The organism is Allohoeflea poritis (assembly GCF_027889715.1).
GTDB classification, from domain to species: Bacteria; Pseudomonadota; Alphaproteobacteria; order Rhizobiales; family Rhizobiaceae; genus Hoeflea_A; species Hoeflea_A poritis.
The window spans coordinates 1-115,343 of the sequence record NZ_JAPJZH010000001.1; the positions used below are offsets into that span (position 1 = coordinate 1).

Annotated in this window: 102 protein-coding genes and 2 tRNA genes (1 of these 104 running past the window's edge); 59 read left to right on the forward strand and 45 right to left on the reverse strand. The window is 58.8% G+C overall.

What is annotated here, in order from left to right:
• Positions 1-544: 544 nt before the first annotated feature.
• Together OOZ53_RS00005 and OOZ53_RS00010 are read right to left on the reverse strand one after the other, a co-directional pair.
• Positions 545-1,597 (reverse strand): SO2930 family diheme c-type cytochrome, encoded by a 1,053-nt coding sequence (locus OOZ53_RS00005; RefSeq protein ID WP_271087221.1) that lies wholly within the window; start codon positions 1,595-1,597, stop codon positions 545-547.
• A gap of 30 nt (positions 1,598-1,627) precedes the next feature.
• Positions 1,628-2,866 (reverse strand): parallel beta-helix domain-containing protein, encoded by a 1,239-nt coding sequence (locus OOZ53_RS00010; protein ID WP_271087222.1) that lies wholly within the window; start codon positions 2,864-2,866, stop codon positions 1,628-1,630.
• A 135-nt stretch (positions 2,867-3,001) separates the two neighbouring features.
• Between OOZ53_RS00010 and OOZ53_RS00015 the strand changes: the two genes are divergently transcribed.
• Positions 3,002-3,685, forward strand: coding sequence for a TetR/AcrR family transcriptional regulator (locus OOZ53_RS00015; protein WP_271087223.1), 684 nt, complete (start codon positions 3,002-3,004; stop codon positions 3,683-3,685).
• Positions 3,686-3,693: 8 nt separating this feature from the next.
• Here the strand turns inward: OOZ53_RS00015 and OOZ53_RS00020 are convergent, their stop codons facing one another.
• Positions 3,694-4,713 carry a 2-oxoacid:ferredoxin oxidoreductase subunit beta gene (locus tag OOZ53_RS00020; protein ID WP_271087224.1) on the reverse strand — a complete coding sequence of 340 codons (1,020 nt, stop codon included), beginning with the start codon at positions 4,711-4,713 and terminating at the stop codon, positions 3,694-3,696.
• A complete protein-coding gene (locus tag OOZ53_RS00025) occupies positions 4,706-6,565 on the reverse strand; it encodes a 2-oxoacid:acceptor oxidoreductase subunit alpha (protein WP_271087225.1) in 1,860 nt (619 codons plus the stop codon). The genes OOZ53_RS00020 and OOZ53_RS00025 overlap by 8 nt, the downstream gene beginning before the upstream one ends.
• A gap of 210 nt (positions 6,566-6,775) precedes the next feature.
• Between OOZ53_RS00025 and OOZ53_RS00030 the strand changes: the two genes are divergently transcribed.
• The 17 genes from OOZ53_RS00030 (at position 6,776) to OOZ53_RS00110 (ending at position 24,371) form a co-directional block, all read left to right on the forward strand.
• On the forward strand, positions 6,776-7,660 hold the full coding sequence (locus OOZ53_RS00030) for a VOC family protein (protein ID WP_271087226.1): 885 nt from the start codon (positions 6,776-6,778) through the stop codon (positions 7,658-7,660).
• Between the two features lie 104 nt (positions 7,661-7,764).
• On the forward strand, positions 7,765-9,039 hold the full coding sequence (eno, locus tag OOZ53_RS00035; RefSeq protein WP_271087227.1) for a phosphopyruvate hydratase: 1,275 nt from the start codon (positions 7,765-7,767) through the stop codon (positions 9,037-9,039).
• 213 nt (positions 9,040-9,252) lie between these two features.
• A complete protein-coding gene (locus OOZ53_RS00040) occupies positions 9,253-10,485 on the forward strand; it encodes a TsoY family (seleno)protein (RefSeq protein WP_271087228.1) in 1,233 nt (410 codons plus the stop codon).
• Between the two features lie 192 nt (positions 10,486-10,677).
• Entirely contained in the window at positions 10,678-10,995 is a 318-nt protein-coding gene (locus tag OOZ53_RS00045; RefSeq protein ID WP_271087229.1) for an FtsB family cell division protein, read from the forward strand.
• Between the two features lie 139 nt (positions 10,996-11,134).
• On the forward strand, positions 11,135-12,205 hold the full coding sequence (gene pdhA / locus OOZ53_RS00050) for a pyruvate dehydrogenase (acetyl-transferring) E1 component subunit alpha (RefSeq protein WP_271087230.1): 1,071 nt from the start codon (positions 11,135-11,137) through the stop codon (positions 12,203-12,205).
• A gap of 15 nt (positions 12,206-12,220) precedes the next feature.
• Positions 12,221-13,600, forward strand: coding sequence for a pyruvate dehydrogenase complex E1 component subunit beta (locus OOZ53_RS00055; RefSeq protein ID WP_271087231.1), 1,380 nt, complete (start codon positions 12,221-12,223; stop codon positions 13,598-13,600).
• A 14-nt stretch (positions 13,601-13,614) separates the two neighbouring features.
• A complete protein-coding gene (locus OOZ53_RS00060; RefSeq protein ID WP_271087232.1) occupies positions 13,615-14,955 on the forward strand; it encodes a pyruvate dehydrogenase complex dihydrolipoamide acetyltransferase in 1,341 nt (446 codons plus the stop codon).
• A gap of 37 nt (positions 14,956-14,992) precedes the next feature.
• Positions 14,993-15,556, forward strand: coding sequence for an HdeD family acid-resistance protein (locus OOZ53_RS00065; protein WP_271087233.1), 564 nt, complete (start codon positions 14,993-14,995; stop codon positions 15,554-15,556).
• 139 nt (positions 15,557-15,695) lie between these two features.
• Positions 15,696-17,159 carry a dihydrolipoyl dehydrogenase gene (lpdA, locus tag OOZ53_RS00070; RefSeq protein ID WP_271087234.1) on the forward strand — a complete coding sequence of 488 codons (1,464 nt, stop codon included), beginning with the start codon at positions 15,696-15,698 and terminating at the stop codon, positions 17,157-17,159.
• Positions 17,160-17,186: 27 nt separating this feature from the next.
• A complete protein-coding gene (locus OOZ53_RS00075) occupies positions 17,187-17,426 on the forward strand; it encodes a GlsB/YeaQ/YmgE family stress response membrane protein (protein ID WP_271087235.1) in 240 nt (79 codons plus the stop codon).
• 22 nt (positions 17,427-17,448) lie between these two features.
• Positions 17,449-18,414: a lipoyl synthase gene (gene lipA / locus OOZ53_RS00080; RefSeq protein ID WP_271087236.1), complete on the forward strand. Its 966-nt coding sequence runs from the start codon at positions 17,449-17,451 to the stop codon at positions 18,412-18,414.
• 17 nt (positions 18,415-18,431) lie between these two features.
• Positions 18,432-18,878 carry a type II toxin-antitoxin system RatA family toxin gene (locus OOZ53_RS00085; RefSeq protein ID WP_271087237.1) on the forward strand — a complete coding sequence of 149 codons (447 nt, stop codon included), beginning with the start codon at positions 18,432-18,434 and terminating at the stop codon, positions 18,876-18,878.
• A 228-nt stretch (positions 18,879-19,106) separates the two neighbouring features.
• Positions 19,107-20,333 carry a 3-methyl-2-oxobutanoate dehydrogenase (2-methylpropanoyl-transferring) subunit alpha gene (locus OOZ53_RS00090; protein WP_271087238.1) on the forward strand — a complete coding sequence of 409 codons (1,227 nt, stop codon included), beginning with the start codon at positions 19,107-19,109 and terminating at the stop codon, positions 20,331-20,333.
• Between the two features lie 2 nt (positions 20,334-20,335).
• Complete coding sequence (locus OOZ53_RS00095) at positions 20,336-21,352, forward strand: alpha-ketoacid dehydrogenase subunit beta (RefSeq protein WP_271087239.1); 1,017 nt, start codon at positions 20,336-20,338, stop codon at positions 21,350-21,352.
• Positions 21,352-22,665 carry a dihydrolipoamide acetyltransferase family protein gene (locus tag OOZ53_RS00100; RefSeq protein ID WP_271087240.1) on the forward strand — a complete coding sequence of 438 codons (1,314 nt, stop codon included), beginning with the start codon at positions 21,352-21,354 and terminating at the stop codon, positions 22,663-22,665. Before OOZ53_RS00095 ends, OOZ53_RS00100 begins: the two co-directional genes overlap by 1 nt.
• Positions 22,666-24,060, forward strand: a complete 1,395-nt coding sequence (gene lpdA, locus OOZ53_RS00105; protein ID WP_271087241.1) for a dihydrolipoyl dehydrogenase — start codon at positions 22,666-22,668, stop codon at positions 24,058-24,060.
• 32 nt (positions 24,061-24,092) lie between these two features.
• Positions 24,093-24,371, forward strand: coding sequence for a hypothetical protein (locus OOZ53_RS00110; protein WP_271087242.1), 279 nt, complete (start codon positions 24,093-24,095; stop codon positions 24,369-24,371).
• A gap of 3 nt (positions 24,372-24,374) precedes the next feature.
• Here the strand turns inward: OOZ53_RS00110 and OOZ53_RS00115 are convergent, their stop codons facing one another.
• Positions 24,375-24,857, reverse strand: a complete 483-nt coding sequence (locus OOZ53_RS00115; protein ID WP_271087243.1) for a CinA family protein — start codon at positions 24,855-24,857, stop codon at positions 24,375-24,377.
• Complete coding sequence (locus OOZ53_RS00120; RefSeq protein WP_271087244.1) at positions 24,850-26,070, reverse strand: bifunctional 2-C-methyl-D-erythritol 4-phosphate cytidylyltransferase/2-C-methyl-D-erythritol 2,4-cyclodiphosphate synthase; 1,221 nt, start codon at positions 26,068-26,070, stop codon at positions 24,850-24,852. The genes OOZ53_RS00115 and OOZ53_RS00120 overlap by 8 nt, the downstream gene beginning before the upstream one ends.
• 152 nt (positions 26,071-26,222) lie before the next feature.
• Here OOZ53_RS00120 and dusB point away from each other — a divergent pair, with 152 nt between their 5' ends.
• The 9 genes from dusB (at position 26,223) to hflX (ending at position 38,263) form a co-directional block, all read left to right on the forward strand.
• Positions 26,223-27,221, forward strand: coding sequence for a tRNA dihydrouridine synthase DusB (dusB, locus tag OOZ53_RS00125; protein WP_271087245.1), 999 nt, complete (start codon positions 26,223-26,225; stop codon positions 27,219-27,221).
• Positions 27,222-27,226: 5 nt separating this feature from the next.
• The gene (locus OOZ53_RS00130; protein WP_271087825.1) at positions 27,227-28,351 is read left to right on the forward strand and encodes a two-component system sensor histidine kinase NtrB; all 1,125 of its coding nucleotides are present in this window, start codon (positions 27,227-27,229) and stop codon (positions 28,349-28,351) included.
• Positions 28,348-29,802 carry a nitrogen regulation protein NR(I) gene (gene ntrC / locus OOZ53_RS00135; protein ID WP_271087246.1) on the forward strand — a complete coding sequence of 485 codons (1,455 nt, stop codon included), beginning with the start codon at positions 28,348-28,350 and terminating at the stop codon, positions 29,800-29,802. Before OOZ53_RS00130 ends, ntrC begins: the two co-directional genes overlap by 4 nt.
• Before the next feature lie 117 nt (positions 29,803-29,919).
• Positions 29,920-32,196 (forward strand): sensor histidine kinase NtrY-like, encoded by a 2,277-nt coding sequence (locus tag OOZ53_RS00140; RefSeq protein WP_271087247.1) that lies wholly within the window; start codon positions 29,920-29,922, stop codon positions 32,194-32,196.
• Complete coding sequence (gene ntrX, locus OOZ53_RS00145) at positions 32,186-33,550, forward strand: nitrogen assimilation response regulator NtrX (RefSeq protein WP_271087248.1); 1,365 nt, start codon at positions 32,186-32,188, stop codon at positions 33,548-33,550. The genes OOZ53_RS00140 and ntrX overlap by 11 nt, the downstream gene beginning before the upstream one ends.
• Before the next feature lie 39 nt (positions 33,551-33,589).
• The gene (trkA, locus tag OOZ53_RS00150) at positions 33,590-34,966 is read left to right on the forward strand and encodes a Trk system potassium transporter TrkA (protein WP_271087249.1); all 1,377 of its coding nucleotides are present in this window, start codon (positions 33,590-33,592) and stop codon (positions 34,964-34,966) included.
• A gap of 5 nt (positions 34,967-34,971) precedes the next feature.
• A complete protein-coding gene (locus OOZ53_RS00155) occupies positions 34,972-36,447 on the forward strand; it encodes a hypothetical protein (RefSeq protein ID WP_271087250.1) in 1,476 nt (491 codons plus the stop codon).
• A 198-nt stretch (positions 36,448-36,645) separates the two neighbouring features.
• Positions 36,646-36,894 (forward strand): RNA chaperone Hfq, encoded by a 249-nt coding sequence (gene hfq, locus OOZ53_RS00160; protein WP_136657327.1) that lies wholly within the window; start codon positions 36,646-36,648, stop codon positions 36,892-36,894.
• Between the two features lie 22 nt (positions 36,895-36,916).
• A complete protein-coding gene (hflX, locus tag OOZ53_RS00165; RefSeq protein WP_271087826.1) occupies positions 36,917-38,263 on the forward strand; it encodes a GTPase HflX in 1,347 nt (448 codons plus the stop codon).
• 10 nt (positions 38,264-38,273) lie between these two features.
• On the opposite strand, the gene mazG is transcribed toward hflX, so the two are convergent.
• The 11 genes from mazG to OOZ53_RS00220 all read right to left on the reverse strand — a co-directional run bounded on the left by mazG (position 38,274) and on the right by OOZ53_RS00220 (position 48,707).
• Positions 38,274-39,095, reverse strand: coding sequence for a nucleoside triphosphate pyrophosphohydrolase (gene mazG, locus OOZ53_RS00170; protein ID WP_271087251.1), 822 nt, complete (start codon positions 39,093-39,095; stop codon positions 38,274-38,276).
• Between the two features lie 173 nt (positions 39,096-39,268).
• Complete coding sequence (locus tag OOZ53_RS00175) at positions 39,269-40,237, reverse strand: alpha/beta hydrolase (RefSeq protein ID WP_271087252.1); 969 nt, start codon at positions 40,235-40,237, stop codon at positions 39,269-39,271.
• Between the two features lie 20 nt (positions 40,238-40,257).
• Positions 40,258-40,746, reverse strand: coding sequence for a YbaK/EbsC family protein (locus OOZ53_RS00180; RefSeq protein WP_271087827.1), 489 nt, complete (start codon positions 40,744-40,746; stop codon positions 40,258-40,260).
• Between the two features lies 1 nt (position 40,747).
• On the reverse strand, positions 40,748-41,575 hold the full coding sequence (locus OOZ53_RS00185; protein ID WP_271087253.1) for an MBL fold metallo-hydrolase: 828 nt from the start codon (positions 41,573-41,575) through the stop codon (positions 40,748-40,750).
• Entirely contained in the window at positions 41,572-42,363 is a 792-nt protein-coding gene (locus OOZ53_RS00190) for a TatD family hydrolase (RefSeq protein WP_271087254.1), read from the reverse strand. The genes OOZ53_RS00185 and OOZ53_RS00190 overlap by 4 nt, the downstream gene beginning before the upstream one ends.
• 7 nt (positions 42,364-42,370) lie before the next feature.
• Positions 42,371-43,921, reverse strand: coding sequence for a methionine--tRNA ligase (gene metG, locus OOZ53_RS00195; RefSeq protein WP_271087255.1), 1,551 nt, complete (start codon positions 43,919-43,921; stop codon positions 42,371-42,373).
• A gap of 84 nt (positions 43,922-44,005) precedes the next feature.
• On the reverse strand, positions 44,006-45,046 hold the full coding sequence (locus OOZ53_RS00200; protein WP_271087256.1) for a DNA polymerase III subunit delta': 1,041 nt from the start codon (positions 45,044-45,046) through the stop codon (positions 44,006-44,008).
• Entirely contained in the window at positions 45,043-45,723 is a 681-nt protein-coding gene (gene tmk, locus OOZ53_RS00205; RefSeq protein WP_271087257.1) for a dTMP kinase, read from the reverse strand. The genes OOZ53_RS00200 and tmk overlap by 4 nt, the downstream gene beginning before the upstream one ends.
• A gap of 371 nt (positions 45,724-46,094) precedes the next feature.
• Complete coding sequence (locus OOZ53_RS00210) at positions 46,095-47,255, reverse strand: D-alanyl-D-alanine carboxypeptidase family protein (protein WP_271087258.1); 1,161 nt, start codon at positions 47,253-47,255, stop codon at positions 46,095-46,097.
• Positions 47,256-47,350: 95 nt separating this feature from the next.
• Positions 47,351-48,445 carry a septal ring lytic transglycosylase RlpA family protein gene (locus tag OOZ53_RS00215; RefSeq protein WP_271087259.1) on the reverse strand — a complete coding sequence of 365 codons (1,095 nt, stop codon included), beginning with the start codon at positions 48,443-48,445 and terminating at the stop codon, positions 47,351-47,353.
• Positions 48,446-48,536: 91 nt separating this feature from the next.
• Positions 48,537-48,707 carry a hypothetical protein gene (locus OOZ53_RS00220; RefSeq protein WP_271087260.1) on the reverse strand — a complete coding sequence of 57 codons (171 nt, stop codon included), beginning with the start codon at positions 48,705-48,707 and terminating at the stop codon, positions 48,537-48,539.
• Between the two features lie 12 nt (positions 48,708-48,719).
• Here OOZ53_RS00220 and OOZ53_RS00225 point away from each other — a divergent pair.
• From OOZ53_RS00225 to OOZ53_RS00240, 4 genes are all read left to right on the forward strand, one after another.
• Positions 48,720-48,809 (forward strand) — tRNA-Ser (locus OOZ53_RS00225).
• Between the two features lie 173 nt (positions 48,810-48,982).
• Positions 48,983-49,846 carry a nitroreductase family protein gene (locus tag OOZ53_RS00230; protein ID WP_271087261.1) on the forward strand — a complete coding sequence of 288 codons (864 nt, stop codon included), beginning with the start codon at positions 48,983-48,985 and terminating at the stop codon, positions 49,844-49,846.
• A gap of 13 nt (positions 49,847-49,859) precedes the next feature.
• Positions 49,860-50,552 (forward strand): nitroreductase family protein, encoded by a 693-nt coding sequence (locus OOZ53_RS00235; protein WP_271087262.1) that lies wholly within the window; start codon positions 49,860-49,862, stop codon positions 50,550-50,552.
• 110 nt (positions 50,553-50,662) lie between these two features.
• Positions 50,663-51,823 (forward strand): alkane 1-monooxygenase, encoded by a 1,161-nt coding sequence (locus OOZ53_RS00240; protein WP_271087263.1) that lies wholly within the window; start codon positions 50,663-50,665, stop codon positions 51,821-51,823.
• Positions 51,824-51,846: 23 nt separating this feature from the next.
• Here OOZ53_RS00240 and OOZ53_RS00245 read toward each other — a convergent pair whose 3' ends face one another.
• The 3 genes from OOZ53_RS00245 to OOZ53_RS00255 form a co-directional block, all read right to left on the reverse strand.
• A complete protein-coding gene (locus OOZ53_RS00245; protein WP_271087264.1) occupies positions 51,847-52,749 on the reverse strand; it encodes a hypothetical protein in 903 nt (300 codons plus the stop codon).
• Positions 52,750-52,880: 131 nt separating this feature from the next.
• The gene (locus tag OOZ53_RS00250) at positions 52,881-53,888 is read right to left on the reverse strand and encodes a 4Fe-4S dicluster domain-containing protein (protein WP_271087265.1); all 1,008 of its coding nucleotides are present in this window, start codon (positions 53,886-53,888) and stop codon (positions 52,881-52,883) included.
• 68 nt (positions 53,889-53,956) lie between these two features.
• The gene (locus OOZ53_RS00255) at positions 53,957-55,507 is read right to left on the reverse strand and encodes a S41 family peptidase (RefSeq protein WP_271087267.1); all 1,551 of its coding nucleotides are present in this window, start codon (positions 55,505-55,507) and stop codon (positions 53,957-53,959) included.
• Positions 55,508-55,740: 233 nt separating this feature from the next.
• On the opposite strand from OOZ53_RS00255, the gene OOZ53_RS00260 reads away from it, so the two are divergent.
• Positions 55,741-56,142, forward strand: a complete 402-nt coding sequence (locus OOZ53_RS00260) for an acyl-CoA thioesterase (RefSeq protein WP_271087268.1) — start codon at positions 55,741-55,743, stop codon at positions 56,140-56,142.
• Positions 56,143-56,191: 49 nt separating this feature from the next.
• On the opposite strand, the gene OOZ53_RS00265 is transcribed toward OOZ53_RS00260, so the two are convergent.
• Genes OOZ53_RS00265 through OOZ53_RS00280 form a run of 4 tightly spaced genes read right to left on the reverse strand, consistent with a single transcriptional unit; the run spans position 56,192 to position 60,878 of the window.
• Positions 56,192-57,256, reverse strand: coding sequence for a BMP family ABC transporter substrate-binding protein (locus OOZ53_RS00265; RefSeq protein ID WP_271087269.1), 1,065 nt, complete (start codon positions 57,254-57,256; stop codon positions 56,192-56,194).
• Positions 57,257-57,283: 27 nt separating this feature from the next.
• Entirely contained in the window at positions 57,284-58,204 is a 921-nt protein-coding gene (locus OOZ53_RS00270; protein WP_271087270.1) for an ABC transporter permease, read from the reverse strand.
• On the reverse strand, positions 58,205-59,299 hold the full coding sequence (locus OOZ53_RS00275) for an ABC transporter permease (RefSeq protein ID WP_271087271.1): 1,095 nt from the start codon (positions 59,297-59,299) through the stop codon (positions 58,205-58,207).
• Complete coding sequence (locus OOZ53_RS00280) at positions 59,289-60,878, reverse strand: ABC transporter ATP-binding protein (protein WP_271087272.1); 1,590 nt, start codon at positions 60,876-60,878, stop codon at positions 59,289-59,291. The genes OOZ53_RS00275 and OOZ53_RS00280 overlap by 11 nt, the downstream gene beginning before the upstream one ends.
• A gap of 279 nt (positions 60,879-61,157) precedes the next feature.
• Between OOZ53_RS00280 and OOZ53_RS00285 the strand changes: the two genes are divergently transcribed.
• Positions 61,158-62,381, forward strand: a complete 1,224-nt coding sequence (locus OOZ53_RS00285) for a UbiH/UbiF family hydroxylase (RefSeq protein WP_271087273.1) — start codon at positions 61,158-61,160, stop codon at positions 62,379-62,381.
• Here the strand turns inward: OOZ53_RS00285 and OOZ53_RS00290 are convergent.
• Entirely contained in the window at positions 62,320-63,306 is a 987-nt protein-coding gene (locus OOZ53_RS00290; RefSeq protein WP_271087274.1) for an AEC family transporter, read from the reverse strand. The two genes, OOZ53_RS00285 and OOZ53_RS00290, sit on opposite strands and share 62 nt — an antisense overlap.
• A gap of 191 nt (positions 63,307-63,497) precedes the next feature.
• On the opposite strand from OOZ53_RS00290, the gene hspQ reads away from it, so the two are divergent.
• Complete coding sequence (gene hspQ, locus OOZ53_RS00295; RefSeq protein ID WP_271087275.1) at positions 63,498-63,830, forward strand: heat shock protein HspQ; 333 nt, start codon at positions 63,498-63,500, stop codon at positions 63,828-63,830.
• Positions 63,831-63,891: 61 nt separating this feature from the next.
• Here hspQ and OOZ53_RS00300 read toward each other — a convergent pair whose 3' ends face one another.
• Complete coding sequence (locus OOZ53_RS00300; protein ID WP_271087277.1) at positions 63,892-64,512, reverse strand: invasion associated locus B family protein; 621 nt, start codon at positions 64,510-64,512, stop codon at positions 63,892-63,894.
• Between the two features lie 389 nt (positions 64,513-64,901).
• A complete protein-coding gene (locus OOZ53_RS00305) occupies positions 64,902-65,525 on the reverse strand; it encodes an invasion associated locus B family protein (protein WP_271087278.1) in 624 nt (207 codons plus the stop codon).
• A gap of 274 nt (positions 65,526-65,799) precedes the next feature.
• Here OOZ53_RS00305 and OOZ53_RS00310 point away from each other — a divergent pair, with 274 nt between their 5' ends.
• Both OOZ53_RS00310 and OOZ53_RS00315 read left to right on the forward strand, forming a co-directional pair.
• Positions 65,800-67,617 carry an extracellular solute-binding protein gene (locus OOZ53_RS00310; protein ID WP_271087279.1) on the forward strand — a complete coding sequence of 606 codons (1,818 nt, stop codon included), beginning with the start codon at positions 65,800-65,802 and terminating at the stop codon, positions 67,615-67,617.
• Positions 67,618-67,639: 22 nt separating this feature from the next.
• The gene (locus tag OOZ53_RS00315) at positions 67,640-68,314 is read left to right on the forward strand and encodes a DsbA family oxidoreductase (protein WP_271087280.1); all 675 of its coding nucleotides are present in this window, start codon (positions 67,640-67,642) and stop codon (positions 68,312-68,314) included.
• Here the strand turns inward: OOZ53_RS00315 and mfd are convergent.
• Complete coding sequence (gene mfd / locus OOZ53_RS00320; RefSeq protein ID WP_271087281.1) at positions 68,311-71,814, reverse strand: transcription-repair coupling factor; 3,504 nt, start codon at positions 71,812-71,814, stop codon at positions 68,311-68,313. The genes OOZ53_RS00315 and mfd overlap by 4 nt on opposite strands.
• Entirely contained in the window at positions 71,808-72,098 is a 291-nt protein-coding gene (locus tag OOZ53_RS00325) for an FAD assembly factor SdhE (RefSeq protein WP_271087282.1), read from the reverse strand. The genes mfd and OOZ53_RS00325 overlap by 7 nt, the downstream gene beginning before the upstream one ends.
• Positions 72,099-72,299: 201 nt before the next feature.
• On the opposite strand from OOZ53_RS00325, the gene recG reads away from it, so the two are divergent.
• The 3 genes from recG to OOZ53_RS00340 all read left to right on the forward strand — a co-directional run bounded on the left by recG (position 72,300) and on the right by OOZ53_RS00340 (position 75,791).
• Positions 72,300-74,405 carry an ATP-dependent DNA helicase RecG gene (recG, locus tag OOZ53_RS00330; protein WP_271087283.1) on the forward strand — a complete coding sequence of 702 codons (2,106 nt, stop codon included), beginning with the start codon at positions 72,300-72,302 and terminating at the stop codon, positions 74,403-74,405.
• 9 nt (positions 74,406-74,414) lie between these two features.
• Entirely contained in the window at positions 74,415-74,843 is a 429-nt protein-coding gene (locus tag OOZ53_RS00335; protein WP_271087284.1) for a DUF1801 domain-containing protein, read from the forward strand.
• 96 nt (positions 74,844-74,939) lie between these two features.
• Complete coding sequence (locus OOZ53_RS00340; protein ID WP_271087285.1) at positions 74,940-75,791, forward strand: hypothetical protein; 852 nt, start codon at positions 74,940-74,942, stop codon at positions 75,789-75,791.
• 1 nt (position 75,792) lies between these two features.
• Here OOZ53_RS00340 and OOZ53_RS00345 read toward each other — a convergent pair whose 3' ends face one another.
• From OOZ53_RS00345 to glmU, 3 genes are all read right to left on the reverse strand, one after another.
• Positions 75,793-76,515, reverse strand: coding sequence for a DUF502 domain-containing protein (locus OOZ53_RS00345; RefSeq protein WP_271087286.1), 723 nt, complete (start codon positions 76,513-76,515; stop codon positions 75,793-75,795).
• A 136-nt stretch (positions 76,516-76,651) separates the two neighbouring features.
• Entirely contained in the window at positions 76,652-78,478 is a 1,827-nt protein-coding gene (gene glmS, locus OOZ53_RS00350; RefSeq protein ID WP_271087287.1) for a glutamine--fructose-6-phosphate transaminase (isomerizing), read from the reverse strand.
• Between the two features lie 120 nt (positions 78,479-78,598).
• The gene (glmU, locus tag OOZ53_RS00355) at positions 78,599-79,960 is read right to left on the reverse strand and encodes a bifunctional UDP-N-acetylglucosamine diphosphorylase/glucosamine-1-phosphate N-acetyltransferase GlmU (protein ID WP_271087288.1); all 1,362 of its coding nucleotides are present in this window, start codon (positions 79,958-79,960) and stop codon (positions 78,599-78,601) included.
• Between the two features lie 95 nt (positions 79,961-80,055).
• Here glmU and OOZ53_RS00360 point away from each other — a divergent pair, with 95 nt between their 5' ends.
• Positions 80,056-80,985, forward strand: a complete 930-nt coding sequence (locus OOZ53_RS00360) for a DMT family transporter (protein ID WP_271087289.1) — start codon at positions 80,056-80,058, stop codon at positions 80,983-80,985.
• A gap of 6 nt (positions 80,986-80,991) precedes the next feature.
• Here the strand turns inward: OOZ53_RS00360 and OOZ53_RS00365 are convergent, their stop codons facing one another.
• On the reverse strand, positions 80,992-81,735 hold the full coding sequence (locus OOZ53_RS00365) for a cytochrome c biogenesis CcdA family protein (RefSeq protein WP_271087290.1): 744 nt from the start codon (positions 81,733-81,735) through the stop codon (positions 80,992-80,994).
• Between the two features lie 184 nt (positions 81,736-81,919).
• On the opposite strand from OOZ53_RS00365, the gene OOZ53_RS00370 reads away from it, so the two are divergent.
• Positions 81,920-81,995: transfer RNA gene (locus OOZ53_RS00370), tRNA-Lys, on the forward strand.
• Between the two features lie 45 nt (positions 81,996-82,040).
• On the opposite strand, the gene OOZ53_RS00375 is transcribed toward OOZ53_RS00370, so the two are convergent.
• The gene (locus OOZ53_RS00375; RefSeq protein WP_271087291.1) at positions 82,041-82,433 is read right to left on the reverse strand and encodes a DUF2147 domain-containing protein; all 393 of its coding nucleotides are present in this window, start codon (positions 82,431-82,433) and stop codon (positions 82,041-82,043) included.
• Between the two features lie 196 nt (positions 82,434-82,629).
• Here OOZ53_RS00375 and OOZ53_RS00380 point away from each other — a divergent pair, with 196 nt between their 5' ends.
• Positions 82,630-83,349 (forward strand): GntR family transcriptional regulator, encoded by a 720-nt coding sequence (locus OOZ53_RS00380; RefSeq protein WP_271087292.1) that lies wholly within the window; start codon positions 82,630-82,632, stop codon positions 83,347-83,349.
• On the opposite strand, the gene OOZ53_RS00385 is transcribed toward OOZ53_RS00380, so the two are convergent.
• A complete protein-coding gene (locus OOZ53_RS00385) occupies positions 83,350-84,246 on the reverse strand; it encodes a helix-turn-helix domain-containing protein (RefSeq protein WP_271087293.1) in 897 nt (298 codons plus the stop codon).
• Between the two features lie 117 nt (positions 84,247-84,363).
• Here OOZ53_RS00385 and OOZ53_RS00390 point away from each other — a divergent pair, with 117 nt between their 5' ends.
• From OOZ53_RS00390 to OOZ53_RS00400, 3 genes are read left to right on the forward strand one after another with little or no spacing between them, the layout of a single operon-like run.
• Positions 84,364-85,266 carry a fatty acid desaturase gene (locus OOZ53_RS00390; RefSeq protein WP_271087294.1) on the forward strand — a complete coding sequence of 301 codons (903 nt, stop codon included), beginning with the start codon at positions 84,364-84,366 and terminating at the stop codon, positions 85,264-85,266.
• The gene (locus OOZ53_RS00395; RefSeq protein ID WP_271087295.1) at positions 85,266-86,057 is read left to right on the forward strand and encodes a phosphate/phosphite/phosphonate ABC transporter substrate-binding protein; all 792 of its coding nucleotides are present in this window, start codon (positions 85,266-85,268) and stop codon (positions 86,055-86,057) included. The genes OOZ53_RS00390 and OOZ53_RS00395 overlap by 1 nt, the downstream gene beginning before the upstream one ends.
• A 29-nt stretch (positions 86,058-86,086) precedes the next feature.
• Positions 86,087-87,400: an NAD(P)/FAD-dependent oxidoreductase gene (locus OOZ53_RS00400; RefSeq protein WP_271087296.1), complete on the forward strand. Its 1,314-nt coding sequence runs from the start codon at positions 86,087-86,089 to the stop codon at positions 87,398-87,400.
• Here OOZ53_RS00400 and OOZ53_RS00405 read toward each other — a convergent pair.
• Entirely contained in the window at positions 87,370-88,227 is an 858-nt protein-coding gene (locus OOZ53_RS00405; RefSeq protein ID WP_271087297.1) for an FkbM family methyltransferase, read from the reverse strand. The genes OOZ53_RS00400 and OOZ53_RS00405 overlap by 31 nt on opposite strands.
• Before the next feature lie 114 nt (positions 88,228-88,341).
• Positions 88,342-90,792 (reverse strand): mechanosensitive ion channel family protein, encoded by a 2,451-nt coding sequence (locus OOZ53_RS00410; protein ID WP_271087298.1) that lies wholly within the window; start codon positions 90,790-90,792, stop codon positions 88,342-88,344.
• A gap of 311 nt (positions 90,793-91,103) precedes the next feature.
• On the opposite strand from OOZ53_RS00410, the gene OOZ53_RS00415 reads away from it, so the two are divergent.
• The 4 genes from OOZ53_RS00415 to OOZ53_RS00430 are packed head-to-tail and all read left to right on the forward strand — an operon-like array spanning position 91,104 to position 95,842.
• Complete coding sequence (locus OOZ53_RS00415; RefSeq protein ID WP_271087299.1) at positions 91,104-92,309, forward strand: glycosyltransferase family protein; 1,206 nt, start codon at positions 91,104-91,106, stop codon at positions 92,307-92,309.
• Position 92,310: 1 nt separating this feature from the next.
• Entirely contained in the window at positions 92,311-93,570 is a 1,260-nt protein-coding gene (locus tag OOZ53_RS00420) for a glycosyltransferase family 4 protein (protein ID WP_271087300.1), read from the forward strand.
• A complete protein-coding gene (locus OOZ53_RS00425; protein ID WP_271087301.1) occupies positions 93,567-94,727 on the forward strand; it encodes a glycosyltransferase family protein in 1,161 nt (386 codons plus the stop codon). The genes OOZ53_RS00420 and OOZ53_RS00425 overlap by 4 nt, the downstream gene beginning before the upstream one ends.
• A complete protein-coding gene (locus OOZ53_RS00430) occupies positions 94,724-95,842 on the forward strand; it encodes a glycosyltransferase family 4 protein (RefSeq protein ID WP_271087302.1) in 1,119 nt (372 codons plus the stop codon). Before OOZ53_RS00425 ends, OOZ53_RS00430 begins: the two co-directional genes overlap by 4 nt.
• Here OOZ53_RS00430 and OOZ53_RS00435 read toward each other — a convergent pair.
• The 6 genes from OOZ53_RS00435 to OOZ53_RS00460 form a co-directional block, all read right to left on the reverse strand.
• Complete coding sequence (locus OOZ53_RS00435; RefSeq protein ID WP_271087303.1) at positions 95,836-97,014, reverse strand: ABC transporter permease; 1,179 nt, start codon at positions 97,012-97,014, stop codon at positions 95,836-95,838. The genes OOZ53_RS00430 and OOZ53_RS00435 overlap by 7 nt on opposite strands.
• Positions 97,011-98,009: an ABC transporter permease gene (locus tag OOZ53_RS00440; protein WP_271087304.1), complete on the reverse strand. Its 999-nt coding sequence runs from the start codon at positions 98,007-98,009 to the stop codon at positions 97,011-97,013. The genes OOZ53_RS00435 and OOZ53_RS00440 overlap by 4 nt, the downstream gene beginning before the upstream one ends.
• A gap of 18 nt (positions 98,010-98,027) precedes the next feature.
• Positions 98,028-99,920 carry an ABC transporter substrate-binding protein gene (locus tag OOZ53_RS00445; protein WP_271087305.1) on the reverse strand — a complete coding sequence of 631 codons (1,893 nt, stop codon included), beginning with the start codon at positions 99,918-99,920 and terminating at the stop codon, positions 98,028-98,030.
• A gap of 17 nt (positions 99,921-99,937) precedes the next feature.
• Positions 99,938-101,839, reverse strand: a complete 1,902-nt coding sequence (locus OOZ53_RS00450) for an ABC transporter ATP-binding protein (RefSeq protein WP_271087306.1) — start codon at positions 101,837-101,839, stop codon at positions 99,938-99,940.
• Positions 101,840-101,924: 85 nt separating this feature from the next.
• Positions 101,925-102,560, reverse strand: coding sequence for a histidine phosphatase family protein (locus OOZ53_RS00455; RefSeq protein WP_271087307.1), 636 nt, complete (start codon positions 102,558-102,560; stop codon positions 101,925-101,927).
• Complete coding sequence (locus OOZ53_RS00460) at positions 102,532-103,557, reverse strand: NAD-dependent epimerase (protein ID WP_271087308.1); 1,026 nt, start codon at positions 103,555-103,557, stop codon at positions 102,532-102,534. Before OOZ53_RS00460 ends, OOZ53_RS00455 begins: the two co-directional genes overlap by 29 nt.
• A 161-nt stretch (positions 103,558-103,718) precedes the next feature.
• Between OOZ53_RS00460 and OOZ53_RS00465 the strand changes: the two genes are divergently transcribed.
• Complete coding sequence (locus OOZ53_RS00465; protein ID WP_271087309.1) at positions 103,719-105,062, forward strand: UDP-glucose dehydrogenase family protein; 1,344 nt, start codon at positions 103,719-103,721, stop codon at positions 105,060-105,062.
• Here the strand turns inward: OOZ53_RS00465 and OOZ53_RS00470 are convergent.
• Together OOZ53_RS00470 and OOZ53_RS00475 are read right to left on the reverse strand one after the other, a co-directional pair.
• Positions 105,059-105,739, reverse strand: a complete 681-nt coding sequence (locus OOZ53_RS00470) for an SDR family NAD(P)-dependent oxidoreductase (RefSeq protein ID WP_271087310.1) — start codon at positions 105,737-105,739, stop codon at positions 105,059-105,061. The two genes, OOZ53_RS00465 and OOZ53_RS00470, sit on opposite strands and share 4 nt — an antisense overlap.
• Before the next feature lie 18 nt (positions 105,740-105,757).
• Positions 105,758-106,822, reverse strand: a complete 1,065-nt coding sequence (locus OOZ53_RS00475) for a hypothetical protein (protein ID WP_271087311.1) — start codon at positions 106,820-106,822, stop codon at positions 105,758-105,760.
• 198 nt (positions 106,823-107,020) lie between these two features.
• On the opposite strand from OOZ53_RS00475, the gene OOZ53_RS00480 reads away from it, so the two are divergent.
• The 9 genes from OOZ53_RS00480 to OOZ53_RS00520 all read left to right on the forward strand — a co-directional run.
• Positions 107,021-107,959, forward strand: a complete 939-nt coding sequence (locus OOZ53_RS00480; RefSeq protein WP_271087312.1) for a UDP-glucuronic acid decarboxylase family protein — start codon at positions 107,021-107,023, stop codon at positions 107,957-107,959.
• 151 nt (positions 107,960-108,110) lie between these two features.
• Positions 108,111-108,761, forward strand: a complete 651-nt coding sequence (locus OOZ53_RS00485; RefSeq protein WP_271087314.1) for a TetR/AcrR family transcriptional regulator — start codon at positions 108,111-108,113, stop codon at positions 108,759-108,761.
• Positions 108,754-109,992, forward strand: coding sequence for an acyl-CoA dehydrogenase family protein (locus tag OOZ53_RS00490; RefSeq protein ID WP_271087315.1), 1,239 nt, complete (start codon positions 108,754-108,756; stop codon positions 109,990-109,992). The genes OOZ53_RS00485 and OOZ53_RS00490 overlap by 8 nt, the downstream gene beginning before the upstream one ends.
• A gap of 2 nt (positions 109,993-109,994) precedes the next feature.
• A complete protein-coding gene (locus OOZ53_RS00495) occupies positions 109,995-110,972 on the forward strand; it encodes an NADPH:quinone oxidoreductase family protein (RefSeq protein WP_271087316.1) in 978 nt (325 codons plus the stop codon).
• Between the two features lie 2 nt (positions 110,973-110,974).
• Positions 110,975-112,012, forward strand: coding sequence for an alcohol dehydrogenase catalytic domain-containing protein (locus OOZ53_RS00500; protein WP_271087317.1), 1,038 nt, complete (start codon positions 110,975-110,977; stop codon positions 112,010-112,012).
• A gap of 76 nt (positions 112,013-112,088) precedes the next feature.
• Positions 112,089-112,964 carry a branched-chain amino acid ABC transporter permease gene (locus OOZ53_RS00505; RefSeq protein WP_271087318.1) on the forward strand — a complete coding sequence of 292 codons (876 nt, stop codon included), beginning with the start codon at positions 112,089-112,091 and terminating at the stop codon, positions 112,962-112,964.
• Between the two features lie 9 nt (positions 112,965-112,973).
• On the forward strand, positions 112,974-114,074 hold the full coding sequence (locus OOZ53_RS00510) for a branched-chain amino acid ABC transporter permease (protein ID WP_271087319.1): 1,101 nt from the start codon (positions 112,974-112,976) through the stop codon (positions 114,072-114,074).
• Positions 114,071-114,859 carry an ABC transporter ATP-binding protein gene (locus OOZ53_RS00515; protein WP_271087320.1) on the forward strand — a complete coding sequence of 263 codons (789 nt, stop codon included), beginning with the start codon at positions 114,071-114,073 and terminating at the stop codon, positions 114,857-114,859. Before OOZ53_RS00510 ends, OOZ53_RS00515 begins: the two co-directional genes overlap by 4 nt.
• Positions 114,856-115,343, forward strand: the 5' portion of a protein-coding gene (locus tag OOZ53_RS00520) for an ABC transporter ATP-binding protein (RefSeq protein ID WP_271087321.1). The gene runs 298 nt beyond the window's last position; the window shows 488 of its 786 coding nt (coding positions 1-488); the start codon lies at positions 114,856-114,858; the stop codon falls past the right edge of the window. The genes OOZ53_RS00515 and OOZ53_RS00520 overlap by 4 nt, the downstream gene beginning before the upstream one ends.

Sequence of the window (115,343 nt, forward strand, 5' to 3'; positions counted from 1 at the left end):
CTGTGACTGGCCTTCGGAATTGTTGGAATCGACAATGATATCGGCTCTGGCACCACTACCGGGAGAACGTATGAGCGCGATGCTCAGAACCAGTGCAAAGATGAGATTGCCAAAATTCGTTGTCGCGCGATTCGAATTCATCGGACGCACCTTTGTGTGAAATATTCGGGTCAAAAACAATTTTTCTGGGTTGTATTTTTAATTTTATGCAATCAAATATTGTGCAATTATTGGTTAATCAAACCTTACGAGCCATACCCTATAGTTGCGCATGGGCTGCGTAAGCCAAATAGAAGTACGTGCGAACAATGCGGAATCGGTTCTATTGCCTGCGGAGCGTTTCGGCGTTTGTTTGGTTGGACAAGCTGGCGTTGTGTCGGAGCTTGCCAAAGACCTCAAGTCGGCCTCGCGGTGCGGGGGCCTCAAGTCTTCCGAAAGTCGTTTCGTTGCGATTGAGGCCGGGCTGAAAGGATCTGCAAAAGAAGGAATCGGTGCCGTATCGCAAGGCGGATATCCCGGCCCGAATGACGACGGGCCAATATCTCTAATTCAGGCCGTTGATCCATTCTGCCAGCATTTCAACCGCTTCTTCGTGAACCAGCGAACGGCCGAGTTCCGGCATCATGATGGCCGGGTCGCTGCTGCGCATGCGGTATAGCAGGATCGAGCGTTCCGCATTGCCGGGCTCGATATCGAAGTCAAGGCCGCCCGATCCGCGTCCGGCGGCAACCGGGCGCTTGCGGTAGCCCCAGGCGGTCCTGTCTTCCTCCCAGGCCGTGAGAAACAGCCCGGAATTGCTTGCGGGCCCTTCCTTGCGGTGGCAGTGGGCGCAATTCACGTCCAGATAGCTGCGTGCGCGCTCATCGATCGGTTCGTTGCGGTCACTCCAATCCGTGGCGCGCTGCAGTTCGCTCGCGTCCGGCGCGTTCTTCAGCAGTTCGAGGTCGGACCACATCTTGATCTGGTTCTTGACCGCGCCGCCATAATCATAGTCACGATTGAGGTTACGCGCGTTGGGGCCGACCGGCGTGATTTCGCCGTTCAGCGCATGGCAGCCCTTGCACTGATTCGCGTTGGGCACCGCGTAGTCGATATCCAGCTGTGATCCGTCCGCGCGCGCGAATGAAATGGACATGCGTTTACCGGCGATTTTCAGCCGTGCATCCGTCATCTCCTCGTTCCAGACATAGGGCCAAGCCTTCCAGCCATTTTCCTGCCGGATCAGAAGCCGCGTCTCGATCAATCGGATTTGTTCATCCGGCCGGTCAAGATGGGAAGGATAGGCAAAGGTTTTGATGAGTACGGTTCCGACCGGAAATTCAAAGACCTCGCGTTGGCTGTATCGAGCGCTCTTTCCGCCGGGTACGTAAACGAAACGGAGTTTGGACGCGTAGTCGGTGAAAAGCGGCGTTACCAGGTCGTAGGGCAGAACGCCGACATTCGGGACCTGGTTTCGGAGGTCGATAAACAATCCGTATTCGGAAAGCATGCGGGCCGGCTTTGAGGCCATCAATGCGGCGTCGTCGACCGTGTCGGCCCAGGCATGGGACAAGGCTGTCAGCCAAAGCGCAGTTGCCAGCAAGGCGCGGACGATCATGTCAAGTTCCGGGCGGTCACTTGTTGCGGGCTATTGTCCCTGCAATTGAGGCAGAGCCACTTCCTTCGGTTCGGGCAGTGCCCCGGCATAATCGGCAATGTCACGATCCGGGGATGTTGACCATGGATAGAGCGTGTTCTGGATCATCAGGAGATTGGCGAATGTGGTGCCGTCCGTCTCGTTGATATAGATACGGTCTTCCGCGGCGGTCCAGCTCAGCCACTCAGTGAGCGGCACAACACCGTCCCAGACGATGTCTGGCACCGGTTTTCCGGTAACGTCGGATATGATCTTTCCGACTTCACCGTCCGGTTCGGCTCCGCCCTCTCCATAGGTATTGTCACGTACCAGGACGCCCCTTGGATGCGGGACATAGTTGTCGTCGTCAAACTCGTTAGGATAAGTTGCGATGAGGACATGCACCGTGCCGTTGTTCTTCAGAACATTGTCGAAGACGTGCACATTCCTGTTGGCCATCACCATGATGCCGGTTCCCTTGGCGACCATGCCGACAATATTGCCCTCCGGTGCGAAGTTCGGCGTGTCGTTGTCGATCACACGGTTCTTGAACACCCTGACGGAATGACCACCCATGACGGGCAGGTTGGGAAGGTCGAAAACCAGGATGCCGCCGGTGTTGCGGGTTACGGTGTTGCCGTAGACATCGGCAAATTTGCTGTTCTCGATCTCGATACCGGCAACATTGTACTCGGCGGTCGAATTGCGCACGACAATGTTCTCCGACTGGCCGACATAGATGCCCGCATCCGAGGCACCTCGCACGACAGAATCTTCGACAAGAACGTTTTTCGATTCAACGGGATAAATGCCGTAGGCACCGTTTTTCTCGTTCGGGCCGCCGGTCCACTCAACGCGGATCCGGCGGTAGCTTATCTGATCGGCACCTTTCGACTTTATGCCGTCACCCCTGGCATTCAAAACGGCAAAGTCTTCAAGCGTTATGTTGTCAGATGTGATCAGAAAGCCTTCGCCCCCGGCCTTTTGATCCCCGAACGAGAGGACGGTCCTGCCCATTCCGGCACCCCGGACGGTAACATCCGGGACGTCGAGTGAGAGGCCGTCCGAAAGGTTGAACGTGCCCTCGGCCAAGCTGATCGTGCTGCCGGGTTCGGCAGTGATCAGCGCTTCCTGGAGCTCCTCCGCCGCATTCGGTCCAGGGACGACGTGAATGTCGTCTGTTGCGATTGCGGCGGTGGTGAGGACAAATAGGAGCGGCAAAGTGCTGAAAACGCAAAATTTGCAGCTCACTATCTGCTCCTCCCCAGGAAACTATGGTGTAAGGTCGTACCATGAGATTCAGCGATTGGCAATAAACATGAGAATTGTTCACATTTTGAGAATATCGTTTTTCAGGCCCGCCGGAGAGGCGGGGATCGTTTGGCGATGATGACGGAAACACGGCGCAAGCCGCGCCAGAAACGCGCCAAGGAAAAGGTCGACAGGATCCTCGATACGGTCGAGGAGCTCGTGACCGAATTGCGCATCGAGGATCTCACTACGACACAGATTGCCGAGCGTACGGGCCTGGCTGTCGGCACGATCTACCAGTATTTCGGAAACCGCACGGAATTGCTTATCGCCGCCGAGGTCAGAATGTTCGAGCGCCTGGCGGCCAAACTGGCCGGTGAATTCTTCAAGGTTATGTCGGAACCCGCGGACGACCCCATCGCGGAGATCATCGGAATATACATCGAAAGCGCCAAAGCCCAGCCGGGCTATATCCAGCTGCTGCGATTCTCCGTCGTGAACAAGCCGCCGGGTGTAAACGAGGCAACCGTCGACGAGTTCACCGGGGACATGGTCAGTGCATTCATCCGGCAGCAGATTCCCGATATCAGCGATTCGCAGATCGAGGTCACGCGCAAGACCGTGATCAACATTCTCAGCGTTCTTTGCGATCTGGTTCTGTTGACCAAGGACCCTGATATTCAGGCGCGAATTCAGGCCGAACTGGTCGCCCACTGCAAATTTGCGCTCTACCGCGCTGCTAATCCGGATATGGAATGTCCGTTTGCGGAAAGCCTCAGGCTCGCTCAGCTCTCAGACGGAGAAGCGGCAGGCTCCTGAGCTTCGGCTTATTGTTCTTTGCCGGCCACTTTCCAACTGAACCCGGCGCGCATGGCGTCCATCAATGACCGCGCATTGCCATCGCTGCCGGACTGATCAGCGGCGGCCGCATAGACCGGGCCCGGATTGTCGTAAAGCACGCCGGTTGCCATGGGGAATTCCGGATTGTTCATGCGGGCGAGGGCCGTTGCCAGATTGTAGTTGGCGGGATCGTGCACAAGGACATCCGCTTCCGAATCGCTGCCCAGCTCCGCCGTGCGCAGACCAAGCGCGGCGGCATCGAAAACCAGACCACGGCTGTCGTCGGCTCCGTAGACAAGCGGCTTGCCGGGTTCGACCTGCAACTGATGTTCGGCGACATTGGACTTGGCGGTGAAGCCGTCGAAAACGTCCTCGTTGAAAACGATGCAATTCTGGAAGATCTCGACGAATGCCGCACCTTCGTGATGGTAGGCGGCCTTGAGCACTTCGGTGAGTTGCCCGATTTGGGTGTCCACGCCACGGGCCACGAAACGTGCGCCGCAGCCCAGCGCGAAACTCGCCGGATCGACGGGATTGTCGATGCTGCCGCCGGGTGAGGAGGGGGAGCGTGTCGCCAGGTGCGATGTCGGCGAATACTGGCCTTTCGTCAGGCCATAGGTCTCGTTGTTGAAGAGCAGGATCTGGCAATTGAGATTGCGTCGCAGGATATGCAGGAGATGATTGCCGCCGATGGAAAGGCCGTCTCCGTCGCCGGTGATGATCCAGACATCGAGATCGGGATTTGCCAGCAGCATGCCGGTCGCAACCGCCGGCGCGCGCCCATGGATGGTGTGAAAACCGTAGGTGTCGATATAGTAGGGAAACCGCGAGGAGCAGCCGATCCCGGACACGAAGACGGTGTTTTCGCGGCGGGCGCCGACCTCGGCAAGCACGGTACGCACCGCTTTCAGGATCGCGTAGTCACCGCAGCCCGGACACCAGCGCACCTCCTGGTCGGTGGCGAAATCGGCGGCGGTCAGTTTCGCTTGTGTCACCTGTTCATTCATCGCTCGACTCCAAACGGGACAGCACGGCTTCCTCTATCTCCGATACCTGGAATGGCCTGCCCGTCATCTTGCTCAGTGATTCGACATTGCCGAACCCCTCCGAGCGAAGTAGCCCGGCGAGTTGGCCCGTGTTCATTTCAGGAACCAGGACGTAGCTGAAGGCGGCCAGCAATTCGTCCTGATTCGGCGCAAAAGGTCTCAGATGCCGCAAGTGGATATGGGACACGCGGTAGTTCCGGGCGCGCAGATTGTTCACGGCTCTGGAGATCGGGCCGTAGGTGGACCCCCAGCCGACGATTGCGAGATCGCCCTCTGGCGGTCCTTGATCCGGCTCCAGCGGCGGGATCGTTTTGGCGATCCCGGCGATCTTGCCGGACCGGACATCCGTCATCTTCTGGTGGTTCTCCGGCTCGTAGGAAATGTGCCCTGTCGCATAATCCTTTTCGATGCCGCCGATACGGTGTTCGCAGCCCGGCGTTCCCGGTATCGCCCAGCTTCGCGCCAGTGTTTCCGGATCGCGTTCGAAGGGATTGAAACTTTCCGCATCCGTGTGGTTGGCGACGTTTATCCGGGGCAACGCGTCAATATCCGGCAATATCCAGGGGCTCGACGAATTGGCGACAAAGCCGTCGGACAACAGGATGACCGGTGTCATGTAGGTCAGGGCGATGCGGGCTGCCTCGATCGCCATTTCGAAGCACTCGGCGGGCGAGCCGGCGGCAAGGACGGCAAGCGGACTTTCTCCATGACGGCCGTAAAGCGCCTGGTTGAGATCGGACTGTTCGGTCTTTGTCGGCATGCCGGTCGACGGGCCGGCACGCTGGGTGTTGACGATGATCAGCGGCAACTCCGCCGATACGGCAAGACTCATGGCCTCCTGCTTCAGGGCAATGCCGGGTCCGGAACTCGAAGTCACGCCCAGGCCGCCCGTGAAGGATGCGCCTATCGCCGCGCAGGTGGCCGCGATCTCGTCCTCTGCCTGAAAGGTGGTGACACCGGTGTCGGAAAGCCTGGCCAGCGTGTGCAGAAGGGGCGAGGCCGGCGTGATCGGATAGGAAGAGAAGACGAGCTTGCGGTTCGCCAGTTCGGCGGCTGTGGCAAGCCCCCAGGCGAGCGCCTCATAGCCGGTGACGAAACTGTATATGCCGGGCGCCGGCTCGATGCGGGCGACTTCCTGCGCCGTCGCCTCGACCGTTTCGCCATAGGCGTGGCCGGCGTTGAGCGCCGCGATGTTGGCCTTGGCGACATCCGGATTGCCGGCGAATTTGCGGTTCAGCCACGCGATGGTGGGCTGGCGGTCACGCCCGTACATCCAGTAGACGAGGCCAAGAGCCCAGAAATTCTTGCAGCGTAGCGACGCCTTCCTGTTGAGGCTGAGATCGGCGACACTTTCAAGTGTCAGTTTCGATATGTCCGGGGCCATGACCCGGTAGCCATCCAGCGTGCCGTCTTCGAGCGGGGAGGCCTTGTAGCCTGCTTTTTCCAGATTGCGCTCGGAGAACGTGCCGGCGTCGACAAGGACGGTTCCGCCCTTTTTCAGGATATCGAGATTGGTGGTGAGTGCGGCGGGGTTGAGGGCGACGAGCATGTCGGCCTCGTCGCCGATCGTCTTGATGGGCCGGCCGCCGAAATGCACCTGGTAGGCGGAAACCCCATAGGTCGTTCCGACCGGCGCCCGCACTTCCGACGGATATTCAGGGAATGTGCCGAGATCGTTCTCGGACATGGCGCTGGCAAGGCCGAGCTGTGAGCCGATCACCTGAATGCCGTCGCCGGAATCGCCGGCAAAGCGAACCACGACAGTCTCGACGGTATTCCCTTCGGGGGATGCGGAGCCTTCAGCAATGTTCATGCGTGGATCGATGTCCTGCGTTCTTCCGGAGCATTATTGCGGCCCCATGGCTGTTTATAGCGCAGTGACTTGCCAATGAGTATTGCCTTTTGGACGCATCCGGCTACAGCGCATCTTTTGCGGTTTCCGGACTTCCGGTCGAATAGCGATTTCACTCCGCACCGCAATTGGATAAGTTGCGCCGGCAATCATTGCATATGGGAGACCCAGGTGGACAAACCGCGTTCCGTCGATCACCTCGTATTGCCGACCGCCGATCTTGAAGCGGCCAGAACCCGTCTCGCACTGCTGGGCTTCACTGTCGCGCCGGAGGCGCGGCACCCGTTCGGCACGGCCAATGCCTGTGTGTTTTTCGCCGACGGTACCTATCTGGAGCCGCTCAGCGTCGCTCAGCGGGAACTTTGCGAGCATGCGGCGATCGACGGCAATGTGTTTGTCATGCGCGATCAGGCTTACCGGTTCCGCCGGGGAGAGGAGGGCTTCTCGGCGCTTGTGATGGGCACGGACAAGGCCGAGGAGGACAGGCGGCAATTTCTCAAGGCGGGCATCAGCGCCGGTCTGAACCTGGAATTTTCACGCCCCTTCGAGACGCCGGACGGCGCACGTTCCATGGCAGGTTTCGAACTGGCCTTCGCCGCCGACCTGCGGGCGCCGGACGTCTTCTTCTTCACCTGTGAGCGGAAAAATGCGCCTGATGTGGATCGCAGCGTATTGGAGACACATGAAAACGGCGTCACGGGTATCCGCCAGGTGGTGCTTTCGGAACAGAATCCGAGTGATTTTCAGTACCTGCTCCAACAGGTGGTCGGCCAGCGGGAAGTCAACGCGCACTCTTTCGGGGTCGATCTGGCCGCCGCCAACGCCGATGTCGTGGCGCTGAATTCGGCAGGTCTCAAGGGCTTTTTCGGTGTTGCGGGTGGCACCCATGCGCGCGGATTGCGGCTGCGTGGCATTGTGTTTGCAACTGCCGATCTCGATGCGATGGAACAGAGGCTGAAAGACCGGGAGATCGCCTACGCGTTCATTGCGGGTCGGCTGGTTGTTGCCGAGGCAGCAGGGCAGGGTGCTTTCTTCGCCTTCGAACAGGGCAGTTGACGGCCGTAACAGCGCGGTAAAACACGTTCCGACGTTGCGTTTTTCGCGTGGTTGCATAAAAGGGCAGCGAAACTCCCAAAACCTGCTCCACAAGGATCTGTGTCATGACAGCTATTGTCGATATCGTCGGCCGAGAAATTCTGGACAGCCGCGGCAATCCGACCGTTGAGGTCGATGTGCTTCTTGAAGACGGCTCATTCGGCCGGGCGGCCGTGCCATCCGGCGCATCCACCGGTGCCCACGAAGCCGTCGAGCTTCGCGATGGCGGGCCGCGCTATCTCGGAAAAGGCGTCCTGCAGGCCGTTGAAGCGGTCAATGGCCCGATCCTCGAGGAACTTGCCGGCCTCGAAGCCGAAAACCAGATCCATATCGATCGTACGATGATCGAACTCGACGGCACACCGAACAAGGGCAAGCTGGGCGCCAATGCCATTCTGGGTGTCTCCCTTGCCGTCGCCAAGGCTTCGGCCGAGGCCGCCGGCCTTCCGCTCTACCGCTATGTCGGCGGGCCGAACGCCCACGTGCTTCCCGTTCCGATGATGAACATCATCAATGGGGGCGAGCATGCGGACAATCCTATCGATTTCCAGGAATTCATGATCATGCCGGTCGGCGCCGAGTCCCTCAGGGACGCGGTGCGCATGGGCTCGGAAGTGTTTCATACGCTGAAAAAGGAACTGGCCGCGCAGGGCCACAACACCAATGTCGGCGACGAGGGCGGCTTTGCACCCGGTCTTGCGAGCGCGCCGGCGGCACTCGACTTCATCATGCAGTCGATCGAAAAAGCCGGCTATGCACCGGGCGAAGACATGTTCGTGGCGCTCGACTGTGCTTCCACCGAATTCTTCAAGGACGGCAACTACGTACTGGAGGGCGAGGGGCGCACGCTGGAGCCCGGCGCCATGGCCGACTACCTCGCTGAGCTTGTCGACAAATATCCGATCATCTCCATCGAGGACGGCATGGCCGAGGACGACTGGGACGGCTGGAAGATCCTCACGGACAAGGTCGGATCGAAATGCCAGCTCGTCGGCGATGACCTGTTCGTCACCAATTCAGCGCGCCTGCGCGACGGCATCAAGATGGGCGTCGCCAATTCCATCCTCGTCAAGGTCAACCAGATCGGATCGCTCAGCGAAACACTGGATGCGGTGGAAACGGCGCACAAGGCCAGCTATTCGGCGGTCATGTCGCACCGCTCGGGCGAGACCGAGGATGCGACCATCGCCGATCTGGCCGTTGCCACCAATTGCGGGCAGATCAAGACCGGGTCGCTGGCCCGCTCCGACAGGCTTGCCAAATACAACCAGCTTATCCGTATCGAGGAAGAGCTGGACAGCCAGGCAAGCTATGCCGGGCGCAGCATGCTGCGCAGTTGAAGCCACGGAAAGCGCTCGGCGATCGTTGGCGGCCTTCCTTTCGGGAGGCCGTTTTCATTTAGGCCCCTGTTGAATACTGTCAGGGGGCAAAAGGTCGCACCATTATATTAGAATCTAACAATATGCTAATATAAAGGTTATATACGGATGGTATCCCATGCTCCGCCGGCGATACGGTCGGGGCGCTCCGAAGCTCTCATCATGGAGTCCGCCATGGATAATACCTCCCGTTTCAATGGTCCCTACAATCCGCTCTATTTCCTTGCGTCGCTCGGCAATGGCGGGTTGGCGGTGTCCTTCTTCATCTATCTGATGTTCATGCTGCCGCATCCGGAATCTCCGATCCCGACCTTTGCCACACTGTCGCGGGTGTTCATGACGGGCGATCCGATGCTTGTGACGCCGGTCGCGGTGGCGCTCCTGGGTATCCTGTATTTTGCGTTCCAGCACTATCGATTGCTGTTCAGGAATATCGCTGCCTATCGCGCCTACCGGAAGACGGCTGCCTTTAGGAAGCTCATGGCCGGCAATGCTGAAGTCACGCGCATGGCGATCCCGCTGACCCTGTCGATGGGCATCAATGTGGCCTTCATTCTCGGCGCATTGTTCGTCCCGGGCCTTTGGAGCGTTGTCGAATATCTGTTCCCCGCCGCGCTGGCGGCCTTCGGTGCCGTTGCCGTCCTGGCGCTTACCATGTTCGCGTCCTATATCGGCCGCATTCTCGTGGACGGGCGCTTCGACTGGTCCGCCAACAACAGCCTCAGCCAGCTCGTCGCCGTCTTCGCCATGTCGATGATCGGTGTGGGTTTCGCGGCACCGGCTGCCATGAGCCATGTCCAGGCAACGGTTGTCGCCGGCATGGTATTGTCGATCTTCTTCCTGACCGCTGCGGCGGTCCTGGGAACGATCATGGTGGTTCTGGGTTTCAAGGACATGCTCGAGCACGGTGTCAGCGAGGAGGGCTCTCCGTCGCTGTGGATCATCATTCCGATCATCACGGTGAGCGGCATTGCCATGGTGCGGCTGTCGCATGGGCTGCATCACGTTTTCGAGGGCGGACCGGCGGCGCCGGATATGCTGGTCAATCTTGCTATCCTGCTTTCGGTGCAGATGCTGTTCGGGCTGATCGGCCTCGTCGTGCTGCGCAGGCTGAACTATTTCGCGGATTACATTCACGGTGAAAAGATCAGCGCATCATCCTATGCCCTGATCTGCCCGGGTGTCGCGCTCATGGTGTTCGGCATGTTCTTCATTCACCCGGGTCTTGTCGGGAACGGGATCGTGGAGAAGTTTTCCGTACCTTATTTCATCCTGCTTGCGCCGCTGGTCTATGTTCAACTGATCACGATCCGGACGATGATGCTGCTGAACCGGAAGCATCTGGGACGCGGCGGTGCCGGTCTGCGCGCGGACGCGGGCAGCGTGCGGCTCGATGCCGCCGAATGATCATCAAGATGTAGAAACAATATGCGGGGCGCCGGCATTTCCGGCGTCCTTTTTGCTTGAAGCCGCACTGTTTCCGATCGCGGACCGATAACACGTTATTAAACATGTTGCGCCATAAATAGCGCCCAGTATCCGCCTTCGGCCATGTGCGGTCAGGGCGCGCGTTGTGTATCGAGTAAAGTAGCGTCCGACATGTCGACACGGCAGAAGAAGATCAGGAACACCGGCCGGCTGGTGGTTCCACTATTTGCAATCGCATTTATCAGCTATTTCGGATTTCACTCGATCAATGGCGATCGGGGGCTTAATGCGACACAACGGTTTGAGGTCCGCAAGGCCGAGTTGGAAGCGCGTCTTTCGGCGTTGACCGAAGAGCGTAAGTTGTTGCAACAGCGTGTTAAATTGCTGCCGTCGAGCGGCCCTGTGGTGCGTGACATGCTGGACGAGCAAGCCCGAGAGACGCTTAATCTCTCGCGGCCGAACGAGATTGTCATCTACGATTTCAATTGAATTAACTGTTATCTAGTTAATATGCATATTTTTGTTTTATAACAATAGTTTAAGTTTCAAACAAGCTATGCATTTATGGCCTTGCTGGCTGTTCTCCAATTCCGTAAGGTGAATGCCGACGAACAAATGGGAGGACTCCATGGCCCCGCGCAAAAGTGCAGCGTCAGCCGGCCGTCGCACCGGTGCATCGAAATCCGCGAAATCTAGGTCCAGCAAATCGGCCAAGCCGGCTATCGGCACGGTGATTGCGGAATTCGACAAGGAAAAGGAACTCGCGGTCTACCGTGAAATGCTTCTCATCCGCCGTTTCGAGGAAAAGGCCGGCCAGCTTTACGGCATGGGCTTTATCGGCGGCTTCTGCCATCTCTATATCGGCCAGGAGGCGGTCATCACCGGCATCCAGCATGCCATGATTGACGGTGACCAGCTCATCACCGGTTACCGGGACCATGGACACATGCTTGCAGCCGGAATGACGGCGCGCGGCGTCATGGCCGAACTCACGGGTCGTCGCAGCGGTTATTCGCGCGGCAAGGGCGGCTCGATGCACATGTTCTCCTTTGAAAAGAATTTCTTTGGCGGCCATGGCATCGTCGGCGCGCAGGTGCCGCTCGGCACCGGTCTCGCCTTCGCCAACCGTTACAAGGACAACGGCAATGTCAGCATCGCGTTCTATGGCGACGGCGCTTCCAACCAGGGTCAGGTCTATGAGAGCTTCAACATGGCCGAGCTTTGGGAACTGCCGGTCGTCTATGTCGTCGAGAACAACCGCTACGCCATGGGCACGGCCGTATCGCGCGCATCGGCGCAGACTGATTTCTCGCAGCGCGGCGTTTCCTTCAACATCCCCGGTTATCAAGTGGACGGAATGGACGTGCGGGCTGTTTACGCGGCAGCGGAAGCGGCGCTTGAATTCGCCCGTTCGGGGAACGGCCCGATCATTCTGGAAATGCTGACCTACCGCTATCGCGGTCACTCCATGTCGGATCCCGCCAAGTACCGCAGCAAGGACGAAGTGCAGAAGATGCGCTCCGAGCACGACCCGATCGAACAGGTCAAGGTGCGCCTGCTCGAGAAGGGCTGGGCAACGGAAGACGAGTTGAAGGCGATCGACAAGAGCGTGCGCGATGTCGTTGCCGACAGCGCGGAATTTGCGCAGACGGATCCCGAACCCGATCCGTCGGAACTGTACACGGATATTCTGGCGTAGCCGGGGGGAGACGAAATGCCGATTGATATTCTTATGCCAGCGCTCTCACCGACCATGGAAGAGGGCACGCTTGCCAAATGGCTCAAAAATGAGGGCGACAGCGTTGCTTCGGGCGATGTGATTGCCGAGATCGAAACCGACAAGGCGACGATGGAGGTCGAGGCTGTCGATGAAGGCACGATCGGCAAGATCGTCGTGCCGGAGGGCAGTGAAGGCGTCAAGGTCAATGCCGTGATCGCCGTGCTGCTCGGTGACGGAGAGAGCGCTTCGGACATCGGAACCGAGAAGCCCGCTGCGACGCCTGCGCCCGCTGCGGCTGAAGCACCGGCGCCCGTCGCAGCGGAACCGGTCGCCGCCGCACCCGCTGCCGCCGAAGTGCCGTCCGATCCGGATATCCCGGCAGGAACCGAAATGGTTCCGACAACCGTGCGCGAAGCGCTGCGCGATGCGATGGCCGAGGAAATGCGCGCCGACGACGACGTTTTCGTCATGGGTGAGGAGGTCGCCGAATATCAGGGCGCCTACAAGGTCACGCAAGGCCTGCTCGACGAGTTCGGCGCACGCCGCGTGGTCGATACGCCGATCACCGAGCACGGCTTCGCCGGTGTCGGTGTCGGTGCCGCCATGGCTGGCCTCAAGCCCATCGTCGAATTCATGACTTTCAACTTCGCCATGCAGGCGATGGACCAGATCATCAACTCGGCAGCCAAGACGCGCTACATGTCCGGTGGTCAGATGCACGCGCCCGTGGTCTTCCGCGGCCCCAATGGCGCTGCCGCACGCGTTGCCGCACAGCACTCGCAGTGCTACGCCTCATGGTACAGCCACGTGCCGGGCCTCAAGGTGATCATGCCTTACACGGCGGCCGATGCCAAAGGCCTGCTCAAAGCGGCGATACGCGATCCCAACCCGATCATCTTCCTGGAAAACGAGATCCTCTACGGCCACACATTCGATGTGCCGAAACTTGACGATTTCGTGCTGCCGATCGGCAAGGCGCGTATCCACCGTGCCGGCAATGATGTAACCATCGTCTCCTTCGGCATCGGCATGACCTATGCGGAACAGGCCGCGGATGAGCTGTCCGGTATGGGTATCGAAGCTGAAGTCATCGACCTGCGTACCATTCGTCCGATGGACCTGCCGACGGTGATCGAGTCGGTGAGGAAAACCGGCCGCCTTGTGACTGTCGAGGAGGGCTTCCCGCAAAGCTCCGTCGGAACGGAAATCGCGACGCGCGTCATGCAGCAGGCTTTCGACTATCTCGATGCGCCCATCCTGACCGTCGCGGGCAAGGATGTTCCGATGCCCTATGCGGCCAATCTGGAAAAACTGGCGCTGCCGAATGTCGCCGAAGTGGTCGATGCGGTCAAAGCCGTCACCTACACGGCCTGAGGGGAGGCGTTACAATGCCGATCAATATAACAATGCCAGCGCTTTCCCCGACGATGGAGGAAGGCAATCTCGCAAAATGGCTCGTCAAGGAAGGCGACAGCGTTTCCTCCGGCGATGTGATCGCCGAGATCGAAACGGACAAGGCGACGATGGAGGTCGAGGCCGTCGATGAGGGTGTCGTCGCAAAGATCCTGGTTCCCGAAGGCACGGAAGGCGTGAAGGTCAATGCGCCGATCGCCGTCCTGGCAGAGGAAGGCGAGGATGTTTCGGCGGCGGCAAGCGCTGCGCCCGCAGCCGCTGAGCCTGCTTCCGCACCGGCGGCGGAACCGGCCGCCTCGGAGACGCCGAAACCCGATGGAGCCGCGCCTGCAGCGGCAGTGGCAGCATCCGCGCCGGCCGCTCCAGCACCGGCAGCACCGCAGTCCGGTGCGAACCGTGTCTTCTCTTCGCCGCTTGCACGCCGTATCGCGAAGGATGCCGGTATCGATATCGCCGCCGTGACGGGCACCGGCCCGCACGGCAGGGTGATCCGCCGGGACGTCGATGCGGCCATCGCCGGCGGTGTCGGCAAGGCCGCGCCCGCATCGGCGCCTGCTACGGCACCGGCTGCGACCGCACCGTCAGACGAGCAGACACTGAAGCTGTTCGAGGAGGGGTCATACGAGTTGATCCCGCATGACAATATGCGCAAGACGATTGCGAAGCGTCTGGTGGAATCGAAGCAGACCGTTCCGCATTTCTACCTCACCATCGAATGTAAGCTTGACGGGTTGCTGGCCCTGCGCAAACAGCTCAACGACTCGGCGCCGGTGCACGACGACAAGCCGGCCTTCAAGCTTTCGGTGAATGATTTCATCATCAAGGCAATGGCCCTGGCATTGCGCGATGTGCCGGAAGCCAATTCGTCCTGGACCGAGAGCAACATGGTGCGCCACAAGCATTCCGATGTCGGTGTTGCCGTTTCGATCCCGGGCGGCCTCATCACGCCGATCGTGCGCGAGGCGGAAAACAAGCCGCTTTCCGTTATCTCCAACGAGATGAAGGACCTGGCGAAGCGGGCACGCGAACGCAAGCTCATGCCGCAGGAATACCAGGGCGGCACAACGGCTGTTTCCAATCTCGGAATGTTCGGCATCAAGGAATTCTCCGCTGTCATCAACCCGCCGCATGCGACGATCCTTGCGGTCGGCGCGGGCGAACAACGCCCGGTTGTCAAGGACGGGGAACTGGCGGTGGCGACGGTGATGTCCGTTACCCTGTCCACGGACCACCGTGCCGTCGACGGTGCGCTGGGCGCCGAGCTGCTGGCAGCGTTCAAGGGATATGTAGAAAATCCCTTCTCGATGCTGGTATAGCTGTTGCATTTCATCCAACTGAGGAGAGGATACGGCAATGGCGGACCCGATTGACAAAAAAGACATCGAAGAGGCTGTGGAGAAACTGAAAGCAGCCTGGGGATGGCTGATCGCGATCGGCATCATCTCGATCATCGGCGGTTTCTTCTGCTTTGCAAATCCGTTCGCTGCAACTTTGACGGTCGATTACCTGGCCGGATTCATGTTCATCTTCGTCGGCGTCGCACAGATCATGCAGGCGTTTTCGACACGTGGCTCCGGCGGCTTCATGTGGGCTCTCGGGATGGGTATTCTGAGCCTGCTTGTCGGAGCGGTACTCGTCGGTAATCCGATTGCGGGAGCGGTATCGCTGACGATCGTCGTCGGTGTGCTTCTGTTCTTCCTGGGCGGGGCCAAGATCGCCTATTCCATGTCGATGCGTCCGGCCGCGGGATGGGGATGGGTGGCGCTTTCCGGCGCACTTTCCATCATTCTCGGCGTCATTATCTTTTCGAATTTTCCATGGGCGGCCGCATCCGTGCTGGGCCTCTTCCTGGGTGTCGAACTGACCTTTAATGGCGTTGCCCTCCTGCTAACGGGCTTTGCGCTGCGGAAGGCCTGATGCGACGCCGCCGGGCGCGGCGGCGAACAAAATCGTGCGGCCCGACAACGGGCCGCGTCACTGAAGACCGGCAGCTTGAGCGAAGACCGGTGGAAAGACCGGCATGGCATGGCCATGCCCTGAAATCAGGAGACGAATCGTGTCCAATACATATGATGTCATCATCATCGGATCCGGTCCGGGCGGCTATGTGACGGCCGTCCGCTCGGCGCAGCTTGGCTTCAAGACGGCGATCGTCGAACGCGAGCATCTCGGCGGCATCTGCCTGAACTGGGGCTGCATCCCGACCAAGGCGCTGCTGCGCTCCGCGGAAATCCTGCATTTCTCCGAACACGCCGACAGCTACGGCCTGAAGCTGGAAGGCAAGGTCACGGCCGATATTCAGGCCGTCGTCCAGCGTTCGCGCGGTGTCTCTGCGCGGCTCAACGGCGGCGTCGGATTTCTGATGAAGAAGAACAAGGTCGACGTCATCTGGGGTGAGGCGAAACTGACCAAGGCCGCCAAAGGCGGCGCTCCTGCCGAGATTGTTGTCGGCAAGCCCTCCAAGAAGCCGATGGAGCCGCAGCATCCCGCGCCCAAGAAAACGCTGGGTGAGGGCACCTATCAGGCAAAGCACGTCATTGTCGCCACCGGAGCGCGACCGCGCCTGCTGCCTGGCATAGAGCCGGACGGCAAGCTGATCTGGACCTATTTCGAGGCGATGGTGCCGCAGGAGCAACCGAAATCCATGGTGGTCATGGGATCGGGCGCGATCGGCATCGAGTTTGCCAGCTTTTACAATGCGCTCGGCGTCGACGTGACGGTTGTCGAGCTGATGCCGAACATCATGCCGGTCGAAGATGCGGAGATATCCGGCCTTGCACGCAAGCAACTGGAAAAGGCCGGGCTGAAAATCATCACCGAGGCGAAGGTGACGAAGGTCGACAAGGCGGCCAGCAGCATCACCGCCCATGTCGAGACGAAGGACGGCAAGACCCAGGCGATCACGGCCGACAGGCTGATCTCGGCGGTCGGCGTTCAGGGCAATATCGAAAATCTCGGTCTCGAGGCACTTGGCGTCAAGACCGATCGCGGCTGCGTTGTCATCGACGGATACGGCAAGACGAATGTCGAGGGCATCTATGCGATCGGCGATGTGGCGGGTCCGCCCATGCTGGCACACAAGGCAGAACATGAAGGTGTGATCTGCATTGAGAAAATCGCCGGTGTGCCGGGTGTCCACCCGACCGACAAGAACATGATCCCCGGCTGCACCTATTGCGACCCGCAGGTGGCGAGCGTCGGCCTGACGGAAGCGGCCGCGAAAGAGGCTGGATACGATATCCGCGTCGGCCGGTTCCAGTTCGGCGCCAACGGCAAGGCCATTGCCCTGGGCGAGGACCAGGGCCTCATCAAGACCATATTCGACAAGAAGACCGGACAGCTTCTCGGCGCGCATATGGTGGGGGCCGAGGTGACGGAACTCATTCAGGGATTTGTCGTCGCGATGAACCTTGAGACGACCGAAGAAGAGCTCATGCATACAATTTTCCCGCATCCGACCCTATCTGAGATGATGAAGGAAAGTGTGCTTGACGCTTATGGTCGTGCATTGAATGCTTAGGGCGGCATTCAAAACAGGAGAGCGAATATGGGTTGGTTGGCATTTCTTCTGATCGGTCTGATTGCCGGTTTCATCGCCGAGAAGGTCATGAACCGGAATCACGGGCTGATCAAGAACCTGATCGTTGGCGTTATCGGCGCCGTGGTCGGCGGCTATCTGGCGCCGATGGTTGGCATTTCATATGGCGGTTTCGTCGGAACGCTGATCGTCGCGACAATCGGTGCCATTATCGTGCTATGGCTGTTCGCGCTGCTGGCTGGCCGTTGACCGGAGCTTAGGGAACCTTCTGATGGTTACTGTTGTCGATACGGTTTCACGCCCCGCGCGCGTTCGCCACCCGGAGAAGGCTCACAGGCCGGACAACGAGGTTGCGCGCAAACCCGACTGGATCCGGGTCAAGGCGCCGACATCCAAGGGTTACCTGGAAACACGCGACATCGTGAAATCCAACAATCTGGTGACCGTTTGCGAAGAGGCAGGGTGCCCCAATATCGGCAGCTGCTGGCAGCAGAAGCACGCCAGCTTCATGATCATGGGCGAAATCTGCACCCGCGCCTGCGCGTTCTGCAACGTGTCCACAGGTCGCCCCACAGCGCTCGATCCGAATGAGCCGGAGAACGTCGCAAAGGCGGTTTTCCAGATGGGCCTGAAACATGTGGTGGTCACATCGGTCGACCGCGACGATCTGGCCGACGGCGGTGCGCAGCACTTCGTCGAGACAATCCGTGCGATCCGCGAGGCATCTGCGGAGACGACCATCGAAATCCTGACGCCGGATTTCCTTCGCAAGGAGGGCGCGTTGGAGACGGTGGTATCGGCGCGCCCGGATGTGTTCAACCACAATCTGGAAACCGTACCGTCCAATTATCTGACGGTGCGGCCCGGCGCACGTTATTTCCACTCGATCCGGCTGCTGCAGCGGGTCAAGGAACTGGATTCCGACATGTTCACCAAATCGGGGATCATGGTGGGGCTCGGCGAGGAGCGCAACGAAGTGCTGCAGCTGATGGATGACCTGCGGGTGGCCGATGTCGATTTCCTGACGATCGGCCAGTATCTGCAGCCGACACGCAAGCACCACAAGGTCATGAAATTCGTGACGCCGGAAGAGTTCAAATCCTACGAGACGATCGCATACTCGAAGGGCTTCCTCATGGTTTCGGCGAGTCCGCTGACACGCTCGTCCCACCATGCCGGCGACGATTTTGCCAAGCTTCAGGCAGCGCGTGCGGAGCGCCGCGGCCTTTCGATCTAGAGCCGACGCGCCGCGGCATGCCGAAATTCGATACCAAGCGTTTCGTCGCTCACACGCCCGAACACATGTTCGCGCTCGTCGCCGATGTCGAAAAATATCCTGAATTCCTGCCTCTGTGCGACGCGCTGAAGGTCCGCAGCCGCAAGGAGCGCGGCGATAAGACCCTGCTGATCGCCGATATGACCGTCGGCTACAAGGCCATCCGTGAGACCTTTACCAGTCAGGTGCTGCTCAGCCCGGACGATTCCGTGATCGACGTGAAGTATCTCGACGGACCGTTCCGCTATCTCAATAACCGCTGGGGCTTCGAGCCGGCGGGTGAGGGCGGATGCGACGTTTCCTTCCATATCGATTACGAATTCAAGAGCCGCATGCTGGGTGCGCTGATGGGCACCATGTTCGATCGTGCGTTCCATAAATTCGCCGAGGCGTTCGAACAGCGGGCGGACCGGATTTACGGCTGATTCCGTGCTGCGGCGCACAAATCCTGCGGCGCCACGCAAGGAAAGAACAAAAAGCCGAATCCTTGCGCAATCAATGGAAAGCTCATCCACAGGTCGCGCCATATACAATCCAATTTCAAAGGCGCTATTGTCGGATATGCCGAACCGGCACATCATATAGGTCAGTATTGTTGTCGTAATTAACGGTTGCCGCCGCCAATGCGCGGCTGACCAGAAAGCGAGACACCTATGAGCGACTACGGACCGCTTTCCTTCAAAGTGCCCGAACCACCGGTCCGTCCGGGCGACGAACCCGATTTTTCCGATTTCGAAGTGCCGAAGGCCGGCACGGTTCGCAAGCCCGGTGTCGATACAGACGCCCAGGACATCAAGGATCTGGCGACGACCATGATCCGCGTGCTCAACCGGGAAGGAGACGTCGTCGGTCCCTGGGCGGAGGAACTGGACAAGGACCTTCTTCTGCATGCGCTTCGCTCGATGTTGCGCACACGGGCATTCGATGAGCGCATGATGACCCTGCAGCGGCAGGGAAAGACCTCCTTCTACATGAAGTGCACCGGCGAGGAAGCCATTGCCATCGGCCAGCAGCTTGCCCTGTCGGAAGGCGACATGAACTTCCCGACCTACCGGCAGCAGGGGCTGCTCTTGTGCCAGGATTACCCGGTCGTCGACATGATCTGTCAGAATCTGTCCAACGCCCGTGACCCGCTGCGCGGCAGGCAATTGCCGGTTCTCTATTCCTCAAAGAAGCACGGCTTCTTCACCATTTCCGGCAATCTCGGCACGCAGTATATCCACGCGGTCGGCTGGGCGATGGCCTCGGCCATCAGGGGCGATACCAAAATCGCGACCGCTTGGATCGGCGATGGTTCGACGGCGGAGAACGATTTTCACGCCGCGCTCGTCAACGCCTCGGTCTATCAGCCGCCGGTGGTGCTGAATATCGTCAATAACCAATGGGCGATCTCGTCCTTTCAGGGCATCGCCGGGGGAGATCAGGCGACCTTTGCCGAGCGGGCGCTGGGCTACGGCATTCCCTCGCTGCGCGTCGACGGCAATGATTTCATGGCGGTCCACGCGGTTTCAAAATGGGCGATCGAGCGGGCTCGCCGGAATCTGGGGCCGACAATGATCGAGTGGGTGACCTACCGGGTCGCGCCGCATTCGACGTCGGACGATCCGAGCAAGTATCGGCCGCGCGAGGAGTCGGCGGCATGGCCGCTCGGCGATCCGGTGCTGCGGCTGAAGAACCACCTGATCAAGGTCGGCCTTTGGACCGAGGAGCGTCATACACAGGCCGAGGCCGAATTCGATGGGGAGATGCGCGTTGCCGCCAAGGAGGCCGAATCCTACGGCGTCATGGGCGGCGGCTCCAGCGCTCGTGACATCTTCGAGGATGTCTACAAGGAAATGCCGCCGCATCTGGTCGCGCAACGCCAAAAGCTGGGAGTGTGACCATGGTGCAGATGACAATGATCGAAGCCATCCGCAGCGCCATGGATGTGACCATGGAGCGCGATGAAAATGTCGTCGTGTTCGGTGAGGATGTCGGCTATTTCGGTGGCGTCTTCCGCTGCACGGCAGGACTGCAGAAGAAATACGGCACATCGCGGGTCTTCGACGCCCCGATCAATGAGAGCGGCATTGTCGGCGCCGGGATCGGCATGGCGGTTTACGGCTTGCGGCCCTGCATCGAAGTGCAGTTCGCCGATTACATTTACCCGGCCTATGACCAGATCGTCTCGGAAGCGGCGCGTATCCGCTATCGCTCGGCCGGCGACTTCACGGCCCCGATCACGATCCGCAGCCCGGTCGGCGGCGGCATTTTCGGGGGCCAGACGCACAGCCAGAGCCCCGAAGCGCTGTTCACGCATGTCTCCGGCCTCAAAACCATCGTTCCTTCAACGCCTTATGACGCAAAAGGCCTGCTGATCGCGTCGATCGAAGATGATGATCCTGTTGTCTTTTTCGAGCCTAAACGGCTTTACAACGGACCGTTCGACGGTCATCACGAACGTCCGGCTCAGAACTGGACGACACATCCGCTTGGCAATGTGCCGGAGGGGCACTACACCCTGCCGATCGGCAAGGCGGCCATCCGGCGCGAAGGCAGCGCCGCGACCATCGTCACCTATGGGACCATGTGTTTCGTGGCGGAAGCCGCGGTTCAGGAGACCGGTATTGATGCCGAGATCATCGATCTGCGGACACTGCTCCCGCTCGACATTGAAACCATAACCCAGTCGGTCATGAAGACCGGCCGATGCATGGTGCTGCACGAGGCGACGCTCACTTCCGGTTTCGGCGCGGAAATCGCCGCCCAGGTGCAGGAGAACTGCTTTTACAGTCTCGAAGCGCCGATCCTTCGGGTCACTGGGTGGGATACGCCTTATCCGCATGCACAGGAATGGGACTATTTCCCCGGACCGGCGCGTGTCGGCCGGGAACTCAAAGAGCTGACGGAGGCGATCTGATGGGCGTTCACACGATCAAGATGCCCGATGTCGGCGAAGGCATCACCGAAGCCGAGATCGTCGAATGGAACGTTTCCGTCGGCGATACGGTGCGTGAGGACGATGTGCTGGCGGCGGTCATGACCGACAAAGCGACGGTCGAGATCCCGTCGCCGGTCGAAGGCAAGATCGTTTCCATCGAAGGCGAGGTCGGCCAGATGACGGCCGTCGGCTCCGCCATTGTTACGATCGAGGTCGAGGGCGAGGGCAACAGCGGTGTTGAAAAAACACCACCCCCGCCGAAGCCCGTCCGGGAAAGTCCAAAAGCCGTTGAAGCCGTTGAGCAGCCGAAAGAAGAGCCGGCTGCCGAACCCGACCGGGCCGAACCGACGATGCCGGTGTCACGACCGGCGCCGGCCGCACCGCGACGGGCGCCGATAACGAATGGACCGCCCAGGCCGGAGGGCGAAAAACCGGTTGCCGCGCCGAGCGTGCGCAAACGCGCCATGGATGCAGGTATCGAACTTGTCTATGTGCGCGGCACCGGACCGGCGGGACGCATCCTGCATGAGGATCTGGACGCCTATATCGCTGGCAAGGCCGAGCCGGTCACGAGTTCGTTCCAGCCGAACAACACGATCACCGAGACAAAGGTCATCGGGCTGCGGCGCAAGATCGCCGAGCGGCTTCAGGATGCCAAGCAGCGCATTCCGCATATCACCTATGTCGACGAAGTGGACATGACGGAACTGGAAGAGTTGCGACAGCATCTCAACGAGACACGGCAGGAGCATCAGCCGAAGCTGACGCTGCTGCCGTTCATCATGCGTGCCATGGTCAAGGCGTTGCGCACCCATCCCAAGCTCAGCGCGCAATATGATGACGAAGCGGGTATCCTGCGCGAGTTCGGCGCTGCCCATATCGGCATGGCGGTCCAGACCGCAAACGGTCTCATGGTGGCAGTCGTGCGCAATGCGGAGGCGAGGAACATCTGGGGTCTGGCCGAGGAAGGCCGGCGGCTCGCGGCCGCCGCGCGCGATGGGACCATTACCCGCAAGGAACTGACCGGCTCAACCATCACGCTGACAAGCCTCGGCAGCATTGGCGGCATCGTTTCGACGCCGGTCATCAACAGCCCGGAAGTTGCCATCGTCGGCGTCAACAAGATCGCCATGAGGCCCGTCTATCAGGATGGCGCATTCGTTCCGCGAAAGATCATGAATCTCTCGTCTTCCTTCGATCACCGGATCGTCGACGGGTGGGACGCGGCCGAATTCATCCAGCACATACGCCGCTCGCTGGAAACGCCGGCAACCCTCTTCATGGAGCCGTAAATGAACTATCTATCCTGCGAAGTGCTGGTTATCGGCGGCGGTCCGGGCGGCTATGTGGCGGCCATCCGCGCCGGGCAACTCGGTCTCGATACGATCCTTGTCGAGAAGAAGTCCGTCGGCGGCACCTGTCTCAATGTCGGCTGCATACCGTCCAAGGCGATTATCCATGTCGCCGACGCATTCGAGCAGGCGGTCAAGGCGTCGAAAGGCAAGGCGCATGGGTATTCGGTCAAGGACCCTGTCCTGGACCTGGTCGGCGCCATTGAATGGAAGGACGGTATTGTCGGCCAGTTGAACCGCGGCGTCGAGGCGCTTTTGAAGAAGGCGGGCGTTACGGTCATCAATGGCCAGGCGCGCATGCGCGACGGCAAGACGTGCAGCATTGCCGGAGAGAAGGAAAACACCCAGATCAAGGCGAAGTTCGTGGTCCTCGCACCCGGATCGGAGCCGATCGAACTGGAGGCGCTTCCGTTTGGCGGCAATGTCATTTCCTCGACACAGGCCCTGAAACTGGAAGAACTGCCGAAGCGTCTCGCTGTCGTTGGCGGTGGCTATATCGGTCTGGAACTCGGAACCGCTTTCGCCAAGATGGGCTCGAAGGTGACCGTACTCGAAGCCACCGAGCGATTGCTTCCGCAATATGACAAGGAGATCGGCACAGCGGTCTCGCGGCAGCTCAAGAAGCTGGGCGTTGTCGTTCATCTCAATACACTTGCGGGCGGCATGAACAAGAAAGGCACAGCGGTGGAGGCAAAGGGACCCGATGACGCGTCTTTCGCCGTGGATGCCGACAAGGTGCTGGTCACCGTCGGACGCAAGCCGCGCCTCGACGGCTGGGGCCTGCGGGAACTGCAGTTGACGATGAACAATGGCTTCATCGCAATCGATGAAGAGTGCCGCACATCGATGACCGACGTCTTTGCCATCGGCGACGTTACGGGCGAACCCATGCTGGCGCACCGCGCCATGGCGCAGGGCGAGGTGGTGGCCGAACTCATTGCCGGCAAGCGCCGGACCTTCGAACCGGCTGCGATTCCCGCAGTGTGCTTTACCGATCCCGAGGTGGTTTCCGTGGGGCTTTCTCCTGACGAGGCGCGTGAAGCCGGCCATGAGGTCGCGGTCGGGAAGTTCCCGCTGCCGGTCAACGGGCGGGCGATGACGCTTGGCGCCGACACCGGTTTTGTGCGCGTGGTCGCGCGTAAGGACAACGGGCTGGTGCTGGGCATCCAGGCCGCCGGAAAAAACATCTCGGAATTCGCTTCGTCCTTCGCGCTGGCGCTCGAAATGGGCGCCTGCCTGGAAGACATTGCGTCCACCATCCATGCTCACCCGACGCAAGGGGAAGGCATTCAGGAGGCGGCGATGCTTGCGCTCGGCCACGGCCTGCATATCTAGAGACAGAGGTCTACCCGTCACTGGAGGATGCGATGCGTTTGATGTTGAAATTCACGATACCGGTTGAAAAGGGCAATCAGGCCGAAAAGGACGGCACGCTGGGGCCGGCCATCGCCAAGTTGGTCGAGACGGTCAATGCCGAGGCGTCCTATTTTGCTCTGGAGGACGGCAAACGCATGGGCATCGTTGTTTTCGAGGAAGCGGATCAGGCGCGCATGCCGATGATCAACGAGCCGCTCTTTGCCGCCCTCGACGCTTCGATCGAGATTCAGCCGGTCCTTACGGCCGAAGATCTGCAGAGGGCGCTGTAGACATTATCCGGCCGCAATGAGGGCCTGAAGTGCCTTCTCGACGGTCGCCTCGCGAATATGGGCACGGCCCAGATCTCCGAACCTGAGTTCCGTATGTTGGGTGGGGCCGTTTCGGCGGGCGAGCGCCATGTGCACGAGCCCGACGGGCTTTTCAACCGTACCGCCGTCCGGGCCGGCGACACCGGTGACCGAAACGGCAAGATCGGCCCTGGAACGGGCGAGGGCGCCTTCGGCCATTTCGATGGCGGTCTCGCGAGAAACAGCGCCATGGGCCTGCAAGGTGGCGACGGACACACCGATCATGTCTTCCTTGGCTTCGTTGGAATATGTGACGAAACCGCGGTCAAGCACGGCCGAGGAGCCGGGAATATCCGTGATGGCGGCGGCGATCATGCCGCCGGTACAGGATTCGGCGGTGGCCACCATCTTTCCCGCCCGCGTCATCTGCAGAACGAGGTCGCGCGCCAAACCCGTCAGATCAGCCATTCGGATTGCTCCTGTAAATCACGGTTGCCGTGGCAATGGCGGCAATGCCCTCGCGCCGGCCGATAAAGCCGATCTTCTCGTTGGTGGTTGCCTTCACCGAACATCGCTCGACAGCAATGCCCAGGATTTCGGCGAGCTTGCTGCGCATGTCAGCGCGATGCGGGCCTATTTTCGGCGCTTCGCAAATGAGCGTGACGTCGGCATTCATGACCGTGCCGCCGTTTTCGGCCACGAGACCAGCTGCGTGTTCGAGAAAGATATGCGATGACGCGCCCGCCCACTGCGAATCACTTGGCGGGAAGTGATCGCCGATATCGCCCAGTCCGCAGGTCGCCAGCAACGCATCGGTCAGCGCGTGGAGTGCAACGTCAGCGTCGGAGTGGCCGGAAAGACCATGGTCATGCGGTATGTCCACGCCGCACAGCGTTACATGGTCGCCGGCGACCAGCGCATGGACGTCGTATCCATTGCCGGTGCGGACATCGGGCAGATGCGTACCGGCCGTTGCAAACGTCAGTTTTTCGTCCGCCACGTTGATGTCCCTCGCGGTCGTCAGTTTCACGTTCTCCGGTTCGCCGTCGATGAGCGCCACCGGCAGGCCGACCCACTCGGCGATGCTGCAATCATCGGTGAAGTCGGATTTGTTGGCCTCTGCCGCCGCCCGGTGGGCGTCCAGGATGTCCCGATAGGAAAATCCCTGCGGTGTTTGTGCTCCATAGAGACCGCTGCGCGGCACGGTGCCATCGACATGTTTGGCAGCCTCCGATTTTTTGAGCGTATCGGACACCGCGATGACCGGCAATGCGGCCTGCTCGCCGCTCTGAAGGGTGCCTATGACCCGGTCGATCAATTCGTTGCTGACAAACGGACGGACACCGTCATGGATGAGCACATGGCCAAGCTTAGCGCTTTCGAGCGCTTCCAGGCCATTGAGGACCGATTGCTGGCGTTCAGCGCCGCCCTCCACAACGATCAGTGAGCCCGGACCATCGGTTTGCTCGATTGCCCGGGTGAAGAGTTCGTGATCGTCCCGATGGATGACGACAACGGTCTTTGCAATTTGCGGATTGTTCCGGAAGGCTTCGAGGGTTCGGGCGAGAACGGCACGTCCGCCAATGGAACGGTACTGTTTTGGCCCATCTTGCCGATTGCCGGCGCGTTCGCCGCGACCGGCTGCGACAATGACCGCTCCGATGCTTCCTGTTTCCGACATAATCGCCAACCATATTCGCACAAGGCCTGCCTGCTGTAGCCGTCCGGGACGGTTTTGGCCAGCATCCTTTCCGATGATTCTTCTTGTTTTTTGTTGTCGAATGCATAAAAACTATGCAAATATGATGAGTGCCTTTTTTTGATGCATCTGGAATGATCGAACAACCACTCAATATCGGACCGGTCGAAATCCGCAACAGGGCCATTCTGGCGCCGATGTCCGGCATCAGCGACCTTCCGTTTCGCACGCTGGCATGGCGCTACGGTGCCGGTCTTGTGGTGACCGAAATGGTTGCCAGCCGGGAACTTGTCTGCGACCGCCGCGAATCATGGTCCCGGCTGCGTGGCGAAGGCATTTCGCCACACATGGTCCAGCTTGCCGGCCGTGAGGCCCGCTGGATGGATGAGGCGGCGCGGATTGCCGAGGCGAACGGCGCGGATATCATCGACATCAATATGGGTTGCCCCGCAAAGAAGGTGACCGGCGGATATTCCGGATCGGCGCTGATGCGGGATCTCGATCACGCGGTCGGGCTGATCGAAGCGACTGTCGGGGCGGTGTCCGTTCCGGTGACCGTCAAGATGCGCCTTGGCTGGGATGAACAGTCGATCAATGCGCCGGAGCTGGCGCGGCGTGCCGAGGAGGCCGGCGTCCGGATGATTACGGTGCACGGGCGTACACGCAGCCAGTTTTACAAGGGCCGTGCCGATTGGGCTGCCATTCGCGCCGTTCGTGACGCAACTACAATTCCGCTGGTCGCCAATGGTGACGTCGAAACAAGGCAGGATGTAGAGCGCATCCTGTCGCAGAGCGGTGCCGATGCGGTCATGGTCGGCCGCGCGGCACAGGGAAGGCCATGGCTGGTCGGACAGCTCGCCGGCAACGATGCAACACCCGGAACGCGGGACGAAATCCTCGATCTGGTTCTCGAACATTACGAGATGAATTTGACCCATCATGGCGCCGATGTCGGCGTGCGGCATTTCCGCAAACATCTCGGGTGGTACCTGGCGCTCCATGCCCATGACTGTCCTGCACAGTTGAAAGCGCAGATCATGACCAGTCCGGACCAGGCAAGCGTCATACGCGATCTGCATCTGGCTTTTGATCCGATGGATCGGGATCGGCAAACGGACAGGACCGCGGCATGACAACGATGCAGGCAAAGCAAGCGGGCCTCCCCGGCGACGCAGCAGGGGTTGTCCTGGATGCCATACGGCACCCCGTCATCATGATCGACGAGAACAGCCTTGTCTCCTACGCCAATGGTGAGGCGGAATCGTTTTTCGGCGCGAGCCGCGCGCAACTCGCGCGCCGGAAACTCGATACGTACATTCCCTTCGGAAGCCCCTTGCTGGCGCTGATCGATCAGGTCCGGGAACGCCGGGCGCCGGTCAATGAGTATCGGGTCGATGTCAGCTCGCCAAAGCTCGGAAGCGAAAGGCTGGTCGATCTTTACGTGGCGCCGGTCACCGATCAGGCCGGCTCGGTCGTTGTGCTCTTCCAGGAACGCTCCATGGCCGACAAGATCGACCGCCAGTTGACGCACCGCTCGGCTGCCCGTTCGGTCACCGGCCTTGCCTCCATGCTTGCACATGAGATCAAGAACCCGCTCTCCGGCATCAGGGGCGCGTCACAATTGCTCGAGGCATCGGTGGGTGATGAGGACCGCGCCCTGACCCGACTGATCCGCGATGAGACCGACCGGATCGTATCGCTCGTTGACCGGATGGAGATCTTCTCGGATGAGCGGCCGGTCGATCGGGAGCCGGTCAATATCCACGCCGTTCTCGATCATGTAAAAGCGGTCGCTTCGGCGGGTTTTGCCAAGAAAATCAAGATTGTCGAGAATTACGATCCGTCGCTGCCGCCGGTATTCGCCAATCGCGATCAGCTTGTTCAGGTCTTTCTGAACCTGGTGAAGAATGCCAGCGAGGCCCTTGCGTCGCAGTCCAACGGCGAGATCACCCTGACAACCGCCTACCGGCCCGGAATTCGCCTGTCGATTCCGGGCGCCAGTGAGCGTGTGTCGCTGCCGCTCGAATTCTGCGTCCAGGACAATGGTCCGGGTGTTCCGGGAGATATCCTTCCGCATCTGTTCGACCCGTTCATAACGACCAAAATCAATGGGTCAGGCCTGGGCCTTGCGCTGGTCGCCAAAATCGTCGGCGACCATGGCGGCATTGTCGAATGTGACAGTCAGAACAACCGGACAATATTCCGCATTCTCATGCCAGCCTCGAAAGAAGAAAACGCAAATGCCGGAGAGACAAACAAATGAGCAAAGCGACCATACTGGTTGCCGATGACGACGCGGCGATCCGGACCGTGCTCAACCAGGCGCTGTCGCGTGCCGGTTATGATGTGCGTATCACATCGAACGCGGCGACGCTGTGGCGCTGGGTGGCGGCCGGAGACGGCGATCTGGTGATCACCGATGTGGTGATGCCCGACGAGAACGCGTTCGACCTGTTGCCGCGCATAAAGAAGGCGCGACCGGATCTGCCGGTGCTGGTCATGAGTGCACAGAACACCTTCATGACGGCCATCAAGGCGTCGGAGCGAGGTGCCTACGAGTATCTTCCGAAGCCCTTCGACCTGACGGAAATGATCGCAATCGTCGGCCGCGCATTGTCGGAGCCAAAATCGGCTTCCAGCCAGTCGGATGATGATCTCGGGGAGGGTATGCCGCTTGTCGGACGGTCGGCGGCGATGCAGGAAATCTACCGTGTGCTCGCGCGCCTCATGCAGACAGACCTGACGCTGATGATCACCGGTGAATCGGGAACCGGAAAGGAGCTGGTGGCCAGGGCGCTGCATGATTACGGCAAACGCCGAAACGGACCGTTCGTAGCCATCAATATGGCGGCCATACCGCGCGATCTGATCGAGTCGGAACTGTTCGGCCATGAAAAGGGTGCCTTTACCGGCGCGCAAACACGGTCCAGCGGCCGCTTTGAACAGGCCGAAGGCGGAACACTGTTTCTGGACGAGATCGGCGACATGCCGATGGACGCGCAAACGCGGCTGCTTCGCGTTCTGCAGCAGGGCGAATATACGACCGTGGGCGGGCGAACGCCTATCCGCACCGATGTGCGGATCGTGGCGGCGACGAACAAGGATCTCAAAACCTCCATCAACCAGGGCCTGTTCCGGGAAGACTTGTTTTACCGGCTTAATGTCGTGCCGTTGCGTCTGCCGCCATTGCGGGACCGTGCCGAGGATATTCCGGACCTGGTGCGGCATTTCAGCAGCGAGGCCGAGAAAGAGGGGCTGAGCGCCAAACGATTCGAGGCCTCCGCGCTGGACCGTCTCAAGGGGTACGCCTGGCCTGGAAATGTTCGCGAACTTGAGAATTTCGTTCGCCGTATCACGGCACTTTATCCCCAGGATGCGATCACCGCCGAGATCGTGGAATCGGAGCTGAAGAGCGAAAGCGGTGAAGAAGCAGCGAGCGCCATTGGCAATATCGATGGCAATGCCACGATAGGTCAGGCTGTCGAAGACAATATGCGGCGCTATTTCTCCCAATTCGGCTCGGACTTGCCGCCACCGGGTCTCTATCACCGGGTTCTGGAGGAAGTCGAGCATCCGCTGGTCCTTGCGGCCCTGACGGCAACACACGGAAATCAAATAAAAGCAGCCGAGTTACTTGGTCTGAACAGGAATACTCTGCGCAAGAAAATACGAGAACTTGGCGTTTCTGTTTACCGTTCTCCAAGAAGTGCTTGAATAAGCGCTTGACCAACGCATAGGGCAGTTGCATTTTCGCCACAAAGCGTTGCAACAAGGCAACGCTGTGGCAAGTCCTGTCATAGAGAATTCGCGTTAGGAACCGCTGGGGACCCGATGACAATCGGCAGCACAATCTCCTCCGCGGACGGGTCATCATCCCCGCCGCCCGCCACAAAGGCTGATCGACGCAGATTGCTGGCTCTTCCGGGAGTCATCATCGTCGCAGGCGCGCTGGTCTGCGCGATCGTTTCCTTTGTGATTCTCATGGGACTGACGCCGATCGCGCCGCGCAACGAGGTGGTGCTGACGGCCGTCATTGTCAATCTGGTATTTGTGCTTGCGCTTATCGGCCTGATTGTGCGCGAAGTCGCCAATATCCTTGCGGCGCGCCGACGCGGCAGGGCCGCCTCGCGGCTCCATGTGCGCATCATCGGTCTCTTCAGCGTTGTCGCCATTCTGCCGGCGATCCTGGTCGCCATCGTCGCCAGCATAACGCTGGATATCGGTCTGGACCGCTGGTTTTCCCTGCGCACCAAGGAGATCGTCAATTCGTCGCTCAGCGTTGCCCAGGCCTATGTGAATGAAAACGCCCGGTACCTGCAGGGCCAGACTGTATCGATGGCCAATGATCTCGATTCGGCACGAACGCTCTACAGCCTCGACCGGACCGGCTTCAACGTGCTTGTCACCCGACAGGCGATCGGGCGCGGGCTTCTGGCCGCGAGCGTTGTGCGGGAAAACGGCACCGTCATCGTCAAGGCCGACATCAAGACGGACAATCCATTGCCGAGTGTTCCGACGGGCGCTCTTGCGGCAGCGGCGCGTGGTGAAGCCGCGCTCATTCCACCCGGATCGACCAATCTGGTTGGTGCCGTGATCAAGCTGCAGAATATTCCGGATGCGTTTTTGTACACGATCCGCGCCGTCGATCCGAACGTCATCCGTTCCATGCGTCTGATGGAGGAAAACACGGAGGAATACCGCGCGCTGGAGGAAGACCGGGGGCCGATCCAGCTTGCTTTCGCCATTCTGTATCTGGGCTTCGCGCTGATCGTTCTGCTTTCCGCCATCTGGACCGCGATCGCGGTTGCCGACCGCATTGTCCGCCCGATCCGGCAGTTGATCGGAGCCGCCGATGATGTCGCCACGGGCAATCTTGAAGTGAGTGTGCCGGTCAAGGCATCGGACGGGGATGTTGGTAATTTATCCAAAACTTTCAATAAAATGATCGAGGAACTTCGCGTTCAGCGTGATGAAATCATCTCCGCCAGGGACGAAATGGACGAGCGGCGCCGATTCACTGAAGCCGTGCTGTCCGGGGTGACCGCCGGCGTGATCGGCGTGCATGACGACGGCTACATATCCATCGCGAACCGTTCGGCAGAAATCATGCTCGGGGTAGAGCCTAGCGGATTGGTCGGCAAGCAATTGTCGGATGTCGCCCCGGAAGTGGCCCCGGTGCTCGCCAGCGCGGCAATATGGCACCGCCAGGAGTACCGCAGCCAGGTCACGGTCATGCGTAACGGTTCGGAACGCACGCTCAACGTCCAGGCAACGCAGGAGGGACCGCATCGCGGTCTGGAATCCTATGTCGTTACGCTCGACGACATAACCGATCTCGTGATTGCGCAAAGATCGACAGCCTGGGCCGAAGTGGCGCGGCGGATCGCCCATGAGATCAAGAACCCGCTGACGCCGATCCAGTTGTCGGCCGAGCGCATCAAGCGGCGCTATGGAAGGCAGATCGCAGATGACGACCGGGACGTGTTTGATCAGTGCACAGACACGATCGTCCGTCAGGTCGAGGATATTGGCCGGATGGTCGACGAGTTCTCGGCTTTTGCCCGCATGCCGAAGCCGGCAAAGGAAAAGCACGACCTGCGCGAGATACTGAAAGACGCGATCTTCCTTCGCGAAATGAGTCGCAATGACATCGAATTTGAACGCCAACTTGGCGATGAACCGCTGACGGGATTTTTCGATTCGCGCATGCTTGGACAGGCATTCGGCAACCTGATCAAGAACGCCACGGAGGCGATTGATGCCGTCGGAGCCGACCAGGAACGGCAGGGACACAAGATCCTTGTGCGTGCGATGCATGTCGGTGACCAGTCGATCCAGGTCGATGTCATCGACAACGGTAAGGGACTCCCGGTGGAAAACCGCAACCGCATATTCGAACCGTATATGACCATGCGGGAAAAGGGCACCGGCCTCGGTTTGGCCATTGTGAAGAAGATTATCGATGAACATGGCGGGGTGCTGGAGCTGCATGACGCGCCAGTGGAATTCGATCCGGGCGGCGGTGCGATGATCAGCGTCATCCTGCCGGCTGACTCCGAAAAAAGCGGCTCAATTACGATGGGAGAAGTAAAGGCAGATGGCGTCTGACATACTTGTTGTCGATGACGAGGAGGATATCCGGGAGCTTGTGTCGGGTATTCTGTCCGATGAGGGGCATGAGGCGCGCACCGCTGGCGACAGCGACAGCGCGCTGCGGGCCATAGCCGAACGTGTTCCGCGTCTCGTTTTTCTGGATATATGGCTGCAGGGGAGCCGTCTTGACGGTCTCGCGCTGCTGGACGAGATCAAGGCGCGGCACCCGCATCTGCCGGTGGTCATGATCTCGGGCCACGGAAACATCGAAACGGCGGTGTCGGCGATACGGCGCGGCGCCTACGATTTCATTGAAAAGCCCTTCAAGGCTGACCGGCTTGTTCTGGTCGCCGAACGGGCGCTCGAAACGTCCAATCTGAAACGGGAGGTCGACGAGCTGAAACGCCGTTCCGGCGATCCGGTCGATTTGACCGGGACATCCGTCGCAATATCACAGTTGCGGCAGCTTATCGAAAAGGTGTCGCCGACGAACAGCCGCGTGATGATCCTCGGCCCGTCCGGTTCCGGCAAGGAACTCGTGGCACGGCTGATCCATCGGCATTCGACACGCAAGGACGGTCCGTTCGTTGCGCTCAATGCCGCCGCGATCACGCCTGAGCGCATGGAAATTGCGCTGTTCGGCACGGAAACCGCAAACGGTCAGGAGCGCAAGGTCGGCGCCCTGGAAGAGGCGCATGGCGGCATACTTTATCTGGATGAGATCGCCGATATGCCGAAGGGCACGCAAAACAAGATCCTGCGGGTTCTGGTCGATCAGCAGTTCGAACGGGTCGGCGGCTCGAAACGGGTAAGCGTCGACATCCGGGTCGTATCCTCGACCTCGCGCAATCTCGAGCATCTGATCGGGGAGGGCAATTTCCGCGAGGACCTCTATCACCGGCTTGCGGTGGTGCCGGTGCGCGTGCCTTCGCTGGCGGAACGGCGCGAAGACATACCGTTTCTGGTCGACCAGTTCATGAAGCAGATCAGCGAGCAAGTCGGCATTAAGGTCCGTCCCATCAGCGACGATGCCATGGCCGTGCTTCAGGCGCATGACTGGCCGGGCAATATCCGGCAGCTTCGAAACAATATCGAGCGGCTGATGATCCTGACACGCAACGATGGCGGCGGCGGGGCAATCACGGCCGATATGCTGCCGAAGGAAATCGGTGAAATGCTGCCGAATGTTTCCGGCGAGGACGAAAACCACGTGATGACGTTGCCATTGCGCGAGGCGCGGGAGCTTTTCGAGCGCGAATATCTCGTCGCGCAGATCAACCGGTTCGGCGGCAATATATCGAAAACGGCGGAATTCGTCGGGATGGAACGGTCCGCTTTGCATAGAAAGCTGAAAACGCTTGGTCTATAAGATTCGCAAGGGACGAATACTTACCAAGGACCGAACGGCATGAAGGTCATCATCTGCGGGGCAGGGCGGGTCGGTTACGGCATCGCCGAGCGCCTTTCCACAGAAGACAATGATGTTTCGGTTATCGATACCTCGCCGCCCCTGATTCACGCCATTCGCGAGTCGCTGGATGTGCGCGGCTATGTGGGTCATGGCGCGCATCCGGAAGTGTTGGCGCAGGCCGGCGCTGACCAGGCTGACATGATCATCGCCGTCACCCTCTACGATGAAATCAACATGGTGGCCTGTCAGGTGGCGCATTCCTTGTTCAATGTGCCGACCAAGATCGCCCGCATCCGGGCGCAGAGCTATCTCGCCTCGCACTATTCTGACCTGTTTTCGCGCGAGCACATGCCGATCGACGTCATCATCTCGCCGGAGATCGAGGTCGGGCAGATGGTGCTGCGGCGGATTGCGCTCCCCGGAGCCAATGACGCCGTGCGGTTCTCGGACGATTCAATCACCATGGTTGCGATCGAGTGCCTGGAAGACTGTCCGGTGGTGAACACTCCGCTCGAACAGCTCAGCGATCTGTTCCCGGACCTTACCGCGACGGTGGTCGGCGTCTGGCGTGACGGCAATCTGATTGTGCCGCACTCGTCCGATCAATTGATCACCGGAGATCTGGCATTCGTCATATGCGACCGCAACCATGTTCGGCGTACCCTCGGCCTGTTCGGCCATGAGGAGCCAGAAGCGACCCGTATCGTCATTTCAGGCGGCGGCAATATCGGTTACTTCGTCGCCAAGACCATCGAGGAGCGGCAGCCGCGCACCAAGGTCAAGATTATCGAGTACGATCGCGACAGGGCCGTCACCATCGCCGATGAACTCAGCCGCACCGTCGTGCTCAACGGCTCTTCGCTGGATCAGCAGATTCTTGTGGAGGCGGACATTCAGGACGCAGACCTGATGGTCGCGCTGACCAATGACGACCAGGTCAATATTCTTTCCAGCGTCATGGCCAAACGGCTGGGCTGCAAGGCGAACCTGACGCTCATCAACAGCCCCGCGTTTCTGGATTTCACCAAGACCCTCGGTATCGACGCTTCGGTCAATCCGCGGGCGGTGACGATTTCCCGTATTCTGCAGCATGTGCGGCGTGGACGCATCCTTGCGGTGCACAGTGTTCAGCAGGGCGCGGCCGAGGTCATCGAGGCCGAAGCACTGGAGACCTCGCCGATTGTCGGCACGGAGCTGAGGGATCTCGATCTGCCGCACGGCATCCGGCTGGGCGCGCTGTATCGCGACGGAACCGTCATGCGTCCGGACGGCGACAGCAAGATCAAGACCGGCGACCGTGTCGTGCTGCTTGCAAAGGCGGATTCCGTGCGTCACGTCGAGCAATTGTTCCGCGTCAGCCTGGAATTCTTTTAGTCGCCATGGCGGGGGCGCTGTTCCTGATAACAATGGCGGTTTCCGGACTGCTTGCACTGCTGGTACCGGCAATCCTCGTGGCCGCGGCGCATTCGGAAGTCGCCCTGGCGACCGATATGCTGCTTTTATTTGCCGTGGGCAGCTTTGTGGCCGTTGCCGTCATCACGGCGCTGTCTGGCAGGGTTAAGAAGACGGAACGCGCCTTTACCTATCTGGCGCTGGTCGGCGTGTGGGCCGTGACGCCGCTGATCGGCGGCTTGTTCTACGTTGTCCTTGCGGAACTTCCTTTCCTGCCGGCCTGGTTCGAGGCCGTTGGCGCGCTAACGACATCCGGCGCATCTGTCATCATCCGGGAGAACGCACCGGCCGGTCTTTTGTTCTGGCGCAGCTCCACGGAATGGTATGGCGGATTTCTGGCGCTTGCCTCGATTGTCCACGTGCTGGCCCCGGCTGGCTTCGGCGGGTTGCAGACCACGGGAAGCCGCATGTTGAGCGCCAGTCCCGATCACGGGCTGTTCCGGCTGGAAACCTACAGCGCGCTGGCGCTTCAATACGCGCTGATCACGGGGTTGGTTTTCTTCGGATTGATGGTGTTCGGCGTTACGCCGCTGAACGCAATGATGCTGAGCATGATTTCCGCTGCGACGGGCGGGTTCCTGCCCTTTGCCGGACCTCTTGAAGAGAATATCGGCCGGGGAGCGGCGATGATCATGGCACTTGGCCTGTGTCTGGGGACGATGAGCGTCTTCTGGCGCCGCAACATCTTGCGAAGACCTGCGCGGATATTCCAGAACAATCTGGAGGCGGTTATCGTCGTCGGCGTTATTGTAGCGCTTTCGGTTGCCTATGCGGCACGGATCCTGGAGGTTTCCGGCGGGAGCATCCGCGAAGGCCTGCTTGCGGCGCTGCAAGAGGGTTTCTTCACCGCGTCTTCGCTGATTGCAACGAGCGGAATCGAGACGCGTCCGGGCGTTATCGCACTGCTGCCCGGTATCGTGGTGCTGGCAATCATCTTTGTCGGGGCGGGGGTCTATTCGACATCCGGCGGCGTGAAGGTTTTCCGTATCGGCGCCATGTGGGTCTATACAATCGCCGAGCTCAACCGGCTGATCTATCCCAACAGCGTCGACCGTCACCGTTTCGGTGATCTTCTGATCGACCGCCGATCGATGCAGGCCATCTGGACCTATTTCATCATCGCGGTGCTGGTCGTCGGCACGGGCGCCATGCTGCTCGCGCTGACCGCTACCGGTTTCGAGGCCGCAATTGTCATGTCTGTCTCTTTCTTCTCAAACGCCAGCCCGGTCTATGATGCGCTGAGGCCGCTTGCGAGCGATGCGACGCTGCATGACTGGCCGACATTTCAGGCGCTGCCGCATGAGGTGACTTATGTGATTTCAATCCTGCTTATGACCATCGGCCGATTGGAGGTGCTTGTCATATTTGCGGTTCTGAATGTGCGCTACTGGTACAACCGATAGAGGGGCGGGTTACGTATGTTCAACCATAGCGGAACGCGGACCGTTTTTAAGATTGCGGATTAGTTGTTGATTTGATAACCAACAAAGTGGTGTGTACTCGGAAGACAGCTTGCTGCTATGAAAATCTAGCCCCGCAATGGAGTTCAGGTACAGCCGTACAAGAAGAAAAAACCGGTAAGGACAAGGAAAACTGGCGCGATGGCGGAGCGTTCTCAGAATCTGCAGGACCAATTTCTCAATACTGTCAGAAAACAAAAGGTACCGCTTACGATATTCCTTATCAACGGTGTCAAACTGACGGGCGTGGTCACATCTTTTGACAATTTCTGTGTTCTGCTGCGCCGTGATGGCCACTCGCAGCTTGTCTACAAGCACGCGATTTCGACGATAATGCCAGGCCAGCCTATACAGATGTTTGAAGGCGAAGAAGCGAGCCGTGAAGGCTGATCAAAGCAGACACGAAGCCGGCATAGGAAACAACCAGACGGACACGGACGGGCGAGGGGACGCAACCCGCGTGCTTGTCATCGTGCCGGTTTTGAAATCCGCCACATCCGCATCCTCCGGCGATCAGGCCGCACGTCTGTCGAGGCCCGGTGAAACGCGGCTGGCTGAAGCCGTCGGCTTGGCCGAGGCGATCGAGCTCGAGGTCGTGCATGCCGACACCGTGTTGCTGAACGCGGTGCGGCCGGCGACACTGATCGGTTCCGGCAAGGTCGACGAGATTGCCGGGCTCGTGGTCAGTCTCGATGCCGGTCTTGTCATTGTCGACCACCCGCTCTCGCCAGTGCAGCAGCGCAACCTGGAAAAGGCTTGGAAAGCCAAGGTCATCGACCGAACCGGCCTAATTCTTGAAATCTTCGGACGGCGTGCCTCCACGAAGGAAGGTGTGCTGCAAGTTCAGCTTGCCCATCTGAATTACCAGAAAGGCCGGCTTGTGCGCAGCTGGACCCACCTCGAGCGCCAGCGCGGCGGCGCCGGCTTCATGGGCGGCCCCGGCGAAACGCAGATCGAGGCCGACCGCCGCATACTCCAGGACAAGATCGTGCGGCTTGAACGCGAGCTGGAGCAGGTGAGGCGGACCCGGCATCTGCACCGCGCCAAGCGGAAGAAGGTGCCGCATCCGGTCGTCGCCCTCGTCGGTTATACGAATGCCGGCAAATCAACCCTGTTCAACAAGATCACCGGCGCCGATGTCCTTGCCGAGGACATGCTGTTCGCAACGCTCGATCCGACGCTGCGTCGCATGACGCTGCCGCACGGACGCATGGTGATCCTGTCCGATACGGTCGGCTTCATCTCCGACCTGCCCACGCATCTTGTGGCGGCCTTCAGGGCAACGCTGGAGGAGGTTCTGGAAGCGGATCTGATCCTGCATGTGCGCGACATGTCCGATCCGGACAACCAGGCGCATTGTGCGGATGTGCTGCGCATCCTCGATGAACTTGGAGTCAATACGCCGGGTTCGCGATCCACGGAGATCATCGAGGTGTGGAACAAGATCGATCTTCTTCCGACAGAATCGGCCCAGGACATGACCGGCAAATCCGCCGCCTCGGACCACGTCGCGGCCGTTTCGGCGATGACGGGCGAGGGGATCGATGGCCTGCTCGCGCTGATCGAGGAAACACTGTCCGGTACGCTGTTAAGCGAGACCGTGGTGTTGCGTCCGCGCGAACTGTCGCACATGGCGTGGCTTTACGATCACGCCAGTGTCCTTGACCGGCAGGACCGGGAAGACGGCAGCGTGGCATTGGACCTTGAGATCACCCAGCACGAAATGGCGGAATTCGAACGTCGCAGGATTGCCGGTTGAGGGGCAGGACTCAATCGTGAGCCTTTGCCTCGCCCCATAACGCTTCCATGCGTTCAAGCGTAGCACCCTCAAGATCTTCACCGGCCTCGGCAAGACCCTTTTCGATGTAGGAAAAGCGCCGCCGGAATTTCGCGTTGGTTGCGCGCAGCGCCATTTCCGGATCGACATCGACATGGCGTCCGAGATTGACCAGCGCGAAAACAAGGTCGCCGAACTCGTCGCTGACCTTGTCCCGTTCACCTTTCGCCAGGGCGGTTCTCAACTCGGCGATTTCTTCTTCGATCTTGTCGAGTACAGGCGCTGCCTCGCTCCAGTCGAAGCCGACCCTGGCGGCCTTGTGCTGCAGCTTGATCGCTTCGGAGAGCGCGGGCAGGGCACGCGGCACGCTGCCCAGCAGGCCGGCCGCCTCGCCCTCTTCCTTACCGCTCTGGCGGCGCCGTTCGGCGCGCTCTTCTTTTTCGGCGGCCTTGATCTCTTCCCATTGGACCTTGACGCCGTCCGGCGTGTCGGCGGCCGAGACCGCGAAGACGTGCGGGTGACGCCGGATCATCTTGCGCGTGATGGCCTGGACAACATCGCCGAAATCGAACGCCTTGCGCTCCTCGGCCATGCGCGCGTGAAAAACGACCTGCAACAGCAGATCGCCGAGTTCGTCGCACAGATCGTCGAGGTCGCCGCGTTCGATTGCGTCGGCCACTTCGTAGGCTTCCTCGATCGTGTAAGGCTTGATCGACTGGAAATCCTGCTCGACGTCCCAGGGGCAGCCGGTTTCCGGATCGCGTAGCGCGGCCATGATTTCGATCAGACGGGAGATATTGCGTGATGGTTCCATGGCGGCATCTTTAACGGAACGGTCCGGGCAAGGACAGCGGTAAGCGGGAAGTGACTGACAATCCACAGACGCGGAGCGGTCATTGCGTGTGGTTCGCTCGGATGCACCAACAAAGATCGCATAAGATAGATTATGGAACTAATTGATATAGGCTGATACTGTGATTTGCGGGCCTAGTGCTGCGCGAGCCAGTCGCCAAGACGCTGCATGACGCCTTCGTCGAGCACGATGCCGAAATGATCGAGGCCGTCGATCACCTGGACCTGTTTGTCCAGTCTGCTGAACAACGGCACAAAGGCTTCGGCGTTCAGCGCTTCGTCATCGCTTCCCACAAAGACGATGGATTCGCCAGGCAGTCCTGCGACGTCTTTTTCAAAGTCGCGGTTGAGCGCAAAATTCGTCATCAGCCGCCAGGAATATCCAAGCGTCTCGGTGCCGTCGCGATATGGTTCCGGCAGATTGAAGCGGATCGTCTCGAGACCGTCGAGCGCGTGGATGCCGACAGTGTTCAGCATCGACAGTCCTATGATTCGCGGCAGCGAAATGTGCGCCCAGCCGGAATCGGTTTCCGGTATTGTCGGCGCGTCGGGTCCGAGAAACGGTGCAAGACCGAAGAAGCAATAAATCAGCGAACCGTATTCGCCGGATGCGTAGCGCATGGCAAGCGCGCCGCCGGATGAATGACCGCCGATACAGATCCGGGCGTCGGGATTTTCCTGAAGGATCAGCGCCGCCACTTCGTCGATATCGTCCTCGAGCTGGCCGATATAGTCAATGTCGCCGCGTCTGTTGCCGGAGCCGAGATGACCGCGCACATTCGGCACATAGACATCCCCAATGCCAGTTGACGCCAGATAGTCGGCGAGAGGCGCCAGATAGGCGCCATGGTAGCCGGATCCGTGCAGGAGGATCACCTTCAGATTGCTGTCCGACGGATAATGCGCGAAGGAAAGCGCCTGCCCGTCTCGCGTTTCGAAGGTCTGCAACGGCGTCGGCTCGACGGTATTATCGGATGAAATCAGCCGTTCGAAATTCAGGCTGCCGGCACTGCCAACTTCCGGTCTTATCAGTGTAAGCGAAAGCGCCACCGCCAGGTAGATGACCGGAATTGCAAGTATAGGCAGCCAGAATTTCCAATGCATGGCGAGAGCGTCCCGGGCGGCTACGGTATTACAGTGATGATCTCAGCATCAATTGCCGCGACCAGCGCCTTGGGGTCGACACTGAAGACACTGTCCGGACGGCCGGCGGCCGCCCATACGGTGTCATGGCCCAGCAACGTCCTGTCGACGCAGGTTCTGATCGGTTTGATATGGCCTATGGGCGCTACACCGCCGATGGCGAAACCGGTCTCGTTGCGGACCTTGCGCGTGTCGCACCGTTGCAGTTTCAAACCGTAGCTCCCGGACAGATGATCGAGATCAGCATTATTATTACCAGCAACAAGTAATAATATGAGATTTCCGTCTGCCGCGTTGTCGAAGATCAAGGATTTGACGATCTGGCTGACGTCGCACCCGCATGCGTCGGCGGCTTCCTGTGCCGTGCGTGTCGACTGGTCCATGCGCTTGATCTCGATGTCGAGACCCAGCTCCCCGGCGCTGTCGCGAACGCGGTCCATGCTTGAACGTTTGGGTGTGTCGCCGGCCATGTCAGTCACGGGCAATCTCCATTGTCTGCTCAAGGATCATCATATCATGGGCCGGGACAACATGATCCGGCGTTTCCCGCGCAACGGTGTCGTAGTCGAGCGGAATATGCATGTGGGTGAGCACCGCCTTCTTCGGTTTCAGCCGTTCGATCCATTCAAGTGCTTCGCTGAGGGACAGATGGCTTGGATGGCGCTTGTACTGCAAGGCGTCGATGATCAGCACCTTGAGGCCCTGAAGCTTTGGCACCGTGGTATCCGGGAAGCCGCTTACGTCGCTGCAATAGGCCAGATCGCCGATGCGGAAACCCAGGGACGTCGAGTCGCCATGAATCTGTTCGAACGGGAGCAGGGAGATCGGTCCCCCCTCCCCGTCAATGACGACCGGATCGTTGGTGTCGCCGATGAGATAGCCGTCGACAATAGGCGGATAATTGCTGCCCTGCGGTGTTTCGAAACAGTAGTCGAAGCCCTCCCGCAGGCGCTGCATGGTCTGCTTGTCGGCGTATACCGGCATGCGTTTGCGCTGCGCGAAGACGTAACTGCGCAGATCGTCGATGCCATGGATGTGATCGGCATGGGGATGCGAATAGACCACGGCGTCGAGCCGTTTGGCCCCCGCAGCGATCATCTGGGTGCGGAAATCCGGGCCGGTGTCAATGACAACGCTCGTTGTTTCCCCATTGGCTATGGTCTGTTCGATCAGCAATGAGGCCCGAAGGCGTCTGTTCTTCGGGTTTGTTGGATCGCAGGCACCCCAGTCGCCCGTTATGCGCGGCACGCCGGGCGATGAACCGCAGCCCAGAATGGTGAAACGCTGTGTGACAATCATGCGCCGTTTTCCGGCTTCGGTGCCTTGGAAAAGAGCCGAAAGAAATTCTCGGTTGTCTGCTGCCAAAGTGCATCGACGGATATGCCCAGCGTATCGGCGAGAACCTGCGCCGTGTGGACGACATAGGCGGGTTCGTTGCGCTGTCCGCGATGCGGCGGCGGCGCCAGATAAGGGGCATCGGTTTCGACCAACAGCCGTTCAACGGGAAGGTCTTTCGCGATGTCGCGCAGTGCGTCGGAGCGCTTGAAGGTCAGAATGCCGGAAAAGGAAACATAACCGCCAAGTGCGATCCCGGTCCGTGCCAGTTCCGCGCCGGATGAAAAACAGTGCAGGACGAAGGGAAAGGCGCCCTTTGCGCTTTCCTCTTCCAGAATCGCAGCCATATCGTCGTCGGCATCGCGTGCGTGAATGACCAGCGGAAGCCGGGTCTCGCGTGCGGCGGCGATGTGGTTGCGCAATCCGGTCGCCTGCGCGTCCCGCGGCGCGTTGTCGTAATAATAGTCCAGACCGGCCTCGCCGATTGCCACGACCTTCGGATGCTGGCTCAGGCGCACAAGATCGTCTGGCGTCACATCCAGTTCCTCGTCGGCATTGTGCGGGTGCGTGCCGACCGAGCAATAGACGTTCTCATAGGTCTCTGCGATTTCCCGGATACGGTCGAACCTGGCGACCCGCGTGCAGATCGTGACCATGCGCCCGACCCCGGCTGCCTCCGCCCGCGCAACGATTGCGTCGCGCTCGGCATCGAAGTCCGGAAAATCGAGATGGCAGTGGCTGTCGACGAGCATGGTCCGGCTACTCTGATTTTTCCTCTTCCACATAACGCGGAAAGACCGGCTGGGGCTTCGGAAGGGCCGCTCCGGATGTGAGCCGCCCTGCCCCGCCCAGCCTGTCGAAATCACGCTCGCCGGCGTCTATGGCAATGACATCAAGCAGCCTGGAAGCCGAATCCGGCATGAAGGGCTGACAAAGAATGGCAACCTGACGGATTACCTCCGCCGTCACGTAAAGCACGGTTCCCATACGCTCGGGATCGGTCTTCTTCAGCGCCCATGGTTCTTGGCTCGCAAAATAGCGGTTGGCCTCTGAAACGACGGCGAAGATGGACGCGAGTGCGCTGTGGACGGCTTGACGGTCCATTGCCGCGCGGGTCTCCTTCAGCAGAGCGTCTGCCGCGTCCAGCATGGCGCGATCCGCGTCCGACAATTCTCCGGGCTGCGGCACCTGGCCGTCGCAGTTCTTGGCGATCATCGACAATGAACGCTGTGCGAGATTGCCGAGATCATTGGCGAGGTCGGAATTGATGCGTCCTGCAATCGCCTCATGGCTGTAATTGCCGTCCTGCCCGAACGGAACCTCGCGCAGGAAGAAGTAGCGCACCTGATCGAGCCCGTAATGTTCGACCATGGAGAAAGGATCGACCACATTGCCGACCGACTTGGACATCTTCTCACCGCGGTTGAACAGAAAACCATGCGCATAGACGCGCTTCGGCAGCTCGATCCCGGCGGACATGAGGAAGGCCGGCCAGTAAACCGAATGGAAGCGGATAATGTCCTTGCCGATAATGTGGATGGCGGGCCAGTAGTCCCACAGGGGATTGTCGGTATCGGGATATCCGAGCGCCGTGATGTAATTCGTCAGCGCATCCACCCAGACATACATGACATGGCCGTCGGCGTCCGGGACCTTGATGCCCCAGTCGAAAGTCGTTCGCGACACCGACAGGTCCTTCAGGCCGGATTTAACGAACGAAACAACCTCGTTTCTGCGCGCATCGGGCCCGATGAAATCAGGCTGCTTTTCATAGAGCTTGAGGAGTCGATCCTGATAGGCTGACAGGCGGAAGAAATAGCTTTCTTCCTCGACCCATTCGACGGGCGAGCCCTGCGGTCCGTAACGAACACCGTCGTCCCGCAGCTCCGTTTCGCCTTCCTGGTAGTAGGCCTCCTCGCGGACGGAGTACCAGCCTGCATAGCTGTCCTTGTAGATGTCGCCGGCATCGACCATCTTCTGCCAGATTGCCTGACTTGCCTGGTGGTGGCGATCTTCGGATGTGCGGATGAAATCGTCGTTCGATGCGTTCAGCACCTCGGCCATGCGCTTGAATTCCGCCGCATTCCGGTTGGCAAATTCCTGGACCGGCAGGTCTTCCTTGCGAGCAGTCTGCAGCATCTTCTGGCCGTGCTCGTCCGTTCCGGTGACGAAATAGACGTCCTTTCCGTCGTGGCGCTGAAAGCGCGCCAGTGCGTCCGTTGCGATCAGCTCGTAGGCGTGACCGATATGCGGCTTGCCGTTGGGATAGGAAATAGCCGTTGTTATGTAAAAGCGGTTGGAGTCGCTCATTCGTTTCGTTTCATCTTTTCGGTTGTTGCGTAACCCATTCGGCTACAGGTTTGGTGCCGTCATACGGCAAAAAAAACACGCTGGCTATGCCGCCGGCATTCGAAACAGCGAAGAAAAGACGGACAGAACCGTTTGCTTGCGATCGAGATTGTAACCATCGGCGATGGCAAGGTTTTCCTGCAGCGCGCCCGCGGTCGAGGCCCAGTGGTCGGCGGCCGGCAGCCGTTCGGCCAATGCCGCTTTTCGGGCAAGGTCCACCACCTTGTCGAGCGCATAGCGACAGAAGAAGGTATAGGCCATTTCACGGTCCCTGGCGGTGAGTGAATCGGCCAGTGCGTGAATCTGGCTCCGCGAAGCCCCCTCGCCCGCTTGCAGGATTTGCTCGAAAGTCTCGGCGATTTCCAGGCCGCCATAGTTCAAGAGCAATATGGCGTTGGACAGGCTTCCGCCGGCGTTCTGCGCAACGGCGTCGATGATCGACGGGTCCTGGTGCGCGGTCAGGCCGAGATGGTCAAGACCCTGCTTTAACTGTTCCTGCGTGAGCGGTTCGAGGCGTACCGGCATGCACCGCGAGCGGATGGTCGGCAGAAGTTTGCCGGGTGCATGCGACAGCACCAGAAACAGTGTTTTCCTTGGTGGTTCCTCGAGGATTTTCAGGATCGCGTTCGCAGCCGAGCGGTTCATGTCGTCCGCCGGATCGATGATAACGATCCGCCAACCGCCGGTGCCCGAGGTCTGCGAAAGAAAATGTCCGGCGCGGCGCACCTCATCGACCGTTATGGCCGATTTGACGCGGCCTGATTTGACGTCCAACGGACGCGACAGGTGCAACAGATTATGGGAAGCACCGCCGGCCAGCTGTCGCAGAAGCGGAGAGCCGAGGTCGGGATCCTCCAGCGAATGTGGTGCCCGGTCCGCATCGGGATTGGTCAATATGTGGTAGGCAAAACGGTAGGCCAGAGTCGCCTTGCCGATCCCTTCCGGACCCTCAAGCAGCAAGGCATGGTGCAGACGGCCCGAACGGTAGCTTTCAGCGAGGAAATCGGCCACCGTCTCATGGCCGAAGAAGCGCGTGTTTTCCGCGGGCGGGATCGCGCCGTCCAGTATGTTCGTACCGCCACTCATGACGGTTCGGCTTCGGCGTGGTCGGCGCCGTTGGGCGTGTGGTCGCCCAGCAACGTGAAAGCCAGCTTCTCGATCTCCTGGGCAATGGCATCGGCCGGCTGGGTGCCATCGATCACCTTGCACCGTTGGGGTTCCCGGGCCGCAAGGTCCAGGAAAGCGTCGCGCCTCTTTTCCTGAACGGCCAGGGCTTCTTTTTCATAGCGGTCCGGCTTTATTCCCTGGTCGTCACCGCGTGCGCGGGCTCTTGAAAGGCCGACCTCGGCCGGAAGGTCCAGGATGATCGTCAGGTCCGGTATCATACCGTTGATCGCTATGCGTTCGAGCGACCTGATGAAATCAGGCTCCAGCCCACCGGTGACACCCTGATAGACGCGCGAGGAGTCCATGAAACGGTCGCACAGCACGATTTTTCCGGCCTCCACCTCGGGGCGGATCAGTTCCTCGACATGGTCGCTTCGCGCGGCTGCGAACAGGATGGCTTCCATGCGGACGCCAAACTCTTCCGCGCCGCCGGACAAGAGAACGTGGCGGACAGCCTCAGCTCCGGGCGAGCCGCCGGGCTCTCGCGTAATGACCACATCGTAGCCGCGCGCTTTCAGGGCTTCGGCGAGATACTGGATCTGCGTCGATTTGCCGGCGCCCTCGCCGCCTTCAAATGTTATGAAATGTCCCTTCAAAGAAGCCTGTTCCTAGCCGTTCCGGCACCGTTATTACGGGGCTTTTTATCACGCGTCCAGACAAACAAAGTTGCATAGGGTGCGTTAGGCTGTGGTGACCCTTTAACCTATGCGCCGGCGTGGCACATTTCGTTCCTGGCAAGGCGCGAAATGCGCCGCAGTGTGCGCCACTTCAAGCATTGCGCAACGACGTCCAGGGGCGAAATGTGCCTCGTCCCGTAGGGATTTTCCCGGATTTGCCCACGATCGGCCCATTCGTCGTCGAATATGCAACAGCATGTCCTTCCTCCTCATAAACCGATCCTGAACAAATCTGGACAAACCGGCACAAAGGTTAAAGGGTCACCACAGCCTAAGGCCCCGTGCGGTGTTTACAACCAGAACAGCATCAGTTCCTGGAGCGCATCGAAGGCGCGTTTGTGCAGCGGGCCCTTGGGAACTGCCTCGGCTGCGTAAAGCGGCGTTTGCTGGCTGAGCGTATCGCCGATCCAGACATTCAGCACGCCGACCGGATGTCCTTCGTCGACCGGCGCCGCCAACGGCCAGTTATAGACTATGCGCGCCTTCAGCCGGTCAGCATTGGTCACTGGCACGAATATATTGACGGGCCCGCCCGCCATCAGCGCCACTTTCGATTGTTCGCCACCATAGACGGAGGCGTTGCCGATGATCTCGCCCTCGGAAAACAGTTCGCGTTTTTCAAAGGAGCGAAGGCCCCATTCCAGGATCTTCCGCGCCTCTTCCGCGCGCTCCTTGATGCTGCTCATGCCGCTCATCGCGAGGAAGAGACGGCGACCGTCGCGTTCGATGGAACTGACAATGCCGTAGCCGGACTCCTCTGTGAAACCGGTCTTCAGTCCATCGACGCCGATATTGGCCCGCAGCAGAGGATTGCGGTTGCGCTGGAAAATCTTGTTCCAGGTGAAGTCCAGCTCGGAATAGATTGCATAGTACTCCGGATAGGTCTGCTGGATGTGGCGGGCGAGTATTACCAGTTCCCGAACCGTGACGCGCGCATCGGGATGCGGCAGCCCGGTCGAGTTGGCAAATACCGACTTCTCAAGCCCGAGGCTTCTTGCCCGTTCCGTCATCATCTCGGCGAAGTTGGTCTCCGAGCCTGCCATGCCCTCCGCGATGACAATGCATGCGTCGTTGCCCGACTGGACGATGACGCCCCGGATCAGATCCGCCAGCGGGATTGAGGAGTTGATTTCGGCAAACATCGTCGAGGTCCCGGACACCGCGCCTCCGGTTCGCCAGGCATTTTCGGAAACCTGAAATTCATCCTCGAGGGAAAGCCGGCCGATCTTCAGTGCGTTGAAGACCATTTCCATGGTCATCAGCTTGGCAAGCGAGGCCGGCGGAATGAGATCGTTCTCGTTCTTGGCGAACAGGACGGTGCCGGTCTCGGCTTCGATGAGATAGGCCTGCTTGGCCTTGGTCTCGAATATCTGCGCGGCGGCGGCGCCCGGCAAGATGATGACCGCAAACAACGCGGTTGCGAAAAAGAAAGCCCCGAACAGCCTGTTCATGAATCCCGAATCCCTGACTACGCAGTACCCCTGCACGGAAGGTTAGCAACCGTGCAGGCGCCGATCAACGACGATCCTTGCGAAGGGTTAAACGTTCAGAGATTTCTGCGCTTCCAGGAGGCGGCGACCATGTCGCCGGTCATCTGGCTGTTGCCGGAAAACAGTACGCGGAACGGCGTCCTGGACTGTTGTTCCACCCGCCTTTGCGCATAGGAAGCCAGCGCCGGAGAGGATCCCGGCGTGTTTCCGGCCAGTGCGGGGACATGAGAAGGACGTTCCCTGGGTACAGGCCCGAACCGGGGAAGTTCGATTTCGGCGATTGTCGGGAGCCTTCCGCCCTTGATCGCGGCATCGCTGCTTGGCGGCGCCAGTGAAACACTCGACGAACCTGCCGGGATAGCGGCGGATGCGACCCTGACTTCGTCGGTGTTGAAAACGCTGTCGGCGGGCTTCCTCGACCTGTTGAGTGCCAGCATCACCCCGGAACGGCCGGTATCGGTCCCCGGAATCGGCGTGCGGCGGCCGTCCTTTGTAAAGGATGCCATGAGGTAGCGCATGTCCTGGCCGTCCATGCGCGCCTTGCCGATATACTGCACACGGACCTTCGCGACACCTTCCTGCTTCATGTCAAGAATATCGGCGGTCTTGCTCGACACGTCGATGATGCGTCCCTTTGCGAACGGTCCGCGGTCATTGACCCGTACGATGACGGAGTGGCCGTTTTTCGTATTGGTGACGCGCGCATAGCTCGGAAGCGGGAATGTCGGGTGCGCGGCGGACAAGTGGTACTGGTCGTAAATCTCGCCATTGGCTGTCAGCCGGCCGTGGAAGTTCGGGCCGTACCACGAAGCATATCCGCGCTTGTCGTAGTCTTTTTCTTCCTTCGGATGGAACCAGCGTCCCTTGACCTTGTAGGGCTTTCCGATCTTGTAGGTCCCGCCGCCCTTGCGGACTTTCTTGGATGTCGTCACGCGCTTGCTGGCGGAAACGCCATAGTCCTTGGACGTGAACTTCGTCTTGTTGTTGATTTCAGCGCGGTTTTCCGGGTTGCCGCCACAGGCAGTCAGCGCGATGCCGGCGGAAATCACCAAACCGAAACGAAGGAAATGCGTCAGTGCGCCGGTTTTCGCGCGGTCGCGTCCCGGGCCGGATCTGGGTTTTGCAAAACCGTTTCGCATCAATTTTTTCATTCCGATTTCGCTGAACGCAGAACTGCTGAGGTTTACATACACCAAATAGGCTTGAATCCCAATGCCTTAATGGCGGAAATTGCATCATGCCTCAAAAGGCGCGCTGATGAAATCCTTTCAGCCCGTCATCATGGCCGTTTGACGGCATTTGAATCGAATACGTCCGATCTTGGTTAATGGCCGGTGAAAGCTTCGCCGACAAATCGCCCGCCTGACAATTTTTGCCGGGCGCCATCTTGAAAATCCCATCGACTTGTCGCAAGAAGGCGCGTCCGGAGGAGTGGCCGAGTGGTTGAAGGCACCGGTCTTGAAAACCGGCAGGCGGGAGACCGTCTCGTGGGTTCGAATCCCACCTCCTCCGCCAAAGTCTCAAGGGTCCGTTCCGGTCACAGAACTTCAACAATCCCCGCATTCAGAGGCGCGCGCTGACCACATGTCTCGTGTCGTTTCCGGAATTTTCCATTATCCTCATTGATCCGGAACGCCGGATTGCGCGTGCTTTGTGATTTTGCGATGCAAAGAACGGGAGGAAACCGCATGTCAGAACCACTTTTCCAGGACATCATTCGCAAGCGCAGAAGCGTACGCAAATTCGAACCGGGCCATCAGATTGGCCGGGATGTTCTGGAGCGGATCGTGGATTGCGGGCGTTGGGCCCCGTCCGGTGCCAATGTGCAGTGTTTTGACTTTATCGTCGTGGATCAGCCCGCACTGCGCGACAGGGTGACCGAGGTGTTCCTGCGTCAGGCTCAACGTTTGGTCGATCACGCCAAGGGCTTTCCGGCTGTCAAGAAAACTTATCTTGCCAACACGGTGGCAATTGTCATCGTTCTTGGAGATCCGCGCTGGAAGGTGTGCTTTCCGCAACCGACATCCAAAGGCTGGGAGGCAGAGTATCGCGACAACAACGAGGTGATTTTTCTGAATTCCATCGGCGCGGCCATTCAGAACATCCAGTTGGGGGTTGCCGCCGAAGGGCTGACCAGTGCCTGGTTGTCTGGCGGCGGTGAAGCGATCATCAACAAGGAATTGTCCAACGTGTTGGGATATCCTGAATGGATGCGCGCCTATGGCACGATCCCCATCGGCTATCCGGCCGCCACGCAAAACCGCCGATACCGCAGGCCGCTGTCGCAGTCGCTCCACTGGAACGGTTACCAGCCCATGCAATACCGCACCCATGCGCAGGTGGATTTCTATGAAAGCACACTGCGTCCCTTTGCAATGTACCGCGATGAGGAATCGCTGGACGCCTGGGATGACCGGGCCGAGAAGCTGGGCGATTGGGATGCGGCCTTCACATCCGATGTGCCAAACCCCGGCGGAAAGCTGGAACCCGAAGCGGATTTTTCCGCTCCGCGCACCACGGGGCAAGCCACAAAGCGCAGAACAAAAGACTAGGGACACAAAACAGATGTTTGCACGCGAGCATATCGAGTATGAAGCCGTGGATTTGCCCGACCGAGCCAATCTGACCGATGAACAGATGTTGGCGGCGGCCGAAGCATTCCATGACAAGATGAAGCGGCGCCACACGGTGCGGGATTATTCCACGCGGCCGGTCTCCCGGGAGGTGATCGAAAACTGTATCCGAACCGCGGGCACCGCGCCCTCCGGCGCAAACCACCAGCCCTGGCATTTCGTTGCCATCTCAAACCCCGAATTCAAAAAGAAGATACGGGAGGCCGCTGAAGAGGAAGAACGACGGTTTTATGATGGTGGTGCGGGGGATGAGTGGTTGAAGGCGTTGGAGCCGATCGGAACCAACGATGTCAAACCCCATCTTGAAGACGCGCCCTGGCTGATTGTCGTGTTCGCTCAGAAATGGGGGTATTTCGAAGACGGTGAGCGCTTCAAGAATTACTACGTTCCGGAAAGCACGGGCATTGCCACCGGTTTTCTGCTCGCCGCGCTGCATCACGCCGGTCTCGTGACATTGACGCATACGCCCAACCCGATGAAGTTCCTCACCGGTATGCTCGGTCGGCCCGAGCACGAAAAGCCGATTATGATCGTGGCGGTTGGTCACCCGAGCGAAGATGCCAAAGTGCCGAAAGTGGCAAAGATGAAGAAGCCTCTGGATGAAATCCTGACACTGGCGGAATGACGCCCGCACGCTCCTCTGATTTCAACCTCCACCGCAGCGCCCGTAAATCACGACACATCATTTATTCCTATGCTATCTTTCAGCCCTTGGGAGGCTGAGGGCATTCGGACATGATATTCGTCGCGGTTTCGAAGGACGGTGAAAACGTTTCGTATCACGACACGAAACGGCACCTTTGGTGGGCCTCCGTGCTGTCGCCCGCCGTGCCCGGACTGTCGGCGGCGATGCTTTCCTGGAGCGGGCAGCCGCTCTGGTCGCTCGTTCCCCTCGCCTTCTATTATCTGGCCGTTCCGCTTCTTGATATCGCCTTTGGCGAGGATATGAACAATCCGCCCGAGGCGGTCGTCGAGCAGTTGTCGCATGACAATTATTACCGGATGCTGCTCTTCTGCTCGCTTCCCGTTCTTTGGGGCAGCTTCCTGATCTGCGCGATCGTTGCAGCGACTGCGGACCTGCCGGCCTGGGCTTATGTGTCGCTGGCGTTGAGCGCCGGCGCCGCATCAGGCGGCGGTCTGGCCGTCGGGCACGAACTCGGCCACAAGCTGAACCTGCTCGACCAGTGGGGCGGCAAGTTGGTCTGCGCACTGACCGGCTACAGCCACTTCTGCATCGAACACAATCGTGGCCATCACACTTATGTGGCGACACCGGAAGACTGCGCCTCGGCCCGTCTGGGCGAAAGCGTCTACGGCTTTGCCCTGCGCGAGATTCCCGGTGCCGCGCTGCGCGCCTGGCGGCTTGAACGCGCGCGGTTGGAGAAGAAGGGCTACGGTTTCTGGAACGTCCGAAACGACATTCTCCAAGGCTATGCGATCGCCATCGCGGTGGCGATTGTGCTGATAGCCGCGCTTGGCTGGATCGTGCTGCCCTTCCTGTTGATCCACCATTTTGCCGGGTGGCTGCAACTCACCTTCGCAAATTATGTGGAGCATTACGGACTGAAACGGCAGAAGCGCGAGAACGGGCGTTATGAACCTTGCGCGCCTCGGCATTCTTGGAACACGAACCATATCGTGTCGAATCTGATGCTGTTTCATTTGCAGCGCCATTCCGACCACCACGCCAATCCGCTGCGCCCCTATCAGGCGCTTCGGGACTTTGAGGCGTTGCCGCGCCTTCCGAGCGGCTATCCGGGCTGCTTCGTGATGGCGGTTATTCCGCCGTGGTGGCGGCGCGTCATGGACCCAAGGGTGATGCGATGGGCCGATGGCGACGTGAATAAAGCCAATGTGGTTCCGGGCCTAGAGGGATGCTACGGAGCACAAGACTGACCATCAATCGAATTTGTACAAATTCACCGGAACTTCTTCTTTAAGTAGCGGAGTGTCGGATGATGCGACCAGACCTTAAGCCGCGGGCCGCTTGTCTGTATGTTGATGCCTAGCAAAATGCTGCGATAGGCGTTCCAGCAATATGCAACGGCCAGGAAAAAGCCGATTGCAATCAGGAAAGTGAAGAACATCTGCGGTCCATTCATATCCACGAAATAGTCAACCGCCGGATAACGGTCGGTTGCACAATCCGATATCTTCAGAACCAGATGTGAACCAATGCCACACCCGTTGGTTTCGTTTATGGCCGCGTAGAGTTTTGCAACGGTTACGACGATACCGATAACGGGAAGGAAGCAGATCGCGAAGTGTATGATGTATTTGTTCGCGATCCTTGACGCGCTCCGAAAAAATGGTGACGCGTTGTCCGAAATCGCTTTTACCGAGTGTACGCCACCATCCATAAGGGCGGTTACGTATTTGTGTTTTGTCAGCTTTTGTTTTGGGGTGTCGCCAACCCTGATTTTTATCAAAAAGGGCTTCTTGTTGTTCCCCTGTAGGATGGACAATGCCGTGATCAGGTTGTGCGTTTCGGACGACCTAAGCCTGGCCGCAGAGTAAGGAACGGAGAAGAATATCAGGAAAACCAGAACAGTGTACAAATAGGTTTTCAAGGGCAGCGGTACGCCGAAGAGCACGGGTTGTGAGGCGGAATGCGTCCCTGCTTCAGGAATCTGAATCATCGCCGTTACGAATATCAGTGCGAGACTGAAAACCCACAGGCGGGAAAAATACTTCTGGTGCTCGCTGTGTGCAGGAAGCAGTCGCTTTATGTACTCATCCGCGTCCACTTTCTCTGAGATGACGGCGTCAACGCTTAACGTTTTATCATTTTCATCCGCAATATCCGATTTTCGGTCAGACATGGGCCCCTTCCATTGGCCGTTGCGGCAAATACTCATCCGCCGCCCCGACCTGCAGTGATACATCTGTTACATTGAGTATAGATTGCAGTGGAAGGGCTACACAACCCAACAGTCTGCTTGCCGCCGCTGTTTCAGTCTGGCCGAAGCGACCCGCTCCGGTCAGTCAGCCGCCCCGCCCTGCGCGCCAATTTGTCGGCAAGCTTCACGCCGACACCCGGGCGGCTCCACGGGCATTCTGCGATACAGATGGCGCAGCCATGGGTCTCGTTGAAAAATGGCAGGCATTTGTCGAAATCGACATACCATTTCTGCTTGCCGCGAACGGTCTGTTTCTCCTCAAAGATTGCCTCTGGCGGGCATGCATCCTCGCAGATGCGGCAGTTCATGCAGAAATCGTCGAGTCCGAAAGGTTGCGGCGGTGTCGGTTCGAATGGCGCGTCCGTCAGCACCGCCGACAGGCGGAAGCTCGCGCCCATCTCTGGCGTGATCAATGAACCGTGCTTGCCGAGCTCACCGAAACCGCAGGCGATTGCCGGTGGAATGAGCGTGATCTTCCCGGCCATCGGGCCGGTCACAGGATCGGCATCCCAACCGGAACGCCGGAGCCAGCCGGCGATCGCCTTGGCGGCAAAGGCAGCCCGGCTGTACTGGCGCATGACCTCGGCGCCGGCGCGCGGCCTGGGCGCCTCGGATATCGCTTCGTAATTGTGCTGTACGCCAATGACGACGACATTCGAAAACGGTGTGTCCTGCCCATCGAAAAGCCAGTCGCGGTCAAGCGGCGTTGCGCCGACTTGCTCGCAGTGGCCGGCCGAGATGTATTGCTGCAGCGCTCCGGTCCAGTCGGCCGGTGTGCGTTCCACCCGCCGCTCCGACAGCTCCGGCAGCGGCGCGTCGAGGATCTGCTTGCGTGCGGCGCGCTCCGCAACGATTGCCGGCTCGTCCGGATTGACCGTATAGAACCAGCGCTGCAGCCGCCCGTGGGGAATCGCATCCGGATCAGGCGCCCAATAGACGATGTCGGGGCGCCGGAATTCCTCCTCGCCAAGTCCATTGACCTTGTTGCCCGAGATGGCAGGCGCGCATTCCATCTGCGCCGGATCGGGTGTGAATGGACGATACGGGTTTGGCTTCGGCATGGACCCAGTCTAAGGCATTTGAAACCTGTTTGCAGGATTTTGCTCGTGCCGGGCCACGATTGGCGGGTTCAGTTCCCGTTTTCGCGGGTTTCTTCGTAGTGCTTCAGGGCCGTTTTGAGGACGGCGGAATTATAGTTGCGGGCAATGCGATCCAAAGGTGAAACAATGATATCCGGGACGAGCGTGTGTTCCTCGTTGAAGCGGTTTTCTTTCGTGCGGAAGCAGATTGTCGGGATTCGTAACTGGAAGCCGGTATGTTCCAGCGTATAGGTGCCTTCGGCGCGTGCGCAGGATGTTACAACATTGGTTCCCGTAACACTGCCGACAATGGTGGCCTTTCTCAGCCTCTTCAGCGTTGCGGCCACCCTTATGGCGTTGGACCGGCTGCTCGGGCTGACAAGAACATAAATCTTCCCCTTGTAGTCCGGTTTTCCAAACGACCTTTTGCGGATTGGTGCCTTGCGCACACCGCCTTTCTTGCGGACTTTCCGGAAAAATCTGGCGTCCGACTTCCTCCGCTTTTCCGCCTCCTCGTCGAAATACTTGAAATTGCCGGGTACTTTTCGAGAGACGTCCCTGACATAGGCCTCGCTGAATACGCGATGAGCCCTTGGCAGGAGAAATGCCATCAAGTGCTGACCCGTGTGCGTTGATCCGCCGGGATTATCTACCAGGTCAAGGAATATCGCGTCGGGTCTGCGGTCGATAATATCGCGCATGATCAATTCCACGCCCTCTTCCGAACGCTCGAAATCCTTGAACGACCCGATGCCGACATAGGCCAGGTTGCGGCTGGTCGAATATCGGTAGTAGATGTCGGCGTCCCTGACCTTTATCAACAAACCATTGTGATGATCGAATTTCTGATCAACCAGGTCCCCCGTTATGATCTTCCTGTCCAATCTGAACTTGCGGGTCGACAGCATCCGGGTTTCCCAAGAAGCCGCGCGTTCGACTTCGCGGGTTTGAATGGTCTCTCTGTCAAGGCTGCGAGTCCTGACGTGATATTTGTCTCTGTCCCCGATCATAGCAGCGACAATTCTTGCATTGATTGGGAGGGTATCGTTCACATCGATGTGACTGTCTCGGCCGCAGCCGTCCATCGGAACCCGTTTTAATATGTTTGCGGCAATGGTCTTTCCCGACAAACCTTCGATCTCGAGAACTTCCTCTGCTTTTCCGCTCAGTACGATCCGCATATAGAGCTTCCCGCCGTTCACCATCAAAGGATATGTGAACCACGGCCAGCCTTGGGGGATCAGGTCCGTCTCGTTCGGATCACCGTAAATGACCTGGGTGTGTTCGTCGCAGACAAAGCCCACCAGCTCTGAAATTGCCATGTAGACTGTTTCGCGCGTGCTGCCGTCAGCGGCCGCAGTGACCAGTTCTTCGAAGAGTGTTTTGAGTTCTTTTGAGCTCTTGTGAGCGGTCAGGTTCGGATGCAGCTTCCTTAACAACTCATAGGTTTTTGTGAGGTCGGCTTTGTATTCTTCGCTTGAGTATGTTTCGACCCGATCCGCCGATGCCGGCCGTGTCAAATCACCCAAACCTGCGAGTAAAATGCCGCAGGCACAAAATAAGCTCAGAATGTGCCGTATTACGTATCTGTGGACAGACATGAAACAAGCGCCATCAACGCCTCCAACGATTTACCTGTGCCGATAATGCTCTGCCAGGCCCGGTTGCTAATCTCCGGTTAAATAAAGCAGAATTCGCAAAAGTTGTGAACTCCAATGACTGCAACGCTGTCGGGATATTGTTACGTGAAAACTTGCCTGTTCCCAGGTGCAGCCAGATTGTACGGACGGCCAATTGACCGCATACTTGTTGATCCAGTTCAGGAGTGCTGTCTATGAGCGAAGAAAAGCCGCAAGGAGAACTGACGATCCGCACCATGGCGATGCCGGCTGACACCAATGCGGCCGGCGACATATTCGGTGGGTGGGTTGTCTCGCAGATGGATTTTGCCGCCGGCATCGCAGCCGGTCAAAGGGCGCGCGGGCGGGTGGTTACGATCGCCATCGAGGCAATGAAGTTCATCCGGCCGGTCAAGGTAGGCGACGTGGTTTGTGTCTATACCGATATCGAGCATATCGGCCGCACTTCCATGAAGATCCATGTGGAGGCATGGGTTCTGCGCGAGCGCTACGGCAAGCACGAGAAGGTCACGGACGCGCTGTTCACCTTCGTTGCGGTTGACAAGAACGGCCGGCCGGTGCCCGTTCCGGCAGGGAACCTGGAAACCGGATCCTGAAACAGAAAAGGCGCCTTAGCGGCGCCTTTTCGGTTCATCAAGAAGCGCTTTACTGCGGCAGCTTGTCATCCACGCCCATGACGTAGAAATTCATGCCGAGCAGCGTACCGTCATCCGCTACCTCGCCGCCCTTCAGCCATTCGGAGCCATCCTGCTTGGTGACCGGGCCGGTGAACGGATGCATTTCGCCATTGGTGATCTTGGCTTCGGTTTCCATGGCCATCTGCTTCACGTCATCCGGCATGTTGGTGTAGGGCGCCATGGTCAGGATACCGTCGATCAGGCCGTCCCAGGTGGATTGGGATTTCCAGGTGCCGTCCATCATCGCCTGTGTCCGCTTGATGTAGTACGGACCCCAGCTGTCGATGATCGCGGTGAGCTGGGTATTCGGGCCGGCTTCGATCATGTCCGATGCCTGTCCGAAGGCATTGATGCCGCGCTCGGCGGCGACCTGCATCGGTGCGGTCGAGTCGGTGTGCTGCGTCAGGATGTCGACGCCCTGGTCGACCAGCGCCTTGGCGGCGTCGGCTTCCTTGCCGGCATCGAACCAGGAGTTCACCCAGACAACCTTGATCTTGAAATCAGGGTTGACCGACTGGGCGCCGAGAAGGAAGGAGTTGATGCCGCGCACGACTTCCGGGATCGGGAAGGATGCAATATATCCGGCGACGCCTGTCTTGGAGATCTTTCCAGCGATCTGTCCCTGGATGTAGCGGCCCTGATAGAAGCGCGAATTGTAGCTGGTGACGTTGTCCGATGTCTTGTAGCCGGTGGCGTGTTCGAACTTCACATCGGGGAATTTCTTGGCGACATCGAGCGTCGGTTCCATGAAGCCGAACGACGTCGTGAAGATGAGTTCGCAGCCCGAGCGTGCGAAACGCTCGATTGCGCGTTCGGCATCCGGCCCCTCGGCAACGTTTTCCAAATAGGGCGTTTCGATCTTGTCGCCGAAGTGGGCCTGGAGTTCCTGGCGGCCGATGTCATGTGCCTGGGTCCAGCCGCCGTCGGTCTTCGAGCCGACATAAACGAAACAGACCTTCGTTGCGGCCTGTGCCGCGGTGGCGCCTAGGCTGACCACGGCTGCCGCCGTTATTGCCAATAGTGTTTTTTTCATCGTGTTCACCTCTTCTGTTATGGTGGATTAGCGATCCGGGACGAATGACTGACCGAGCGAAGCCGGAGTATTCATCAGTGTCAAGCGCCTGTTGCGCGAGATCAGTACAAGAACGATTATTGTCGCGAGATAAGGCAGCGCCGACAGGAATTGCGACGGGATACCGAAACCGAGCGCCTGCGCATGCAACTGTCCGATCGTAACGGCGCCGAACAGATAGGCGCCGGCAAGCACGCGCAGCGGCCGCCAGCTTGCGAAAACGACGAGCGCAAGCGCAATCCAGCCGCGGCCGGCGGACATGTTTTCCACCCATTGCGGCGTGTAGACGAGCGACAATTGCGCGCCCGCCAGTCCGGCGCAGACGCCGCCGAACATGACCGCCAGATAACGCGTCTTGATGACCGAAATACCGAGCGCGTGGGCCGAGCCGTGGCTGTCTCCGATGGCGCGCAATTGAAGGCCGATGCGTGTCCTGAACAGGAACCAGCTGACACCGACGACCGACAGGATGGACAGATAGAAGATGATGTCCTGATTGAAGACCAGCGGGCCGACAAGCGGCAGGCTGCTGAGCAGCGGGATGGCAATCGGCTCAAGCTGGACGCCGGGTTGACCGACGAAATTCTCCCCGATCATTCCCGAAAGACCTAGGCCGAGAATGGTGAGCGCCAGTCCTGTTGCGACCTGATTGGTGACAAGCGTCAGGCTCAGGAAACCGAAGAGCAGCGAGAAGGCGCAGCCCGCCAGAGCCCCGCACAGCGCCCCGAGATACGGGTTGCCGGAGATCTGCGCCATGGCAAATGCGACCACCGCGCCCACGACGATCATGCCTTCGACGCCGAGATTGAGGACGCCGGATCTTTCCACGACCAGCTCGCCCATGGCGGCCAGAAGCAGAGGAGTCGCTGCCGTCGTGACGGTCAGGAGTACGGCTACGATGAGTTCCATTTAGGCGCCCTCCCCAGCGGGTTCCGCATGCGCGACGAATTTGAGCCTGACGCGGTAGTGGATCAGCGTGTCGCAGGCCAGGACGAAGAACAGCAGCAGTCCCTGGAACACGCGCGCGATCTTGTCAGGCAGGCCGATTGAAATCTGCGCCGCCTCGCCGCCGAGATAGGTCAGCGCCAGGATCAGGCCGGCGGCGAAAATTCCGAGCGGGTTGAGCCGTCCGAGGAAGGCGACGATGATCGCCGTAAAGCCGTAGCCCGGTGAGATCACCGGCTGGAGCTGCTCGATCGAGCCGGAAACTTCCGAAATACCGGCAAGGCCAGCCAGCGCTCCGGAAAACAGGAAGGCGAAGAACACCATCTTGTTGGCGGAAAAACCCGCAAAGCGCCCTGCCCGTGCCGATTGGCCTAGGACCGAGACCTCGAAGCCGCGCAGCATGTAGCGCATCATGAACCAGGTCAGCAGTGTCGCGACGACCGCGAAGATGATGCCGAGATCGGCGCGGCCGGAAGCCGGCAACAATTCCGGGAGAATGGCCTCGACATCGAATTCGCGGCTTTCAGGGAAGTTGAAACCCTCCGGATTGCGCCATGGTCCGCGCACAATCCAGTCGAGGAAGAGCTGCGCCACATAGACAAGCATCAGGCTCGACAGGATCTCATTTGTATTGAAGCGCGTCTTCAACAATGCCGGTATCGCCGCATAGGCGGCTCCGCCGATCATGCCCATGATCAGCATGACGGGCAACACGAGCCAAGAATCCCACTGGTGGACCATGATCGGCAAAATCGAACCGGTTACGCCGCCGATGATGAACTGTCCCTCGGCGCCGATATTCCAGTTGTTGGAACGGAAACAGACGGAAAGGCCCACGGCAATCAGGATGAGCGGCGCTGCCTTGATGGCGAGCTCATGCAACGACCATACCTCGGTCAGCGGCTCGATGAAAAAGCTGTACAGCGCATCGATCGGGTTCTTGTCCAGCGCGGTGAACATGATGGCGCCGGCGACGACTGTCAGGCCGAGCGCGATGAACGGCGAAAGCACCGAAAAGAGCGCCGAGTGGCCGGGTCTGCGTTCGAGTTCAATGCGCATGAGCGGCCTCCAAATGTGTGTCCGCGGCCGGCGCGTCTTCGCCATGGATACCGCCCATGAGCAGACCGATGCGTTCGAGAGTCATGTTTTCCGAGGGCTCCGCGGCCGAAAGCCGGCCTTCGTTTATCACGGCGATGCTGGTCGCCACCTCGAAGATCTCGTCCAGGTCCTGGCTGATCACGACGACAGCGGAGCCGGAATTGGCGAGGTCGATCAGCGCCTGCCGGATACGGCTGGCGGCGCCGGCGTCGACCCCCCAGGTCGGCTGGTTGACGACCATGACGGAGGGCTTGCGATCGAGCTCGCGCCCGACGATGAATTTCTGCAGATTGCCGCCGGACAGGGACGACGCGTCCGGGTCCTCGCCGGACATGCGCACGTCCATCTCCTTGATGATGCGCTCCGAGGCCTTGCGTACGACATCATGACGGATGATCTTCAGCGGACCGCCCGTCAGAAACTCCGCGGCGTCGGACCGGTGACGCGCGAGCACCATGTTTTCGGAAAGGGTCATGGAGGACACGGCGGCATGACCGTGCCGCTCTTCCGGGACGAAGCCGGCGCCGAGAAGGCGTCGCGCTGAAATGCCAAGCCGACCTGCGTCCTTGCCGCAAATCCTGATATCATCGGACTTGTCGACGAGTTCCTCGCCGGACAGGACATCGAAAAGCTCGCTCTGGCCGTTGCCCGCCACGCCGGCAATGCCGATCACCTCTCCACCGCGAACGGTCAGGTCGATATCCTTGAGCGCGACGGCGAACGGCGTGCGCGCCGGCGCCGAGAGCTTTCTTGTTTCGATGAGAACCTGGTCGGTGACGCTGCCGCCGGTATTGGAAACGGACTTTACTTCCGAGCCGACCATCATGCGCGCCAGCGATGCCGGCGTCTCCTCACGTGGATCGCAATCGCCGGTGAGCTTGCCGTGGCGCAGGACCGTCGCCCGGTCGCAGATGCGCTGCACTTCCTCCAGCCGGTGGCTGATATAGAGGACGGAACGGCCTTCCGAGCGGATCTTCTCCAGCGTCTCGAAGAGCCGGTCGGCCTCCTGCGGCGTCAGAACGGATGTGGGCTCGTCGAGGATGATGAGCTCCGGGTTCTGCAACAGGGTCCTGACGATTTCGATCCGCTGGCGCTCGCCCACGGAAAGATCGGCAACATGTGCATGCGGATCGAGCGGCAGGCCGTATTCGCGGGAAAGAACCGCGGCCTGCTCCGAAATGTTCTCGATGCTCACGTCATCGTCCATGGAAAGCGCGATGTTCTCCGCGACGGTCAGCGCCTCGAACAGCGAGAAGTGCTGGAAAACCATCCCGATGCCGTAGCCGCGGGCCTGTCCCGGGCTGCTTATCGTGACCGGATTTCCCTTCCAGAAGATCTGTCCGGATGTCGGCTCGAGCGAGCCGAACAACATCTTCACGAGTGTCGATTTTCCGGCGCCGTTTTCGCCGAGAAGTGCATGTATTTCGCTTGATTTGATTTCCAGGTCGATGTGATCGTTGGCGCGCAATTCGCCGAAGACCTTGGTCAAGCCGCGCACTTCCAGCAGGCAGTCACTGTGCCCAGGTTCGTGATTAGCCAAATTTTCCTCCCCCGCATCTAAGCGGATCCAACCGGTCCTGATCCTAGGCGCAGTCGGCATATCCCGCAAAGATCGAACGATAATAAAGAGCTTCAAAATTTTGACACATAATTGCAGGGCGCTATTCGCCTGTCATCAACGAATGTTGCATTGCAAAATATTTGCGCAGGAAGCCCAAACATTGGGCTGCGTCAGATGGTCCGCCGCGTTGCATTTTTGCATGACAGAGACGGTCGGGATGGTAGTGTGTCGCTCAATTGGCGCGGACAGGATGCTGGCATGGACAGGACATACGACATCGCGGTGATCGGCGGAGGGCTTGCAGGCTCGGCCGCCGCACTTGCCGTGGCGCGGCGCGGATACAGAACGGCGTTCATCGCACCTGCCGCGAAGGCAGCGGATGGCCGCACCACCGCCCTGATGATGCCGTCGATCGAATTGTTGCAGCAACTGGATATCTGGGAGGGGGTTGAAAACGCGGCGGCGCCACTACGCGCCATGCGCATTATCGATGCCACCAGCCGGCTGGTCCGCGCGCCCACCGTCACATTCCATTCCAGCGAACTCCATATTGAGGCATTCGGTTACAACATTCCGAATGCGCCGCTTCTGGAAGCTTTAGGCAAAGCAGCCGGCTCGCTTGAAGAGATCACATGTTTCGCCAGTGCCGCGACTTCCATCAAAGAGCTTCCGGAACATGCGCAGATCGTCCTGGAAGACGGTTCCGCGCTTGCCGCCAGCCTCGTCGTCGGCGCCGACGGGCGGAATTCCAAGGTTCGTGAAGCGGCAGGGATCAGGGTCCACGACTGGCGCTATCCGCAAACGGCGATTGTGCTCAATTTCAGCCATCAGTATCCGCATGCAGACACTTCGAACGAGTTCCATACGGAAGCGGGACCATTCACTCAGGTGCCCCTGCCCGGCCAAAGATCCAGTCTCGTGTGGGCGCTCGCACCGGCCGAGGCCGAGGCGATGCAGGTCATGCCGGCCGATGAGCTCGGGTCCGCGATCGAGGAGAGGATGCAGTCCATTCTCGGCAAGGTTACGGTCGAGGGTGCAGTGCAGCGCTTTGCCTTCAGCGGCATGATCGCCCGCTCATTTGGCCGCGGCCGCATGGCCCTGGTCGGAGAGGCAGGGCATGTCTTTCCGCCCATAGGTGCTCAAGGTCTCAATCTTGGTCTGCGGGACGTTCTGGAATTCGTTTCGGCGCTTGACCGAGCGGGCGGTCCAGCCAATGCAGCCGCAGTGACGCGCCATTACGATCGGGCCCGGCGCAGCGATGTGGTCTCCAGAACGGCCAGCGTCGATATGCTGAACCGGACGCTGTTGAACGACTTTCTGCCGGTCCAACTGTTGCGATCCGGTGGTCTTGCCGCGCTTTCGGCGATCGCACCCTTGCGTATTTTAGCCATGCGGGAGGGCATGAAGCCCGGCAGCGGTTTCAACGCCCTTGGGCGGGCGACGCAGCGGGAAAAAGATCAGCCGGAAGCAGTCCGGAGGTAATGGCGTAGAGCAAGGCCGTGACCGATAGAACGGAGAGCACGGTGGTTATCAGAACCGTGGCCGAGCTCCGTTCGACCCAGACATTATATTGTTGCGCGAGCACAAAGACGTTCGTTGCCGTGGGAAGCGAAGCCAGAAGGACGGCGGTGAATATCCAGGTGCTGTCGAAATCACCCACCAGGCCCATGGCGACGTAGACAAGAAGCGGGTGGACAATCAGCTTCGCCGGTACAATGTAGGACAGCTCAAGCGGTATCCGGCGCAGCGGCCGCAATGCAAGCGTCACGCCCATCGCAAACAGCGCGCAAGGCGCGGCGGCCTGCGAGAGGTAGTCTATAAGGCGTTGCGGGGCGTCCGGGATGGGCAGTTTCAGCCATGCCACCGTGACCCCTGCGATGGTTGCCAAAATGAACGGGTGCAAGATGATGCGCCGTGCAATGAGCGCAACCAGCGTCGGCAAGGAATGTTTCTCGCTGCCGGAAATTGCCATCATGCACGGAACTATGGCGAAATGCATGATGTTCTCGAAGCAGAAAATGAGTGCGACGGGAACGGCTGCCTTTTCGCCGAAGGCCAGAATGGCCAGGCTCGGGCCCATATAGCCGATATTGCCGTATGCGGCGGCCAGACCCTGTATCGTGCCGGCGGCTATTGATGCGCGTATGGCGACGACCGCAAACGCGAAGACGACCGCAAAGACCGTGTAGGTGGAAAGCAGGCTTGCCATGATGAAATCAAGGCGGGCCAGTTCCTCAATCGGCGTGCGCGAAAGCAGCTTGAAGAAGAGCGCTGGAAGCGCCAGGTACAGCACGAATATATTGAGCCAGCCCAACGCGTCGGACGGCTGCCGCACGAGCCGGGCTGTTACGTAGCCCAGAAAGATGAGCCCGAAGAGCGGGAGAATGAGCGCTGCGATTTGTGACATTGGCTGGCTTTGGTGTTGCGATACAGCTTGTATTCACAAATAACGCATAATCAAGCGGTAGTAGCCGGCGAAGGAAGAGAAGATCAGCAACCGGCTTCGGCAATGTTACCGTTTTGTTACTGGATTCGCCCAAAAGGCGTTGAAATTGCAAGCGCCTTGCCTCTATTAGTGTTTCCAGGAGGCATTCATCGATGCTCAAATCGCGAACGGCAAAATTTCAGATCGGACAAACGGTTAAGCACCGCGTCTACCCATTCAGGGGCGTCATTTTCGATGTCGATCCGGTTTTTGCCAACACGGAGGAATGGTATCAGTCCATTCCTGAAGATGTCCGCCCGCACAAGGAACAGCCCTTCTACCATCTGTTTGCCGAAAACGAGGATACCGATTACATCGCTTATGTATCGGAGCAGAATCTTTTGCCCGACGACAGCGGCCAACCGGTTCAACACCCTCAAATCTCGGAAATTTTCGAAGGTTCCGATGACGGCGTGTACAAGCTCAGAGGGCCCGTCGGCCACTGACAGCGGCCCATGAATGCATCGGATGGCAAAAAGGCGCGGCTAAACCGCGCCTTTCTCTTTTTTAGTTCGATTCCTTGGCCTTTTGCTGGGCCTCTTCAAGCTTCTGTCGCGCTGCCTGTGCCTTGCGCTGCATCTCTTCCTGCAACAGGCGCTGGCGTTCCTGGAGCTCGGACTGGGCGACCGGCTCGCCGTCGAACGCATCGGTGAAGCCCTTCAGCGATACCTTGATCGGATTGGGTGCGCGCTGGAAGTTCACGGAAGTGAAGACGACCTCGCCGCCCCTTTTGAACGAGCTGACAATGGCATCGGTCAGCGGCACCTGGGCGACGCATTTGTCGGGCATGCAAACCGAATAGGGAACGCGCTGGGCTTTACCGCCGTCAATCTGCATGTTGACGCCCGGAGGAATGGTGCGGGCCGAGGGGACAGACACCTGAAGCGTCTTGTTGTTGACCTTGCCTTCGACCAGGATCAGCCCGACGGCGGTCAGAAGTTGTCCGGTGGAGGCGGTGGTGATGTTCTGCACCACGCAGACGTCGTTGTCTTCCTGTTTGGTGCACACTTTGAACCAGCCCTGATTCGGGCCCTGCGCATGCGCGGCGCCTGCGAGCGACAAGGCAGCAGTCCCTGCGAACACGGTCGCCAGTGCGGTCCTTGCGACTTTTGAGGTCCTGAAGGTCATTCTTGCGTTTTCTCCTGGGCTTTCAATATCTGGTTTCGGCGACGGCGCCGCTTGTTTCCCGCCCGAAGCTGGCTTTAACCGTCGTTTTTTCGACCGTCGCCCAAGCCAACCGAACCGCCTCATAAATCGCGCACTCCCTGTACCCGAAATAAGGCCATTGCAAGGCTTTTCACGCCGGTCGTTCATCCGTTGTCTAAGCGCAAAAAGCTGCAATGTCACGCTGTTTAGCACAGACAAACTCCGTTTCCGGTCGATTTCCTGCAATAGGCTTAATCCGCCGGCGGTTGCAGTCTGCGGCGAATGGTCCCGACAATTGGGCCAGCCAGATGTAGAAAAGGCGCGGATCATGCCGCGCCTTTTGCTTCGGTTCTACTGGAGCGCGGTCCTCTTCAGTTCTGATCTTTGGCCTTTTGCTGGGCTTCCTTGAGTTTTTCCCGGACCGCCTGCGCCTTTTGCTGCAACTCCTGCTGCAACAATTGTTGCCGCTCCTGCAGTTTCGACGGGGTCAAGGCCTCTCCGTCAAAAGCGTCGGTGAAGCCCTTGAGCGAGACCTTGATCGGGTTCGGCGCGCGCTGGAAGTTCACCGAGGTGAAGACGATCTCGCCACCTTGTTTGAACGCGTTGACCATGGCATCGGTCAGGGGCACCTGGGCAACGCATTTGTCGGGCATGCATACGGAATAGGGAATCTGCTGGGCCTTTCCGCCATCGACCTGCATGGCGACGCCGGGCTCGATGGTGCGGGCCGAGGGAACAGAAACCTGAAGCGTCTTGCTGTTTACCTCGCCTTCGACCATGACCAGGCCGGTGGCCGTCAGAAGCTGCCCGGTGGATGCGGTGGTGATGTTCTGCACGACGCAGATGTCGTTCTCGCCCTGCTTCGTGCACACTTTGAACCAGCCCTGATTCGGGCCCTGCGCGTGTGAGGTCTCTGCCGGGTGCAGCAGGGTCGCCGCTGCCGCGAACACGGCTGTCAGCGCTGTTCTCATGACGATTGGGTTTTTGATGGTCATTCCTGCTCTGTCTCCTGGAAATTCGGATTGTGTCGCTGGCAGTCCCAAGTCCGCATTCCCTGTACCCGAATGAGAGCGATCGCAAGGCGGGCGCTGTAAACCTTTGTTACAGTGAATGCCGGCGGTTGTTTTCCGAACCCTTGTGGCATCGGGCGGTATGCGGCGCCCCTGCGTTTCATGCAAAAGGCGTATTCTGCAGGCAAAGGCCGACGCGTTGGAATGGTGCAGGAACGTGGTACGGTTTGCCGCGAATCAGCGAAGGGATGCCATGCAGATGTTTTTACGAATTCTGACCGCAATGCTGCTTGTCGTCAGTGCGAGTAAAGGTGTTGCATTTGCCGAAGGTGCGAAGCACGCCATCGCCTCGCATGGCGAGCCCGCATTGCCGCCGGATTTCCAGTACTTCCCCTACGTCAATCCGGACGCGCCGAAAGGCGGCCGCATTTCGTACGGCGTCAAAGGTACATTCGACAATCTCAATCCGTTCATCCTTAAAAGCATGCGAACGACGGCGCGTGGTATGTGGGATCCGCAGTTCGGCAACCTGACCTATGAAAGCCTGATGCAGCGTTCGCGGGACGAGCCGTTCACGCTTTACGGGCTGTTGGCGGAAACGGTCGAGTTCGATGAGGATCGGACATTCATCCAGTTCAACATCAACCCGCTGGCCAAATGGTCGGATGGGGAACCGGTAACGGCAGATGACGTGATCTTCACGTTCAAGCTGCTTGAGGACAAAGGCCGCCCCCCTTTTTCAGACCGGCTCAAGAACGTCGTGGAGATGGAGAAGACAAGTCCACTAAGTGTTCGGTTTACGCTCACGGAGGATGCTGGACACGAATTCCCGCTGATCCTCGGCCTAAGTCCCATTCTCGCCAAGCATGCGACGAACCCGGATACATTCGACCAGACGACGTTCGAAACACCGGTAGCCTCGGGGCCATACAGGATCAGTGACGTCAGGCCTGGAGAGAAAATCACTTTCGAGCGACGGCCCGACTACTGGGCCAGGGACTTGCCGGTCAAGCGCGGCACTGACAATTATAACGAGATATCGGTGGAGTATTTTCTGGACGAAAATGCCCAGTTCGAGGCGTTTAAAAAGGGCATCTATGATATCCAGTTCGAGGGCAGTCCAACCAGTTGGCGGCGGTCTTACGATTTCCCAGCTGTCGAGAACGGTGATGTTCAAAAAACCGTTTTCGAAAGCAAGCTGCCGGCCGGCATGCACGGGTTTGTTTTCAATACACGGAAGGAAATGTTCAGCGACGTACGCGTCAGGCGGGCATTGGCGATGCTTTTCGATTTCGAATCGGTAAACAGAAGTCTTTTCGACGACGCCTACAAACGGACGGAAAGCTACTTCCAGCACTCCGATTTATCGTCGATCGGCATACCGGCCAGCGAGCGAGAGCGCGCACTTTTGTCACCATTCCCCGGTGCGGTCGAAGAAGTGGTCATGCAAGGGACCTATCACGCCACAAAGACCGACGGCAGCGGCCGGGATCGGACCGTCCAGCGCAAGGCTTTAACATTGTTCAAAGAGGCGGGTTACGCGATCAGGGACGGAAAGCTGGTTGATGGTGCCGGGCGGCCGCTCACCTTCGAGGTTATGACCCAGAACGACGGCCAGGAAAAGATCGCGCTTGCCTATCAACGCAACCTCGCGCCTCTCGGCATAGACATGGGAATCCGGACAGTCGATGACGCGCAATATCAGCGGCGCACCCGGGATTACGAGTATGATATGATCATCAAGACCTACGCGGCATCGCTTTCGCCAGGTGCAGAGCAGATATGGCGCTGGGACAGCCGTTCCCGGGATATTCCGGGCACATTCAACTATGCGGGCACCGCCGAACCGGCAATCGATGCGATGATCCAGGCGTTGCTGGATGCGCGCGCGCAGGAGGATTTCGTGGCCGCGGTGCGCGCCTTCGATCGGGTTCTCATTTCCGGGCACTATGTCGTGCCGCTATACTATCTTCCCGGCCAGCGCGTCGCTTACCGGTCGTATCTTGAACATCCCGAGGTTACGCCCATTTACGGCTATGTGCTGCCGACATGGTGGGACAAGAGAGCCGAGAAATAGCGCCTCGAAGAAAGGAACGACAATGCCTTCCGTCAATATCGACATCGTTTCCGATGTCATGTGTCCGTGGTGCTATATCGGCAAGAAGCGGCTTGAGGCCGCGATCAAGGAGTTGCCCGAAGATATCGAGGTCGATGTTCGCTGGCGGCCGTATCAGCTCGATCCGACCCTGCCGAAGGAAGGCAAGGACAGGGAACAGTATCTTTCTGAGAAATTCGGCGGTTCGGAGCGCGCCAAACAGATATACGCCAACATCGTTGACGCCGGGCGGGAGGAAGACATTCCATTCGATTTCGAGGCAATTGCCGTGTCGCCGAACACGCTTGACGCCCATCGGGTTATTCGCTGGGCGGCCTCGGAAGCACCGGGCGTGCAGGACAGGCTGGTCGATATCCTGTTCAAGGCCTTCTTCATCGATGGAAAGAATGTCGGCGACGATACCGTTCTTCTGGACGCGGCGGAGCAGGCCGGCATGGACCGGACAATCACCGAAGGCCTGCTCGCCGGTCAAGCCGATTGCATGGAGATGGAGCAGGAAATCGAGATCGCCCGAAAGATGGGCGTGACGGGCGTTCCCTGTTTCATACTTGAAAATAAATATGCGGTGATGGGTGCACAGTCGGCTAATGTCCTGACCAATGCCATCCGCGATGTGGCCAAGGAAAAGGAAACTGCCAGCGCGCCGCAAACCGCCTAAACCGCTTCGGCGATTTCCGCGAGTTTCGTCATGATCACCGCGGCGCCGCCGAGCCGCTTTTCAGCGCTGGGCAGATCGCGCAGGAAGAATACGCTTTGATCCGGCCTGATCTTCGCCAGTGAGCCGAGTGCGCCGAGATGGGAAACCAGCCCGGCCGGGTTGGGGAATTCCGCGTTTCGGAACTGGACCACAACACCTTTCGGTCCCGCGTCGAGCTTTTCGACATTCGCCTTGCGACAGAGCGATTTCATGTAAACGATCTTCAGAAGGTGCTGCACTTCCTGTGGCAGCGGACCGAAACGGTCGATGAGTTCGGCGCCGAAGGCATCGATCTCGTCGGGCGTCGTGAGATCGCCAAGGCGCCGGTAGAGGCCAAGTCTGAGGTGAAGATCGGGCACATAGCCATCGGGTATCATCACCGATGTTCCAACGGTGATCTGCGGCGACCAGCCGGTATCGACCAGATCCTCCTCGCCTTTCAGTTCGGCGACGGCTTCCTCCAGCATGTGCTGGTAGAGTTCGAAGCCCACTTCCTTGATGTGTCCGGACTGCTCCTCGCCCAAGAGGTTTCCAGCGCCGCGGATATCGAGGTCATGACTTGCGAGCTGGAAGCCCGCGCCCAGTGTGTCCAGCGATTGCAGCACTTTCAGCCGGCGGTCCGCGGTTGCAGTCAGCGTGCGGTTGACCGGTAGTGTGAAAAGGGAAAAGGCGCGGACCTTGGAGCGCCCCACCCTGCCCCGCAACTGGTAGAGCTGCGCCAGGCCGAACATGTCCGAGCGGTGCACGATCAGCGTGTTGGCCGTTGGAACGTCAAGACCGGATTCAACGATCGTCGTCGAAAGCAGGACATCGTACTGGCCGTCATAAAAGGCGTTCATGATGTCGTCGAGTTCGCCCGCCGGCATCTGGCCGTGTGCGACAGCGACCTTGAGTTCGGGAACATCGGATTCGAGAAAGGCGTGAATTTCACCCAGGTCGGAGATGCGCGGGCAGACGTAAAAACTCTGACCGCCGCGATAGTGTTCGCGCAGCAGTGTCTCGCGTATCACCAGCGGGTCGAAGGGCGATATGAATGTGCGGACGGCCATGCGGTCGACCGGCGGCGTGGTGATCAGCGACAGCTCGCGCACGCCCGTCATGGCAAGTTGCAAGGTACGCGGGATCGGTGTTGCGGACAGCGTCAGAACATGAACGTCGCTCTTGAGTTCCTTGAGCCTTTCCTTGTGCTTGACGCCGAAATGCTGTTCCTCGTCGATGACCAGCAGCCCGAGATTGGCGAATTTGATCGCCTTGCCGAGCAGCGCGTGGGTGCCGATGACAATATCCGTCTTGCCGTCGGCCAGTTCCTTTTTCGTCAGGCTCAGTTCCTTCTGGCCTACCAGCCGGGAGGCCTGCTGCACGCGGATCGGATACCCGCGCAGGCGTTCGGAAAACGTCTTGTAGTGCTGGCGGGCGAGCAGTGTCGTGGGAACGACGACGGCAACCTGCACACCGTTCATGGCCGCGATGAAAGCCGCGCGCAGCGCAACCTCCGTCTTTCCGAAGCCGACATCGCCGCAGACCAGCCGGTCCATCGGTATGCCGCCGGCGAGATCGGAGAGTACGGCGTCGATCGCATTGCCCTGATCCTCGGTTTCCTCATAGGGAAAGCGCGCCGCGAACTCGTCATAGAGCCCGTCCTGCATTGTCAATTGCGGCGCGTTGCGCATCTGACGTTCGGCGGCGATGCGGATCAGCGCCCCGGCCATATCGAGTAGCCGTTTCTTCAGCTTTGCCTTGCGCGCCTGCCAGGCGACGCCGCCGAGCTTGTCGAGGATGGCCCCGGCTGCGTCGGATCCGTAGCGCGACAACAGCTCGATGTTTTCCACCGGCAGGAAAAGCTTGGCGTCCTCCGCATAGCGCAGTTCGAGGCATGCATGTGGAGCACCGGCGGCTTCGATGGTGCGCAATCCGATGAATTTGCCGATGCCGTGTTCGGCGTGGACGACAATGTCGCCTTCTTCGAGACCCGAAACCTCGGTGATATAATCGGAGCCCTTCTGGCGTCGACGCCCGCGTCGCACCAGGCGATCGCCGAGGATATCCTGCTCGCCAATGACCGACAGGCCATCGATTTCGTAGCCGCTCTCCAGATTGAGTATGGCTGCGGCGGCCTCACCGGTCTTCAGGTCATTGGCTTCGGATAGGGAGCCGATCCGGCGTACGCGCTCGAGCCCGTGTTCACCGAGTACTTGCAATAGGCGATCGAGCGATCCTTCCGTCCAGGCCGTTATGACGACCTTGAACCCATCCGCGCGTTTCTTGCCGATATGCCGAACCACCTGCTCAAAGACATTCACCCGTGCGGTCTCGGCATCCTTCTGCTCAACGGTGCTCGCCCAGCGTGGCCCGGCATGGGCCTCGATATTGATGACCTGGCGTCCTGCCAGGTCCTCTTCCATGAAGGGCGACAGGGTCACGGCGTTGGTAATGTTCAGGGATTCTGTCAGTTCATCCGGCGAAAGATAAAGCTGCTCCACCGGCACCGGATTGTAGGGTGTCGCCTGCGCCGTCGACATCTCGGCCGAGAGATTATGGCGTGCCTCGAAGTGATCGATGACCTGTGTATGGCGCTCCCGCGCTGCCTCGACGGCGTGCCGGTCGGCATAAATCGAGAAGCCGGAAAGGTAGTCGAACACCGTCTCCAGCCGTTCATAAAACAGCGGCAGCCAGTGATCCATGCCGGCGAACCTGCGGCCTTCGCTTATCGCCTGATAAAGCGCGTCTTCCCGTGTTGCCGCACCAAACAGCGACAGGTAATTCTTGCGAAAACGGCTGATCGTGTCTGCGTCGAGCGATACTTCGCTCATGGGATGCAGTACGAGTTTGCGGGCCTGGCTGGTGGTTCGCTGGGTCGCCGGGTCGAAACTACGGATGCTTTCGAGCGTATCACCGAAGAAGTCGAGACGCAGGGGCTCTTCGTAGCCCGGCAGATAGGCGTCGAGAATGCCGCCGCGGATCGCAAACTCTCCGACTTCACGCACCGTCGGCACCCGCTCGAAGCCATTGTTCGACAGCCGGGTCGCCAGTTCGTCCATTCTGATCTGATTTCCCGGCCTTGCGGCAAAGCTCAGGCCTGCAAGCTTTGAGCGGGGCGGAACCCTTTGCATCAGCGCATTGATCGAAACCAGAACGATCGCCGCGTGCGGATTGGCCTGATGTTCGATCAGGGCGCTGAGCGCCGACAGTCTGCGTGCCGCCGCATCGGCGCTGGGCGAGACACGGTCATAGGGGAGACAATCCCAGCCGGGGAGCTGCAAGACTGGAATATCCGGGGCGATGAATTCCAGGTTCTGCGCCATGTCGGCCATACGCTGGCCGTCGGACAGGATATGAGCAACTGCCCGGCCCTTTCGCGCAGCTTCGGCGAGGATGAGCGGTTCTGCGCCCGCGGGCACGTTCGCCAGGACCGTCGGTGCCTTTGTATTGTAGATCCTGTCGGCCGTTATGCTTGTCAGCATGCCGCGTCGCCCTGCCGGTAGGCACGAATCTGCGCAAACAGCGGCGTGTTGTGCTCTTGCGGCACGTCGATCTCGCCGGTTACCCATTGTATGAGGTCACGGTCGTCAACGGCCAATAACGATTCGAAAGTGTCCAGTTCATCAAGGCTTAGCCGATCGATGTTCTGGTCTGCGAAATGACCCAGAATCAGGTCCATTTCCCTGATTCCGCGATGCCAGGCGCGGAACAGGATGCGCCGCCGCCGGGGATCCATATGTGCACTTGTGCGGGTGGTGCCGGTCATGGTCGATTTGAATTCCTGATGATTATGCGTCTCTATAGCGAAGGCCATTGGAAATGTCAGCTTTGCGATCAAAGTTCGGCGTGCTTCGTGATAGTTTCTCAGCGATCGAGATACGGGGACTGAATGAAAGATCATTTGGGAGGAATTTGGGACGGCAAGCGCCATGCTGACGCAATTTTTGTCGGAAGCGGAGCCGGGTAGATGCGACCCAGCCTGCTCGACCCGCTTTTCGTTCCGATCACATCATTCTCCGGCATAGGTCCGAAAATCGCCGCATTGATCGCCCGTGTCCTTGGACGCGAAAGCGGCGATGACGCGCGTGCCGTCGACCTGATTCTCCTGCCGCCGCACCGCGTGATCGACCGCAGGAACCGGCCCGGCGTAGCGTTCGCACCCGAACATTCAATCGTGACACTGGCGCTTCATGTCGACAGGCACCAGCCTGCACCGCGCGGAAAGCGCAATGTGCCCTACCGTGTCTTTGCCCATGACGAGACGGGAGAGATCGCGCTGACCTTCTTTCACGCGAGGCAGAACTGGCTTGAGAAGGCGTTGCCGGTCGGCGAGACCGTACTGGTCAGCGGCCGGGTCGAGTGGTTCAACGGCCGCGCATCGATGGTCCATCCCGATCACATGGCGCTTGAGAAAGATGCCGACAGTTTTCCACTCGTCGAACCGGTTTACCCGCTGACCGCCGGGCTGTCTCCCAAGCTGCTGCAGCGCGCAATTGATGGTGCTCTTGCCACCCTGCCCGCTTTGCCCGAGTGGCTTGATGCAGCCTTTCTCGAAAAGAACGGGTTTCCCGATTTTGCGAACGCAGTCAGCCGGCTGCACGATCCGCGTGACGAGGCTGACATCAGTGCAAGCGCGCCGGCGCGCCGCCGCCTGGCCTATGACGAACTGCTTGCCGGGCAGTTGTCGCTGGCGCTCGTGCGCCAACGTGTGCGCCGACTCCCCGGAAAACCGGTTTCGGGCGACGGATCACTGCGCGAAAGGCTGCGGGCCGCCCTTCCGTTCAGCCTGACCGGCAGCCAGGAAAAAGCGATTGCCGATATTGTTGCCGACATGCAGAGCACTGAGCGCATGCTTCGGCTGCTGCAGGGCGATGTCGGTTCAGGCAAAACGGCCGTTGCATTGTTTGCCATGGCCGCCTGCGCGGAAGCGGGCGGACAGGCGGTCCTGATGGCGCCGACCGAAATCCTTGCCCAGCAACATTTCGCCACCATCGGTGCCCTTGCCGAGCAGGCCGGTCTGAGCGTTCAGCTGCTGACCGGCCGCACCAAGGGAAAGGAGCGGGAAGCAGCGCTTTCCCGCATTGAATCCGGCGAAGCTCAGCTGATCGTCGGAACCCACGCGCTCTTTCAGGAAACCGTCAACTATCATGACCTGTTGCTTGCCGTTGTCGACGAGCAGCACCGTTTCGGTGTGCATCAACGGCTGCGTCTGACCGCCAAGGGGTCCGCACCGCATATGTTGGTCATGACGGCAACACCGATACCCAGGACTTTGGTCCTCGCCGCCTTCGGCGACATGGATGTCTCGCGCCTGACGGAGAAGCCGGCGGGAAGGCAGCCGATCAGGACGGTGACCATTGAGCTCGAACGCATCAGCGATATCGTGATGCGTCTGCGGGACGCGATATCGAAAGGCAGGAAGGTCTATTGGATTTGTCCACTCGTGGAAGAGTCCGAACTGTCGGAACTCATGTCAGCCGAACAGCGCCATGCCTATCTGGCCGCTGAGTTCGGTTCACTCGTCGACGTCGTGCACGGGCGCATGACCGGTCTTGAAAAGGATCGCGCCATGCAGGATTTCAAGTCCGGAAAAACCCGCATTCTCGTCGCAACGACCGTCATTGAAGTGGGTGTCGATGTTCCAGACGCTTCGATCATGGTGATCGAACATGCGGAACGATTTGGCCTCGCTCAGCTTCACCAGTTGCGTGGCCGTGTCGGGCGAGGATCGGAAGCGTCCAGTTGCATCCTGCTTTACAAGGCGCCCCTGAGCGAGACCGCGCGGGCGCGTCTGTCCATTATGCGCGAAAGCGAAGACGGATTCCGCATCGCCGAGGAAGATCTGCGATTGCGCGGCGAAGGCGAATTGCTTGGAACGCGGCAATCGGGTACGCCGGGGTTCAGGCTCGTTGAGCTGGAAGCCCATAGGGACCTGCTGGAGGCCGCGCGTGACGATGCGCGCTATGTCCTGCAGAAGGATCCGGAACTGACGACCGAACGTGGCCAGGCATTGCGGTACCTGCTCTATATCTGGCGGCGCGACGAGGCCATCCGGCTGCTGCAGGCCGGTTAGGAAAAAGCGATGACACCTTTTCAATCCGCCGAAGTTGAAGCCGTTTTCTCAACTTATCCCGAGACCGTGAGGTCAAGCATGCTTGCATTGCGCGAGCTTGTATTCGATGCCGCACGTCAAACGCCGGGTGTCGGCACAGTGGAAGAAACACTGAAATGGGGTGAGCCCAGCTATCTGACGCACCATCCAAAAAGCGGTTCGACCATACGCATGGACTGGAAACCGGACCGGCCGGACCATTGCTCGATTTTCTTCCATTGCCAGACCAACCTGATTGCGACGTGCAGCGAACTCTATCCGGATCAATTTGAGTTCGAAGGCAATCGCCGTATGTCCTTTGTCGCGAAAGATCCTCCTCAATCCGATGTAATCCGGCATTGTCTGGCATTGGCACTGACCTATCACCAGCGGAAAAAGACCGACAGACGTGCGGGATAAGCCAAACAACCCGCAGTCGGCAAACCTTGCCTTGCCGCCCTGCAATTTCAACGCTACTAGGATGCGGGCGCAATCAAATCCCGGGAGCTGGTTTTCGTGGCATCGAAGCACAAGGTGGTCTTTGCGGGCCTGGCGCGCGACTGTGCACACGCACTTCCCGGCATACTTCAGACGATCGAAGATTTCGGCGAGGAACTGAGCGATTGGGGCTACGTGTTTCTGGAGAACAACTCCGTCGACAACAGTTTCCAGGTGCTCAGTGCCTTTGACCGGCGACTGCAGCGCGGCATCGTAAGATCATTCGGGGACCTGCAGGCCGAATTTCAGTTGCGCACCGAGCGGCTCGCCATGCTGCGCAATCGTTGCATCGAAGAGATTTTTGCAGATAGCCGGTTGCGTGAATTCGACTATCTGATCGTCATGGATCTCGATGCGGTCAATGAACAATTCGACAAGAGCCGGATCCTCGAACTCCTGGACACACGCAACCCCGAATGGACTGCCATGTTCGCCAACCAAAGCGAACGCTACTATGACATCTGGGCGTTGAGACATCCGACTTTATCACCGGACGATTGCTGGCGACGGGTCAGGGAACGGCCGGAAAACATGTCCAAGGAAGAGGCGCTCCAGGAATTCGTGGTGAAACGGCGCAAAAAACTCGATCCGAGCCGTGGCTTCATCCCGGTTGACAGCGCATTTGGCGGATTTGGCCTGTACCGCCTTCAGCCGCTGAACGGATGCCGTTACGTGGGTGTCGCCGCAGACGGCGAGGAAACGTGCGAGCACGTGGCGTTTCATGAGTGCCTGACGAAGAACGGTGGTCAATTGTTCATAGACGCTTCGCTGATCAACGGCCGGGGAAACCACCGCCACAATGCGGGAATGAGCTTCAAGACAAAACTTCTGCGCAAGATCAACAAACGACTGAACCGTTCACCCAACTGACTCATTCGGCGGCTGTCTGGTTGCCTTCCCGTTCCCGCTCTTGCTGTTCCAGCGCTTCCTTTGCCAGTTGACCGGTCTTTGCATGATACTCGGGTGCCACGAGACCGGCGGAGATAACCATCTTGGCGGCTTCCTCCACCGTCATATCCAGTACGATGATCTCGTCGCTGGGAACGAACAGCAAGAAACCTGATGTCGGGTTCGGTGTCGTGGGCAGAAATACCGACATCGTATCCTTGCCCGCGTCATGAAGCCGGGCGTCCACCTCGCCCTTGGTATCTGTCGCCAGGAAAACGATCGACCAGATTCCCTTGCGCGGATATTCGATCAATCCCGCCCTGTTGAAGGAGTTGTTCTGTTCTGCGAGCACTGTCTGAAAGATCTGTTTCAGACCCTTGTAAACGCCCCGGATCAGCGGCATGCGATTGAGTATCGATTCGCCATAGGCGATGATGGTGCGGCCGATCAGGTTTGCGGTCAGAAAGCCGACCAGGGTGATGACCACGAGGGCCGTCAGCAGGCCGAAACCAGGGATCGAAAAAGGCAGGTAATTGTCAGGATTGTAAACCGCCGGCAGATAGGGTTTTACCCAGCCGTCGACCCAGCGGATGAAGGACCAAGTCAGATAGGCCGTGATCGCCAGTGGCGCACAAATGATAAGGCCCGTCAGGAAATAGTTCCTGATCCGTGTCGATGCTGACAAGCGCGTTTGTTTTTCAGACATTCACCAGGCCGCGACGGGAAGCAGACAATACGAATGACAATATAGGAAGAACGGCGTCGGGCAACAAGCGCCGATCCTTTCGGGTGTCAACGCGGTTAATGTAACAATCTGGAATAAATGTGCTTTTTGATGCCGCCTATTCGACCGTGACGGATTTTGCCAGATTGCGCGGCTGGTCCACGTCGGTGCCCATGAACACGGCCGTATGGTAGGCAATCAGCTGGATCGGCAAGGTGAATATGAGCGGCATCATCAACTCATCGACGTTCGGCAGCGTTATGGTCGCCATTGTGTCGAGCGTCGCTGCCGCTGCGCCGTTCTCGTCCGTTACGAAGATTATGCGTCCGCCGCGTGCCGCCACCTCCTGCATGTTGGACATGGTCTTTTCGTAATGGCGGTCGTAAGGCGCAATGACGATAACCGGCATGTTCTCGTCGATCAGCGCGATCGGCCCATGTTTCAGCTCGCCCGCGGCGTATCCTTCCGCGTGGATGTAGGAAATCTCCTTGAGCTTGAGTGCCCCTTCCATGGCCAGCGTGTAGTTCGTTCCGCGCCCGAGATAGAGCACATTCCTGTATCTTGAAAGTTCCCGCGAAAGGTTCTCAAGCTGCGGCTGGATTGTATTGAGGACCGAAGACGCGATCCGGGGCGCTTCCGACAGCGCACGGACCATATTGGCCTCTTCATCGGCGATAAGCGTTCCGCGCGCCCGGCCGGCCGCTATCGCCAGAGCGGCGAAGGTCGCCAACTGGCATGTGAAAGCCTTTGTGGAGGCAACACCGATTTCGGGACCTGCCAAGGTCGGGAAGACGACATCGGCCTCGCGGGCAATGGTCGATTCGCGCACATTGACAATCGCTCCGATTTTCAGTCCGTGTTCCTTGCAATAGCGCAGCGAAGCGAGCGTGTCGGCGGTCTCGCCTGACTGCGACACGAAGAGCGCCGCCTGGTTGCCCGGCAAGGGCATCTCCCGGTAACGGAATTCCGATGCGACATCGATCTCCACCGGCAGGCGCGCATAACGCTCCAACCAGTATTTGCCGATCTGCCCCGCATAAAATGCTGTACCGCACGCCGCAATCTTGATGGAATCAATCGCCGAGAAATTGAGGTCGGGCGCAATGTTGCGCACCTTGCCGGCCGTGAAGTCCACATAGTGAGCCAGGGTGTGCGAGACGACTTCCGGCTGCTCGTAAATCTCCTTTTCCATAAAGTGGCGATGGTTGCCTTTTTCCACCTGGGCGTAGGCGGTGGAAGCTTTTGAACGTGGGCGCTCAACCACATTGCCGCTGGTATCGAATATTTCGACGCCGTTCCGATCGATCACGGCCCAGTCGCCATCTTCAAGATAGGTGATTTCGTCCGTGAAGGGCGAAAGAGCAATCGCATCTGAGCCCAGGAACATTTCACCTTCGCCATGGCCCACCGCCAGCGGCGGTCCGTTGCGGGCGCCCATGATCTGCCCCTCCTCGCCATCGAAGAGGACAGCCAGCGCGTAGGCGCCCTTGATCAGGCCCAACGTCGCCTGCATGGCTTCGCGCGGTGTCTTGCCGTTCCGGATCAGGCTGGCGAGAAGCTGTGCGACGACTTCGGTATCCGTTTCGGTGGTGAACTGCGCGCCGCGGGCCGTCAGCTGATCGCGGATTTCCGCGAAATTCTCGATGATGCCGTTGTGCACGACGGCGACGCCCTCGCAGAAATGCGGATGGGCGTTTTGCTGCGTCGGGGCGCCATGGGTTGCCCATCGCGTGTGGCCGATGCCGACCTTGCCGTCCAACGGGTGACGCGTCAGCTCGGTTTCCAGGTTTACCAGCTTGCCTTCCGCCCTGCGGCGGTCAAGCTGGCCTTCTTTCAGCGTTGCCACACCAGCCGAATCGTAGCCACGGTATTCGAGCCGCTTGAGCGAATCGACAAGCAGCGGCGCAACCGGCTGTTTGCCGATGATTCCAACGATTCCGCACATAGATTACCCCTCAGAACATAGCCTTGATAGACAATTGGCCGTGCAGTGCAAACGGTGCCCGTTTCACATTCGATAACATGGTAAAATCTGATTTCATAAGGCCAAATGGCCGCAAACGCTTTAATCGCCGGCTTTTTCCCGCCGTTCCTTGTCCGCCTGCAGACGCTCGCGAAGCTTTTTCCCCAACCCTTGCTTGTTGGCCTGCTGGGCGCGGCCGAATGCCAATGCCTCGTCCGGCACATCGCGCGTAATGACGCTGCCCGAGGCGACGTAAGCCTGCGCGCCGATGGTTACCGGAGCGACCAGCGAAGAATTCGAGCCGACGAAGGCCCCTTCCCCGATGGTCGTCCTGTGCTTGTTGAAACCGTCGTAGTTGCAGGTGATCGTGCCCGCGCCGATATTGGCCTTTGCGCCGATTTCGGCGTCGCCAACATAGGTGAGGTGGTTGACCTTGGCGCCCTCGCCGATCTCGGCATTCTTGACCTCGCAGAAATTTCCGACTTTTGCGCCTGCCTGGAGGGACGCGCCCGGCCGCAGCCGGGCAAAGGGTCCGACAGAGCATCCGCGCTCGACTGTGGCACCTTCAATGTGACTGAATGCATGGATGGTGGCGCCGCTGCGCACGGTCGCCCCCGGGCCGAAAACAACGTTTGGCTCGATTACCGCATCGGCCTCGATCAGCGTATCGTGACTGAGAAACACGGTTTCCGGGGCGCGCATCGTCACGCCGGCCATCAGGAGATCATGGCGCTTGCGCGCCTGCCACAGCGCCTCGACGCGCGCCAGTCCCGCACGCGTGTCGACGCCAAGAACCTCTTCCGCGCTGGCCTCGATCGCCGTAACCGTACCGCCGTTTTCACGCGCAAGGCCGACAATGTCCGTGAGATAGTACTCGCCCTTTGCGTTCTCATTGCCGACGGCGTCGAGAAGTTTCAGCGCCTTGTTTCCGGCAATTGCCATCATGCCGCCATTGCAGAAGGTGATTTTCCGCTCTTCCTCGGATGCATCCTTGTGTTCGCGGATTGCGACCAGTTCGCCGTCTTCTTCGATCAGGCGGCCATAGCCGTGCGGGTTTTCCGTTCGAAATCCGATCACAACCACATCTGCGCCGTCATCAAGCGATTGCCGGGCGTTGCGGAGTGTCTCAGCGGTGATGAGGGGCGTGTCACCGAAAACCACCAGAATGTCGTCGAAACCACGTTCGATGGCCTCCCGCGCGGCAAGAACCGCGTGCGCTGTGCCCAGTCGTTCCGTCTGCTCATGGGTGGATATGGGAAGGCCTGTGTTGGCGGCGGAAGCAACGGCATCGGCATCCCTGCCGACAACGAGTGAAACCGCATCGACTTTTGCGGCCTGGGCGGCGCCGACCACGTGGGCAATCATCGGCAGATTGCCGACCGAATGCAGAACCTTGGACTTTGCGGATTTCATTCGCGTGCCCTCGCCTGCCGCAAGCACCACCGCCAGACAATTGCGGGCCATAGCATTCTCCAATTCCGGTTCTTTTGTTGCCGCAAATCCTATACAGGACGTCTAAAGAATTTGTTCTTGTTGCGAAAGTCCGCTTCACCCCGCCCATGACACCGTCAGATCAGCCCATCGGCAATTCTTCGCTGCGCATGCCCGCCGCCTATGCGGTGATGCTTTTCACTCCGTTGCTTTTCGCCAGTAACGGTGTCATCGGGCGCGCGACCGTCGCCGAGGTATCGCCTTTCACTCTGGCCTTCCTGCGTTGGGGCGCCTGCGCAATCATCCTGCTTCCGTTCGTACTGCGATCGGGGCGCGAGAGCCTCGAACTGGTGAAGGAAAGACCGGGGACCATCCTGGCGCTCGGTTTTCTCGGCATGTGGCTGTCCGGCGCGGGCTTTTATGCATCGCTGCAATATACGACCGCAACCAACGCGACGATGATCTACACCACGTCGCCGTTGTTTATTATCCTTCTGGAGCGAATCCTGTTCGCTCGCGCGATTCGCGGAAGGGAGGTGATCGGCATTGCCGTTTCCTTCGCCGGCGTTGCAGCCATTCTCTTTCAGGGCAGCCTGACGAAGTTGCTTTCCGGATCGCTGAATATCGGCGACCTGGGTGTCGTCATCGCCGCCGCCTCATGGGCCGGTTACTCGATCATCTTTCGAGGGCCGCGCCTTTCGCGCGTGCCGATCATGGCGCTCTTCGGCCTGGTCTGCGCATCGGGCGCGCTGCTGTTGCTGCCCGTTGCCGCATTCGAATATATTTCGGGCGCCCGCATGCCGGCCTCGGCTGCCGCCTGGCAGGGGATCGCCGGCATCATCGTATTCTCGTCACTGCTCGCTTTTACGGGCTTTCAGCTGGGCCTGCGTCTGTTGGGTGCTTCCGTGACCGGAATATTCATGTATCTGATGCCGGTCTACGGTGTCGTGCTTGCCTACCTGTTTTTGGGCGAAAGACTGCAGACTCATCACGTCGTGGGCATCGCGCTTGTGCTCGGGGGCGTGTTGATGGCGACATTGCCGTCGCGGCGAAACTGATCGGCATCAGCCGATCGTCGCAAACACCGGAAACGTCTCAAGCAGCCAGAAGGCCATGCGCTGCATGCCGCCGGTCAGAAACAGGATGCCGGTCAGCACGAGCAGGCCGCCCATGGCTTTCTCGACGGTGCCGAGGTGGCGACGGAAGCGGGTCAGGAATCGCATGAACATGCCTGAAAAACCCGCGGCGATCCAGAACGGCACCGCCAGCCCCAGTGAATAGGCCGCAAGCAGGAAAGCCCCCTCGCCGACCGTCTCGCGCGAGCCGGCCACACCAAGAATAGCGCCGAGGACCGGGCCGATGCACGGCGTCCAGCCGAAGGCAAAAGCAAGCCCCATAATGTAGGCGCCGGTGATTGTGGCGGGTGTGCCGCCGCCCTGAAAGCGCGCTTCCCGGGCAAGGATGCCGATCCGGAACAGGCCGAGAAAATGCAGCCCCATGACAATGATGACAACGCCGGCAATCTGCGCCAGCAAATCGATATGGGCGCGCAGCAATCCGCCAATGCTGGATGCACCCGCGCCCAGGGCGATGAACACGGTGGAAAAGCCGAGGGTGAAGAACAGCGATGCCAGCATGATCGAACGCCGGGCACCATGATCGCGCTCCTGCCCGGACTGAAAATCCTCGACGCTGACGCCCGCCATGTAACAAAGGTAAGGCGGCACAAGCGGCAGAACGCATGGCGACAGGAAGGAAAGTCCGCCGGCGAAAACGGCAACCAGGATTGAAATATCCGCTACGTTCAAGGGTCTCTTCCGGTTTGTGTCAGGCCCTCTAATAGGCCGACTGTCGATCACGCGCCAGTCACCTTTTTGCGCAGTGAAATCAATTTACCAAAAGTCGCAGAATCATGTCATTTTGCAGTTGACCCGGTCAGACGGCATGCATATGTTCCGCGCAATTCTTGGGAGCGGCCGTCGGGCCCTTCGGGAGCCGATAGCTCAGCTGGTAGAGCAACTGACTTTTAATCAGTAGGTCCAGGGTTCGAACCCCTGTCGGCTCACCAATAATCAGCCAAAATCCCTATATAGCCGAACAGACCCAGGCGGTTTTATTCGACACGCGTCCATTCCTGGGAACGGCAGATCGGGCCCTTGCAGCCTGAAACGGTCAGCTTGCTGCCGTCCAGTGAAAGCTTGCCGTTTGCCGTGATGTTGGCTTCCGGCGACCAGACCTTGCCGTCGTCCCATTTGCCGGCGCCGTCCGGCTTCATGTCCCAGATCATTTGTTTGCCATCATTCTTGTATCCTGCAACAGCCTTGCCATCGGAGGTGAAGGCACCGGCGATCGTGCCGCACAGATTTGCTCCGCAAGCTTCAATCCTAACCTGAAGATATCCGCCGTTGGAGGCGGATTGCGTGCGCCAGAGGCCGGTTGCATCCGCGGCAACAGCCGGCGCGGACATTGCCAGGATTATCAGGGTCGCGAACGTCAGTTTCTTCATCGCAGGCTTTTCCGTGTTGTGAATCCTCATGGGGTATTCATGGCAGGAGATTGTGCCAAGTTTATCGCAATCCTGCATTTGGCTCCATTTTTTGCAATTGTTTGCTTAAGATCAAAGAAAGCGGCTGGTTTTGCTCAAATATTGGGCAGATTGCGTGTTGGGCGGATTCGATTTGGCGAATTTTGTGGGAACCGTGATGGGAACGGAAACTTTAAGCGACGAAGCCGGCCCGCTGCCGGACATTTTTCTGACGACGGATGACAACAGCCCCTGGCGCAGGCGTTTCGACCAGATTCACATTGCGCTTCGGCAGCGCATTACAACGCTGCAATATCAGCCGGGGACCCGGCTTGACGTCGACCGTCTCAGCGAAGAATTCGGTGTCAGCCGTACACCAGTGCGGAACGTGCTGCAAAGGATGGACCAGGAAGGTCTTGTGGTAACCCGGCACGGGGTGGGAACGATTGTCGCCCCGCTCGATCTGGAGCAGTCGCGTCAGGCCGTGCAAATGCGCATCGAACTGGCGCCGCTGATCGGCGTTCTTGACCCAAAGCCGATCGATGACGTCATGGTTGCCGCCATTCGCGGGTCGCGAGAGTCTTACGGCAGGATCCTGGATGAGGCGGACCCTGCCTTTTTCGCCAGTGCGGATATGGAGCTTCATACCGCGGTTTGCCGCATGATCGGAAATCCGCTGCTGCTGCGCACCTATGACGAGCTTTATTATCGGACCGCCCGCCTCTGGTTTCATTATCTGCCCAGCCTGGACCAGACCGGAGAGGTGTCTATTTTTCTCAATGATATCGATCTGATCGTCGCGGCCGCTGAATTCCGCGACGTCAAAGGCGTGGGTTATGCGTTGCGCAACGCCATATACAACGCTTTTGCGCGCCTCGATCACTTCACCAGGGCTTGATCAGCTCTCTTCGGACAGGGCGCCGGAAAGACCGACAATGAACTCCGACACACGGTCGGGGCCATATCGTGCAATGCGAATCAGTTGGTCGAAGTGACCGGCAAGCGCCCGGATGTGTTCGACTGAATTGACCACGAGGTACATATTGCCCAGGTAGACGGCCGCCCTCAGCGGGCCGAACAGTGTATACGGCGCCGCATAAGCCTCCCTGCCATCATATAGAAAAAGCCGGAAGGTGGGATAGAGTTCCGTGATCAGCGCCACCATGTGGTCAAGCTGTTCGCGCCGGATATCGACCGGAAGACCGCGCCAGACCCCCTGCCCCCTGGCAAACTCCTCCAGCCTTTGCAACGGCATGCAGACCTCCATGTCGGTCTCGGGCCGGCGCGAATAGATGAGCTGGTCCCTGGCGAGCTGGTCGCGCACCTGCCGGTCGTCGCGGTCATGGGTATAGAATTCGAAGTTGCGGACCGATTCCGTGCGCAGAAGATCGGGCAACGCACTTGGCACATATCTTATCTTGTAGCCCATTGCCTCACGGTGCCAACCGGCGATCATGCGGCTGCCGGCGTCGTCCGTCACCCTTTCCACCTCAAGCATCGGCGCCTTCTCCTCGCCGAAGGTTTCAGCGGCAATCAGGCCCATCAACCAGTCTAGCGACACACCACAGGTGCGTGCGATCGCGCACAGGGTTTCTGCCCGCGGCAAACGGGTGGAACCTGGGGCGAGAAACTGACTGAGGGCGGACCGGTCTATGCCGATGCTCTTGGCGAAGCGGCTGAGATTGAATCCCTTCTGCGCAATGAGCAATGCCATGCGGTCACGGAACACTTCCGCGACGTCCCGCTTGTCCGTGTATTCTGTCTCCATATGTTGTGTAATATCACGATTATTCATCAATTTCCATTTTCCACACAATCAAAGTCGCATTCTCATTTTTATTCGCGCATTCCCACATTGTCTATGGGCACCGGATATGGCCAAAATCCGTGCGTGTTGATTGGGGACAAAGGAATGATTCTTAAAGATAATACCGAGTGGCGCACGGCCACTCTCATTGCAGTTTGTTATATTTCATGGGCAGCGCTCGTTTTCGGCCTGTCCGCCTATCTGCCGATACTGGCCGCCCTGCTGACAATTCCCGTCATAACGTTGCATTCTTCACTGCAACATGAATGTCTGCACGGACATCCGTTTCGCCATGCATGGCTCAATGACGCCATCGTGTTGCCGCCGATCGGTCTTTTCATCCCGTATCTGCGCTTCAAGGATGTGCATCTCGAGCATCATCAGAACGCCAGGATCTGCGATCCCTACGATGATCCGGAAAGCTGGTATCTGGAACAGGATTTCTGGAAGCGCCTGCCGCGGTGGCTGAAGCTGGTGTTCGAAGCCAACAATACACTGTTCGGCCGCGTGCTGCTCGGGCCGACCATCGCGCTCATCCGGCTGGTTATCTCGGATGGCAGATCGATCATCGAGGGCGATCGCCGGGTTCTGCTGGCTTGGGCGCTGCATGCCATGCTCTTGCCGCCGGTCATTTTCGCGATTGTCCTGTGGTCCGCTTTTCCGCTGCCTGTCTATCTCCTTTGCGCCTATGCGGGCCTGTCGCTGCTGATGGTCCGCACCTATCTGGAGCACCAGGCCGAAGAATCGCTGCGCGGCCGTTCGGTCATCATCGAGGATCGCGGCCCCTTCAGCCTGCTGTTTCTCAACAATAATCTGCATGCGGTGCACCATGCCTATCCGGCCGTTGCCTGGCACCAGCTACCGTCGCTCTACCGGCGCAACCGGGAGCGGTTTCTGGCAATGAACAAGGGTTATTTCTTCAGCAGCTATGGCGAGATATTCCGGCGCTTTGCGTTTCACCGCAAGGAACCGGTGGTCTACCCCCATGATTCCGGGCACGGGCACTGATGTCGGCGACCGCGTTTGTCGCCGCATTGCCCATGTATGACTGGCCGGAAGTTCAAACCGACAACGATCGTTTCTGGAACAAATTGCGGGAAAGTCTGCGCGCGCATGGATTCCCGGCTCCGGACAGGATGCAACGCGATGTTCCGGAAAGCGATCTTTGGCAACATCCGGATCTCGTGCTTGGTCAGACCTGCGGCCTGCCGCTCGTGCGCGATCTGATGCAAAAGGTTCGCGTTGTCGGCACGCCCGCATATGACATTGCATGCGGAGCGGGCAGCTACTACAGCGTCATGGTCGTTCATCGTGACAGTGCGATTGAGAAGATTTCGGACCTCAAGGGCAAACGGTTTGCCTATAACAGCCTTTGCTCGCAGTCCGGTTATGCCGCGCCGGCCTATCATCTTCGTGAAATTGCCGGGGCGACTCCGATATTTTCATCCAAGGTGCAAAGCGGATCGCATCGCGGCTCGATCCGGATGGTGGCGGGCAATGAAGCCGATGTGGCCTCCATCGATGCCGTGGCATGGCGTCTGGCCGAGCGGCACGAAGAAGCCGCGAAGGAACTGCGCGTGCTGGCAACCACGGAGCCGATGCCCGGATTGCCGGTGATTTGCGCGCGGCGTGCAGAATGGTCTAACGACCGGATGCATCTGGCGGTCGTGGAAGCGATGGCCGCGCTGGAGCCTGAGGTGGCCGAAGCGCTTTTGCTGACCGGCTTTGCGCCACTATGCGACTCCGATTATGCGATTATTCAACGACACGCAGAGATCGCCGACAAGGTTTCGCTTTAGGGGCCGGCGAACGAGGAGGAAGGACCGCCATGCCTGCACATTCGTCCTATGATGCTATTATCATCGGCGCCGGGGTCATCGGCGCATGCACAGCCTTTGAACTGGCAAAGAATGGCATGCGCACACTTTCAATCGACAAGCTTCCGGAAGCCGGTTACGGCTCCACATCCGGTTCCTGCGCGATTATCCGGACCTACTACTCGGCTTTTGAATCCTGCGCCATCGCCTATGAGGGCTGGCACTACTGGAAGGACTGGAAGGGCTATATCGGTGTCGATGATGAACAGGGCCTGATCAAATACCACAATACGGGCTGCCTGGTGATCAAGACGGAACACAATCACCGCCTCGAGCGTGTATGCGAGATGATGGACCGCATCGGATGCCCCTACGAACACGTGGGCGTCGGCGATATCGCGCAACGCATGCCGAATGCCGACACGCACCAGTTCGAGCCCGCCAAGCGCCCGGAAGATGAGGGTTTTGGACAGCCGACTGGTCCAAGTGTCGATGGTGCGGTGTTCTTTCCGAATGGCGGCTATGTCAACGACCCGAAACTCTCGGCACACAATGCCCAGCGCGCGGCCGAAGCGCATGGTGCCGAATTTCTGTTCAACCGCGCAGTGGTCGAGATACTCAAGACCGGGAACCGGGTCTCGGGTGTGGTCCTCGACGACGGCAGCCGCATCGAAGCACCGGTGGTGGTCAATGTTGCCGGTCCGCACTCGTCAAAGATCAATGCCATGGCCGGTGTTGACGGCACCATGAGCATCTCCACCCGGGCATTGCGCCATGAAGTCGCGCATGTTCCGGCGCCGGAAGGCGTCGATTTCGAGCATCAGGGCGTGGTCTATTCGGACAGCGATATCCATACCTATTGCCGCCCCGAAGTCGGCAATCACATTCTCATCGGGTCCGAGGATCCCGAATGCGACGAGAAGGAATGGGTCGACGACCCCGACAGTTTTGACGGGAATTTTTCCGAGCAATGGAATGTCCTCGTGATGCGCATGGCGCAGCGCATGCCGGACCTTCGCATACCGGGCACCGCGCGTGGTGTCGTCGCACTTTACGACGTTACCGATGACTGGATGCCGATCTATGACCGTAGCGATCTTGACGGGTTCTACATGGCCGTCGGAACCAGCGGCAATCAGTACAAGAATGCCCCGGTTGCCGGCAAGATGATGGCCGCCCTTATCAAGTCTTGTGAAAACGGTCACGACCACGACAACGATCCCGTTCGTTTCCATCTCGATCACGTGGACCTTGATATTTCGCTCGGCGCGTTTTCCCGCAATCGCGAGATCAATCAGGATTCGAGTTTTTCCGTCATCGGGTGAAGCAACAAAAGGTTCTCACCGGTATTGGCGGCAATCCGGTAGCCGAGGTCCTTCAGACGCGCAATGCAGTCATGCTCCCAAAGGTTCTTCAGGACTGTCTCGATCAAGACGGCTCGCGGCCAGCAGGCCTTATGCTGGTCTACGAGCAAGGGCATCAGCGCACGATCCTCGAACCCTTCAATGTCGATCTTCAGAAGGTCAATCCGCTCGATCATGCGCGCTTTCAGCGCTTCGGCGAGTGGTGCAACCTTGACGTCGACAAACTGATGATCGGTTGCCGCTTCCGGTAAAATCGAGGCAGTGCCGATATTCGTTCCGCCGCTGGAATAGAGCCGCATACGGGCCTTTTGCGGTCCGACGGCCTGATTGATGGTCTCGATCGAGGAAAATCCGTTTGCGCGTACATTGAAGCTGAGCTTGCTGAAGGTTCTTGGATGCGGTTCGAAGGCGAGGATCGTGGCTTCGTCTCGACAGTGGCTCGCCACGTACATGCTGTAGCTGCCCACATTTGCGCCGATGTCGACAAAAACCATGCCGGGCTTGAGGAGTGGTTCGATAAGACCGCGCTCCGGGATTTCCGGCAGGTTGCCCCGGCCAACTGCGATGCGGTCGTCATAGTTCTCCAGCGGATAGGCACGCATCAGGATGCCTTCGACCTTGACGTCGTAGGGCCCGGGAAAGCGGCGCGCGAAATTCTTGCGAATGAACTTCCGCCGCTGCCTGTCGATGTCGCGGTGTGTCGCCAGCTTCCAGATGAGATGCGGCAAAAAACCGAGCTTGCGGGTTCCGAAGTCGGAAATCAGGTCAAGCTCCCGCTCCTTTATCAATTCCCGCTCCATTGCCACCGCACGAAATCAGCGAACTTTCGCCGACTCTGACGCCATTTACAACACAAAGCTTTCATGTCCGGCGTTTCTCCAGAGCGCCTGACGTGGCCGCCCTCATCGCTCTGATGCCGCGACCTTGGAGGAATCGGGTGCGCCGCTGCGTGCCCGCTGCGCGTCTTCCTCGTCGATGACACTGCGGACCGAACCGGTGATCGCTTCCTTTTGCTGCGGCGTCAGGTTGTTCGCCTGTCCTTCCTCAGCGAGCCGGACTGTAACCTCGCGATGTGCAAAGGTAATACCCTCCTTCTCGAACAGATCCCTGATGGCGCCGTAGATGACCTTGCGCGTCACGAACTGATCACCGGGACGGGTCATGAATTTGACCCTGATGATCATCGCCGAGTCTTCCATGGCGTAAACGCCCTGGGATTTCAGTGGTTGGAGAAAAAGGTGGCCGATCTGATCATGTTCGAGCAGTTGCTGGCCCAGTTTCTTGATCAGCTTTCGCACCCGCTCGACATCCGTTCCGTAGGTCAGCCGCAGCGGAAGCTTCATCATCACCCAATCGCGCGAATAGTTGGTCAGTTGCTTGATCTCGCCGAAAGGAATTGTGTGAACAGCCCCGAGGTGGTGGCGAAGCTGGAATGAGCGCATGGAGATTTTCTCGATGACGCCCTTGACGGTTCCGACCTCGATATACTCGCCCTTGCGGAAGGCGTCGTCGATCAGGAAGAAAACACCGGAGAAGATGTCGCGGATCAGGGTCTGGGCGCCAAAACCGATCGCAAGACCGACCACTCCCGCACCGGCGAAGAGCGGTGCGATGTTGACACCCCAATCCGACAGGATGAAGGCGATCGACACCATGACGAGCAAAACGATGAACACGCTGCGGAAGATCGGCAGCAGGGTGGCCATGCGCGATTCACCGGTTCCGCCCTCGCTGTCCCCCTCGCCCGGATTGACCGGCGTGTCATCGAGCGAGCCGCCCTCTTCGATGATCTTCTGGTCGATGAAGAGGTTGACGGCCTGATAGGCCAGATAGGTGTAGACGACGATGAGAATGCTATCGAGGATCGTGGCCAGCGGATGGCCGCCGGCACGGTCGTAGTCGACGCCCCAAAGCCGGCCAAGCTCGCCCACCGCAAATATGAAGATGAGCGTGACGATCGCGTTCTCGATCAGGCGCTTGAAGAGCGGCCTGTATTCCAGGTCGACGTCCTCTTCCACAGGCGGCTCGACATGATGCACGATCATCTCCTCGCCCTCGCCGACCATCGCCTCCTCGTCTATTTCGGCTTCCGCCGCCATGCGTTCGGCTGCTTCGCGGCGGCGCGCCTCCGCCCTGGCCCGCCGAAGCTTTATGATCTGCATGTGCCGGAAATTCTTGGCCCGCCGTTCATAGATGCGGTCGAGAACGATAATCGCGACAGCATAGATCATCGCGCCGCCGATGAAGACGATGATGGGCGCCATGATGATGATGTAGCCGCCCGGCAAGCCAAGCGACAGGCGGAACGAGCTCGCCACCCAGGATACGATAATGTAGAGGAGCAATAGCGGCGTTATCGCCCGGGCAGCGAAGTTGCGCCATGGCGAAACCACGCCTTCCTTGCCGATGCCTCGGACAATGTCATAGGTGTCCCTGCGGTGTATGATCGTCAGGGATGCCGTCAGGATGCATGCGACACCGAGGCCACCGATTGCCAACAGCCGGTAGCTGTCATTGTCGATGCCGAGCCCGCGAACCCAGGCAATCACGCCGAGGATGTAGCTCGAGGCCAGAAGGACGTAGATCCAGTCGTTGTAGAGCTTGCGCGCCCGCTTGTCGTCGAGATTGATCATCCGGTGGTTCGGCAGGTCAGGCGCGAAGAAGTTCAGCATGATCACGTATCTGAGAATGCGATAGCACGCATATGTCGCCACGATGGTGAATATGGTCATGCGGGACGGCTCATGCTCGTAGTCGAGCACGACAGCAACCACGATCGCGACGGAAAACATGATCGCGGTCGAGAACAGGATAAGGCCGCCGCGCAGCATGAGATAGGTGAGCTTGTCGGCGCGCGTCAGATTTTCCGCCTTGTAGTATCCGGCGAACTGGTTGCGTATCCATCCGCCGACAAGCTTGTATATGCCGAGCCCCAACACCATGCCGAAGACGGCGGTGCCGACGGCCCAGGCAAGCCACCAGGGCGTTCCGTCAGGGCTTGCGCGCTCAAGGGCCGTCACAAGCCTTTCGCGGAAATCGCCGGCACCGATGAACATGCGCCGGACATTGTTTCGCGCCATCAGCAGCATTTCGCTGTTTATCGTCATTGCGACGGCGTTTTCGTCCGCCGTAGAGGTCGCCGATGGCGGTGCAATAACGATGACGGTCGCCCCCTCGGCCTGGGCGTCCTCGATCAGGGTGTTTAAAGATCCCGCGCTGCTTTTCTCAGCGGTGGTTTCGCCGGTGACGGATTGCAGAAGCGATGTCTGTGCAGGCACCTTTTGCGGCTGCACCAGGAGCATTATCGCCGCGAGCAGCACCGCACTAACCAGCCAAACCAATGTCGATTTCATCGTGTCACCCGCTGCCGACGTTACATATTATGGATATGCTGCTAAGCCCTCGCTCGAACACTACCAGCCTATCCCGCCGGAAAACCAGTCGAATCGCTTGTTCCGGCATTTCAACTCGGTTCACATTCGCGCAAAAGAACCGTGACATATGGGCCGCAACCGCCTATGTACCTTCCAACGAATTCCGGGTTTTAGTATTAAGAACCTGTCAGGATCAGGTATATATAATTCCGAGGCAGGGGAGCCTCGCTTCAACCCGACGATCTGCGGCGAACCAAGGTTTAAACTCCGAACATGGTATGATGGCACCCGTGAGCAAACCTGCGCACCTCATTCTCTACAGCCACGACACCTATGGTCTCGGCCATATTCGGCGTAATCGGAAAATAGCGAGAGCGCTTGTCGACGCGTTCCCCGCCTTGCAAGCCACGATCATTACCGGATCGGGCCTGTCGGGTGAATACGCATCCCATCCGCGCATTCGTTTTGTCGAGATCGAGCAGGTCGAGAAACAGCCGAACGGAGAATACCGGGCCGCAAGTCCTGATCTGGACATAAATCAGGCGATTGAGGCGCGCCGTTCCGTTATTTCAAACTATGTTCGCGAGCACCCGGCCGACATCTTCATCGCGGACAAGGAGCCGCTCGGCCTGCATGGTGAACTCACGGATGCACTTGGTCACCTGAAGGCGCGAGGCACGACGCTGATCCTTGGATTGCGCGATGTGCTCGATGAAGCCGAAAAGCTCAAGAAAGAATGGAAAAACAAAGGAATATACGGGTCCATTGAAGGTCTTTATGATCAGATATGGATCTATGGCTCAGAGGATTTCTACAATCCGCTCGCCCATCTCGATCTGCCGCAGTCCGTTCTGAGTCGCTGCAGCTATACCGGCTATCTCTACCAGCCCCATCCTGAATTCGAGCAGGTACCGGTGCCCGGTGTGCCGACGGATTACCTGCTGGTTACCGCCGGTGGCGGCGGCGACGGCGATTTTCTCATGAACGCGGTCCTGAGTTCTTATGAGCACGACACGACAATTCCCTGTCCGGCCGTATTGTTGCTCGGACCGTATTCGGGCGCACAGCACGAGAAACAGATCAGATCCCGGGCCGAGATGATCAAGGGCGTTCAGGTCATTGGCTTCAATGCCGAGCCTGAAGCGCTTATCCGGCAATCCAAGGCGGTTATCGGCATGTGCGGTTATAACACTTTCTGCGAGGTGATCGCACGCGAAAAACCTGTGCTTTTCGTGCCACGGCAAACGCCGCGCATGGAGCAGCTGATCCGGGCCGAACGCGCCAGGGAACTTGGTCTTTGTGCGGTCTTGAAGGCTGAGGACGCCGCCAATCCCGTCGCGTTCGCCTCCGCAATTCGGGAGCTCATCGCCGGTGCGGACGCGCAGGGGCAGGACTACAGATTCGATTCCTCCGGTCTTCAGCGTATCTGCCAGAAAGTCGGATCGATCCTCGAAGCACGCAGCAGCGCGTCTTTCGAGGTGGAGAATGTAGGCTGATATGGGCGGCAATATCGTCGTTGTCCTGAAAGGCTATCCCCGGCTATCGGAAACCTTCATTGCCCAGGAACTGCTGGAATTGGAGCGCGCCGGATACAATCTGCATCTGTTTTCGCTGAGACGACCGACAGACAAAGCGTGCCATCCCATTCACGACGAGATCAAGGCAAAAATCACCTACCTGCCGGAATATCTGCACGAGGAACCGATGCGTGTCCTGCGCGGTTGGATGTCCAGCAGGAGATTGAAAGGCTACCGCCTGGCGGTTCGGACTTTTCTCAAGGACCTTTTGAGAGACCGTACCCGCAACCGGATCCGCCGTTTCGGACAGGCGCTGGTTCTGGCCCGCGAGCTTCCCGGCGATACCGACTGGCTCTATGCGCATTTCATACATACGCCCGGGTCCGTGACATATTACGGCCATCTGATGACCGGCGTCGGCTGGAGTTGCTCAGCTCACGCCAAGGATATCTGGACATCGCCCGACTGGGAGCTTTCGGAGAAACTCGACAACGCGTCATGGACCGCCACATGCACCAGGAGCGGATTTGAACATCTTCGGAACCTGGCGACGGACAAGGGCAGTGTTCATCTGGTCCATCATGGCCTCGATCTCAGCCGGTTTCCGCCGCCGGAAGCTTCATCCTCAAAACGCGACGGCAGCCAGGCGGACGATCCGGTGCGCATCGTCACGGTCGGCCGGGCCGTTGCCAAGAAGGGCCTCGATACTCTGCTTGATGCCCTGGCCTTGCTGCCGCCGGATATTCACTGGAAATGGACCCACATCGGCGGCGGCGTGTTGTACAAGGAACTGGCCGAGCAGATCACGCGCCTCGGCCTGTCCGACCGGGCGGAAATGATCGGTGCGAAACCACAGGAATTCGTGCTGCAAACCTATCGTGACAGCGATCTTTTCGTGCTGCCCTGTCGCATCGCGGCAGATGGCGACCGCGACGGATTGCCGAATGTTCTGGTCGAGGCGCAGAGCCAGGGGCTGGCCTGTATCTCCTCGCCGATATCCGGCATTGTCGAACTTATCGAGGACGGTAGAAACGGTTTGCTGACGCCGCCGGACGATGCACAACAACTTTCCCGGGCTATTGAAGAACTCGTGCGCGATCCGGTGCGGCGCGGGCAAATGGGGGCCGCCGGCGCGAGAAGAGTTACGACGGAGTTTGACCATCTCGTCGAGATAAAGCGGCTGCTTGCATTGTTTGCGGAAGTCGGCGTGGAAGCAGGCTACCAAGAAGCGGCACAATGAAATCGCAGCCAACAGTCCTGTACTATGTGCAGCACCTATTGGGCGTCGGACATGTCTTTCGCACCATGCGCATCACCGCGGCGCTCGTGCGAGCCGGCTTCAGGGTCGAACTGATCTATGGCGGCGAGAAGCTCCCGCACTTCGATGACCATGGCGCGCTTGTCCATTTCCTTCCTCCTCTCACATCTTCCAAGGGCGATTTTTCGAACCTTGTGACCGGGGATGGCTCCATCGCGGATGACGCATACAGGGTTTCGCGGCGTGAGAAGGTTCTCAATATTCTGAAGGAGTGCAGTCCCGACATTCTCGTAACCGAAGCATTTCCCTTCGGCAGGCGCCAGATGCATTTCGAATTGCTTCCGCTCATGGAAGCGGCGATTGCGATGCAGCCGCGACCCAAAATCTTCGCGTCGGTCCGCGACATTCTTCAGGAGGGCAACAAGCCGTCCAAGGACCGGCAGAGCGTCGATCTCCTGCGGCGGTATTTCGACGCGGTGCTTGTTCACGGTGACGACCAACTCGTTGACCTGTCGGCGACCTTCCCACTTGTCGACGAAATCAGCGATCTTGTGCATTACACCGGTATCGTCACGCCGCAACTAACGGACGAAATACTCGATGCCGATGACCAGTATGATGTGGTCGTCTCTGCAGGTGGTGGGCTGTTGGGCCGCGAACTCCTGTTCGCCGCCGCCGAAGCCAAGGCGATGTCTCCGCTCAGTGATGCGCGCTGGTGCCTGTTGACCGGGCCTTTTGGGGATGCAGGCGAAAATGAGAGGCTTGCCGGCTACGGCTTGACCGTTTTGCAGTTCGTTCCGGATCTTTACCGCTTGCTCAAGACTGCCCGGCTCTCAGTGTCGCTCGCGGGCTACAATACAGTTGCCGATATCATGGCGGCCGGCTGTCGTTGCATCATGGCACCGCAGTGGAATGACAAGGAAACCGAACAATTGCGCAGGGCGCAGCTTCTCGATGCACGTGGGCTGGCGGTCATGCTGCCGCATGAAGAAAAGACACCATCGGCACTTTGCGAAGCCATAGAGCGCACCCTCGCCCTGCCGGCACCGGATTGGAACAGCATCCGCCAGAACGGCGCCGAGGAAACCGTGCGATACCTGCACAAGGCCCTCGCCGGCTCGGATGCGTTCCGGAAATGACCAGGAACATAGCATTTTACGCACCGCTCAAATCGCCGGATCATCCCATTCCCTCCGGTGACCGCGAGATTGCGCGGCTGATGATGCGTGCGCTGAGGCTTGCCGGTTATCAGGTAAGCCTGGTCTCGGAGGTGATCAGCTATCAGAAACGGCCCGAGGCGGAACTCTACGACAAGCGCCGTGCCGAGGTCCGGGCCGAGGAAGAGCGCCTGCACCAATTGTGGAACGCGGATCAATCCCGGATTCCCGATCTCTGGTTTACCTACCATCCCTATTGCAAGTCGCCGGACTGGCTGGGACCGCCGCTATGCCGCGCGTTCGACATTCCCTATGTCACTGCCGAGGCCTGCAGGACGCATCAGGGCGGGCCCGAAGACTGGCTTGCCGGAAGAGCCGCGGCGCAGGATGCCGTGCGCTTGGCGGAAGCCAATTTCGTTCTCAAGGACAGTGACTGGCGCTATCTTGAAACGTTTCTGCCCGACATGGGCACAGCGATACGCATACCGCCCTTTATTGATCTATCCGCCTTGCCGCCTGCTCGAGAGAGCGCAGCGGCAAGAGATGTTCCATCGCTGCTGGCGGCGGGGATGATGCGGCCCGGCCACAAGATGCAGAGCTATTCCCTGCTTGCCGAGGCGCTTGGGAAACTCGGTCACATTCCCTGGACCCTGACCATTGCCGGTGACGGGCCGGAGCGCGAGGCGATAGGTCAATTTCCAGCCTTTGCCGATCCCGACCGGGTGAAATTTCTCGGCAGCGTCGCCCATGGCGATATGTTCACACTGCTCGATGAGAGCGACGTTTTTGTCTGGCCCGGTATCGGCGAGGCCATCGGGCTTGTCTTTCTCGAAGCGCAGGCTCGAGGTGTGCCGGTTGCGGCGTTCGATACCGCAGGGGTGCCGCTCGTGGTTGCGAATGAAGTCGGCGGCCTGTTGGCGCAGGAGGGCGACACGGAGGCCTTCGTCAATGCCCTGGTGCGGTTGCTGAAAGATCCGCAGCTCCGCGCGACGCTTGGCGATCGGGCACGCGCATACGTCCGTGACCATCACGATGTACGCGCCGTGGCAGCGAACTTCAAATCAACGATTGAGCCGTTGTTCGACCGGGATCACTGATACGGGTCTGCCGCGTCCCGAAGTCCATCGCCCATGAAGTTGAAAGCCAGGATGACGAGGATAACCGGCACCACCGGCAGGATCAGCCACGGATAGAGTACGACGACATTGATGTTCTGTGCTTCGTTCAGCAGCACGCCCCAACTGGTGACCGGGGGTCTCAGGCCAAGGCCGAGGAAGCTCAGCGACGTCTCGCCAAGGATCATCGCCGGAATTGTGATCGTGGCGGACGCGATCAGGTGGCTCATGAAACCCGGGATAAGGTGCCGAAGGATAATACGACGCGGTTTGGCCCCGAGAAGCTGTGAGGCCAGGACATAATCCTCTTCGCGCAGTGACAGAAGTTTGGACCGCACCGCACGTGCCAGACCGGTCCAGTCCAGCAGCCCCAATATGACCGTTATGCCGAAGTAGATGAGGATCGGACTCCAGGTGACCGGCAGGATCGCGGCGAGCGCCATCCACAACGGAATGCTCGGGATTGATTGCAGCACTTCGATGATGCGCTGAACGACCACGTCGACCCAGCCGCCATAATAACCGGCAAGTCCGCCGATGGTTATGCCCAGAACGAAGCTTACCGCAATTCCGATGAGGCCGATGGTGATCGATATGCGCGCGCCATAGATGATGCGCGAGAACATGTCCCGTCCCAGCCGGTCCGTTCCCAGCAGGAAGAAATGACCGCCCTCCTCGACGCAGAAAAGATGCCGGTTTGCCTCGATCAGGCCCCACAATTTGTAGGAATCACCCTTGCAGAAGAAATGGATCGCGTAACTCTTGTCGAGATTGGCGGCATATTCGCGTTTCATGGTGTTCAGGTCGAGCGTGCGAACGCGTTGATAGACCCGCGGCCCGACGAACTTGCCATCCTCGAAGAGGTGAATGCCCTGCGGCGGCGCGTAAATGTGATCGATGTGCCGGTGCGCCAGATCATAGGGCGCGAAAAACTCGGCGAAGGCGATGACGAAATAGCAGAACAGCAGGAAGATGGCGGAATAGACCGCCAGGCGGTGGCGCTTGAACTTCCACCAGATCAACTGACGCTGCGAGGCGAAATAGTACTTTTCCTGCGCCGGCGTCAGTTTCTCGGCCGCAAGCGGATCGAACGGATCGGAAGACACATAGTGTCCGAGGGGCTCTCCGGGCTTTGGCAGGGAGGAGTCGCTCATTTTTGGGCTTTCCCCTGCAGCCGGATACGCGGATCGAGTATGACGAGCGCGATATCCGAGATCAGAACGCCGATAACGGTCAGCACCGCAAGGAACATCAGGAAGGTTCCGGCCAGATACATATCCTGGCTTTGCAGCGCCGATATGAGCAGCGGTCCGGTGGTCTCCAGAGACAGAACGATCGCGACAACTTCGGCGCCGGAAACGATGGCGGGCAGGATGTTGCCGATATCGGCAATGAAGAAGTTCAATGACATGCGAAACGGGTATTTCAGAACGGCACGGACCGGCGGAACGCCCTTGGCGCGTGCGGTGATGACATATTGCTTTTTGAGCTCATCGAGAAGATTGGCGCGTATGCGCCGGATCATGGCCGCCGTCCCGGCGGTGCCGATGACGATGACGGGAATGACCATATGTTCCATGATCGAGCCGAATTTCGCCAGGCTCATCGGTTCGTTGATATATTGCGGGTCCATCAGGCCGCCGATGGATGTGCCGAACCAGACCTTCGCGAAATACATCATGACCAGCGCAAGCAGGAAGTTCGGTGTTGCAAGGCCGAGCAGTCCGATAAAGGTGAAGCCGTAGTCGCCCATGGAATATTTGTGGGTCGCCGAGTAGATACCGATCGGAAATGCGACAACCCAGGTGAATATGATCGTTACGAACGACAACAGCATCGTCAGGAACAACCTGCTCCCGATCAGTTCCGAAACCGGCCGTTCATATTCGAACGAATAGCCGAAGTCGCCATGGAACATGCCCCAGACCCACTGGAAGTAACGCTGCCAGACGGGTTTGTCGAAACCGTATTCGGTCCTGAGAAACTCGATCTTCTTCGGATCGACGGTTTCCCCGGATGCCTCCAGTTCCGCGACATAGCTTTCGAAAAAATCTCCCGGCGGCAGTTCGACGATCGTGAAGATCAGCACGCTCGCAATTGCGAGCGTGGGTATCATCGCCACAAAACGCAGGAAGATGTATTTGAGCATCTACTGACGAGTTCCGTTCTATTCAGCGAACCAGAAGGTTTCCGGACGGTAGACGCCGAAAAACGAAGACGGCGACCAGGCCCAGATGCCTTCCTGGGGCACATTCTGAAGCTTGCTGTTGACCACGACGGGCTGGATTACTTCACGCGTCGTTCCGATCGAGAAAACCTCTTCGGAGTAGATCTCCAGCATCTCCGACCAGATGGATTCACGCTCTGCGAAATTGGTGGAGTCGCGCCATAACTCATAAAGTTCGAGCAGGCGCTTCGCAGACGGCAGGCTTGGCGGCTCGCCGGCTTTTCCACCGGTCTGGGTGTACTGGCCCCAAACCGGCCAGTTCGGCTGGGCCGGCGATACCGGCGCCAGTTCCTCCGGATTGAGATCCGGCGTCGCGAGCCCGATGTTAAGACCCTTGGAAATGGTCATCATGGTCTCACCGGTCAGGAAGCGGCGGCGGTGAATGTCACGCTGCAGGGAGCGGCTGAATGAACGAATGCCGATCTGCTCCCAGTGGTAGCGGATCAGTTCAAGCGCATCCGTCTGCTCCGTGCTTTCGCCGGCGCTTTCGATGATGATTTCCATCGGCCTGCCGTCGGGAAGCAGACGGGTTCCCTGATCGTTGCGCTCGGACAGGCCGAGATCGTCCAGCATCTTGTTGGCAAGTTCCGGATCATGCTGCGTCCAGTTGTGGGCCAGGTTTTCATTATAGAGCGGCGACTGCTCGAGCACCGTGTCGCCGCCGACCTTTGCCAACCCGAAATAAAGCTGTTCATTCAATTCGGCGCGGTTGATGCCGATGGAGATTGCCCGGCGGAATTCCCGGTTCTGGAACAAGTCGCGCCATACTGGGTCCTTGAAGTTCAGGTTCGGATAGATCGAGATCTGCGAGGCGATGCCGGCGCGCCATGGCAAGACCCGATAGCCCTGTTTTTCTTCACCTTCCTTCAAAAAGGTGAAATTGTCGAAACGCAGATACCGCGCCTGAAGATCGCTCTCCCCGGCGCCGGTTTTCGCCGGAACGATGTCGGTTGACCCGTGCAGCAGCACCACCTCGTCGATGTAAGGCAGTTGCTGTCCGTTCGGATCGACGCGGTGGTAAAACGGATTGCGCTTGAAGACGACCCGTTTCGACGGTCCCTCGGTCGTATTGTGCCAGGGCTGGAGTGTCGGCATGTCTGGATTTTCAGGACGATACTGGCGACCGAGTGCTGTATGCATGGCCCCCCAGTTGCGGAAGCCGCCGTCTTCTGCCTGTTTCTCAAGTTCGGCCCGGTCATTGTAGTTGACGTGATACTGCTTCATGAAATGCGCAGGCTTGTAAATATATGTCGCCAGCGGATAGGCCAGCCCGAGCGGGAATGCCGGATTGGGATCTTCCCAGGTGTAACGTACCGTGTATTCGTCGATGACCTCAAACACCGGAGGCTTGCCGTTGGACAAGAGGACCTGCGGAAGCCCGGAGCGTGAGAGCTCTTCATTGTTTGCCACGTCTTCCCAGTAGTAACGGAAATCCTCGGAGGTGAACGGGTGACCGTCGGACCATTTGTGACCCTTGCGGATCTTCAGTGTGAAGATGCGCCCTTCCTCGACTTCGAAACCCTCCAGAATGTCCGGCTTGAGTTCGTATTTGTCGGTAAAGCCGATCAGCCGCGCATAACCGTAGACGGTCATCATGCGGATGTCCTTGGCCTTGCCCATCAGCATTTCAAGTGAACAACAATACTGGCCGATCGTCTTGCCGCTGGAATCAAAATCGACAACCAGGGGATTTTCGGGAAGCCGCTCTTTCATCGGCGGAAGTTCCCCGGACTTTACCTGGGGTTCAAGAACCGGCGGTTCCTTCAGTGCCGTGTCCGCCTGAACCGCCGTCAAAACCGTCACTTGCAGAAGGGCGATCAGTGCCGCCGTCAACGTAAAATTCCTGAACATCATGCCACCAGCCTTGTTGTATCGCAGTTCGGCCGCACAAGAACGTAATGTTCCTTGCCGACTTCCATCATTTCCATCTCGGCACCTGGACCCTCGGGTATGAACTGTTCATCCCAGTTTTCCTGAGCGCTGCTTGACAGAATGTCTGTATTTCCCAGCGCCAGCGGGCAGGCTAAATCCGTTGTCGGAATGGACTGCAAGAGGTTGCGAGTATAGGGGTGTATCGGGTCCCGGAACAACACATGTCCGGGCGCGACTTCCACAATGCGGCCGCGGCGCATTACTGCAACGCGATCAGCCACGTAATTCACAACCGCAAGGTTGTGAGAAATGAAAATGGACGTCAGGTTCAGCTCTTTCTGAAGCCGTATCAGCAAATTGAGAATCTGGGCCTGAACGGAAACGTCGAGCGCGGATACCGGTTCATCGCAGATCAGCAAGTCGGGATCGAGGGCCAACGCCCGTGCAATACCGATGCGCTGCCGCTGTCCGCCTGAGAAACTATGGGGATAGCGGTTCAGGAAGGTCGGCGAAAGGCCGACCATGTTCATCAGCTCCCGCGCCCGCTCCATGCGCCACTGCCGGTTTCCCTGTCCATGGATCTCCATCGGCTCCGACAGGATATTCAAGACCGTTGAGCGCGGGCTCAACGACGAAAACGGATCTTGAAACACCATCTGGATCCGCTTGCGAATGTCGAAAAGTTCCCTGTGGCTCAAGGACGCCAGATCAATGTCCCTGGTTCCCTCATTGAAATGGATAGAACCGCCGGACGGCGTTATCGCGCGCATGACCATCTTGCTGAGCGATGTCTTGCCGCAGCCACTTTCGCCGACCAGACCGAAACACTCGCCGAAGCGTACGGAAAAACTGACATTGTCGACCGCGATGACCCGGTCCGCCTCGGAACTGACGAGACGACTGCCTTTCTTCGATTCAAAGCTCTTCGACAGGTTGCTGACCCGCAGGATTATGTCTTCCGGCGCATGTTTGCGTTTGGCCGCCCGTTCCTTGAAAGACTCGGGAAGCGGCTGGGTTACCTCGCGCAGCGCGACGAGTTTTTCGCCCGGTTGCATTTCGAGGCGAGGCACCGCCGCCAGAAGCGCTTTCAGATAAGGATGCTCGGGATAATGGAATATGTCCTCAAGGGTTCCAGCTTCCATTAATTTGCCGTGGTACAGCACGAGGATTTCATCGGCCATGTTCGCGACGACGCCCAGATCGTGGGTGATCAGAAGCAGCGACATTCCGAGCTTCTTCTGAACATCCTTGAGCACGGCCAGAACCTGCGCCTGAACGGTCACGTCCAGCGCTGTTGTCGGCTCATCGGCAATCAGCAAGGCCGGATTGCAGACCAGGGCCATCGCGATCATGGCCCGTTGACGCAGCCCGCCGGACAATTCCATCGAGTACATGTCATAGGCGCGCGACGGATTAGGAAATCCGACAAGAGCGAGCATCTGCTCGGTCAGATCGCGGCATTCCTTTTTGCTGACGTCCCGGTGCAGCAGGAGCGCTTCGTCGATCTGGTTGCCCACGGTATGGACGGGGGACAGCGACGTCATGGGCTCCTGAAAGATGATTGAGATGCGCCCTCCCCGAAGCTGGCGCATCTGTTTTCCGTCCCTCGAAAGCTTTACGATATCGACAGGCTGGTCGCCGTTGAGCGGATCGTAGAAATTTATGGATCCCCCCGTCACCTCAGCGACATCGGGAAGGATCCCCATAATTGTCTGCGCAATAATGGATTTGCCGGAGCCAGACTCGCCGACCAGTGCGACTGTCTTGCCCTTCGGTATGCGGAAACTGACGCCCTTTACAACATCAACCCGGTTTTCTCTGGAACCGATTGCTACCCGCAGGTCTTCAACGCGCAGCAGATCGGAAGCACCCTTATTCATTCAGATATTGTTCCCCTGTCGGCCGGCGGCAGGATATGTTTTTGTTCCGTTGTCCACCCATGTTGTGGTCATATTTGCAGCATTTTTACACCCGTGCCAATGATCCTTTTGAAAAGACATATAACTTATCTTGTGAAATCGGTTCGGAAAGCGCGGTTTCGCGGTCGAGACTTCCAAGAAGATATAGGCAGACTCTTATGACACCTGTGTGAGTGATCATGATTGTCGGAGATTTCATCTCGGACAGGAACGCCTTCAATTCGGGTATCCGCGACGCGTGGCTGTCGCCGCCCTGGGGGCGAAAATTCCAGCGGTCGGATTTGCGCGATTTGCGCTCTGCGGGAAATCGCTCCTTGACCTCGAGGGTCGTCATGCCTTCCCAGGCGCCATAGGACACCTCGCTCAATTCAGACAGGTAGCGGGCCCGCTGCACGTCCAGTTTCAGATGTCTGCATAGTTCGGTGGTGGTCTGTCGGGCACGCAGCAACGGAGAGGACAAAATTGAAAGCGTATCAGGCGTAATCTTGTTTTCCGCCAGATAACCGTTGAGCTTCATCGCCACTATGCGCGCCTGTTCGTATCCGGTCTCGTTGAGCGGGATATCGCTTGCTCCCTGAAACCGGCCGAGCCGATTCCAGTCGGTCTGGCCGTGCCGGATGAAATAAAGGTCCGGCAATGCGGACAGTTCCGGATTACGAATTTGCGCTGTGATATCCGTCATACCAGTCGACAAAGGCGGCAAGCCCCTCTTCAAGGGGGGTATAGACCTTGAAATCAAAGTCGCGTTCAAGCGCAGAGGTATCGGCAAAGGTCTCGTACACATCACCCGGCTGCATCGGGAGGAACTCCTTGACCGCCTTTTGACCGGCCACCTTCTCCAGTGTGCCAATCATCTCCATCAGGTTGACGGGCTCGCTGTTGCCGATGTTGTAGAGACGGTACATCGGCGCGACTCCGGGTTGCTGTTTGTCGGGTGTCGCATCATCGGCCTGCGGCGGTGACAACAGCACCTTGACCACGCCATTCGCGATGTCATCGACATAGGTGAAATCACGGCGCAGATTGCCATTGTTGAAAATCTTGATCGGTTTGCCGCTGCGTATGGCGCGGGTAAAAAGATAGACGGCCATATCGGGCCGCCCCCAGGGGCCGTAAACCGTGAAAAAGCGCAGGCCTGTCGTCGGGATGTTCCACAGATGGCTGTAGACATGGGCCATCAATTCATTGGATTTTTTGGTGGCAGCGTAAAGGCTTATGGGATGATCGACGTTCTGATCGGTGCTGTAGGGCACATCCCGGCTGTTGCCGTAAACCGAACTTGAACTCGCATAGGCCAGGTGTTCCACCCCGCAGGCGCGGCAGCCTTCCAGTATGTTCATGAAACCGGAGACATTGCTTTCAATGTATGCATGCGGATTTTCCAGCGAATAGCGCACTCCGGGCTGCGCAGCCAGATGGGCGACATGAGACGGGCCGACATCCTTGAAAATCTCGGACATTGCATGCCTGTCGGCGATATCCACTCGGTGAAAAACAAAACCGTTGCGGCCGGTTAACCCATCCAGACGTGCCTTTTTCAGGTCGACATCGTAATAGGCGTTCATGTTGTCTATACCGACAACCTGATGGCCCTGATCCAGTAATATGCGGGCGACGTAAGAACCAATAAATCCCGCTGCCCCGGTCACCAGAATCGGAGCTGTCGTCTGGCTGGTCATGGGCGCTGGTTCTCTTCCTGGCGAGTGATCGGTGGAAATCGATGTGGTATGGAATTATTCCGCGAATTGTATATACAGCCCTAAAACCACAATGGAAATGCCGCAAATTGTCTATCGGCGGAGCGGGCCGGACAATCCAGAAATAGACCAGTGAGGCTGCTTTGATCATAACGATAATCGGAACCGGTTACGTGGGACTCGTGACTGGTGTATGTCTGTCGGAATTTGGTTTCGACGTCACATGTGTCGACAATGTCCCAGAGAAAATCGCACTCCTGAAAAACAATGTAAGCCCGATCTATGAGCCCGGCCTTGAGCAGATGATTCGCTCAAACTCGGAAGCGGGACGGCTGCATTTTCATGGCGATGTCGCGCAATGCGTGCCTGAATCCAACGTCGTTTTCCTGGCAGTCGGCACGCCTTCGGCGGCGAGCGGAGATGAGATCGACCTCACCTATGTCTTTTCGGCTGTGGATGATATCGCCCCCCACCTGAGCGATGGCACGGTTGTCATCGTGAAATGCACGGTGGTTCCGGGCACATGTCAAACCGTGAAGGAGCGTATCGAGAAACTGCGCCCCGATCTCGATTTCTCAGTCGTCAGCAATCCGGAATTCCTCCGGGAAGGTTCGGCGATACAGGATTTCATGCGTCCGGACCGCGTGGTGCTGGGTATTCATGACGAACGCGGGCGCGAAGTCGCTGAAGCGCTATACCGGCCTTTGAAATTGCAGGACACACCGATCTCCATAGCGTCCCTGTCCGGCGCGGAAATGAGCAAATATGCCTCCAACGCATTTCTCGCCATGAAGGTCAGCTTTATCAACGGGATTGCCGACCTGTGCGAAAAAGTCGATGGCAGCAACATCATAGAGGTTTCGGAGATCATCGGCCTCGACGACCGCATCGGCGACAAATTCCTGCGCGCGGGGCCCGGTTTCGGCGGCTCCTGCTTTCCCAAGGATACGCGCGCGCTGGCTGCTTTTGCGCGAAAGGTCGGTGCTCCGCAGGAACTTGTTGAAACCACAATCCGCGCCAATGAAACACGAAAAGATAACATGGCGCGAAGGGTGCTGGAAACGATCGGCGACCCGGCCGGCAAGACCGTTGCCGTTCTCGGTATATCCTTCAAGCCCGACACCGACGACATTCGGGAGTCCCCGGCCCTGCCGGTCGTTGAACTGCTTATAGAGAACGGAGTCAAAGTTCGCGCCTTTGATCCAAAGGCGATGGAATCGGCGGCAGAACTCTACCCTGATGTTATCTGGGCGAGCGATCCTTATGAGGCAGCGATTGGCGCCCATGCGGTCGTCATCATGACGGAATGGAACGTGCTGCGCGCGCTTGAGCTCGACAGGCTGCGGGAAGCCATGGCGGTGCCCCTGATGATCGACCTGCGAAACATCCACCGGCGCAAGGAACCGACGCGCCACGGTTTCACCTATCTCAGTATCGGTCGCGATCGTGCCAAGCCCGCACCGGCCGAAGTTGCCGCTGTGGACTAACTCGCCCAGCCGCCTGAGAACGGGATCGCCTGCCCGACGAAGAAATCGCTCTGGTCGCTGGCCAGGAACAAAGCCAGCGCCGTGTCTTCTTCAGGCTTGGCAAGGCGGCCGAGCGGCACCTGTTCCTTCAGATTTTTCTGGAATTTCGGATTTTCCTGGAGTTCGGGCGGGTAGTAGGCGGGATTCTCGACCCAGTTCTGGGCGATCAGATTCACCTGCACATTGTGGCGCGCAACCTCCGCGCCGACCGACTTCACATAGGAAATCTGGGCGCCGCGTGCCGCACTGTAGGCGCACAGACGCCCCATCGGCCGCAACGGCACGGCGCTGCCGAAAACAATGATCTTGCCGGATTTCCTGTCGATCATCTGGGGCAGCGTCAGCCTGACCAGGCGATGCATCGGATGAACAAGCAGGTCGAACATCTCCTGCCAGTCTGCTTCGCCCATTTCGGTCACAAGGGTTCCGTAATGGTTGGGAGCGGCCAGATTGACGATGAGAACATCAATCGCACCGGCGCTTTCGACCAATTCCGCACATGCGTGCTCGGAAGAGAGATCGGCACCATGGGCGATCACGTGTGCCCCCGCGCTTGTAAAACTGTCTACGCATGCAGGCCCCATATAGCGATCAGCGTGGGTGACGATGACACGTTTGTTTTTTATGGCTTCGTACATAACCGATTTTCCTGGTATTTATGCAACGCGCACTGTTTGATGCGTGGAATTGCCAAGTGGCGTGTGCGCCGTATCCACGAATGACTGGAATGTCTGGAGCCGCTCCGGCAGGCCGGATGCGCCCACCAACCGCTTTCGCCACCAGTCAAGATAAAGCGGCGCAAAATCAAACTCCGTCTCAAGAACCCATTCGCGTTTCTGTTCGAGATAGCCGGGTGTGACTTCCGACCAGTCATCGACAATACAGACCGGCAATTTCGCAAAAAGCGGTGAAATGCCCGATCTCGGCACAATGGGCACGGAACCAAGTAAAATTGCTTCCCAGGTGCGGTGACAATCCAACCCTTCGCCGAACGGGCTGATCGTGAAAAGATGTTTCGTATTGTTTCGCCAGGTCAGAATGCGCTCGATATTGAGTTGCTCGAGATGGATTGTGTCATAGGCGACACTGTTGATGCACCGTAGACGATCACCCCGGCTTAGTATGTGATGCCAGTTACAATAGGCGCGTACCGATTTCTCCCTGAGCGGCGGCGCTCCCCGCCTTGTCTCATTCAACGACCTTTCCTGAGCAACTGGCGAGGCGAAATAGCCCCACGGCCTGAACCTGGGACCACTTGAGAGCGTGTGGTAGTCCAGCCCGATCGGGAGTCTGTGTAATTTCGGGTGATCGATGTTGCAATTCTGGCCGAACCAAGCCAGCAGCTTTGTATCTTCCAGTAGTTCCATCAGCAAATTCATCTCAATATCGGTGGTGCTGATTTCTCCGTCGGTACAACCGGTGACCAGAATGTACTCACTGTCAAACCGTTCCCGGATACGGTCCGCGAAGGTGTGCAGGTGATTTGCCCGCAAGTGTATTTTCGGCGGCGAGCCGCCGTTCTGAATCAGTTTTTCCAACTGTTCGGCTGACGGGGGTTTTTCTCGCGGATGCCAATAGTCACAGATCTTCTTCAGGCCATGGCTGCCGACAAATTGGCAATTGGTTTCATCCGGTCGCCCGCCTCCAAGCCGATAACGCCAATATCGCAGGCTGGCGCCGGTGTGTCGCGTCAGGCGTCGGGTGCGTTTTCTTAGACCCACTGGTGAGTTCCCGGCTGTTCTTTGCGTCCTGGCAGTAGGTTAGCGCCAGATGATAATCCACGCCAATCGCCGTCAACTCCATGAGCTGTAAAATCAGGTTGTGACATCTGCCCTCATAAACTAAAGCTCAAGGCGAATGATTGGCATTCGCTGATCACAACTCGCGCCCGTCGGCGGGCGGGCAGAATGGGAGATTCAATGCGGGAGACTCTTGTCACGGGCGGATCCGGTTTCCTTGGTTCCAACTTGTGCGATGCGCTGCTCAAGCGCGGATACAGCGTGCTTTGCGTCGACAATTTCTTTACCGGTCAGCGCAGCAATATCAAGCACCTGCTGGGGCGTACCGATTTCGAGTTGCTGCGCCACGACGTAATCCAACCGCTGCATGTCGAAGTCGACCGGATATACAACCTGGCCTGCCCCGCCTCCCCTGTGCATTATCAATTCGACCCCGTGCAAACCACCAAGACCAGCGTACTGGGTGCCATCAACATGCTGGGTCTGGCCAAGCGTCTGGGCGTGCGCATCCTGCAGGCGTCGACGTCAGAGGTCTATGGCGACCCGCATGTTCATCCGCAAAGCGAAGACTATTGGGGTCGCGTCAACCCGATTGGTCCGCGCAGTTGTTACGATGAAGGAAAGCGGTGCGCCGAGACACTTTTCTTCGACTATCACAGGCAAAACGATGTGCACATCAAAGTCATGCGGATATTCAATACCTACGGTCCGCGCATGCACCCCAATGACGGCCGTGTCATCAGCAACTTCATCGTTCAAGCGCTTCAGGGAAAGCCCATCACCATCTATGGAGACGGCAAGCAAACGCGCAGCTTCTGCTATGTTGATGACCTCATTGAAGGCATGATCGGGTTCATGGACGCTCCGGACGGGTTGACCGGGCCCGTAAATTTCGGAAATCCGAGCGAATTTTCGATGCTGGAGCTAGCCGAAGAAGTGCTGCGCATCGTGGACAGTCGTTCAGCGCTGGAATTCAAGCCATTGCCCCAGGATGATCCCGTCCAACGTTGTCCCGACATCACGATCGCCTCGACGGAACTTGACTGGAAACCGAAAGTGCAGCTGGAAGACGGCTTGAAGGAAACGGTTTCCTGGTTCCGGCATGTCCTTGAAATTTAGGTCGTAAACGCGATTGCCGGTGACAACCGGTTGCTCGAACGTTGACAACATACCCGGTAGTATGTACCTCTTTACTCCGTGATCGACAATCAATCTCCGACAACTTGCGGAGACAACAAACCGGGTCACATCGAGGAGGAAATACCGGAACATGTCTGCTTCGGCGACAGCAAGTCCCATTCGTCCCGTCCATGAGGACATTCTCAATGCTGCTGCCCATTGTTTTATGGAGCGCGGTTATTCGGCGACCAGCATAGATGACGTCGCCCGCAGTCTGGGCGCCACCAAGGGTCGGATCTATCATCACTACCGTTCGAAGGCTGATCTGTTCTTTGACGTCTTTCGACACGGAATGCAGATGAATTTCGACGTTGTGACGCCGATCGCCGAGTCCCCTCGTTCGACTCTGGAAAAGCTCCGGGACATGACGAAAACGCACTGCGTCGCGATGATACGCACACAGCATTTCCAGCGTTGCGTCTGGGAAGGGGTCGAACTGCTTCAACGGGGTGCGACCACGCCTGAACAGCGTGAAGTGCTTATTGAACTGCAGGCCATGCGCGACAACTATGCAGAGATTTTCCGTACCGTGCTTGAAGCGGCCAAACGGGAGGGTATTGCAGAGTTCGAAAGTTCAAGCATTGCTCTGCAACTTATGTTCATGTGCCTGAATTCGCCGCTTTTTTGGTATCGTGAGCGCGAAGGTCAGGACGCATCCACAATCGAACATATCGCGAGCCAGTGCACCGTTTTTGCGTTGCGCGGCCTCGGGATGAAAGAGGAGTTGATCGCCGATGTCTGAGATGAATCTGGGGATTACCGACAAGCTTGCGCCGCTTCTCGAAGATGTCCGCGCAATGATGCGGGAAGACATCATTCCGGTCGAGGAAGAGTATCTGGCAGAGGTGGATGTGGGCGACCGATGGTCCCACACCGAAAGGCAAACGGAGATTCTCGAAGGTCTCAAGGCAAAAGCCAGGGAACGCGGCCTTTGGAACTTCTGGCTGACCGCCTCAGATCGCGGCTTTGGCCTCACCACGGTCGAATACGCTTATCTGGCCGAGGAAATGGGCAAGGCGAGCATCGGCGCGGAAGTGTTCAACTGCTCGGCACCTGACACGGGCAACATGGAAGTGCTCGAACGCTACGGCAGCGAGGAACACAAGCAACAGTGGCTGACGCCCCTGCTCGCCGGCGAGATCCGCTCCGCCTATCTGATGACCGAGCCCGATGTCGCCTCCTCGGATGCAACCAATATCGCCATGCGCTGCGAACGCGACGGCGATCACTATGTTCTTAACGGCGAGAAGTGGTGGTCCTCCGGCGCCGGCGACCCACGCTGCATGATCTATATCGTCATGGTCAAAACCGGCGGCGACGATGCACCGCGCCACCAGCGCCACTCCATGATCCTGGTTCCGGCCGAAACCGCGGGCATTGAGAAATTGCGGGCCATGCAGGTTTACGGTCATGATGATGCACCGCACGGTCACCTGCACATCCGGTTCACCGATGTGCGTGTGCCCGTTGAAAACATGATCCTCGGAGAGGGCCGCGGTTTCGAAATCGCCCAAGGTCGCCTTGGGCCGGGTCGGATCCACCACTGCATGCGGGCAATCGGACAGGCCGAACGCGCACTCGAACTGATGTGCCAGCGATCTCTGCGCCGCGAAGCATTCGGAAAACCGCTGGCGAAACTCGGCGCCAATTACGACATCATTGCCGAATGCCGGATGGAAATTGAAATGGCCCGCCTTCTGTGCCTGAAGGCGGCCTGGATGATGGACAAGGGCGATGCCCGTGCCGCTGCCCCGTGGATCAGCCAGATCAAGGTGGTGGCGCCGCAGGTGGCGCTGAAGGTGACCGATGAAGCCGTGCAGATGTTTGGCGGTCAAGGCGTTTCGCAGGACACGCCCCTCGCCCGGTCATGGACGGCGTTGCGCACCTTGCGGCTCGCCGACGGACCGGATGCCGTCCACCGCATGCAGGTCGCTCGTACCGAGCTGAAGAAATACACCCAGGAGCGCGTGTGACCATGAAGGCCATCGTCTGCGAGGAGTTCGGCCCACTCGACAAGCTGGTCTACCGGGAGATCGACGATCCGCGTGTCAAGGACCACACCGTCCTCATCCGCCCCGAGGCCATTGGAGTCAACTATCCGGACGGGCTTCTGGCGCAGGGTCTTTACCAGGTGAAACCACCGACCCCTTTCGTGCCGGGCATGGAAGTTGCCGGCACTATCGAAGCTGTCGGAAATGCGGTCGAAAAATTCAAACCCGGCGACCGGGTTGCGGCGCTGGGACAGCTTGGCGGCTATGCGGAACTTGCAGCCGTGCCGCAGGCGGCCGTGTTCCCCCTGCCCGACGCGATCGACACGGCGGATGCTTGCGCCCTGCTTTGCGCTTATGGCACGTCGCACCATGCGTTGAAACAGAGAGCCCAACTCCAGCCCGGAGAGACGGTCGCCGTTCTCGGCGCTGCCGGTTCGACCGGTATTGCCGCCATCCAGATCGCCAAGGCGATGGGCGCAAAGGTGATAGCAGTTGCCTCTTCACCGGAGAAACAGGCGATCGTGCGTCAAAACGGAGCCGACGAAGTCACCGGCTACGATAATCTGAAGGATGAGCTGAAGAAGCTGTCCGGTGGCAAAGGCGTCGACGTGTTGTTCGATCCCGTAGGCGGCGATGCCTTCGATGCCGCATGCCGCGCGATGGCGCGCAAAGGCCGCCTGCTGGTGGTCGGATTTGCATCCGGACGCATTCCCGAACTGCCCGTCAACCTGACACTGGTCAAGGAGTATTCCCTGGTCGGCGTGTTCTGGGGTTCGTTCACACAGCACGAGCCCGAGGTTTACGCGGACAACATGAAAGAACTGGTCGGCTGGTATCTCGAGGGCAAGGTCAAACCGTTGATCGAAGGCCGGTACCCCTTGGCTGACGCACCTGCCGTGCTTGAGCGCGTGCTCGCACGCGGCGCCACCGGTAAACTCGTCCTCGTCCCGGAAGGAGCATGACCTTGAGCGTACCGTCCGAAACATTCGCACTCGTCCAGAAACATGACGGCTATTCCGGCAAGGCCGAAGGGCCGTCCATCGAAAGCCTTGATCTTTATCTGGATGCGGCGACCATTCCGCTTCAGGATCTTTCTGACGGCCAGGTGCTGATCAAGATGCTGATGGCTTCGATCAACCCGTCCGATCTGCATTACATCAAGGGCGAATACGGGCATCCCCGCGTCAAGGGTGCGGCCGCCGGCTTCGAAGGCGTCGGAGAGGTTGTCGCCGCAAACGGAGCCTATGCCCAATCGCTTGTCGGAAAGCGCGTCGCTTTCACGGTCGATCCAGCCGGTTCGGGCGCGTGGGCGGATTATGCGATTACCGCGGCGAATGTGTGCATTCCGGTTCGTGAGGATATGCGAAACGAGGATGCCGCCGGCCATGTGGTCAATCCGCTGACGGCCATGGCTATGTTCGATATTGTACGCAAGTCGGAAACGTCCAGTTTCATCATGACTGCGGCCAACAGCCAGCTCTGCAAGCTGATGACGGCGCTCGGAAGAGACGAAAACATCGCGCCGATCGCAATCGTGCGCAGGCCGGAACAGGCGGCGCATCTGGAAGAACTCGGTGCCCGGCATGTCCTTTGCAGCACTTCAGACGATTTCCAGGACTCCATCCGGGCCGTCATGAAGCAGGAGAAGCCGCGGGTCCTGCTCGACGCCGTCGCCAATCAGGTCTCGGCGGATATATTTGCAGCGATGCCGAACCGCGCCCGGTGGGTTGTCTACGGAAAGCTCGACCCGCAGCCGCCGGCCTTCAAGGAAATGGGCCAGTTCGTCTTCATGGAAAAGCGCATCGAAGGCTTCTGGCTGACGCGCTGGTTCATGAGCACGCCGCCTGAGGAGCAAATTCGAATCATCGGGGAGGTCCAGGAACGGTTTGTATCGGGGAAATGGCAGACCGAAGTGGGCGCGACGATCCGGTTGAAAGACGCGATGTCGGACCTTGCCGACGCATTGCGGAACGCCAATGGAAAGGTCATGCTGGTTCCGTAGAGGAGGATAAAACGGAACGCCAATTTCGGCGAAGCCGAAACAAAAGCACAAACTCAGGCTTCGGGAGGGCCATTGAGTGGACATATTGCAATTGATTGTCAGCGGTCTGGCCAACGGATGTGTTTACGGCCTCATCGCTCTCGGTTTCGTGCTGATCTACAAGGCAACCGAGTCCGTTAACTTCGCACAGGGCGACTTCATGATGCTGGGCGCGTTCATCACGCTCGGTTTCACCAATGCCGACTATATGGGACTGCCGTTCTGGCTATCCTGTGCGATGGCGATCGCCATCATGGGCGTTCTTGGCTATCTGCTGGATCTTGTCGTCCTGCGCCGCATGTTCGGGCAGTCTCAGGTCGCTGTCGTCATTTTGACGATCGCGCTGGGTTTCGTGATCCGATTTGTCGCCGGCGCGATCTGGGGACACGAGCCGCAATCGCTGGAATCGCCCATCGCCGGTGTCGAATTGCGGTTCGGTGGCCTCGCGCTCGGCATGGACGAGATATGGGTTATCATCGTCACGGTTCTGCTCACCATATTGCTGTACTTCTTCTTCGCACGCACCAAGCTCGGCGTTGCCATGCAGGCGTCCTCTCAGAACCAGCTTGCCGCGTACTACATGGGTATCCCGGTCAAGCGGATCCATTCAATGATCTGGGCACTGTCCGGGATCGTGGCGACGATCGCCGGCATCCTGTTCGCATCCAAGGGCTCCATCGATCCGACTGCCGGACTGCTGGGGATCAAGGCCTTTGCAGCCGCTGTCATCGGCGGCTTCGGCAGCCTGCCGGGTGCTTTGCTGGGCGGCCTGATCGTCGGGCTGGTCGAGCCATTTGCGGCGCGCTACATGCCGGCAGGCTATTCGCAGATCTTCCCCTATCTCATTCTCATAATCATGCTGATTGTGCGGCCGCATGGCATCCTGTCGCAGATTCAGACGAAGAAGGTCTAGGGGGTCGCCATGCGAATAGTCTTCAAAACCTCCTACGACGCAGATATCCGGCTGTTCAAGCACAATGCCCAGGCATTCTGGTATCTGCTGCTTTTCGCCTTCGCGATCCTGCTGCCGTTTTTGGTCAGCGACTTTCTGATCGGTGAAGCAACGCTGGTTCTGATCTGGGCCATCTGCGGCATGGGGCTGATGCTGCTTGTCGGCCAGACGGGCCAGGCCAGTCTCGGCCATGCCGCGTTCATGGCTGTCGGCGCTTATTCGAATGTCATCTATCAGCTCAATTTCAACATGCCGTTCCTGCTGTCTTTTCCGCTCGCAGGACTGACGGCGGGGGTTGCGGGGGCCCTTGTGGCTTTGCCCACAACCCGCCTGCACGGCATCTATCTCGCCATCGCCACGCTCGCGATATCGGTGCTGACCGAAGACATCATCATCATCCTGGAGCCGATCACCGGCGGCATCGCCGGAATATTCGCGCCCGACATCGAGATTTTCGGTTACACATTCAACCGTTACGGCAATCCGGTCGAGCTCTACTGGCTTGTGCTGGCGATAACGTTCATCGTGATCTATGCCTACCGCAACATTCTTCGCTCACCGACCGGCCGCGCCTTTGCCGCCGTGCGCGACTCCGAGGTCTCGGCGAAGGCCATGGGCGTCAATGTCGCGCGGACCAAGATGGTAGCCTTTGCGATTTCCTGCACCATCACCGGCCTCGGCGGCGCGCTGATGGGCCATTTCGCCACCGTCTTCACCAACGAGACCTTCAATCTGATCATATCGATCACATTGCTGCTGATCATTGTGGTCGGCGGGCTTGGAACAATTCACGGCGCATTTTTCGGCTCCATCGTGTTTGTCATGCTGCCCTTGATGATTTCGCTGACCCGCGATGCGGTCGGCTCCCTTACAGGCTCCGGTTCGATCACGATCCCAGGCCTTGAAAGCGGTATTTTCGGCGCCATTTTGATCGGGTTCATTTTGTTCGAGCCAATGGGTCTTTATGGCCGGTGGCTCAAGATCAGGACCTATTTCGAACTCTTCCCGTTCTACCGCAAGGACATGTTCCGTCGGCAGAAGAGCTACCTCAAGACGGAGCGCACGCGATGAGTTTGCTAGAGCTTTCCAACGTTACGCTCCGCTTCGGCGGGCTGGTAGCCGTCAACGACGTTTCATTCAACGTGGAGGAAGGCGAAGTCTTCGCGCTGGTAGGGCCGAACGGCGCCGGAAAATCCACGATCTTCAACATGATCTCGCGCTTTTATACACCAGCCGAGGGCGACATTTTATTTGAAGGCAAGAGCATTCTGGAAAAGGAAGCGCACGAGATACCCTCCATGGGCATAGCCCGCACCTTCCAGAATATCGAACTGTTCGAGCAGGCTTCGGTTCTGCAGAACCTGCTGGTCGGCCGGCACACCCACAGGCGCTCCAATTTCGTGGCGGACATGGTCTTTACGCCGTTCGTGCGCAGCGAGGAACGCGCGCATCGGGAAGCCGTCGAACACGTCATCGATTTTCTCGATCTGCAGCCCTATCGCGAAAAGTTCATCGCCGGCCTCCCCTATGGCGTGCGCAAGGTCGTCGAGATGGGGCGTGCATTGGCAATAAAGCCGAAGCTGCTGCTTCTGGATGAACCGGCATCCGGTCTGTCCGTGGAAGAAACCCAGGACGTGGCTTTCTGGATCGAGGACATCAAGAAGGTCATGGGTATCACGGTGCTGATGGTCGAACATGACATGCATCTCGTGGGAGCGGTTTCCGACCGTGTCATGGCACTCGCGGACGGGCGCATGCTGGCCATCGGATCGCCGCAGGAGGTGCAGAACGATCCCGCCGTCATCGAGGCTTATCTGGGTTCGGACGGCATGACGGATGATGGAGAAGCGGCATGAAGCAGGACACAAATGCCCCTCTCCTCAAGGTCGATAATCTGGAGAGTTTCTACGGTCCGATCATGGCGATCCGCGGCGTCAGCCTCGAGGTCAAGGAAGGCCAGATCGTTACTGTCCTCGGCGCCAATGGCGCCGGCAAGACGACTTTGCTGAAAACCATTTCGGGCGTTATGGACCCGGAAAAAGGCACGGTCAGGCTGCAGGGTTCGGAGATCCAGGGTTCGGCACCGGACGCGGTCGTCAACAGGGGTGTCGTTCATGTTCCCGAGGGTCGGGAGATCTTTCCGATCCTGACGGTGGAAGAAAACCTCAAGATGGGTGCCTATACGCGCTCCGATCATGCGCAGATCGCTGCGGATATGGAGCTCGTCTACGATTACTTTCCGATCCTGAAGGAGCGACGCACGCAAGAGGCCGGTACCTTGTCCGGCGGCCAGCAGCAGATGCTTGCCATCGGGCGCGGCCTGATGACCAAACCGCGCAT

Excerpts from the sequence above, each read along its gene's own strand:
- OOZ53_RS00005 (WP_271087221.1), bottom strand. The coding sequence starts at position 1,597 with ATGATCGTCCGCGCCTTGCTGGCAACTGCGCTTTGGCTGACAGCCTTG.
- OOZ53_RS00015 (WP_271087223.1), top strand. The coding sequence starts at position 3,002 with ATGATGACGGAAACACGGCGCAAGCCGCGCCAGAAACGCGCCAAGGAA.
- OOZ53_RS00020 (WP_271087224.1), bottom strand. The coding sequence starts at position 4,713 with ATGAATGAACAGGTGACACAAGCGAAACTGACCGCCGCCGATTTCGCC.
- OOZ53_RS00025 (WP_271087225.1), bottom strand. The coding sequence starts at position 6,565 with ATGAACATTGCTGAAGGCTCCGCATCCCCCGAAGGGAATACCGTCGAG.
- eno (WP_271087227.1), top strand. The coding sequence starts at position 7,765 with ATGACAGCTATTGTCGATATCGTCGGCCGAGAAATTCTGGACAGCCGC.
- OOZ53_RS00040 (WP_271087228.1), top strand. The coding sequence starts at position 9,253 with ATGGATAATACCTCCCGTTTCAATGGTCCCTACAATCCGCTCTATTTC.
- OOZ53_RS00045 (WP_271087229.1), top strand. The coding sequence starts at position 10,678 with ATGTCGACACGGCAGAAGAAGATCAGGAACACCGGCCGGCTGGTGGTT.
- pdhA (WP_271087230.1), top strand. The coding sequence starts at position 11,135 with ATGGCCCCGCGCAAAAGTGCAGCGTCAGCCGGCCGTCGCACCGGTGCA.
- OOZ53_RS00055 (WP_271087231.1), top strand. The coding sequence starts at position 12,221 with ATGCCGATTGATATTCTTATGCCAGCGCTCTCACCGACCATGGAAGAG.
- OOZ53_RS00060 (WP_271087232.1), top strand. The coding sequence starts at position 13,615 with ATGCCGATCAATATAACAATGCCAGCGCTTTCCCCGACGATGGAGGAA.
- OOZ53_RS00065 (WP_271087233.1), top strand. The coding sequence starts at position 14,993 with ATGGCGGACCCGATTGACAAAAAAGACATCGAAGAGGCTGTGGAGAAA.
- OOZ53_RS00075 (WP_271087235.1), top strand. The coding sequence starts at position 17,187 with ATGGGTTGGTTGGCATTTCTTCTGATCGGTCTGATTGCCGGTTTCATC.
- lipA (WP_271087236.1), top strand. The coding sequence starts at position 17,449 with ATGGTTACTGTTGTCGATACGGTTTCACGCCCCGCGCGCGTTCGCCAC.
- OOZ53_RS00085 (WP_271087237.1), top strand. The coding sequence starts at position 18,432 with ATGCCGAAATTCGATACCAAGCGTTTCGTCGCTCACACGCCCGAACAC.
- OOZ53_RS00090 (WP_271087238.1), top strand. The coding sequence starts at position 19,107 with ATGAGCGACTACGGACCGCTTTCCTTCAAAGTGCCCGAACCACCGGTC.
- OOZ53_RS00095 (WP_271087239.1), top strand. The coding sequence starts at position 20,336 with ATGGTGCAGATGACAATGATCGAAGCCATCCGCAGCGCCATGGATGTG.
- OOZ53_RS00100 (WP_271087240.1), top strand. The coding sequence starts at position 21,352 with ATGGGCGTTCACACGATCAAGATGCCCGATGTCGGCGAAGGCATCACC.
- lpdA (WP_271087241.1), top strand. The coding sequence starts at position 22,666 with ATGAACTATCTATCCTGCGAAGTGCTGGTTATCGGCGGCGGTCCGGGC.
- OOZ53_RS00110 (WP_271087242.1), top strand. The coding sequence starts at position 24,093 with ATGCGTTTGATGTTGAAATTCACGATACCGGTTGAAAAGGGCAATCAG.
- OOZ53_RS00115 (WP_271087243.1), bottom strand. The coding sequence starts at position 24,857 with ATGGCTGATCTGACGGGTTTGGCGCGCGACCTCGTTCTGCAGATGACG.
- OOZ53_RS00120 (WP_271087244.1), bottom strand. The coding sequence starts at position 26,070 with ATGTCGGAAACAGGAAGCATCGGAGCGGTCATTGTCGCAGCCGGTCGC.
- dusB (WP_271087245.1), top strand. The coding sequence starts at position 26,223 with ATGATCGAACAACCACTCAATATCGGACCGGTCGAAATCCGCAACAGG.
- OOZ53_RS00130 (WP_271087825.1), top strand. The coding sequence starts at position 27,227 with ATGCAGGCAAAGCAAGCGGGCCTCCCCGGCGACGCAGCAGGGGTTGTC.
- ntrC (WP_271087246.1), top strand. The coding sequence starts at position 28,348 with ATGAGCAAAGCGACCATACTGGTTGCCGATGACGACGCGGCGATCCGG.
- OOZ53_RS00140 (WP_271087247.1), top strand. The coding sequence starts at position 29,920 with ATGACAATCGGCAGCACAATCTCCTCCGCGGACGGGTCATCATCCCCG.
- ntrX (WP_271087248.1), top strand. The coding sequence starts at position 32,186 with ATGGCGTCTGACATACTTGTTGTCGATGACGAGGAGGATATCCGGGAG.
- trkA (WP_271087249.1), top strand. The coding sequence starts at position 33,590 with ATGAAGGTCATCATCTGCGGGGCAGGGCGGGTCGGTTACGGCATCGCC.
- OOZ53_RS00155 (WP_271087250.1), top strand. The coding sequence starts at position 34,972 with ATGGCGGGGGCGCTGTTCCTGATAACAATGGCGGTTTCCGGACTGCTT.
- hfq (WP_136657327.1), top strand. The coding sequence starts at position 36,646 with ATGGCGGAGCGTTCTCAGAATCTGCAGGACCAATTTCTCAATACTGTC.
- mazG (WP_271087251.1), bottom strand. The coding sequence starts at position 39,095 with ATGGAACCATCACGCAATATCTCCCGTCTGATCGAAATCATGGCCGCG.
- OOZ53_RS00175 (WP_271087252.1), bottom strand. The coding sequence starts at position 40,237 with ATGCATTGGAAATTCTGGCTGCCTATACTTGCAATTCCGGTCATCTAC.
- OOZ53_RS00180 (WP_271087827.1), bottom strand. The coding sequence starts at position 40,746 with ATGGCCGGCGACACACCCAAACGTTCAAGCATGGACCGCGTTCGCGAC.
- OOZ53_RS00185 (WP_271087253.1), bottom strand. The coding sequence starts at position 41,575 with ATGATTGTCACACAGCGTTTCACCATTCTGGGCTGCGGTTCATCGCCC.
- OOZ53_RS00190 (WP_271087254.1), bottom strand. The coding sequence starts at position 42,363 with ATGCTCGTCGACAGCCACTGCCATCTCGATTTTCCGGACTTCGATGCC.
- metG (WP_271087255.1), bottom strand. The coding sequence starts at position 43,921 with ATGAGCGACTCCAACCGCTTTTACATAACAACGGCTATTTCCTATCCC.
- OOZ53_RS00200 (WP_271087256.1), bottom strand. The coding sequence starts at position 45,046 with ATGAGTGGCGGTACGAACATACTGGACGGCGCGATCCCGCCCGCGGAA.
- OOZ53_RS00210 (WP_271087258.1), bottom strand. The coding sequence starts at position 47,255 with ATGAACAGGCTGTTCGGGGCTTTCTTTTTCGCAACCGCGTTGTTTGCG.
- OOZ53_RS00215 (WP_271087259.1), bottom strand. The coding sequence starts at position 48,445 with ATGAAAAAATTGATGCGAAACGGTTTTGCAAAACCCAGATCCGGCCCG.
- OOZ53_RS00230 (WP_271087261.1), top strand. The coding sequence starts at position 48,983 with ATGTCAGAACCACTTTTCCAGGACATCATTCGCAAGCGCAGAAGCGTA.
- OOZ53_RS00235 (WP_271087262.1), top strand. The coding sequence starts at position 49,860 with ATGTTTGCACGCGAGCATATCGAGTATGAAGCCGTGGATTTGCCCGAC.
- OOZ53_RS00240 (WP_271087263.1), top strand. The coding sequence starts at position 50,663 with ATGATATTCGTCGCGGTTTCGAAGGACGGTGAAAACGTTTCGTATCAC.
- OOZ53_RS00245 (WP_271087264.1), bottom strand. The coding sequence starts at position 52,749 with ATGTCTGACCGAAAATCGGATATTGCGGATGAAAATGATAAAACGTTA.
- OOZ53_RS00250 (WP_271087265.1), bottom strand. The coding sequence starts at position 53,888 with ATGCCGAAGCCAAACCCGTATCGTCCATTCACACCCGATCCGGCGCAG.
- OOZ53_RS00255 (WP_271087267.1), bottom strand. The coding sequence starts at position 55,507 with ATGTCTGTCCACAGATACGTAATACGGCACATTCTGAGCTTATTTTGT.
- OOZ53_RS00260 (WP_271087268.1), top strand. The coding sequence starts at position 55,741 with ATGAGCGAAGAAAAGCCGCAAGGAGAACTGACGATCCGCACCATGGCG.
- OOZ53_RS00265 (WP_271087269.1), bottom strand. The coding sequence starts at position 57,256 with ATGAAAAAAACACTATTGGCAATAACGGCGGCAGCCGTGGTCAGCCTA.
- OOZ53_RS00270 (WP_271087270.1), bottom strand. The coding sequence starts at position 58,204 with ATGGAACTCATCGTAGCCGTACTCCTGACCGTCACGACGGCAGCGACT.
- OOZ53_RS00275 (WP_271087271.1), bottom strand. The coding sequence starts at position 59,299 with ATGCGCATTGAACTCGAACGCAGACCCGGCCACTCGGCGCTCTTTTCG.
- OOZ53_RS00285 (WP_271087273.1), top strand. The coding sequence starts at position 61,158 with ATGGACAGGACATACGACATCGCGGTGATCGGCGGAGGGCTTGCAGGC.
- OOZ53_RS00290 (WP_271087274.1), bottom strand. The coding sequence starts at position 63,306 with ATGTCACAAATCGCAGCGCTCATTCTCCCGCTCTTCGGGCTCATCTTT.
- hspQ (WP_271087275.1), top strand. The coding sequence starts at position 63,498 with ATGCTCAAATCGCGAACGGCAAAATTTCAGATCGGACAAACGGTTAAG.
- OOZ53_RS00300 (WP_271087277.1), bottom strand. The coding sequence starts at position 64,512 with ATGACCTTCAGGACCTCAAAAGTCGCAAGGACCGCACTGGCGACCGTG.
- OOZ53_RS00305 (WP_271087278.1), bottom strand. The coding sequence starts at position 65,525 with ATGACCATCAAAAACCCAATCGTCATGAGAACAGCGCTGACAGCCGTG.
- OOZ53_RS00310 (WP_271087279.1), top strand. The coding sequence starts at position 65,800 with ATGTTTTTACGAATTCTGACCGCAATGCTGCTTGTCGTCAGTGCGAGT.
- OOZ53_RS00315 (WP_271087280.1), top strand. The coding sequence starts at position 67,640 with ATGCCTTCCGTCAATATCGACATCGTTTCCGATGTCATGTGTCCGTGG.
- mfd (WP_271087281.1), bottom strand. The coding sequence starts at position 71,814 with ATGCTGACAAGCATAACGGCCGACAGGATCTACAATACAAAGGCACCG.
- OOZ53_RS00325 (WP_271087282.1), bottom strand. The coding sequence starts at position 72,098 with ATGACCGGCACCACCCGCACAAGTGCACATATGGATCCCCGGCGGCGG.
- recG (WP_271087283.1), top strand. The coding sequence starts at position 72,300 with ATGCGACCCAGCCTGCTCGACCCGCTTTTCGTTCCGATCACATCATTC.
- OOZ53_RS00335 (WP_271087284.1), top strand. The coding sequence starts at position 74,415 with ATGACACCTTTTCAATCCGCCGAAGTTGAAGCCGTTTTCTCAACTTAT.
- OOZ53_RS00345 (WP_271087286.1), bottom strand. The coding sequence starts at position 76,515 with ATGTCTGAAAAACAAACGCGCTTGTCAGCATCGACACGGATCAGGAAC.
- glmS (WP_271087287.1), bottom strand. The coding sequence starts at position 78,478 with ATGTGCGGAATCGTTGGAATCATCGGCAAACAGCCGGTTGCGCCGCTG.
- glmU (WP_271087288.1), bottom strand. The coding sequence starts at position 79,960 with ATGGCCCGCAATTGTCTGGCGGTGGTGCTTGCGGCAGGCGAGGGCACG.
- OOZ53_RS00360 (WP_271087289.1), top strand. The coding sequence starts at position 80,056 with ATGACACCGTCAGATCAGCCCATCGGCAATTCTTCGCTGCGCATGCCC.
- OOZ53_RS00375 (WP_271087291.1), bottom strand. The coding sequence starts at position 82,433 with ATGAAGAAACTGACGTTCGCGACCCTGATAATCCTGGCAATGTCCGCG.
- OOZ53_RS00380 (WP_271087292.1), top strand. The coding sequence starts at position 82,630 with ATGGGAACGGAAACTTTAAGCGACGAAGCCGGCCCGCTGCCGGACATT.
- OOZ53_RS00385 (WP_271087293.1), bottom strand. The coding sequence starts at position 84,246 with ATGAATAATCGTGATATTACACAACATATGGAGACAGAATACACGGAC.
- OOZ53_RS00390 (WP_271087294.1), top strand. The coding sequence starts at position 84,364 with ATGATTCTTAAAGATAATACCGAGTGGCGCACGGCCACTCTCATTGCA.
- OOZ53_RS00395 (WP_271087295.1), top strand. The coding sequence starts at position 85,266 with ATGTCGGCGACCGCGTTTGTCGCCGCATTGCCCATGTATGACTGGCCG.
- OOZ53_RS00400 (WP_271087296.1), top strand. The coding sequence starts at position 86,087 with ATGCCTGCACATTCGTCCTATGATGCTATTATCATCGGCGCCGGGGTC.
- OOZ53_RS00410 (WP_271087298.1), bottom strand. The coding sequence starts at position 90,792 with ATGAAATCGACATTGGTTTGGCTGGTTAGTGCGGTGCTGCTCGCGGCG.
- OOZ53_RS00420 (WP_271087300.1), top strand. The coding sequence starts at position 92,311 with ATGGGCGGCAATATCGTCGTTGTCCTGAAAGGCTATCCCCGGCTATCG.
- OOZ53_RS00425 (WP_271087301.1), top strand. The coding sequence starts at position 93,567 with ATGAAATCGCAGCCAACAGTCCTGTACTATGTGCAGCACCTATTGGGC.
- OOZ53_RS00430 (WP_271087302.1), top strand. The coding sequence starts at position 94,724 with ATGACCAGGAACATAGCATTTTACGCACCGCTCAAATCGCCGGATCAT.
- OOZ53_RS00435 (WP_271087303.1), bottom strand. The coding sequence starts at position 97,014 with ATGAGCGACTCCTCCCTGCCAAAGCCCGGAGAGCCCCTCGGACACTAT.
- OOZ53_RS00440 (WP_271087304.1), bottom strand. The coding sequence starts at position 98,009 with ATGCTCAAATACATCTTCCTGCGTTTTGTGGCGATGATACCCACGCTC.
- OOZ53_RS00450 (WP_271087306.1), bottom strand. The coding sequence starts at position 101,839 with ATGAATAAGGGTGCTTCCGATCTGCTGCGCGTTGAAGACCTGCGGGTA.
- OOZ53_RS00455 (WP_271087307.1), bottom strand. The coding sequence starts at position 102,560 with ATGACGGATATCACAGCGCAAATTCGTAATCCGGAACTGTCCGCATTG.
- OOZ53_RS00460 (WP_271087308.1), bottom strand. The coding sequence starts at position 103,557 with ATGACCAGCCAGACGACAGCTCCGATTCTGGTGACCGGGGCAGCGGGA.
- OOZ53_RS00470 (WP_271087310.1), bottom strand. The coding sequence starts at position 105,739 with ATGTACGAAGCCATAAAAAACAAACGTGTCATCGTCACCCACGCTGAT.
- OOZ53_RS00480 (WP_271087312.1), top strand. The coding sequence starts at position 107,021 with ATGCGGGAGACTCTTGTCACGGGCGGATCCGGTTTCCTTGGTTCCAAC.
- OOZ53_RS00485 (WP_271087314.1), top strand. The coding sequence starts at position 108,111 with ATGTCTGCTTCGGCGACAGCAAGTCCCATTCGTCCCGTCCATGAGGAC.
- OOZ53_RS00490 (WP_271087315.1), top strand. The coding sequence starts at position 108,754 with ATGTCTGAGATGAATCTGGGGATTACCGACAAGCTTGCGCCGCTTCTC.
- OOZ53_RS00495 (WP_271087316.1), top strand. The coding sequence starts at position 109,995 with ATGAAGGCCATCGTCTGCGAGGAGTTCGGCCCACTCGACAAGCTGGTC.
- OOZ53_RS00510 (WP_271087319.1), top strand. The coding sequence starts at position 112,974 with ATGCGAATAGTCTTCAAAACCTCCTACGACGCAGATATCCGGCTGTTC.
- OOZ53_RS00515 (WP_271087320.1), top strand. The coding sequence starts at position 114,071 with ATGAGTTTGCTAGAGCTTTCCAACGTTACGCTCCGCTTCGGCGGGCTG.